Source organism: Pedobacter sp. FW305-3-2-15-E-R2A2 (assembly GCF_038446955.1).
In the GTDB taxonomy this organism is placed as follows: domain Bacteria; phylum Bacteroidota; class Bacteroidia; order Sphingobacteriales; family Sphingobacteriaceae; genus Pedobacter.
In genome coordinates this window covers 6,170,076-6,285,418 of record NZ_CP151803.1, presented here as the reverse complement: position 1 = coordinate 6,285,418, position 115,343 = coordinate 6,170,076, and the positions used below count along the sequence as shown (strand labels likewise).

The following is a 115,343-nucleotide window of genomic DNA, read 5'->3' as shown; positions in this document are numbered from 1 at the left end:
ATTGCTACAATTTTAATTTTTGATGATGAAGAAACTACCTCTTTATCTGACGGGTATGCTGCTGATGCTATACAGTGTTTGCGCCTACTCTCAGGGACCTAAAGAAGGCTCACTTTCCTATTTATGGGAATTGATGGGCGACAAATATCCTATGCTGACTGAAAAGCAGGCGAGGATCGAAGAATTTGAATATCGGAAGAAAGAGTTGAAAACTGCAGCTCTTCCGCAGGTTCAGTTACAATTACAAAACTCCTTTGGCACTTTTGCAGGTACAAATGGCGCATTCTTTCCAATTCCAGGTGTATTCAATGTGAATGGCAATGTGGAAAAGAAGCCTGGTGCTTCGGGCAACACGATGAATACTTTTGGCTCGGTCTTGCTGGATTGGAAGATCTCTCAGTTTGGCAAACAACAAAAGATGGTGGAAGCTGCGGGATTTGAAGTCCGGGAAGCGCAAAGTAATTATGAGGCTTCCTTGCTCTCACTCCGTGCTAAAATGACAAGGACTTACCTGAATGTACTTTATGCCCAGTCAGGTTTAAGCTGGGCGGATAAAAATGTGTCACGTGTAAAGGAAATTTTTGACCTTTCTTCAAGCCTGGCCGAAGCGGGATTGAAGCCTGGCGCAGATACCGCTCTTGCGGCTGCTGCTTACCTCCAGGCGATGTCGCTGCAAGAAGAGTGGAAGGGCAAATATGCCGAAGGTCAGGATAACCTGAAGGAATTTGTACCCGGACTGAGCGGAATGCCTATTCTTGCGCTGGAAATTTACAGGAACATCAGACTGCCGGATCAAAGTCTGGATTCTGTGTCCGCAAGCCATCCATTTCTACAGGTTCTGGATCAGCGCTTCAAATATCAACAGAGCCAGAAAAAGGTTTTGGCAAGAAAGCAATTGCCCTCCATCGCTTTGCTTGCTGGTCTTTCTGCGCGGGGAACGGGGATCAGCAGGGATGGGCGTGTACATCAGGATTTTGCTTCCGGATTTGACAACAGTTCCCGTAATTACCTGATCGGGTTGGGGCTCAGCTGGAATCTTACGGGCCTGTACACTGGTTCGTTGGAAAAAAAACGTGCTCAGAAACAGGTCGATGTAGTACAATCTCAATATCAGTTGCAAAAGCTTCAGATGAATACCGCTTTGCAGGCCATCTCTTCGCGAATCGCCGCACAGGTTAAACAAGTGGCGAAAACGAAAACCGCACTGAAGAAAACCTTAAATGCCTATGACTTGTACTTGTCGAGATATGAAGCCGGACTGATCAACCTGACAGAACTCCTTCAGATTCAGGCGCTGTTACAGCAAGTGGAGAACAGCGATCTCGAACTATGTCAGGAGCTTTGGAACCAGCTGAATACCAAGGCCGAGCTTTCCGGTGATTACAGCTATCTGTTCAACAATTTAAAATAAGACATTATGAATATGATCAGGTTTGCATTAAAAAAGCCTTTAACAATAATGGTGGCCATCCTGGCGATTGCCTATTTTTCTTTTACCGCCATTAGAAACATCAATGTAGATATCTTTCCAAAGGTGGAACTGCCGGTCATCTATATTGCCATGCCTTATGGAGGATTGACCCCGGCTTATATGGATGGCTTTATGGCCAATGAGTTTCAAAAGGTACTCATTTTTGTCAGCGGAGTAAAGGACATAGATTTTAAGAGTGTTCAGGGATTTACCTTGATGAAGCTTACTTTTTATCCCGGAACAGATATGGCACAGGCCTCGGGAGAGCTCTCGGCACAGGTGTCCCGTGCGATGGGCTTCCTGCCTCCGGGCGCAGTACCTCCACAGGTAGTCCGTTTTGATGGAAGTTCTCTTCCCATTGGACAGTTGGTATTTGAAAGTGCGGAAAAATCCATTACAGAATTACAAACCCTTGCCCTGACCAAAATCAGACCGATGTTTGTGACGATTCCCGGAGTAACCGCACCGGCGCCTTTTGGGGGAAATGTAAGAACAATGGTGGTTAAAGTGAATCCGGAACTGATGCTTTCTTATGGTTTATCCGCAGAAGAAGTGACCACTGCCATTGCCAAAAATAACTTCCCTGCTCCGGCAGGAAACATTCGGATCGGTGATCAGAACCTGATGAGCCCGGTTAATTCTATGGCCAATGGCCCGGAAGAATTCCTGAATATTCCCATCAGGAATGGCTCAGGAACGAATGTTTTTGTAAAAGACATTGCCAGTGTAGAGGATGCCGCCGATGTAACGACGGGATATGCGATCATCAATGGCAAACGTTCCGTTTACCTTCCGGTGATCAAAAAGGCGGATGCTTCTACGCTCAAGGTGGTGGAAAATCTGAAAGCCTCTATTCCAAAGCTGAAGGCCGCATTGCCCGAAGATGTGGATGTGAAATATGTATTTGACCAAAGCGGATACATAGAACGCTCGCTTGAAAACCTGATTCATGAAGGGCTGCTTGGCGCGATCTTAACAGGATTAATGGTGTTTCTTTTTCTCGGAGATTCCAGGGGAGCCTTGATTGTGGTGCTTACCATTCCCATTGCCATCCTTTCGGCAGTGATTATGTTGTATATGTTTGGTCAGACCATCAATGTTATGACCCTCAGTGGACTGGCACTGGCCATAGGTATTCTCGTGGATGAAGCAACGGTAACGATAGAAAATATCCACCAGCATTTTGAAATGGAAAAACCGAAACAAAGGGCCATCCTGGATGCATTACTGGAAATTTCTATTCCCAAAATTCTGATCCTGTTCTGTATCCTGGCAGTATTGATTCCTTCTTTCATGATGACTGGCATTCCCAGAGATATGTTTATGCCTTTATCACTGGCTGTGGCCTTTGCCATGATCGCCTCCTTTATCGCATCACAAACATTTGTTCCCATTCTCGCCAACTGGCTGATGAAACCGGAACTTTTCCAGCACCATAAGATTAGCCTGCATAGAAAAGAGCTGACGCGGTTTGAAAAATTTAAGCGGCGTTACCTGATGCTGATTCGTGCAGGTCAGCAAAAAACAGGGAGGGTGATCGGGCTTTATGTTGTCCTTGTGCTCAGTATGATTCTTGCAGCAGGATTAACGATTGGAACAGATATCCTTCCTGCCAGTAACAGTGGCGACATTCAAGTCCGGATGTTGGCCCCCGAAGGAAGCAGACTGGAAAAAACAGAAGCTTATCTCGAACGGTTAACCCGCGTGATTACCGCACAGATGCCGGAAGGCTCGGTTAAAATCAGCTCTGCATTTGTTGGCTTACAACCTTCTGCAACTGCCATCAATCCCATTTTCCTCTTTACGAGTGCTTCTCATGAAGCCGTTTTACAGTTGTCCATAGATCAGAAAAAATTCGATAAATCAATTTCAGGTCTTAAAGAACAAATTCGTAAAGAAGTAGATAAACAAATGCCTGAACTCAGGATCAGTTTTGAACCGATGGAGTTGGTGGAGAAAATCATGAGCCAGGGGGCAATGAACCCCGTTCAGATTAAAGTGGCCGCAGGACAACTGAAGGGTGCAGAGAAGTTTGCCATGAAGATTGAAGCCGGATTAAAGAAAGTCCCTTTTCTTCGTGATGTACGGATCGCGGAACCCCTCAATTATCCAAGTGTACAGATTAATGTAAACAGGGAACAGGCGGCCCAGTTTGGATTGACCATGGATGATGTCAGTAAAGCGCTGACTATGGCCACTTCATCTACCCGTTTTACCAATAAAAATCTTTGGATAGATCCTAAGTCAGGTCTTGTTTTTCAGGTGCAAGTCCAGGTTCCGGAACCAGACATGCAATCGTTGGATAGGCTACGTTCATTGCCCCTGAAATCGGGACAGTCAAGGCCGGTTCTGGAAGATGTCGCGATACTTCAGATGGTCAAATTACCTGCACAGGTGAACCGGCAGGGACCAAACCGGTACGTAACGGTATTGGCCAATGTTCATCAGTCAGATCTGGGCGCCGCTTCAACAGCGGTACAAAAGGTCCTTAAGGAGGTAGGTGAACCGCCCAGAGGACTGCTGGTTTCTTCAGAAGGGCTGATGCAATTGCTCGAAGAAACCCTTTCCGGATTACAAACCGGACTGGCAGTTGCGATAGTCGTGATTTTCCTGATGCTGACCGCCTATTACCAATCTTTTGCCTTATCCGGATTAATCCTTTCTGTGGTTCCGGCCGTGATCGGAGGAAGCCTGTTGATGCTGTTGATTTCCGGAAGTACCTTGAACCTGCAATCGTATATGGGCATCATCATGTCGGTAGGCGTCTCTGTTTCTAATGCAGTGCTGATGATCAATCAGGCGGAAGTGAACCGCCTGAAACATGGGTTGCCTGTAAGACAGGCCGCTCTTCTGGCCGTTTCATCGCGTTTACGTCCCATCATTATGACCACCATGGCGATGATTGCAGGGATGGTTCCGATGGCAATAGGGATGGGAGAAGGTGGCGAACAAATTGCTCCATTGGGACAGGCCGTTATCGGAGGACTCCTTCTATCTACTCTGACTGCGCTGCTGGTTTTACCACAGCTCTTTGTACTGATCATGAAAAACAAGAAAAGAGATAGCCTCAGCCTTGATCCTGATGATCCAATGAATAAAAACCTATTAATTCCCCATATATAATCCGAAAATGAGACTATTAAAAAAAATACACATCGAAAAATATACCTTCTTGTTATGCCTTCCACTGGCATTGGCCGGATGCGCTTCTGAACAGCCGAAGAGCGGACAACAGGCGGCACCGAAAACGGAACTGCCAAAGCCACAATTCGTAAAACCCGTATTGGAACAACCAGTCTATCAGCTTTCCTTGCCGGGAGAGCTGAGGCCTTATGAAGAGGTGATGATCTATCCTAAAGTTAAAGGATTCCTGAAAAAAATATTTGTAGACAGGGGAAGTAAAGTGAAAAAAGGACAACTGCTGGCGGTATTGGAAGCCCCTGAAGTAGCCCAGCGTTATGTGTCTGCAAAGTCCGACGAGCGGAAGTTTTATGAAGATTACCGCTACAGCCGGCAATCTTATGAAAGACTTAAAAAGGCAGCAATAAAGACCGGGGCCGTTGCAGCAATAGAGCTGGACAAGGCACTGAGTAAACTGAAAAGCGACAGTGCGGCTTATGCTGCGGTAAAATCCAACACCCTGGTATCCGACCAGTTGCAGCAGTACCTGAGCATCAGGGCTCCTTTTGATGGAACAGTAATGGATAAAAATGTTTCCGTAGGTGCGCTGGTAGGAGAAAATAATACGACCCCGTTATTCTCTATCGTGCAGAACGACAAGCTGAGGTTAACGGTGGCCATTCCGGAGAAACACAGCCAGTCGGTCTCAAAAAATACGAAGGCCTCTTTTACGGTCAGCGCCCTGCCTGGCAAAACATTTCACGCGCTCCTTTCCAGAAATGGTGCATTCCTGCAACAGAAACTAAGGTCGGTTACCACAGAATTCGATGTGATCAATAAAGACCTGGTTTTAGGGGGAGGCGAGTATGCACAGGTAAAACTCGATATGCGCCGTCCGGAAGCGACATTTTGGTTGCCGGCAACGAGTATTGTCCAGGCGCAGTCGGGCGTATTCATTATCAGGCTGGAAGGACAGCACCTAAAAAAGGTTCCTGTCGTTGTTGGCATTCGTAAGGGAGAACTTATGGAAGTATTTGCTGATTTAAACATCGCTGATCAGGTGCTGAAAAAAGGAACGGAGGAATGGAAAGACGGACAAAAAATATAAAGCAATAAAAACATCGCGGGAATAGCCCATTCTTTTGAGAATCATTCCCGCGATTTTATTTATAAGATTTTAAATTACACTTTTTGTTATTTTTGTATTAGCTTCGTTTTAAACTTTCTAACCAAACTTGTGAACGCTAATCATTTAACTCCGGACGATGAACTCATCTTGCTCCTCAGGCAGGGCGACGAATTAGCTTTTACAGAAATATACAACCAATATTGGGATAAACTATATTATATCGCCCATAAGCTTTTAAAAGACCCCGATGCTGCCGAAGGAATTGTTCAGGAAGTGTTCCTGGTCCTCTGGAAAAAAAGAGAAAGCCTCCACATTCAGTGTATCCCATCTTACCTTGCTGCAATGACCCGTTATGCGGTATTCCGCTACCTTTCTAAGGAGAAACGTTCCAGACAGCAGGAAAATATTGTTGGCCTTTTAACGGCCAATGCTACCTCAGAAATCGAGATAGACCATAAAATCCTGTTGGAAATCATCACCGAGCTGTCTAATAAACTCCCTGAAAAATGCCGCCTGGTATTTCAATATAATAAATTACAGGACCAATCCCTCTCCGAGGTGGCCGCCCAACTGAACATTTCTCAGAAAACAGCCGAAGCACACCTGACTAAGGCATTGCGCATCATTCGCGCTAATGTTGGAGATGTACTGAACTTATTAATAGTCTTGTATACCATCAAATAGTTCCTTTAAACCGAATTGTTTCACTAAAAAGCCTGCTTGTTCCCATAATGACCCCACCTGAAAACAAGGATGGGAAATTAAAATAAAAAACTTTTGTTTTGCACTAAGGGTGTTTTGTTTCCACATGACTCTATAAGAGAAAACAGGGTCATTAAAATTCAAAATGGATAGGAACGAACTCAAAAGACTGGCACAAAAATACCTTGAAGGAACAGCTAGTGAACAAGAAAAAGCACTGCTCAACCAATGGTACGATACTTCTGAGGAGGGCTGGGTAGAAAATGTTCATACCAAAAAACCGGAAACTGAAGAACAGGTCAGGCAACGGATCTTTGATAACCTGAAAAATAAAGGCTTCCTGAAAATGGAAGAAATGAGCGAAAACTCTGGACGCAGCGTTTCTATGAGAAGGCTTCTGTTAAAAATTACAGCGGCTGCTGCGGTGTTGACCCTGATCTTTTTTGGATGGCAGTTTAGCAACTCCCGCTTTGGAGCTGCAGAAAAAAAACTGGTCAGCGTTCCTGGCAATAAGATCATAGAAATCACCTTGCCAGATAGCTCAAAAGTATGGCTCAATGCTGGCTCCGTATTTAAATATCCTAAAAAATTTAATGACAAAAACCGCACGGTAGAATTGATCGAAGGCCGTGCCTTTTTCGAAGTGAAACATAGAAGCAAACATCCCTTTATTGTGAAAACCAATAGCCTGAATGTCGTGGTTCTGGGAACTTCCTTTGATGTGAGGGCGTATAAAAATGAAGGCACCACAAAAGTAAGTGTGGTGACCGGGAAAGTGGGGATTACGATGAAAGATGCAGTTAAAAAGCCTGCTGTGATGTTACTTCCTAAAGAGCAGGTCGTGTTAACCAATATCAAAAATCACCTGATTAAAGCCGTTGCTCCTGAGATTGCCGTAAACGCCTGGTGTAACAGTAAATTGGTATTTGAGCAGGAAACCTTAAGAAACGTATTCTCCGTCCTGGAGAAAAAACATCATATTAAAATCAACACCGAAAACCCGGCACTGCTCGACGAAAGAATCTCCATCACCCTTGGTGATCAGAATTTAGCCGTGACAATGGACATCCTAAGCTTTACCAAACATTTTAAATACCAAATGGCCAATGACAACATAATCATCAAATAGATCTTCTTTCTTAGCAGCTAAGAAAGAAAAAACCGGGAACAGAACCTGCCCCCGGAGTTAAGGATAGCCACTGTATACATGCTTGAGACCCATAGACAGTAGGCTTCAGTTTAAAAAATTAAACCAAAACAAATATGATGAATTTTTACGGCAAAGCATTGCCTATATTCCGAAAATGCATGCGCATTTCTACAATTATTATTGGCATACAAGTGTGTTTTTCCACACTCCTGATGGCTAAGCACATCAAGGCTCAGGAAATGAGCTTTAAAGTAGTTAAAGCAAGTGTCAAACAAATCTTTAAAAAGATAGAACAACAGGCTAATGTGACTTTCGTCTACGATGAAGAGGTCTTGGGGAGTTTACCAAACCTTACACTTAATTTCAAAAATGAACAGCTTTCGGAAGTTTTAAAAAGACTTCGCGAAAAAACGGCACTGGAATTCAGAATGGTGGGCAATTATATTGGCGTGGCAGAAAATGCAGCCAGCATGCCTAACCTTAGCCTGTCTTCCGCAGCCAATAACAACCGCATAAAAATCAACGGTGTGGTCAGAGATGCTACAGGACAACCTTTAATCGGGGTAAGCGTGCAGGTAAAAGGAACACAGGTAGGTGCCAGTACCAATTCCAACGGACAGTTTGTGATTGACGCAAATATTGGGGATGTATTGGTAGTGAGTTATTTGGGGTATATCACCAAACAAGTGACCATTACTACACCTTCACCACTTAATATTTTATTGGATGAAGATTCTAAGCTCCTGAGTGAAGTCGTCGTGACTGCATTGGGAATTAAAAAAGAAAGAAAAGCACTTGGATATTCTGTTACAGAAGTGAAAGGTGATGAACTGACCCAGGCCAGGGAAAATAACGTGATCAACTCTCTGGTGGGTAAAGTTGCCGGTTTGAACGTCAACTCTATTGCTGGTGGAGTGGGAGCCTCTTCGAATGTGATCATACGTGGTATTTCGAGTATTTCTCAGACCAATCAGCCACTATATGTGGTCAATGGTATTCCTATGGAAAACAGAGGGAACAGTGCTCCGGGTGATCAGTACGATAACGTTCCTGATCTTGGAGACGCAATTGGAAACATTAATCCTGATGATATTGAAACGATTTCCGTACTGAAAGGCGCCGCAGCTTCCGCATTATATGGTTCACGCGGTAAAGCAGGGGTAATTTTAATTACTACTAAAAGTGGAAAGGGTAACTCTATTGAGTTCAATTCCAATTACGTACTGGAAAAAGTAATCGATCAGACAGACTGGCAATATGTTTATGGAAATGGTGCCAATGGTGTAAAGCCGGCAGATGCAGCAGGTGCTTTTCAAACTGGTCAGTCGAGCTGGGGAGCCAAATTAGACGGCAGCAGTGTGGTTCAGTTTGACGGCGTGTCCCGTCCTTATGCTGCACAAAAAAATAACATTGAGAATTTCTTCCGCACAGGAGCTACAGCAACGAATACACTGGCTTTTAACAAAAGTTTTGATGGTGGTTCGATCCGCTTCTCTGCAAGTGACCTGACCAGCAAGGCGGTTACTCCAGGATCAGGATTAAACAGACAATCCTTTAATCTGAATGGAAATTACAACATCAATAAACACCTGACAGTAGATGCACGTGCAAATTATATCCTGGAACAAGCTAAAAACAGACCTTTTTTAAGTGATGGGGCCGGTAATTCCAGCTATAACGTCACTTTGCTTCCTACGAGTCTGGATGTGATGACTTTAAAACAAACCACTAAACCTGATGGTTCTGAATATGGTTATTCTGCCAATACATTTGCAACTAACCCTTGGTTCGCTGCCAATAAATTCATCAATGATACCAAAAGGGAACGTCTGATTTCTTCCATTAGCCTGCGTTATAATTTTGATAATGGTGCCTTTATCCAGGCCCGTGCAGGACGCGATGCTTATAACGACCGTTATACTTCTGTCGTGCCAACCGGAACGGCTTACCGTTTGTTGGGCTCTATGTCTGAAGCAACGACTAAATTCTCTGATATCAATACCGATGTGTTGACGGGTAAGAGCTTTAAGGTAGATGATTTTACCATTACACCAAACATTGGAGGAAGTTACAGAAGGACAAAATCAGAAGCGTTTACGCTTGCGGGAAATGATTTTTCTATCCCTTACAGATATGTAATTACCAATGCCAATCTTCAGAATGCGCCGGTTTACAGACCAAGTGAAAGTGAAGTTGCTTCTGTTTATGGTACGCTAGACCTGAGCTATAAAAATTACCTTTATTTAAGCGGATCCATTCGTAATGATTGGTTCTCTACCCTTGCCACACCTGGTAAGAACAATAAACTGAACGTAATTTATCCTTCTGTAAATGGTTCATTTGTGTTCTCAGAAATACTGAAAAAGGAATGGCTGAGTTTTGGTAAGATCCGTGCAGGTTTTGCTCAGGTAGGGCAGGCAACAGATCCTTATCAGACACAACTAGCTTATGGCTTTAACAGTGCAGTCCTGAATGGCAGACCTTTGGGATTGATCTCTAACTTCTTTGTTCCCAATGAAAGCCTCGTGGCATCTGTGGCTTCTGAGTTTGAAATTGGTACGGAGATTCGTTTATTTAGCAGCCGTTTAAATCTTGACCTGACCTGGTATAACAAAAGATCTAAAGATGAGATCGTAAGGGCACCAGCTTCAGTAACTTCCGGTTATGGTGGCGCGATCCTGAATATCGGAGAGTTACAAAACAGGGGTATTGAGGCTTTGATCACAGGTATTCCTGTGCAAACGAAGGATTTCCGCTGGACGACCTCTGTGAATGGTTCCATCAATAACAATAAAGTGATTTCACTTTCTCCGGGACAAACCTCATTGCCAGGTGCAACTTCCCGTACCGGTAATGCTTTTACCCAGCAGATTGTGGGTCTGCCTTTCGGTCAGATTATGGCTTTTGATTATAAACGCGATGCCAACGGTAATATTGAGTTGGAATCGAATGGTATCCCAAAACAAGGCTTGTTAAGACCTTATGGATCTGCTTATGCTAAATATGTGGCTGGCTGGAACAATGAGTTCTCTTATAAAGGAATCAATTTCTCCTTCATGATCGATAGTAAATTTGGTGGTAAGATCTATTCTGCAACAGAATCTTATGCTTATACTTTAGGATTGCATAAAGGTACTTTGGAAAAACGTGAAGAACTGGGTGCTGCAGCTGCAAATTACTACGGCACAATGGCCGGTAATGTATCCGGAATCTTTGTTCAGAATGCCGATTTTATCAAATTCCGTCAGGTGATGCTGGGTTATACTTTCCCTGGTAAAATGTTTAATAATGTGATCAATGGTGCTACGCTTAGCTTCGTTGGCCGTAACCTCTTTTACATCAGCAGAAAGACCACAAACATAGATCCTGAATCTGACTATAGTAATAATGCTAAAGGATTAGAGTTGGGTGGTGTGCCGGCAAGCAGAACGTACGGATTAAATCTGAGCGTGAAGTTCTAAACATCAGGGTTACAAAAGCAAATTTTAAAATCAATTAGATTCCAATGAAACCATCATTTTTATGATCGCTTCATCACTAAAGACAAATATATTCCAATGAAAAAGATATATAAATATAGCATAATGGCAGCCCTCTGCCTGACGGTTGCTACAGGTTGCAGAAAGCATTATGAGGAGATCAATACTGATCCTTCCACCTATAACCCGGCAAATTTTAATCCTAACTTTATCTTAACAAGTGCGCAACTGAGCTATTCAGGGAGCGTTGATTTTAGTTATGATACCTGGCGTGCAAATTTAATCTATTGTTCTACGATGATGCAGGGCCTTTCCTCTGTGATCGGCTACTGGGCAGGGGATAAGTACATTTCGAATCCTACCTATACTGCTGCTTACTGGGGATTCTCGTCTAATTCCATTACCAGTGGTGATGGTGCCTATCCGGAACAGGTAAGACTGATTGTAGACTTACTGGCCTTTACCAAAGGGAAAAAAGAATACCAGAATTTACACCAGATCACCAGAATCATGAGGGCGCTGATCTTTCAGCGCATTACCGATCTGTATGGCGATGTTCCTTATTCGCAAGCTGGGATCGGTTTTCTTGGGAAGAATTATTTCCCGGTGTACGACAAACAAAAGGACATTTACACCGATATGCTTAAGGAAGTGAGCGAAGCTGTAGCGGCATTGGATGTTAATGGCGATAAACCTGGTGGAGATGCTTTTTATAATGGTGATCCTACCAAATGGAAACGTTTCGGAAATAGCTTAATCCTTAGGATGGCCATGCGTCTTAGTAAAGTAGATGCTGCAACAGCACAGAGTTATGTGCAGAAAGTTGTTGGGAACACCATGTTGAGTAATGACGATAATGCGTTTATCCTGGGTTCAGAAAGCGGAAACCGGATTACCATTAACAGGAATAGCCAGATTCTTCTGGGTGGCGGTGGCCAGGAAAACTTCTATACAAGGTGGTCAAAAACCTTTATTGATTTTCTTAAAAGCACCAATGACCCCCGTTTAGGTGTGATTGCAGTAACGAATTTATATGTGAATGAAGATACCAAGGCTCAAAATCCTAATGCAAATGCAAATCCTGCCGCGCAAAAAGGAATGCCTAATGGTAAAGACCTGAGTTTGATCGCCGGACAGGGAATTAAGCTGGATCCTGGTTTTACTACTTTTACGGATTACTCTTCTCCAAGTCCTGTACTCATTAAGAAAGACGGACCAACATTTGTGTTAACTTATGCAGAAACGGAATTGCTACTGGCAGATGCAGCGGAGCGTTTCGGCATCGCCGGAAGTGCGGCACAACATTATCGTGAAGGACTAATTGCATCAATGACCTATCTTTCCCAGTATGGTGCTGCAGCAACCATTACAGCCGTAGCGGCGGCAGCTTATGCAGATGCACATCCTTATAATCCGGCGAATGGTTTAAATATGATCAATACGCAGTATTGGGCGCTCAACAATACAAAACTTGATTTTTATGAATCCTGGGCAAACTGGAGAAGAACGGGATTTCCGGTATTAACTCCGGTAGTTTATCCTGGCAATGCAACCAATGGAACCATTCCACGTCGTTTCCCTTATCCTGTAGTGGAAGCGGGTACAAACACCGTAAATTATAATGCTGCAGTGGCCAGTGTTCCCGGTGGAGATTTATTAACCTCCAGAGTGTGGTGGGATAAAAACTAATTTTTACAAACGCTCTATTTTAAATCCCTGCTTCGGCGGGGATTTTTTTTTAAAGGAAAACGGGAGTAAATCCTCCGACTTACCCCCGTTTAAATTAACGCTCTCAAGGACAAATGTAAAAATAAATTCAATGTCAAAACACGTAATTTTAAATTATTGAATTAAGATTACAATTTGAGGACGAGGTACATAGCCTGGAATGGGCCTGCAAAATGAGAATTTCCTGATTTATGATAATGGTTTGGCCGTTTTTTCTGAAACCGGAAAAAGACATCTGTTAAAGTCCCCTGTTTGTAAATTCCGAATGAGTTTGGATTTATGAAGCGTATAAAAATTGTCTGTAAAAAGAAAACGGGCATAAGTCAGAAGACTTACCCCCGTTTAAATTAACGCTCTCAAGAACAAATGTAGAAAAAAAAACGAAGTTAGTCTACCCTATTTTAAATTATTGAATTAAGATTACAATAGATCTGCGCCTGATGTCTCCAGTTGGCCCCTGTTGTCAAAAATATTGTACATCTTGACAATTCAACAGAATCCGTTGAAGGATAAATCGCGCTTCCGGTAATCTTTCTTTAGATATTGCCTTTTTTAACGCAGCAGAAAAAGCTATATTTGGTTTGTGCCCAACAAATGATGAACCACACTAACCAAAAGAAACTGTTTGCCTTGTTCTGTTTTTTGATGCTTCAACTGTTGATGAGCTGTGAGGCAAACCGACAGGGGGATAAACCTTTAAGTTCCGGGAGTACTGAAAGCGTCGTTAAAGCCAGAATTACCGCCTTAAATAAACGGGCGAAAAGCTTAAACAGGGATTCTACCAATCAGGCCATTGCCTCGGCTTACGAAGCCTACCTCTTAGCTTACGAAAACAAATACAAAGAACTGGAAGCCGATGCCCTCGTCATCTTATCGGAGGGTTATTTGTACAATGATATTTATGATCTTGCCCTCGAATATTCCTTTGATGCGCTGGAAATCTATAAAGATCTGGATAAACCGGCTAAAATGGGCGCCACCTATACCTTATTGGGGTGGATTTATTACGATGTGGAAAATGCGGAGTTTTCCCTGAAGTACCATACCATGGCCTACGAGTATTATAAAACACATCAGAATCCAGATGAAACGGGGCTGTCATTAAATGCCATCGGTTTAATTTATCAGCTTAAAAATGAATATGGAAAGGCCGAAGGCTTTTTTAAACAAGCACTCGTCATGGCCGAGAAACATAATAAAAGAGCCCTGATCAGCGCCGCTTACAATAACCTGGGCATTTGCAGCAACAACAATAAGAATTACAAACAGGCCATTGTTTATTTTAACCTCGCCCTGCAGTACTCTACCAAACAATTGCTTTCACTTGCAGAATTGAACAACCAGATGGCTTACTCCCTGATTAACCTCGGGAGAAACGGGGAGGCTTTGGCTGCCTTAAAAAAAGCAAGGACATTTATTGATCAAAGTAGTTCGAACTCCAAAAAAGAAAACCTGTTGGACAACTATAAGGTATTTTCTCTCTTGTATCAACGCATGGGCGATTACCGGCAAGCTTTTGAGAACACCAATCGTTATAATGCCGTTAGAGAAGAATTTCTGTCTAAAAACAAAGTAAATGCTTTACTCACCCTTACCCTGAAGCGTGAGGCGCAGGAGAAAGAGCGACAGCTGGAGGCGCTTTCCGTGAAGGAAAGTCTCAAATCCTTTCAGCGGAATGCTCTTGCCATTATTGTGGTATTGTTAATTGTCATTGGCGTGCTCCTGTATGGCAAGCTGAGAAACAGGCAAAGGAAAAAAGCCGAGCTGGCCGCGATTAAACAACAGGAAATTGAAAGGGAATTGGAACATACTGTTCTGGATAAGAAGGCCCTGAATGAACGGCTGGACTTTAACCATATTGAACTGAAGAATTACGCTTTATATATTGCGCACAGGAATGACCTGATTGTAAAGTTCATTGAAGAGCTTGGTGGGCTGGATAGAACCGAACCGGTAGAGATCCCTCATCAGTTGCATAAGCTGGTCAATAAGTTTAAGTACGACATCAATCTGGAGAAGTATGTGGAAGATTTTAACCTCAAGGTAGAAACCCAATACCAGGACTTTTTTTATAACCTGCAGCAGAAGTTTCCTCACCTCAGTCAGAATGAACGAAGACTTTGCGCCCAGATCAGATTAAATCTTTCCATTAAAGAGATTGCGACGCTGAACAACATCTCCGTGAAGTCTGCGGAAATGGCGAGGTACCGCTTGCGGAAGCATTTTGGCTTGCAGCAGAACGATAACCTTAACGATTACCTAAAGTCGTTTTAAAGCACATTCTTGCAATGTTTTTAACTTATGTAGAGGTCTTGTAGGGGTAAGACAGCATACATGTAGGGGTACAGAATTCGTTTTTCGGATCATGCTCATATTAAGTTTGATTGAATCAATCAACTCAAACCAAATATTATGATTAAAGATTTACGATTGCCAATAAGCAATTTATGGAGCAGTAAATTCGCTTGGCTCATGCTTGCTTTCTGCCTGTTCTCGGCGCTCGCCGGCAACAGTGTATTTGCTCAGACCGGTACCATAAAAGGTCAGGTCCTTAATGAAATAGACCAGCCCCTTCCGGGAATTACCATTAAAGTTAAAGGAACCAAAACGGGAACTACTTCAGACTCTGAAGGAAAGTTCCGGATTTCCGCTTTGGAAAAAGACATCCTGGTTTTTTCTGCGGTAGGTTATGTGGCACAGGAAATTCCGGTCATTCCCGGAAAAGACATCCTGGTAAAACTATTGATGGACATGAAAGGACTCGACGAAGTGGTGGTAATAGGGTACGGAACCCAGCAACGGAGTAACCTGACCAGTGCCGTAAGTTCGGTAAGTGGCACAAAGCTGGAACAGGTGGCGGCCAGCAATCCCATCAACGCGCTTCAGGGGAGGGTTGCCGGATTATCCATCAGCAGTCCCGGCGGAAATCCAGGCCAATCTTCGGATGTCAGGTTGCGGGGGATCGGCACCTTTGGTGCACATCAGCCGCTGTATATTATCGATGGTACACCCGGGAATCCTTATTACCTCAGTAATGGTGACATTGCCTCTATTGAAGTCCTTAAAGACGGTGCTGCGGCATCGATCTACGGTTCCAACAGTGCCAACGGGGTGATCCTCATCACGACCAAAAAAGGAAAACAAGGTGCCCCTGTGATCGATTTTTCTTCCTTCTACAGCATCGTAAGGCCAACAGAGCAATTTAAATTCCTGGATGCCGAGGGTTATAAAAAGCTGCATACCATGATGTACACCAATGCAGGTCCTTCTGCTCCGGCTTTACCGGCTTACCTGTCTAAAAATACAGGTATAAATACAGATTGGCAGGATTTAATTAACCGCAAAGGCATTTCACAGAATTACAATGTCAACCTTAAAGGTGGAGGGGAATACCTGACCTACTCTTTAAGCGGTGACCTGACCGACGACCGAGGAACCTTTATCGGCTCTGAGTTCAATAAAAAATCAGTAAGGTCCAGAAATGAGTTTAAAAAAGGGCGGTTAACGGTAGAAAGTAACATTATCTATTCGGAAACCAGATCTGAAGCCGCCAAATTTGATCAGAAAGATAGTTATTTCCAATCGCCATTACTTCCTGTATTTGATGAGAAGGAAAAATACGGCTATGGGTTAACGGAAAACGGATTGCCGAAATTTCAGAACCCTATTGCTGCAGATCATTTTCTGGATGCCAATTCTAAAACCAATTATCTGGGCGGGAATATCCGCTTCGGACTGGACATCATCAAGGGATTAAAATATACTGCCAACCTGAATTACATCAATGCAAGGACGGATGAGTATGCTTTCAATCCACCATATCGCGCCAATGCGAATGATCCTCTGGTTTCCTATACAAGGGTATTCAACAGGAACTCTCTTTACAAGGAACGCTTAATGGAACATTTGCTGAATTACGACCTGAATATCGGTAAACACAGCTTGAAACTTCTTGCAGGTTATACCGCGCAGGAAAAAACAAACCGTTTTATCAGCGTAACTGCGGATGGAAAAACTATTGTAAGGACTGTCGTAAACGGAAAAATTGTAGAAACAGAAGTTCCGGGAGGATTTACCAATCCGGATTTCAACACCATTTCTGCCGGTCTTGGCGGAACATTCAATGCTTCTGGAACAAACAATAAATATGTCCGCCTTTCTACGCTGGCAAGGTTAAACTATGCCTATGACAATAAATATCTTTTACAAGTTTCTGTCAGAAGAGATGGTTCTTCTGTATTTGGAGAAAACAGAAGATATGGCGTATTCCCTTCAGTTTCCCTGGGCTGGAATATCCACAAGGAATCTTTTCTGAATGAGGTCAAATGGCTGAATAACCTGAAACTTCGTGCGAGTTATGGAGAACTTGGAAATGAAGGTGCTTTGGGATATTACGACCATCAGGCCCTCATGACTACCCGTAACAACTGGTCCGGTGGTTCTGTACAGGGCTCCGGTGCGACGCCATGGCCGGGTTCTGCTGCCTACACGCTTCAAAACCTGGACCTGCAATGGGAAACGATTAAATCTAAGAACATTGGTCTTGATTTTGGACTTTTTGACAACAAACTATCGGGTGCCATCAACTATTTTAACAACATCACTGATGGCTTACTGATCACTAAAGAAGTACCGCCTTCAGCAGGTGTCGACAATCCGATCCTGAATGTGGGCAAGATTGCCAATAAAGGACTGGAACTGGAAACCAATTATCACTTCGATCACAATGATTGGCAGTTTGACATCGGTGGCGCCATCAGTTTATTGAAAAATGAGGTCCTGACATTGGCCAATAAAGACCAGATTTTATATGGTACAGGACTGCGGTTTGGGACAGACCATATTCCAACACAAACGATGGTAGGAAAAGAAATCGGTGCTTTTTATTTATATGAGGCTGACGGTATTTTTCAATCCGATGCAGAAGCTGCAGGTTATAAAAACAACGCTGGTGATGTCTTGCAGCCAAATGCGAAAGCCGGGGACATCCGATTCAGAGATACCAATGGTGATGGTACGATCGATGAAAAAGACAAAACTTATCAGGGCTCGGGTTTCGCGAAGTACGAATATAGCCTGAACCTTGCGGCCAATTATAAAAACTTCGATCTTTCCTTGTTCTGGCAGGGTGTAGCAGGAAATAAGATTTATAACGGGAACCGTTTTGAACTGGAAGGAATGGAAGCCGGAAGAAATTTCCTGGCCAGCACCCTCAATGCCTGGACTCCACAAAATACGGGAACAGATATGCCAAGAGCCGTGCTCGGAGATCCCAATCAAAATGCACGTGAATCTACGCGTTTCCTGGAAAGCGGATCTTACCTGCGCTTAAAATTGGTTCAACTGGGGTATAGCCTTCCTAAATCTGTACTGGAACGCCTGAAAGTTTCGAAACTCAGGATCTATGTCAGCGGACAAAACCTGGTCACCTTCAGTAAATACAGCGGACTGGATCCGGAGGTAGGAAATTTTAATGTCCTGAACAACGGTGTAGACCGTTTGATGTATCCTCAGAACAAAAGATGGCTCATGGGACTACAGTTGACATTTTAATCACCATAAAAAAACGAAAAATGAAAACGAATAAACTATATATAGGCTTGTTCCTGCTAATGGCAGTAATGGGTTGCAAAAAATCTGAGCTGGAACAGAGTGTGCCGGATCAGCTTACAGTAGATAACTTTTGGATCAATAAAGACCGGGCATTGTCTGGATTGTCGGCAGCTTATTCTCAGCTGGAAGGCTTTGTGAGCTGGGACAACTACGTAGAAGCACGCTCTGTAAGAGAATTTTACCGGGAAGATTACGTAGTTCCTGGCGCCGATGCTTTCAATTATCCATGGTGGACCGAACATTATAATTTTGAATTTACTTCCGGAAACTATGCCGTTGACCTGCTTTGGAGAGAAAATTACAGAGGGATCAATTTTGCCAATCAGGTGCTTGAAAATGTGGGTAAGATGAGTGCAACTGCCATTGATGATGCCAGTAGAAAGCAGATTCTTGCGGAAGCAAAGTTCCTGAGGGCCTATTATCATTTTAAACTATTGACCAATTATAGTAAGATCATCATCAGGGATAAAGTCCCTACTTCTGAGGCCGATCTTTCCAAAGGTTTTGCGGAAAGAGCGGAAGTTTATGGCTTTATCCTTAAAGACCTTCAGGAAGCTGAACCAGATTTGCCATTGAGGTCCGCCCGTCCGGCAACGGAATTAGGACGTGTTACGAAAGGTGCAGCGCAGGCTTACCTTGGAAAAGTGAACTTATACCGGGTAAGTGATGACCAGGCAAATGCCGCTGCTTATTATACGGAAGCCGCAAAATGGCTGGATAAAGTGATCCTGTCTAACGAGTACCAGCTGGACAATAATTTCCTGGGTATGTTTAACGGTACGACAAAAAACAGTACAGAATCAATTTTCGAATTGCAGCAAACTTCAGATGCAAGCAGCGGAGCGGTATACAGATCTTATTTAAGTGATTGGGTGGCGGCATCAGAACTGGGAGGTTATGGAGAGATCTATGGCACCCAGGCACTGTTGGCCGAAATGCTAAAAGAAGGCAAGGTAGCCAATGGTAATTACGACGCCAGGGTGTACCAGACCATGTATTTTAACGACGCTTATTTTAACGATGCAGCTACGCCAAGGGTATATGGAAGTACTTATAATGAAATTTTCGGTGCAAATGCTAAAACCATTGCTTTCCGGAAATGGATCCCTGCGGGACCAGACCGGATTGGTTTTTCAAATGCGATCAATGTGCCATTAATGCGGTATGCAGATGTCTTATTGATGTATGCAGAAGTGCTGAATGAACAACAGAAATCAGGAGATGCGGTAACCTGGATCAATAAGGTTCGGGGCAGAGCAGGCTTACCAGAGGTTAGTCTGAGTGGTAAAGCACCTGTCTTTGAACAGATCATTCACGAGCGTGTAATGGAGTTTACACTGGAGGGGAGCCGCTTTTACGACCTGAGGAGATGGGGCTTACTGACACAAAAGATGCAGGCAGCGGGCAGAAAGTTCAGTGCGGATAAAGCGTTTTATCCAATGCCACTGAAAGAAACGACCAATAACCCATCAACACCATAATGGACCCACGAGCGCTCTGATTACTTAACACATTCGTCATGCAGCAATGCCTGCATGACGATGCTTTATTTCCTTGTTCATGAATCTAATCAAACCCTATTTTTTTTGTTTAATGCTCTGCCTGGGTTTTGCAGGTTCAGTGGTTGCCCAAGCTCCGGCAGATTGGGAAAACCCTTTAATCCCTTCTCAGAATGCAGTTAAACCTCATGCCTGGTTTATCCCTTATCCGGATCAACAGGCGATGAATCAGCAATCGAGCCCTTTTCTGAAATCATTGGATGGTATCTGGAAGTTTAAGCTGCTGAAGAACCCTTCCGAAAGATCCCATACTTTTTATAAAAACCTGGCAGAAACCAAAGACTGGGGCACAATTAAGGTGCCTGGTCATTGGCAAACACAGGGATATGCTAAATTTATATTTACCGATGTGGAATACCCGATCCCTGCTACACCACCATTCGTGCCTAAGGACGATAATCCGGTAGGACAGTACCAAAGGGAATTTACAATTGATCCCAACTGGAACGGAAAACAGGTCTTCGTTCACCTTGGGGCTGTAAATTCTTTCTTTTATCTCTGGATTAACGGAGCATACATTGGGTTTAGTAAGGACAGTAAAACACCCACCGAATTCGACATTACCAAATTCCTGAAGAAAGGAAAGAACACGATTTCTTTGCAGGTATTCCGGTTTAGTGATGCCACTTATCTGGAAGGACAGGACATGTGGAAGCTGAGTGGTATAGAAAGAAGCGTTTTTCTGATCGCGAGACCAAAATTTCACCTGTCTGACTTTGAACTGAGGGCGACGTTGGACGAAAGCTATAAAAACGGGAAGTTCAATCTCGACCTTGCTTTCAATAAAGCGCCTGAAAAAAGGGACAAGGGAACAGTCGAACTCAAAGTATTTGATCCGAAAAACCCTTCCATACTGCTTTATAAAACACAAAAGGACATTACAGATACCTTAAACTTCAACACCATTTTTAAGGATATAAAAAGCTGGAATGCCGAACATCCTAATTTGTATGTCTTACAAATCAGCCACCTGGATCAGAAAGGAAAACCGATAGAAATCATCCGTCATCATATCGGATTCAGGTCCGTAGAAGTTAAAAACGGACTTTTCCTGGTCAATGGGAAAGCGATCAAGATCAAAGGGGTGAACCGCCATGAACACGACCGGATCAATGGAAAGATTGTAACCGAAGAGGGGATGATCAAGGACATCAAGGTGATGAAAGAACTCAATATCAATGCAGTAAGGGCAAGTCATTATCCCAATACGGAGCGATGGTATGCGCTATGCGACCAGTATGGCCTCTATGTGGTAGACGAAGCGAATATCGAATGCGATGGGATGAGCTTCACACCTTTGAAAACCTTATCTGATAAACCCGAATGGAAAGCCGCTTACCTGGACCGGATCCGCAGAATGTTTGAAAGGGATAAGAATTTTACCAGCATCATCACCTGGTCTTTGGGGAATGAAAGTGGCTTTGGGGAAAACCTGATGGCTGGATACGATTGGCTGAAAGCGAGAGATACTTCCCGCCCAGTTCAATATGAAGCAACCAAAGAGGAAAGGTATTCAGATATTTTCTGCCCGATGTATAAATCCATCACCGTAATGGAAAACTATGTGAAGACCTGGAAAAAAAGGCCTTTGATTCAATGTGAATATGCCCACATGATGGGCAATAGCGGAGGGAACCTACAGGACGATTGGGACCTGATCTATAAACACGAACAGTTGCAAGGCGGTTTTATCTGGGATTTCTCCGATCAGACTTTTAGTAAAAAGGACGATAAAGGAAATGACATCTGGGCCTATGGCCGGGATATGGGAACTGTTGGGCTAACGAGCGATACGAGTTTCTGCGCAGACGGATTGGTTGCTGCAGACCGTTCCTGGCATCCTCAGGCTTATGAGCTGCAGAAAGTATATCAGAATGTGAATTTTGAGCCAGTTGACCTTCAACGTTATGTGTTTAGCGTAAGGAACAGGTTCGACTTTAGCAATCTGGAAGATTATACTTTCAAATGGCACATCAAAGGTGGTGGAACGTTTGTTGCTTCCGGGACGATAGAAAACCTTTCTCTTGCCCCGCAGTCTGCAAAAGAAATCAGTCTTAAAATCCCAGCCTTTGAGCTTACAAGCGGATTGGAATACCTGATCAGCTTTGAGGTCTTTAGTACAAAGGCAACGGAATTGCTGCCAGCAGGATTTAAGGTGGCAAAAGCACAATTTTTATTGCCCTTAAAGGCCAAAGAGATGGTTTCCGATGCGCGTACCATCGAGTTGAAAACCAAAGAAACTTCAGCAAACATCAGCTTTTATACCGATGCGGTAAACATTGGCTTTAATAAAAAAACAGGATTACTGGAAAGCTATGTGATTGCTGGAAAAGAGTTGATTAAAGCGGCACTGGTGCCTCATTTCTGGAGGGCAGCAACAGATAATGACATCGGAAACAGCATGCAGATCAGGTCTAAAGTCTGGCAGACGGCCTTCGATCAGGCAGAATTGACCGTTTTTGAAGATAAAGAGGCCTCAAAAGAAACGAGAATACTGAAAACCGTTCATACCCTTCCAAAATTGAAACTAAACATAACTACGGTATACACGATCAAGGGAGATGGCAGCATCAATGTCAATTATCAGCTTAAAGCAGGTGACCTTGGCCTACCTGAAATTCCAAGAATAGGCATGAGGGTAATCCTGAATCCGGAATTTGATCAGGTGACTTGGTTTGGCAGGGGCCCTTTTGACAATTATGCAGACCGTAACTATGCGGCGCATATCGACCTTTACCATATGCGGGCAGATTCCCTGTTCCATCCTTATCCCAGGGCACAGGAAAGTGGTTACCGCACAGGGGTGAGGTGGATGACCCTGGCCAATCAGCAAGGTTTGGGGCTTTCTGCAACAGGTGCTCCTGAAATCAGCACAGGGGTATTACATTTTGACATGAAACACCTGGATTTTGATAAAGACGCAAAGCTCAATGTACACGGTGGGTCGATGACGAATGAACCGCTAATCTGGTGGAACATTGATGCCAAACAAACAGGTGTAGGTGGAGACAACAGTTGGGGTGCTGAGGCGCATCCGCAATACCGGCTGCCTTACCGTGATTATAGTTATTCTTTCACGCTTCGTCCGGTTTTTAACAAGACCAGCGAAATCAAAAACTTTAAATAATGATGTCTTTTATACGCAGTTGCTGTTTATACGGTTTTGTACTATTGGCGATGGTAAACGAAACAAAGAATTCGGATGCTGCACGCACAGATTTTCCGGATGTACTGACGATGGGCTTTGAGGTACAGAACCCGGAGAGAATTGAAACGAATGTGTTCTCCGACCTGGGGGCGTGGCATGCTTATACCCAACCTGCTTCGGCTAAGGACCATGGTGCCTTTATTGGCCCGCTCCTTATGGATCTTAAAGGAGAATGGCTGGGCAACACCATCTCCAAACTCCAGCTCAAAGAAGCTGGAAAGGTGATAGACCTTTCCGGCGCTAAAACCGAACTTAAATATTATCCTGGTTTACTGATTCAGGAAATGCGGATCAATGACCTGAAGGTAGAGCTGCAGCTGATCTTTGTTTCCAACAGATCAGCAATGATCAATACGAGGGTGTATAATCTGGCGGGAAAGGAGCGGAAACTACAACTGTCCTGGACAGGGGAAAGCCTGTTAACCGGAGTTCAGATAAAAAAAGCAGATAAGGGGATCGACATCAGCTTCAAAGACAATGAACATCGGTTTACCCAGCAATTCAATAGTCCACATGAAATGAATATTCAGGTTTCCGGCAATGGGTATCAGGCCGATCTGGAAGAAATCAGGATTCAGCCGGATGGACACTTTAGTATCGGACAGACCCAGAGTTATTACCTGAATGCGGCCGAAGAACAAGCTACAACAGCCACAGCGTTTAATTTCAATAAGGAATTCCGTGCAAACCAAAGACGCTGGGATAAATACCTGAACGATTATTTCAATGCTCCGGGACTACAGCTGAGCAGTGTGGCGCAACAAAAGCTCGCAGTAAAGTCAATTGTAACCCTGCAAACCAATTGGAGAAGTAAATCAAAAGACCTGCTACATGGCGGAGTTTTCCCTTCTCTGAACTATCAGGGTTTTTATGGTTTTTGGAGCTGGGACAGCTGGAAGCAGGCAGTAGGACTGAGCTATTTTAATCCAGCTCTGGCAAAAGAAAACATGTTGGCCATGTTTGATTACCAGGATGAACATGGGATGGTGGCCGATTGTATTTATACAGATAAAAAAGAAAACAACTGGCGGGATACTAAACCTCCGCTTGCGGCATGGGCAGTCTGGAAAATCTACGGGCAATCAAAAGATGTTTCTTTTCTGAATACGATCTACCCTAAGCTGGTTAAATACCACGAATGGTGGTATAAAAACCGGGATCACAACCAAAATGGGCTTTGTGAGTTTGGTTCAACAGATGGAACACGCATTGCCGCAGCATGGGAAAGTGGAATGGACAATGCGGTTAGGTTTGACAAAGCAGTTTTGTTGAAAAATAATGCGAACGCCTGGTCCTTAAACCAGGAATCTGTAGACCTGAATGCCTATCTGTATGCCGAAAAAGGGTACCTGGCAAAAATTGCGTTAGCGATGGGAAACAGCAAAGCGCATCAGGAATGGAAAAGCCAGCTTGACCCGTTAAAGCAAAAAATCAATCAGACTTTCTTTCGGGAAGATAAAGGTTTCTATTATGATAAGAGCCTGGAAGGACAATGGATTGATGTAGATGGACCTGAAGGATGGCTTCCTTTATGGTGCGGCTTAGCGGATAAACAACAGTTCAATTCTGTGCTGAAAATGATAAAAAAAACAAATAAGTTTGATACATCCGTTCCCCTGGCTACACTGGCCGCTGATCATCCCGGTTTTGATCCATTAAAGGGGTATTGGAGAGGCCCGGTCTGGCTGGATCAGTTCTACTTTGGCTATTCCGCTTTGCTGCGATACGGCAAAAAAGAAGAAGCAAACTACTTTTTGAATAAATTATTGAAAAACGCAGAAGGACTTCAGGGACAGGGAGCCATCCGCGAGAATTACCACCCCCTTACCGGTAAGGGATTAAATGCTAAGAATTTCAGCTGGTCAGCAGCACACTTGTTAATTATACTTAAAGAAAATACACATGATACTTTCTGAGAAAGACCTTAAAGAAACCCTGAACACATTTTACAAGCTAGATGCCGAGGTAAAGAAAATTGCCGGTTATGAAGAACAAAATTTCCTGCTGAACACTAAAGAAGGGCTGCGGTTGATTTGTAAAGTAAATCCTGCGCCTTATGATGAACCTTACCTGGACGCCCAGCTGAAGGCCTTACAATTTCTATCAGCAACACCGCTGGCAGCTAAAGTACCTTCCTTAAAACTCAATCTGGACGGACAGGCCATCACCAAAACTGAAGTAAACGGACACCATTACTGCATCCGGATCTTGTCTTTTCTGGAAGGGACTTTCCTGGCGGATCTACCGGTACTGAGTACCGGACTGTTAACCGATCTGGGGAGTACGCTGGCAAAAATGGATCAGGCACTGCGGAGCTTTAGTCACCCTGCCGTTTACCGTTACAACGAATGGGACCTGGCCTATGTCCTGGCTTCAAAAGAGAACCTGCACTTTATCAAAGACCATGAAAAGAGAAGGATTGCCGCCTATTTTCTGCTTCAATATGAGATGGAAGTCCTTCCCTTGATGTATCAATTGAGAACAGCAGTGGTCCACAATGATGCCCATGACCTGAATGTACTGGCCAATGAGGATAAAATTACCGGCTTCATCGACTTTGGAGATATTGCCAAAACCCAGCTGATTCACAACATTGCCATTACTCTGACTTATGTCATGTTCCGTCAGGAAGAACCCCTGAAAGCAGCGGTGACCGTATTAAAAGCCTATCATCAGGAATATAATTTAACGGAGCAGGAATTGTCTGTCTTGTATTACCTGATCGGGGCAAGATTGAGTTTAAGCGTAACACAATCTGCCAGCAAAAGAGCGCAGGGCGATAATGCACACCATTTTGTATCGGAGAACGATGCCTGGAAACTATTGTACCAATTGCTGAAGATCAACCCTGTCCTTGCGCAGAATGAGTTTAACCTCGCCTGCGGCTTTCCAAAAGTAAGCCCGGAAAAGGAAGCGATCGGGACTTTGTTAAAAACAAGAAAAGAGCGGATCGGGGCCAACCTGAGCATCAGCTATAAAACACCTTTGAAAATCGTTAAAGGCGCATTTCAATACTTGTACGACGATCAGGGCGATACTTTTATCGACTGCGTCAATAACGTGAGCCATGTTGGCCATTGTCATCCTACCGTGGTGCGGGCGATCCAGCAGCAGGCTGCGAAATTAAACACCAATACCAGATACCTGCACGACAGCCTGTTGGAGTATGCAAAACTCCTGACTGATAGCCTGCCTGCACCATTGAGCGTTTGTTATTTTACCAATTCCGGAAGTGAAGCCAATGACCTGGCTATCCGCATCAGCAGGCATTTTACCCGACAGAAAGATGTGATTGTACTGGACCATGCCTATCATGGTACTTCTACGGTCGCCATGGAACTGAGCCCTTATAAGTTCGACGGGCCAGGTGGGGGCGGACAACCCTCCCATATTCACAAGGCGATGAATCCGGATCTGTACCGCGGCGTTTACCGCTACGGAGATGCGCAGGCGGGGACAAAGTATGCTGCAGATGTAGAACGGCTGATATCGGAGCTTAAAACATCAGATAAAGGTGTTGCTGCCTTCATCTGTGAGACCTTGCTTGGCGTAGGCGGACAAATTCCTTTGCCTCCGGATTACCTTAAAGAAGTATACCGTCATGTCAGGGCGGCCGGTGGGCTTTGCATTGCAGATGAAGTACAGGTGGGCTTTGGAAGAATCGGAGATCATTTCTGGGGATTTGAGTTGCAGGATGTGATTCCGGATATTGTGGTCCTTGGTAAACCCATCGGAAACGGGCATCCTATGGCTGCGGTAGTGGTCACTGCCGAAATTGCTGCTTCTTTTAACAACGGAATGGAATATTTCAATACTTTTGGAGGGAATCCGGTTTCTATGGAAACAGGAATTGCAGTGATGAAGGTCATACAGGAAGAGGAGCTGCAAAAACAGGCCCTGGAAACAGGGAATCACCTGATGGTGGGCCTGACAGAGCTGATGGAAAAACACCCGCTGATTGGAGAGGTGAGAGGTCATGGTCTTTTTGTGGGGGTAGAGCTGGTGAGAAACAAGGAAACACTTGAACCTGCCGTTCCTGAGATCGACTGGATTGTGGAAGAGATGAGAAACCGTGGATTTTTGTTGAGCACGGACGGGCCTTTGCACAATGTGATCAAGATCAAACCGCCTTTGGTATTCTCCAAAGAGAATGCGGATGATCTGGTGGCCCATCTGGATGAGGTATTGTATAAAATTAAATAAATAATGGCGCATAAAACCCTTAAAGGAGTATTAAACGGACTCTTAACCCGATATAAAGAACGTGTTCCTGATGTAGCGGGAATTATCAATGCGATGATTGCCGAAGGAATCATCAGCAATTTTGAAGAGATAGAAAACGACCATGTGGCCTTCCGTACTTTAGGGGTTCCTTATTTAGGGATCGCCTCTCTGGAAAAAGTATTTCTGGCTTATGGTTATGAGAAAAAGAGCCCTTACCATTTTTCGGAGAAGAAGCTGGATGCGTATTGGTATGCCCCACCATCTCCGGAATTCCCACGTATTTTCATCAGTGAACTGATCGTTACGCAATTGTCTGCGAGGGCACAGGAACTCATTCATAAATATACAGATGCGATTACCGCTGATCCTGTAGATGCACTGGACCTGAATGATGCAACCGCGGTAGATGAGTTTCTGCACAGTCCGCTTTGGGAAACGCCAACGGTGGAAGATTATACGGAGTTAATGGCAGAAAGTGAATATGCCGCATGGACGATTTACAACCGCTATTACCTGAACCATTTTACCATCAGTATCCATAATCTGAAAGAAGGGTATAACAACCTGGAAGCATTTGATCAGTTCTTATTGAAAAACGGATTTAAGCTGAACGATGCCGGTGGAGAGATCAAGACGAGCAGCGATGGGGCACTGCTGCAAAGCTCGACGGTTGCCGAATTGGTGGAAGCCAGCTTTGCAGCAGGCAAAAAGAAAGTCATTGCCGGTTCTTACGTAGAGTTTGCAGAACGAAAGGTGTTACCTGAATTTGCCGGACTTCCTGCCAGCGAACTGAACAATACCCATAGAAGAGAAGGTTTTGAAGCGGGAAATGCGGATAAAATCTTTGAGAGTACTTTCTTATCGCAAACCAGTAAAAAATAGATATTTAACTTTTTTAGGCAATTGATTTGGAATAAATCTAAATAATAACAACCTTTGCAGTACCAACAGGATTTAATCAATGCAAAACACAGCTATAGCATCTCCAATACATTTTGAAGAGGTATTTAGTACCAAAAAAGGTTCAATTTATCAATCAGACAGTGAAAACTGCTGGTATATAGATTTTGCCGGAAAGCTGGCCCGTTTTGATTACCGCAATCTTTTAAAATTAAAGAAAGCAGTATACAACATTGATATCGAAAACATCCTGTTGACAAGTGATAAATCCGCCGATGTGGAGATCATCTTCATCTGTGCCTGTGATCATTGTTATGTTTTGTCTTTACTCCAGATCATTGCCCTGAAAGAATTATTGCAGGGAACCTTCGTAATGCTGGATTTAAACCACATTATTCAGGACCGCCTTTTCCGCTTAGTCGTTTGATCTAATTAGACTTAGAATCTTTCCGAATTGCCTTTAAATGCAATATTGTTGATTTATACCCTTATTTTTGTCTTAGTAATTAGGAATTAAATCAACAGTAATATGAAAGATATCATTCGCGTAAAAAGTTTACTCTCCACAGATGTTGAGACGCTTTTAAACCAACAGATTAAAAAAGAAGCACTTTCTTCCTCAATCTACCTGTCCATGGCTTCATGGTGTGGCCGCAATGGATACGATTTCTCCTCAGATTACTTCTTTAAGCAAGCTGAAGAAGAACGCGTTCATCAGTTAAAATTTTATAAATATGTTCTTGATATGGGTGGAATGGCGATCTCGCCTGAAGTAACCAATATCAAGCTTGAATATAACTCTTTCCGTGAGGTGTTTGAAGAAGCATTAGATCAGGAGATCAGTGTAACCCAATCCATTAAAAATATCGCTGCACGTTGCCATAAAGAACAGGATTATGTAACCTTAGAGTTCTTAAACTGGTTCTTCAAAGAACAACGTGAAGAAGAATACAAAGCCAGACGTGCGCTGGAACTATTCGATGTGATTGGTGAAGAAGGAACAGGAAGATGGCAGATCGATAAAAATGTAGGCCAAATCGTATATAACGAGGGATAGTCTTCTGATTAAAAGCCTTAAAGCTTTTTTATTATAGCACATATTGATGGAAAACCCATCAGTATGTGCTATTTTTGTTTTCTGAATAAACGTAGCGATGTCAAAGAAGGGAAAAGATAAAAAGAAATCGAAGCAGGAGAAAAAGGACAAGAAGAAAAAGAACTGCTGTGAGAAATTTCTGAGAGGCAAGCGTTGTAGAAATTGTCCGTTTGGTTAGTCGGTAAGAATTGTGCATCTTCCTTCAATGCCATAAAGAACGAGCCTTTCATCTTCTAAAGCATCACATGCTTTACACTTTTCGCGGGTCTGCCAATAAGTATTTTTAAAATTTTCATAAGGTGGTTTTATTTCTCCACTTCGAAATTGGAAAAGATATCCGGAGTTCGCTTGACAAAACAATTGGTTAAATTATTTAGCTGAGCTGCCTTCTTGTTGTGATTGATCTGAAATATATTCGGAGGGTGTCTTTCCAAATTGTTTTTTAAACTCCCTGCTGAAATACTTACGGTCCGAAAAACCAACCATATAACCAATTTCATATACGGTGTATTGCCTTTGCAGGAGTAGCTGTGCGGCCTTTTTTAAACGGATAGACTTGGAGAAATCATTTACGGAAAGATCCGTCAGCGCTTTTAGCTTTTTATACAATACAGACTGACTCATTCCTATTTGTGCGGAGAGTAGTTCTACACCAAGCTCCTCATTTTCCATATTGTCTTCAATGATGCCGATCAGCCTGGAAATAAACTGTTCATTTAGTGGATTAACAGGCAGGGGACCCGGTTCCAGAACCAGCTCTCTGCTGTATTTCTTCCGCATTTTTTCTCTTGCTTCCAGCAGATTGCGTACCTGGAGCTCCAGAATTTTGGTACTAAAGGGTTTGGTCAGGTAACTGTCTGCTCCCTGAGTCAGTCCGCTGATCTGATCTGTTTGGCTGCTCTTAGCCGTTAAAAGTATCACGGGGACGTGACTAGTCCGCTCGTCTGATTTTAATTGATTACAGAGCGTAAAACCATCCATTTCTGGCATCATAACATCGCTGATGATAAGATCTGGGATTTCGACTATCGCGATGTCCCATCCTTCGAGTCCATTTCCGGCAAGAAAGACTTCATAGTCGGCGTCTAGTGTTCCCTTGATCAATCCGCGCAATTCTGCATTGTCTTCGACGATCAGGATGGTGGGTCTTTTCGGCCCTCCATTTTGTCTGATTTGAGGGATAATTGACGTGTTTTCCAGGATTTCATCCGGTTCCTGTGGGGTTTGAAGCGGCTGGATCACTGCCTGCATTGATAATTGGCGCGGGGAAAAATGAGCGTTTCCACGTAGCAGACTCAATTCAAACCGGGTAAAACCCGGTTCCTGATCAGTTTCAGGCCGGCTACTTACTTTGATTTCTCCTTTATGGAGCTCTAGAATATTTTTAGCCAGGGCCAATCCGATTCCATAACCTGTATTTTGAACGCTATGTTCCTCTACCTGGAAATAATTTACAAACAATTGCTCCAGATATTGGGGCGCAACTCCTTTTCCGGTATCGCTGATGCTGATTAGTACCCGGTCTTTGCTGGTCTGAACATTCACTGCGATATTTCCCTGGTCCGGAGTAAATTTAAAGGCATTGGAAAGCAGGTTGAAAAATACTTTTTCCATTTGTTCTCTGTCAAAGTACAGTTGCAGAGATTCCTGATCATAATCCAGAGAAAACCGGATGTGTTTCTTCAGTGATAAGGCTTCGAAAGAAATGTAAATCTCCTGTAGGAAAGGGATGAGGTCATGACCTGATACGCGCAGTTTTAGGTGCTTTGTATCGGCTTTTCTGAAGTCCATCAGTTCGCTCACCAGTTTTAAGAGGCGGTCGGCATTGGTCTTTACCCCTTTTAATTGTTGCCCGATTGCAGAACCAGACGGTTGTCCTTCCAGCAGTTTTTCCACAGGAGCCATGATCAGTGTCAGGTGTGTCCTGATTTCATGAGAAATATTGGTAAAAAAGTTCAGCTTGATCTGGTGGAGTTCTTCATCTTTTAAAAGTAGTCCTCTGAGGTAGAAAAAACGGGTGACGAAAAATAGGACGAGTGCCAGCAAGGCAGTATAAAGCAGGTATGCCCACCATGTTTTCCAAAAAGGGGGGAGGATTTCTATATTCATCCGGATAGGTTTACTCCAGATGCCATCGTTATTTGCTCCTTTTACCAATAAGTTATAATCCCCCGAAGGGAGGTTCGTAAATGTAGCCAGGGGGCTGCGGCTCTCCATCCATTCTGCGTTGATCCCCTCCAGCTTATAAGCATATTTGTTCTTATTTGATTTGATGTAATTGAGCAAAGCAAATTCAACCGTAAAGTTGTTCTGGCCATAATGAAAGACCAGTTTATCAGTAAATCCGATATCTTGTTTCAATAGGCCATCAACATCGTTAAGTTTTACCGGTTCATTGAAAAGTTTGATCCCCGTAAATGCCATTAAAGCTTGTTTCTCATTTTTTTCTATATCCCTGGGGGAAAAATGTGTCAGGCCATTATAACCTCCAAAGAACATTTCGCCATTCGCCGATTTAAAAAAAGAATTGTAATTGAACTCATCACCAGCCAGGCCATCACTGGTCGTGTAAGTCTGAAAGACCTCCTTTTTTGGGTTAAATCTTGATAAACCATTGGAGGTGCTGATCCAGAGTTGCCTTTTTTCGTCTTCCAGAATTCCTACGACATTATTGTTGGCCAGGCCATCCTTATTGGTATAGGTTCTGCTGAATGTTTTCTTTTTTAAGTCGTACTTACTCAGACCACCATAATAAAGGCCGATCCAGATATTCCCGGCCGAATCTTCCTGAATGCAATTGATATAGTTCGCATTGTTGTTTACACTATTGCTCCCTTTAGGAAGGGTAAACAGTTGCAGCCTTTGCCGGTTGGAATCAAGCAGATACAAACCTGTTGTTGCAGCAATCCAGATGTTCTTTCTGGAATCTTCAAACAGGGCTTTAATATTATGGTCTTTGATGCTGTTGATGGAAGCGATTTCCGGATATGGGCTGAGGTTTAATCCATTCTTCTTAAAAATCAGGATGCCACTCTGACTGCCGATCCAGAAAGCCCCATGCTCATCTTCCAGTAAGGCAACAATTTCGGAACGTGTGGTGTTGATGTCATTCCCTGTCACCAGAAAACGTTTGAAACCCTGAGTGGCCGGATCAAAAAGGTTAAGCCCACCGCCATGGGTACCTACCCATATATGATCAGATTTATCCTTATAAACGATTTTTACCAGGTCTGAGCCAAGGCTTGAAGGATCTGATGTCTTTACCCTGTAGGTGGTTACCTGTTGATTACGCGGATTAAGATAATTGAGCCCTCCTCCCTCAGTTCCTATCCAAAGGTTTTCATTTTTATCTGCGATAATGGAACTCACTACATTATGACTGATCCCACTTAATTTTTCTTTGTATTGCAGCGTTTTAAAATTAGTAGCATGGGCATAGGCCACATTTACTCCGCCGTAATAAGTCCCAATCCACAGGGACCCACTCTGATCTTCATAAAGGCTGTAGATGGAATTCTGGTTCAGGCTTCTTGCAACATCTGTACGGTGCTGATAAGTCTGGAATGTTTTGTTCAGGGGATCAAACACGCTCAGCCCTTCCTGTGTACCAATGTATAGTTTACCGTTGTTGCTTCTGATCATCCTGCGAACGGCATTATGAACCAAGCCATTTTTTTGTCCTTCCTGATGTAGGAACCGGGAAAAAGTATTGGTGCCTGGCTGAAAAAGATTTATTCCGCCATTTTCTGTGGCCACCCAAATGTTTTGTTGCAGGTCTTCTGTAATGGCCGTCACCGAGTTGTCGCTCAGACTTGCTGGCTGTCCGGCAGAATGGGTAAAGAATTGCAGTTCTTTTATCCTGTTATTCGCAAAATGGAAGCGACTCAGTCCTTTATTGGTCCCCAGCCATAAATTTCCTTTTGCATCTTCATATAAGGTTTGTATTTCAGCAATTGCTGTTCTTTTGCTAAGCCCCAGCAGGCTGGCAGGAATGAATTTTTTAGTTTTCCGGTCGGCCAACAGATAAAGTCCATTTCTCGCCGCAATCCAAAGGTTCCCTTTTCGGTCCTCATAAATGGAAATGATTGGGGTATTGGATTTATTCTTTTGTCCTTCACTAAGGTATATCCTTTCAAAAGTATTCTTTTTCGGATCAAACCTGTTCAGTCCATTGGATGTTCCAATCCAGAGGTCTTTTCTACTATCACTGTATAAAGCGTTGATGTAATCATCTGAAAGGGTAGTGGTATCAGCTGTGGTACTTTTATAGAGTTTGAAACGGTTACCATCGTATCGGTTTAGCCCATATCTGGAACCGAACCACATGAAACCCTGACTATCCTGAGCGATGGCGAATATGGAGTTTTGGGACAAACCATTTTTAGTCATCAGTTGATTGAAACTCAATTCCTGCCCTGCTACAGGCAACTGCAGAAATATCATTAAAATGAAAAAAAACAGTTGCTTTAACATATCCCCTGTAATAACTGAATCAGAATCGAACTCCCGCTGGTCGTTAAATTTACAATTAAACGCAATATTCCCACCATTTACAATCAAATTTCACCCCTCATTCCGGACGATTGCGCTCAACTTTACAACTGACCAAATGATAATTTGTCTACCAGGACAAAATAATCCTAAACCAAATTGTATGACTAAACTTTACTTGAGCATTCCTGATGATCCTTTCGTGATCAAAAACAATCCATTGCATTTTCCCTGCTAAGCGGAATGCAAAGAAACTAATCTTAACCAAATACAAACCTGTTTTATGAGAAAATTATTGACCATTATTAGTATGGTGATTTGCTTCTTGCCAGGCATGCTTAATGCCCAGACAAAAGTGATCACCGGAACGGTAAAAGAAAAAGAGGGTGCCTTACCAGGAGCCGGTATTACAGAAAAGGGAATGCCCGCTAACGCAACGCTTACCGATGCAAACGGAAATTTCAAAATTACTTTAAAGGGCAGCAGTCAGGTCCTGATCATCAGAAATATTGGATATCAAACCCAGGAAGTCAATGTTGCAGGCAACAGCAACGTAAACATTATGCTGGAAGTAGACTCAAAAGGTCTGGATGAGGTCGTAGTGGTTGGATACGGTACCCAGAAAAAGGTAAACCTCACCGGATCTGTTGCTTCCATTAATTCCAAAGAATTAAATTCAAGGCCAATTACCAACGTATCTTCTGCCCTTGCCGGACTGGCGCCGGGTGTCTCTGTACAGCAGGGAAGTGGTAAGCCTGGTTCAGATGGAGCAACGATCCGTATCAGGGGAACAGGAACACTGAATAACAACAATCCACTTTTGGTAATTGATGGGATTGTCGGAACGATGGATGCTGTAAATCCCAACGACATCGAAAATATCTCTGTACTTAAAGATGCGGCTGCAGGAGCTATTTATGGTTCATTATCTGCAAATGGGGTGATTCTGATCACTACCAAAAAGGGTGCTGCCGGACGTAATAATGTGACTTATTCTGGTCTCGTTTCATTTGCCAGACCGAGTCGCTTACCTGATTTTATATCAGATTATGCCCGGTTTATGCGTTTAACCAACGAAAGTAACCGCAATATGGGGGTTTCAGAAGTGTATGCCGCCAATACCATTCAGAAATGGGAGGAAGCCAACAAAAATCCCAACGGCATCAGCGCCAGTGGTGTTCCTAACTATGTTGCTTATCCCAATACAGATTGGGCAGATTGGGTCTTTGGTAAAAACCAATTGGTGCAAAACCATAATATTGCCGTAACCGGAGGAACCGATAAAGTAAGTTATAACCTTTCTGCAGGATATCTTGACAATGGAGGAATCATGAAAAATACCGGTTTACAGAAGTACCAGATCCGTGCCAATGTAGAATCTAAAATTAATAAGGTACTGACTTTGGGTACGCAAACCTTCCTCTCTACTCAGTCGGTTGGAAAGGCAAATACAGAAAATGCTTTTAATTACATGTGGCAGACCAATCCGGGGATTTATCCTTTTTATGAAGGGAAATATGGCTTCGCACCAGCGATAGAAGAACCTGTAACCAACAATAACATTTTAACCTATCTGAACGGAACAGGTGGTAAGGACAAGGAAACACGGATCAACTCCACACTATATGCGATTTTTAATCTTTATAAAGGCTTAACACTCGAGTCTAAGGTGAATTATCAGGACCGGTATCGTGAGCAAAGCAGTTTTGCAATGCCGATAGAAAGATGGGACTTTTCTACCAATACTTTGAAAGTGCCATTGTCACCTGGTGCTGACCTGAGTACAAGCTATGAGTTCAATAAAAATTACACCCTTACTTTTGATAATGTGCTTCGCTATCAAACCTCCATTGGAAATCATGATCTAAGTGCATTGGTGGGTTATAACCAATTCTACTATAACTTTTATGATGTAAGAACCTCTAAAAAAGGACTTATTGATTATGGCAATACCACTTTGGGTTCCGCAACGGATATCGCCAACACTTCGGGAGGAAGGGAGTACGACAGGGGAATGCGTTCCTGGTTTGGCCGTGTAAATTATGCCTATAAATCAAAGTACCTCTTTGAAGCAGTATTGCGTTATGACGGTTCCTCTAAATTTGCCACGGAGAATAGATTTGGTGTGTTTCCTTCCTTTTCAGCAGGCTGGAGGGTTTCTGAAGAAGCATTCATGAAAGGTATTGCCGATAAAATTCAGAACCTGAAAGTACGTGCTTCCTGGGGTAAGGTTGGAAATAACATTATGAGTGTGAACGACGACCTGGGGAATTACGATTATCTTGCCGGTTATGATAAGGTAAACTATTCTTATAATAATGCTTCTAATACCGGTTTGGCGATTACCAAATTTGGAAACAAAACCTTACGCTGGGAATCTACCACAGTAGCCAATCTTGGCCTGGATCTGACAACTTTTGGCGGTAAAATGAACCTGGAAGTAGATGTGTATCAGAAAAAAACAGATGATATTTTAACTACTCCTCCCATTTATCTTACTGCAGGTACAGCTGCTGCGCCTACGCAAAATACGGCGTCTATGAGCAATAAAGGGCTGGAATTTACTTTGGGATGGAAAGATAAGATCGGAGAAGTAGACTATTCTGTAGTAGGTAATTTTGCGTACAACTTTAACCGTGTGACCAAATACAAAGGAAAATTAGCGGAAGGATACACTGTTGATGCCAATGGCAACCGGGTTTACAGCTCGAATATCGGACAAGTAGGATCGGGAGACAATACCAAGATTCTGGAAGACCATACCATTAATGAGTTATACCTGTTGCAAGTGTACAATGGAAACGGGTCTTATAAAAATTCTGATGGCAGCCCCAATATCAATGGTGGACCAAAAGATGGAATGATCCGAACTCCTGAAGACCTGGATTGGGTGAAATCCATGATCGCAGCAGGATATAAATTCAATCCGGTAGGTACCGTAGCAAAAGGCCAGCTTTATTACGGAGACCTGATCTATGCGGATGCCAATGGCGATGGGGTTTATGGAAATAACTTTGATAAGCAGTTTACCAATGCGTCAAGTATCCCTAAATATACTTTAGGTCTGAATTTCGCCATAGCCTGGAAAGGATTTGACTTTTCTATGCTTTGGTCTGCAAGTACAGGAATGAAGTATTTATACAATCAGTCTGGAATCAACAGTACCAGGACCAATCTTGGAAACGCAATCGGTACCAGAATCGCAGACGATCATTACTATTATAATGATGCTAATCCAAATGATCCGGCCAATAATATTACCGCAGGTTTGCCAAGGCTTAAATGGGGTTCTTCTGATAACCAGACCAATATCCCAAGTGATTTCTGGCTTTATAATGCCTCTTATGTAAAGCTTAAAAATGTTCAGGTAGGTTACTCCTTCTCTGATGGCTTAATCAAAAAAATTGGATTGAACAGACTGAGGATATACGTGTCAGGAGAAAACCTGCTGATGATTACCAAATATCCCGGACTTGACCCAGAGGTAGGTGCCAATCTTTCTTATCCAACCATGAAGCAATTTGCTACAGGTTTAATAGCAACTTTTTAACACAAATGACGATGAAACAGAACATATTTAATGCTGAAAAAATGGTGTTGCTCCTGGTGGCAGGATTGAGCATCAGCAGCTGTAAAAAAAGCTTATTAGATACCAATCCATACAGCTCAGTCAGTTCTGCTACCATGTGGACCACAGACAACCTGACTGATTTGGGGGTGACGGGTGTTTATCAGGCATTGAGACTTGGTATTCAGACGGGTGGGGCTTCCGATAGAGAACTTTATCAGATGGATGGCCTTGGTTTCACTTCTATGGCACGTGGAGGTAATGACCTTATGACGGGAACAGCGACCTCTTCCGGTGGAAGGTTCAGTAATACCTGGAAAGAATTATACGAAGGAGTTCACCGGGCAAATGATGCCATTGAAAATATCGCGTTACTATCGCCCTCGGCTCCTGAAAAAAAAGCAAGGTATATCGCAGAATGTAAATTTCTCCGGGCCTATTTCTATTTAAGATTGAATCAGCTGTTCAAAGGAGTACCGGTTTACCTTAAGCGTCCGCCGATCACTGAACTGACCAACGGGCGGGAATCTGAAGCCAAGGTGTGGGAAGTGATCATCAACGACCTTAATGATGCCATTAACGAGCCTAATTTGCCACAGAAATATTCAAAAGGTGCCAGTCAATACGGACACGTGACAAAAGGTGCTGCTTATGCATTGCGTGGAAAAGCGTATCTATACCAGAAGAAATGGGCAGAAGCAGCGGCAGATTTCAGCAAAGTAAAAGAAGCCGGATATACGCTTTTTACCGGTGGTTATAAAGCGTTGTTCAAAGAAGCCAATGAACAGGCTGATGAAATGATTTTCTCTATGCAGAATATTGCCGTAGACGGATATGGATCAACGACTCAATGGTACCTGGGTTCAAGATCTTCATTAGGCTCTGCCTGGAATAGTTATTATGTGTCTCCAGCACTCGTTGATCTCTATGAAAAAACAGATGGAAGTAAGTTCAACTGGGATGATCTTATCCCTGGTTACAATGCAATGCCAGCAAATAAGCGCGAGGTTTTCTATTTGAGAAATAACCTCAGCCCAGCGGAAATCACCACTTTTACGAATAAAGGACTTGATATGTCTCTTTATTTACCTACGGGTAATGAGGAGCGCGTTAAAGCGGCTTATGCCAATAGAGATTCCCGCTTAAATGCAACGGTTATTGTGCCTTATGGTACCTACCTTGGGCGGCCTCAGTTTGGATCAGATCAGACCTACACCATGCGCTGGCCGGCAAACAATGAACAACCTCCTGTATTGGACCTATTTAGCGATTCCAGAAATCAGTTTTTCTATTTGTACCGTAAATTTGTTTATGAAGGCTCTACCGAAATTATTAACCGTCAGTATGGGGCCATTGATTTCCCGATTATCAGGTATGCCGATGTATTGCTGATGTGGGCAGAGGCGCTGAATGAATTACAACAAACCGGAGAAGCGATCAATAAAGTGAACGAAGTAAGGGCAAGAGCGGGTATCGGTGCATTAAACTCTTCTGCTGCAACAACAGTAGTGGGACAAGAAGATCTGAGAGAGCGTATCCGTAACGAACGTCGGGTAGAGCTGGCCTGCGAAGGGATTAATTATTTTGATGAAATTCGCTGGGGAACGTTAAAAGAAAAAGTGTTTACGGCCAATGGAGGTGTCAATCAGGTGTGGGGAGGAATTACTGTTCCCTATGTATGGAAAGGTGATTATGTAACCACATGGCCGATTCCTCAGACCGAAATTGAAATGAATCCCAATTTAAAACAAAACCCGGGCTGGTAATAATATACCGTCCTTTGAATTCGCTTTAGCATCTGCTAAAGCGAATTTTAATGTGAAATTTAATAAAAGAATATGTTGAAAAAGCAGTTTATTTTATCCGCCTTATTGCTGGCTTTCTTAGGAGTTTTCAGTACCGTTAATGGCCAGGAAAGGAATGTTGTAGGAGCAGGTAATTATTACGTAGACAGTGATAATGGAAACGATAACGGTATCGGGAAGTCCGAAAAACAGGCCTGGAAATCACTGGCAAAGGTAAATGCACAAGTCTTTAATCCCGGCGACAAGATTTTCTTTAAAAGAGGCGGACAATGGGAGGGGCAACTCTTGCCACAAGGATCAGGAACAACCAGGCAACCCATCATTTTTACTGCTTATGGAAAAGGCGCTTTGCCAGTTATTGCAGCAAAGGGGAAATTCAAAGATGCCGTGTTGTTAAAGAACTTGAGCAATATTGCTTTGGAGTACTTCGACATTTCCAATCAGGATACCCTCGTTAAAGAACAAAAAACAGGTCCTGCAGGTGTTCGCATTCTTGCAGAAAATATAGGTACGATCAAAAATATTCGTTTGTCTGGCTTGTACATCCACGACATTAATGGCGACAATAAAAAAGGAAGCAACGAAGGGAATGGCATTTTCTGGGATTGCCAGGGACCTACGCCGAGTAATATTGAAAACCTGCTGATTGAAAACTGTAAGCTGCTGCGGGTAGACCGTAACGGCATTCGCGGAAACGGGACTTTTGGTTTCAGGACAAACTGGTTTCCCAATAAGAACCTGATCATCCGGGGGTGTACACTCGAAGACATCGGTGGGGATGGAATCGTGGTGAAAGCATTTGATGGTTCCATTGTGGAACATAACAAGTTGTTTTATATCAGAACAAGGGCTAAAGACAATGCAGTTGGCATCTGGCCACACAGCAGCGACAATACCCTTATTCAATACAATGAGGTAGCTTATACCAAAAACCAGGACTGGTCTAACGACGGCCAGTCGTTCGATATCGATGGGAATTGTACCAATACTATCATTCAAAACAATTACAGTCATGACAACGAAGGTGGCTTTATGCTGGTGATCTCCGATGCCATCAATGAGAAAAGCAAAATGACCACAGGAAGCATCATCCGAAATAACCTGAGTGTGAACGATGGAAATAAGCGGAAGCGTCTTTTCAACTTTGCGTTGGTTACCGATTCTACTTATATCAGCGGAAATCATTTTTATAACCGTACTACTGATTCGGTGAAAATGGAATTAATAGATATTGAACATGGCGTTCCTAAAAACGTGGTATTTGAAAACAATACTTTTCATTATGCCGGAACTTCCCTGGGCATTTTTAACAAATCGGATAAACAATACAATGCTTTAAAGTGGATTGGCAATACTTTTAAAGGCAATATCCAGGGTAAGGAGAAGTTGCAGAATGTAATTGAAGAGAAAGTACCACCTCAGAAAAAAGGGAATAAATTCCCATGGAACTATTTAAAAGAAACAGAGCGAAAGATGAACCTTAAGAAATAAAACAAAATCAATCAACCCTAAACAAAATCTATGAAAAACAAACTGTTAACCCTTTGCCTTTTAGCGGCAACCTGCTTTCTTGCATGTAAAAAATCTGCAGTGGAGGGAGATACCCTTCCGCTGGAAACGCCCATTACCGATACGGTGTATACCAGTCCGCAGACCAGAAACCTCAACTTAATTTACTTTGTCCCCAACGACCTTGATACGCTTCCTGCTTATGAGAAACGCCTGAGCGAACTGATGCTATGGACACAAAACTTTGTTAAAGGAGAGATGCAGCGCAATGGTTATGGAGAGAAAACCTTTGGCCTCTTTGCAGATTCGAGGATTAACCGCGTTAAGATCATCACGATCAGAGGAACAAAGCCGAAAAGTGATTATGCTTACAGCGGCGGTGCAGGAAATGTACAGGCGGAGATCAATGCTTATTTCACGGCAAATCCTACGGAGAAAACAAGTGAGCATACCCTGGTTATTTTACCCCGTTATTCCTTTAAAGCGGATGGAACCCCAAGTGGTGGTCCGTTCTATGGTTTAGGCAAATGGTGTTTTGCATTGGATTATGAAGGGATGGACATCAAAAATATGGGAAAAACAGATACTGAAGGAAACCGTTTCAGCGTTTGGTTTGGAGGAATGGTTCATGAACTTGGACATGGCCTGAACTTACCCCATAATTGTCAGAAGGTCTCTGAAAATGCCACCCTGGGAATGGCATTAATGTGGGCAGGAAATGGAACTTTAGGAAAATCTAAAACCTTTCTTACCGCCACGGATTGCGCAATTTTAAATGTAAACCAAATTTTTAATAATGATGCTAAAGCCTATTATGGGCCTGTAGTTTCATCGATTAATAAGATCTATGCGGATTATTCGGCAGATAAAAGTACCATTGTGGTTTCCGGGAAATTTACCAGTGACACCAAAATAAACAGTGTCGTTTATTACAACGATCCGAATGTAAACAACGAAGGAACAGGTACGAATAAAGATTATAACGCCACGACCTGGGAGTCAAAAACGATCGGAACGGATAGCTTTTATGTAGAGATGCCGATCTCCGAATTTAAATATAAAGACGCCAGTCCCTACGAGATGAAGGTGAAACTCGTTGCCGAAAACGGAACAGTCAAAGAAACGATTTATACCTATAAGTTTGTGGATGGTTTACCGGTACTGAGCTTCGGTTCAAAAAATGAGATCAGTAAAACAGGGTGGACGATTGCTGCTTACAGCTCTCAGCAAACCACTGCTCCGGTAGCCAATGTGATCGATAAAAATCTGAGCACCGGATGGCACAGTCAGTGGTCAGTAGCACCAGCGGCATCTTATCCGCATTTCATTACGGTAGATTTAGGACAGCAACAAACTGCAGATGGATTTACCATTTTGAATGCAGACCGACGTGCCATAAAAGATGTAGACATTCTATATAGCGTTGATGGGGTTAACTTTCTCCCTCAGGCCACTTATGTGATCCCAAAACTGGGCTATATACAAAACTTTGCTTTCGCAGCGCCCTTAACCTTCCGATACTTCAAAGTTCTGGCTAAATCCAGCTGGGATGGAGAGCAGTTCGCACAATTCGCCGAAATAGGACTTTACAAAAATTAATATAATGCATTATAAGAGAAACATCATTGTCACCATTCTTTTCCTTTTATTTCAACTGGCTGATAGTACAGCAAAACCTTTTAATCATGCGGCAAACGGCCGGGAAACGATTCCATTTAATAAGGACTGGCAATTTTATTTTGCTTATAACTTTGAACAAGGCATAAAAAAAGAAACCGTTAACCTGCCCCATTCCTGGAATGCAATGGAAGTGCTGAAAGGCGTTCCCGATTACAACAGGACCTCGGCGATTTATGAGAATAAACTCCATGTGCTCCCGGCATGGGCGGGTAAACGGCTGTTCCTGTACTTTGAAGGGGCAAATAGCGTAGCAACGGTGTTTGTAAATAATAAGTCGGTGGGAACACATAAAGGCGGATATACCGCCTTTGCAATCGAAATTACCGATGCGGTTAAACCGGGAGAGAATGCCATCACCGTACAGGTGAGCAATGCTTATCGCCTGGACGTACTGCCTTTACATGGAGATTTTAACATTTATGGAGGTATTCACCGCCCGGTTTCTTTAATCCTGACAGAGAAGAATTGCATCAGTCCGCTGGACTATGGTTCTCCTGGTGTTTACTTAAAGCAAAAACAGGTTTCTAAAGCTTCCGCAGAGATTGAGGTGTTAACCAAACTTTCCTTGTCTGATGATCAGTCGCTTAGCCTGAGAAGTACCCTTCTGGATGGGAATAAGAAAGTGCTTTCTACCTTAACCAGTAACATTGATAAAGAAAACAGTCGGCAACTCAGCCAATCGATAAAACTTTCAAACCCACATTTGTGGAATGGGAAAGCTGATCCTTATTTATATGAGGTTCGTATAGAACTCCTGCAAAACGGACAGGTCATTGATCAGCTCTCTCAGCCTCTGGGTTTACGTTATTTTAGTGTAGACCCGGACAAAGGCTTTTTTCTGAATGGTAAATACCTGGACCTTTATGGAGCAGGAAGGCATGAAGACGTGTCGGGAAAAGGATCTGCGTTAACTGATGAAGACCATGACCGCGATATGGAACTCATGAAAGAGCTGGGTGCAACTGCTGCCCGGTTAACACATTATCCGCATAGCAAACATTTTTATGAACTCTGCGACAAGAATGGTATCGTGCTATGGTCGGAGATCCCTTTTGTTGGCCCGGGAGGATATACGGGAACAGGCTATGTGAAGGATGCTGAACTGGAAGCCAATATCAGGCAAATGCTGAAAGAGCTGATTCGTCAGAATTACAACCATCCTTCGGTGTGCTTCTGGGGACTGTTTAACGAATTGAAATTAAATTACGACGATCCACAACCCTTTATCAAAGAACTGAATGCGCTGGCCAAACAGGAGGACCCAAGCCGTTTAACTACGTTGGCCTCCAATCTGGGAAATAGCTCATTTACGGATCTTACAGATCTGATGGGCTGGAATCAATACTTTGGCTGGTATGGCGGGAAGTTTGAACAGGTGGGGGCATGGGCAGATGAAACACATGCTGCGGTGCCGGGTAAACCGATCTCTATCAGTGAATACGGAGCAGGAGGGAGCCCTTTTAAGCATACGGAAGGACTGATCCGACCGGAAGCAAAAGGCAATTTCCATCCGGAAGAATGGCAAACTGCTTTTCATGAGAAACATTGGGAGGAATTAAAAAAACGTCCTTTCTTATGGGGTAAGTTCATTTGGGTATTGGCCGATTTTGGTTCTGCGATCAGAACGGAAGGAGATGCGAATGGAATCAATGATAAAGGATTGGTTACCTACGACAGGAAAATCAAGAAAGATGCTTTCTATTTCTATAAAGCAAACTGGAACCCGGAACCAATGGTCTATATCGCAGAGCGAAGAAATACGAATAGGACAAAAGCCAGCATTGCGTTGAAAGTATATAGCAATGCAGCGGCTGCGGAACTTTGGGTAAACGGAAAACGGATTGGAAAGAAAGCAAAAAATGGACTGAATACGATGATCTGGGAAAACGTACAACTAAGCAAAGGAAACAATGAGATTCTGGTAAAAACGAAGCATAAGGGGAAAGAACTCAGTGATCATTGCGTTTGGACCTTGCAATAACCGAAAAGATCTTTTGCTTTTCATAGGGCTGTATCATGGTAATAGTGCAGCCCTTTTGCATTATCCTGCTCCCTTAAGCTACAAAGTGTGGAGCGTCTCCACAGTTAAATTTAGCTTTAATTATGTAAAGTGTTGTTTATCAGTTGTAGTGCCAAAAGAAAGCTGTTCTGGCATCATTATTAAACCTACCCTAAACGTAATTAACAAGAATATTAACTGAAATACAAAGAATATGAAAAAGATCATTTTATCAGCAGCATTTTTAGCTTTCGCAGGAATCTCAGCAGTAAACGCAAGTGAAGTAAAAACTCCGGTAGCAATTACCGTTAAACAAGATAGTGTTACAAAAGCTCCGGTTGAATTGAAAGATCTTCCAGAAGCAGTAAAAACAACATTGCAAAGTGAACCCGTTAAAGCATGGACTCCGGTTGCAGCTTTCCTGGTAACTAACGCAGATAAAACTAAATTTTACCAGATTGATGTGAAAAAAGAAGCAGAAACTGCTTCCATCAAAATTGGAGAAGATGGTAAAGTGATTCAATAGGTTTTATTAACCAACTGTATGTTTACGAAAGGGTCGGAATTATTCCGACCCTTTTTTGATTAGAACACTTCAAAACAGATGGAATATGCTTATTCTCCGTTATTTGAAATATGACTAGTCAATAATATAGAAGCGTTACTCGTCTAAAGATGATAACCCTGACTTTGCATCTCAGTAGCGATGAAACGCTGGTATTGCTCCATATCCAGCGGATAATCCCAGCAACCCATTCTGTGATAAAGCTCACCACCAAAGCCGGTTTTAAATTTATACAGTCCATGAAGTGGATGAGAGGGATCAGAGTTTGGCGCTACACCAAACATATCATATTCTATACAGCCCCGGTTTTTTGCAATCTTCATGGCTTCCCATTGCAAGGCATAAGTGGCCATATAATTTCTGTTACTGGAGGAAGAAGCACCATAGAGATAAGTTCCTCTTTGGCCTGAGATGACCAGAAACATGGCAGCCAAAGGTCGCCCTTCTGTTTCGGCAAGCAGCAGCTCAACCTCAGCAGGCGAGGAAGTATCTTCTGCACGTGCAGAAAGCACGGTTCTGAAATAATCGATTTCGTTGATGTGAATGCGGTTCCGTAGTGCTGTTTCCTGATATAAAGCATACCAGATGTTTAAATTTTCCATTCCTACTCTGCTTACTGTAACGCCTTTTCTATAGGATAGGTTGATGTTGTATCTGGTCTTTGCTTTCATGGAAGCTAGCAGCTCATCTTCTTCCTTTTGCAGATCGAGAAATATGGTGTTTGAAGGTAAGATGTCAGAATTGGTTTTTTTGAGGTTCCAATTGTCGGTATTGAAGTTAAAACGGAACTCCTGATATTTCTTTTCAGGCGGGCCGGACCAGTTTCCGGAATCGTCAAAATGGTCTTCCTCTTTTGCCCAATGGGATTCCCAGGCCAGGTCGTATCTGATGAGGATACATTTTGAGGGAAGGTGGGAGCGGAGATTTTCCGACAATTCTTCCAGGAACTTTCCCTGATATTCTTCATTGGGTTCAATTTCCGGTCCATAAGGGACGTAGGCAATGCTATATTCACTGTCCAGGGGCTGCAGTAATACCAGAAAATCAGCTTGGGTAAACTTATTTTTTAAAGCATCATGGAAGATGTCTTCATTTTTCACTTTAAAGTCAAATGCTTTAGATTGGAGACCTTGCTGGGTTTTTACTTCCGACCAGAATGCCGTCTGTTGAATAATTGAGGTCTCATAAACTTCTTTAACGTCTTTTTTATCAATAGCTATATTCATTATATTCCTTTCCGGCACAAAGGTCGGGAATTATAAAGTGATAAGCCAATTTAAGACTGATCAGATTACCTATTGACTCTTTTATGATATTATTATTGGTTTAAAAATAGCAAAATTGCTACCTTTTCCAATGAACTTTAAGGAAATGCTTAAGCTGCTAAAAGAGGATGTTTGGGAGGAGAAATCTCAAAAAGGTAGCCATCTGCAGTTAATGCATCCTTCGAAGCCTGGTGAAGTTACCATACCTGTGCACGGGGAGATAACCGAGAGGTACCCTTAATTCAATTTTGAAGTAGGTTGGGCTTAAATAGCCCAGCCGTTAATACTTTCTCTTAATAAAATTAATAAGCTAAAACTAGATTTAATCATAGAGCGAGGTGAACGTGATTTGGCAGGTAGAGTAATCTGCAACGATTCTTTAATCGTGGATGAGGCAGGTAACGTACATGATCTTGAAGAAAAGCTAAAACTACTCTTGTTTGAATTTGAAAATGTTGAGCCTGAAATGGTAGTTTTTGAATATTTCTACGACATTTATGCCTTATTTCAAGAGGTTGATTTTCTGAATATTGGAAAAGTTGCCCAAAGAGCGGGAATCAACGCTGGTTTAATGCGGCAATATGCCAGTCAGGTTAAATATACTCCGGCAACACAGGCAAGGAAAATTGAGGCTTCGCAATAGGATGTCACAGTTTGTGACTTCCAAAGAAAATGGCTAATCCATGTGTGACAACTTTTTGTGCTGTTAAAAATAATCTTTTTTGAATCAGCTTAAAATTGCCATCTGCCGGAATACAATATTGATAAAACAGATTTGGTAATGTCCAAAAATAGATCGAAATTACTTTAAAGATTGTGCCTGAAAAGACATTTAACCAGCGTCAAATAGGAACAATTCTTTCTTCCGTTTTTACATCAGTTTTTAATCGTAAAACACATTTAAATATGAAAAAAGTAACGGGCCTTGGTGGCGTATTTTTTAAATGCGACAATCCGAAAGGCATGAACGAGTGGTATGCCAAAAATCTTGGATTGGCTACCAGTGACTGGGGAGCAACGTTTGATTGGCGGCAGGCCGATGATCCGACAAAAACAGGATCTACTGCCTGGTGTACCTTTCCGAAGGATACCAAATATTTCAATCCTTCAGATAAGCCATTTATGATCAATTACCGGGTGGATAATATTGTTGCGCTGGTGAAAGAACTGAAAAAGGATAACGTCACCATTATTGATGAGATTGTGGATTCTGAATTTGGAAAATTTGTTCATATTCTGGATCCGGAAGGAAACGCTATTGAGCTTTGGGAACCAAAAGATGAAGAGAATAACCTGGAAGGGTGAACGATAGTTCGCATCTCGAATATACCGATGCATTTGAAACCTATCGCTATATTCGAGACGATCTATTTTCCTGATTGTAGCTATAATTGATGTGGAATATTAATCCCTGGCATGGAAACAAGGTCTGCACCTTGGTTCGTAACTGTCTTTCTCTCCTAAAAGGATTTTTGATTCATTTGCTACCGTTCTATAAGAATAAACAGCGGGGCTTCCGCAACGAACACATACAGCATTTACTTTAGTTACCAGTTCGGCTATTGCCATTAGTGCTGGCATTGGACCGAAAGGTTTACCACTAAAATCCATATCTAAACCGGCAACAATTACGCGAATTCCTTTTTGTGCCAGTATATTGCAAACCTCGGGAAGGTTCTCATCAAAAAACTGAGCTTCGTCAATTCCAACTACCTGTACATTGGTGTCCAATAATAAGATGGCCGATGAATTTTCGACAGGAGTAGACTGAATGGAATTTCTATCATGAGATACAATTGCGGTCTCATCATATCTGGTATCCGTTGCAGGCTTGAAGATCTCTACATTCAGTTTAGCGATTTGAGCGCGCTTTAACCTTCGCAACAATTCCTCCGTTTTACCTGAAAACATAGAGCCGCAAATTACCTCTATACTGCCGCAAAACTCTCCTCTTCTGTAATTTTGTTCGCTGAATAACATCTATGGTTTGATCTTTATAGCCGACTAATATCGAAATTTTGTAGTATTTTTGAGTACCAAGTTACCAACATAAAACATTCATTCTGTCGTTATTAAATTATGATGAACCAAGAAGATATTTTTAAAAAGATAGGCCTGATCTTAGACGAACTTCAGGACCAGTACGCGTATTTGGCGCAAAATCCAAAGCAACTCAATGAGTTAGAACTCGAGTTGTTTATGGCTAACGCTAACTTTTTATCAGATCATGTTCAGATTGTAAGAAAATTAAACAGTGTAAAGGTACTTAAGGAAATCCCGGAACATACCTCCGCAGCTCCTGAACCTGTGGAAGAAAAGATAACGGAAGCATCGGTTCATCCGGAAGAATGGTCACATCAGGCTAACGTGATTCCCGAAGAAATAGCAGAAGAGCCGAATAGCAACGAAATTGTTGCCGAGGAAACTGCAGCGGTTGCAGTGGTCGAAGAGATGGAACAACACCAGATTAAAGAAACGTTTGTTGAATCACCAATAGAGCGTGAACCAATAGAAAGAGATTTGTTTAAACTAGATAAGGAACCCTCGACATTTGAGTTTATATTGAAAGACATTGGTGCTACCGATCAATTCGAGTTTGAAGAAAAATCTGTAGATGAAATTTTTGACAGGCCTCTGAGTAAGGAAGAAGAGGAAGTCATCGCGCAGAAGCAAAGAATCAGAGATCAGGAAGCTCAGGTAAAAGTAGAAACGGAAACAGATGATGAGCTTGGGCCAGAGCCCTTCCTTGTCGCAAAAGAGGAGGATGTTATTCCCGCTGCGAGTACTCAGTTGGTTTTGGATGATTTTGAAAGAAAAGAAGTTCATGCCTTTAAAGAGGAAGTGATTGTGGAAGAAGCTCCCGTTATTGCTTATAAAGCAGAAGAACCTAAAGTCGAAGCGATTATAACCGAAGTGCCTAAAACAGAAACTCCAAAAACAGAAGAGACTGCCAGACCTACTTTAAATGAACTTCTTGCCCGTCAGAACGGAAATAGCAATGTCAACACCGACAACAGCAGAAACAACATCACAGATCTTAAACAAGGCATCAATCTGAACGATAAGATGCTGTATATAAAAGACCTGTTTAACGGATATAACCTGGCTTATGCCGAGGTAATCGACCTATTAAACAAGATGCCCGATTTTAAAACTGCAGATTCTTTTTTACAGAACAATTATGCTTTAAAGAACAACTGGGCATCCAGACAAGGAACTGTTGATAAATTCTATGAATTGTTAAATCAGCGTTTTCCGGCGAATAGTTAAGCAGGCTCAGATCGTTATTCTGCTTAAATAAAGCCCATTCTGTTCGAATCCAGTTTAAGGAAGATAAACAGCAATACCGTAAAACTCCAGAGGGAAGAACCACCATAGCTGATGAAAGGCAAAGGAATCCCGATCACAGGGATAATGCCTATTGTCATTCCTATGTTGATGAATACGTGGAAAAAGATAATACTGGCTACACAATATCCGTAAACTCTGGAAAAGGTAGAACGCTGCCGTTCGGCAAGGTTGATGACCCTGAGCAGCATGAAAATATATAAGGCGATTACCGTGAAGCAACCTGCAAATCCCCATTCCTCTCCGATGGTGGAGAAGATAAAGTCTGTACTTTGTTCCGGGACATAGCCATATTTCGTTTGTGTGCCCTGTAAAAACCCACGTCCGGTTAACTGCCCGGAACCAATGGCAATTTTGGACTGTATTACGTTATATCCTGCACCTTTAGGGTCTGTTTTGAGGCCAAGCATGATTTCGATCCTTGTCTTCTGATGTGGTTCTAAAAGCTTCTCATAAGCCAGCTTTACCGTAAACAGGTAAAGTACCGCCACTACTGTAACAATGATACTCGAGAACATGATCTTTTGCTTTCTCCTGTTCTGGTAGATAAATAAACCTCCTATAGCCAAAACTATCGGCAACAAGATCTCTATTGGAACGAGGAAGTCGGCAATGAAAAGCACGATCATTCCCAGGAAAATCAATAGGAAATACCCTGATAAGCCTTCTCTGTATAAAGGAAACATGAAAGATAAAAAGACCAGTCCGGAACCCAAATCCGGTTGTAACATGATCAGAAACAATGGAATTACAATGATTACAGCCGCAAAAAATATAGACTTTACATCCCTTAACTTTGGACTGAACGTACTGATATAACGGGCCAGCAGCAGTGCGGTACCAAATTTTGCAAGCTCTGAGGGTTGCAGCCTAAAGCTTCCCAGAGGAATCCAGGCCTGGTTTCCGCCTACTTTTCTTCCCACAACGAGTACGAGTACCAGCAGCAACATCGTTATCCCATAGACAATGGGAGAGAAGATGCTGAAGAATTTTGCATCCAGTAACAGAATAGAGAAGCCAAGGATCAGTCCTGTAATGACATATATCAGTTGTTTGCCGTAGCTGGTGGCAAAATCGAATTCACTGCCTGTTGATCCGTTAAAGATCGAAGCATAGATGTTGACCACACCAATCGAACATAAAGCAACGTAGAGCAGGATCGTGATCCAGTCTACATTAAAGAAAAACCGATTTCCCTGTTGATTACTCATTTTGTCGTTTGAATTGGTTTAGCTGTTTGAATCGGTTTAACAGTTTGAATTGGTTTAGCAGGAACAGGAGGCGTACCTAATGTTTTCGGCTTCTGTGTACTTTTTAAGGTAGAATCTTTTTTAGCAGAATCCGTCAGCAATGGTTTTAATTTTACTTTAGGTTTTGGTGGTACTGGTAAAATCACCTGTTTTTTCATCCATTCCACACTTGCTCTTTTGTTGACCGCAATGCTGTCTTTCAGGTATTTTTCTGTAATGTAACTCGCAATTGGCGCAGCATAGGAACTACCATAACCTGCATTTTCTACCACTACTGCAATGGCGATTTTAGGATTGTCTCTAGGTGCAAAGCCGATAAACACAGAGTGGTTCTTTCCACGTGGATTTTGTACCGTACCCGTCTTACCACACATGATGATGTTATCGATCATGGATTGTCTGGCTGTACCCCATGGTGCACTTACTGCATCCTGCATCCCATCAATTACCGGCTCAAAGTGCCTGGCATCTACATCTACATAATTTTTCCGGGCATATTCCTTTTTGATCACCTTGTTCTCTCCAATGGCTTTGATCAAGTGGGGTTTGACATAAAATCCGCGATTGGCGATGATGGCCATAATGTTGGCCATTTGCAATGGGGTAGCATCCATCTCCCCTTGCCCGATTCCCAATGAGATGACTGTAGTATAACCCCAGGACTTACCGTATTTCTTGTTGTAATAATCTGAAGCATATAATCTTCCGGTCCGTTCCGAAGGCAGGTCGACACCAAGCTTATCTCCAAGACCAAATTTCTTTACCTTTTGCTGCCATGCATCATAAGCTATTCGCTGATTGGCATATTTCTTTTGCAACATCAGCTTTTGAAACACATAAAGCGCATAGGTGTTACAGGATCTGGCAAGACCTTTACGTAAGGCAATATTTCCATCCACGTGCTCACATTTCACCCTGTGATTTCCGGCCATAAAGTAACCCGGGCAGTTGAAGGTAGTATTTGGGTCAATCACTCCTTCCTGTAAACCTAACAAAGCATCTAAAGGTTTAAATGAAGAACCCGGCGAATAATAGCCTTGTATTGGCCGCACTGTGAAAACCCTGTTCGGATTTTTCTCCTGGTTGATTAAATCCATGTAATTGTTTCCCTGCTGCCGTCCTACCATTAAGTTGGGATCGTAACCCGGACTGCTCACAAAGGCCAGGATCTCACCTGTAGCGGGCTCAATAGCCACAATACTGCCGACCTTGTTTTTCATGAGCTCTTCGCCCAGTTTCTGAATCCGGAAATCCAGAGAAGACACTACTTTTTCTCCTGATTTGGCAAGGGTATCAAATTTACCTTCTGCATAACTTCCTTTCGGTACATTGTGCACATCATATAACATGTTGATGATCCCTTTTTCTCCTCTGAGGACATCATTATATTGTTTTTCCACCCCCGCTTTACCGATGTAATCTCCGGGGCGGTAATAACCATCGCTTTCTTCAATATCTTTCGGGGATACCTCTTTTACATAACCAAAGAAATGGCCTGCTGCACTGTCGGGATAATACCTTACCGTTCTGCTTTGTACAAAGAAACCCGGGAAACGGGAAAGTTGTTCAGATAAGGCCGCATAGACCTGTATCGAAAGTTGTTTCTCAAAGATGTTGGGCTGATACCTGGATTGAACAGTTGCTTTGTTCAGACTTTTCTTAAAGCGCTTCATGTCGATGCCCACAATGTGACAAAGGGCCAGGGTATCAAATTCTTTAACCTGATTTGGAATCACCATTAAGTCATATACCGGTTCATTCTGAACCAGGACTTTTTCATTCCTGTCGAGGATCACCCCTCTGGCCGGGAAGGTATAAAGCTTGCGCAGCACATTACTTTCTGCGGAGAGGAAGTATTTGTCGCTCGCTACCTGGATATAAAACAGGGTGCCCAACAAAATTAAGGCAATCGCGATAAATAAACCCTGTATGATATATTTTCGGTTAAACAGATTGTCCATTAGCGTGCCTTCCTGTTATAGAATACGAATTCTATTAAGATGATTAAAAACAAAGTAAATAATGTGCTGAAAAGGCACCTCAGTAAAGTATAAGAGAACTCTGTTAAGCGGAATGTCTCCAGAAAGAAAAGGACAAGATGATGCGCAGAAATGCACAGTGCCGCATAAATGCTAAACCATTTGAAACCCATGTTTCCCAATGTAGGCTCTGGCTCATCAAAATTATCTTTGTTTACCGTTACGGCAATAAATGAGATCCTGACGAAGGTTAATGTCACACAGGCGGCGGTATGCACACCCATTGTATCGTAGAAAGCATCCAGTGTTAAACCCGTTACAAATGCAATCAGGTACAACAGCAGGTTTGGGATTTTAAAAGGAAGTAAGAGTAGGAAAAGAACATAGACAAAAGGAGTGGCCAGGCTGTAAAAGCTCAGGTTCCTAAGGAGTATGATTTGAATAAAAAGTAGTAAGAACCATCTGAAGATGTTTACCAATATTATTTTACTGTTCATTTGGCAATTTTGATTCTAAGCTTTTTTGTTCCTCTGCTAATTTGTCTTTAATGACATACACGTACTGTAAGGTACTAAAATCATTGAAAAGTTCGATTTCTATCGTCAGGAAATTATCTCCTGTGGCGATACCGGTATTGCTCACCCGTCCTACCGGAATGCCCGGAGGGAAAGAAGAGAATCCCGAAGTAACGACGGTGTCTTTTAAGGCGATCTTAAAATGGTTGGGCACATCTTTGATGTAGGCCTTTCTAAAATCAGCATTTTTTGTTCCCCATACCAAAGTACCCAGGGCATTATTTTTTTTCATGGTCACACTCACCTTGGTATCCTTATGTAATAAAGAAGAGATGGTGGCCAGGTGGTCTGAAACATCCCGGATATAACCCACTACGCCTTTTCCCGGAGAGATCACGGCCATTCCACTGGCGAGGCCATCGGCTTTTCCGCGGTTGATGGTGATGATGTTGTTTCTTAAGGTAATGGAATTCTTGATTACCCTGGCGGCAAGATAAGTGTATTGTGAATGGCTGAGGCTGTCTTTGACCACCACATTTTTAGCGCTGTCGATTTTTTTAAGTGCCAGCACTTCTGTCTTTAGCTTCGCATTTTCTGAGGCAAGACTATCATTTACATCACCCAGATTAAGGTACTTCTTCAGTACATTCAGATTGGTGTATGCCTTTCCAACTACCTCATTGGTAGAATTTACGGCCACACTGCGCTGGTAGGAGTTGTTACTTACCGTGAGATAAAGCCCAATAGTAAAGAAAATGATAAAAAAGAAAAATGCGTTATATCTGTTTATGAAAATCCAAAGGTTACGCATACTTTTCGATTTGTTTTCTGATTTAGGTTTTAAATGTTATTCTAAGTATTACTTAAAGCCGAAGGTCGGAACTTAACATTTAAAACCCAAACTCAGGACGCTTATTGCATTAAGAATTTATAACCGCCAATGTTCTTTAAAGCGATTCCGGTTCCGCGTACTACTGCACGAAGTGGATCTTCGGCAACATGTACAGGAAGTTTTGTTTTTGCAGCTACACGTTTATCTAAACCGCGAAGTAAGGCACCACCACCTGTTAAATAGATACCTGTCTGGTAAATATCCGCAGAAAGTTCCGGTGGCGTAATCTCTAACGCTTTAAGGATGGCCTCTTCGATTTTTGAAATGGATTTATCTAAGCAGTGTGCAATTTCAGTATAGGAAACGGTGATTTGTTTTGGAACACCAGTCATCAGATCTCTTCCCTGAACCGCAAAGTCTGCAGGTGGATCAGTTAACTCAGGCAATGCTGCACCAACTTCGATCTTGATTTTCTCCGCAGTACGGTCACCGATCATGATGTTGTGCTGGCGACGGATGTAATTTACGATGTCTGAGTCGAAGTTATCTCCCGCTACACGGATAGACTGGTCACATACGATACCTGATAAAGCGATTACAGCAATCTCAGTCGTACCACCACCTATATCGATGATCATGTTACCCATTGGTTCTTCTACGTCGATTCCGATTCCTACAGCTGCTGCCATTGGCTCATGAATCAGATAAACTTCTTTAGCTCCCGCGATTTCCGCTGAATCTCTTACTGCACGTTTCTCTACCTCAGTGATTCCGGAAGGGATACAAATTACCATTCTCAAAGACGGGAACATCCATCCTTTACCACCGTTAAGCATGCGGATCATACCTTTGATCATCGCTTCTGCGGCATTGAAATCAGCAATTACCCCATCTTTCAATGGTCTTACCGTTCGGATGTTATCGTGCGTCTTACCTTCCATTTGCATGGCTTGTCGGCCAATAGCGATAATTTTGTTTGTTTGTCTGTCAAAAGCAACGATGGAAGGTTCATCTACCACTACTTTGTCATTATGTATAATCAGAGTGTTAGCCGTACCTAAGTCGATAGCTACCTCTTGTGTAAACCAATTAAATAAACCCATTTATAGGTGATAATTTAAGTATTAAAAATTCTGTATACTATAGTAATGTAAAACTACGTCTTTTTATTGTATTCGCAGTTAAATAAATTAGTGCTTAAAATGTCTAATACCCGTGGTAACCATGGCGATGCCTTTCTCATTTGCCATATTGATGGAGTCTGCATCTTTAATGGAACCACCTGGTTGTAAAACAGCAGTGATACCCGCTTCAGCGGCAATTTCTACACAGTCAGGGAATGGGAAGAAAGCATCAGATGCCATTACTGAACCCTCCAGTGCAAAGTTGAACGCGTTTGCTTTAACGATGGCTTGTTTCAAAGCGTCTACTCTTGACGTCTGACCAACACCGCTTGACAGCAACTGGTTGTTCTTAACAAATACAATGGTATTAGATTTAGTATGCTTAACGATCTTATTCGCGAAGAAAAGATCTTTCAATTCTTCTGCTGTAGGTGTTTTCTCCGTAACGGTCACCATCTCGTCAGTATTTTCAATGATCAGGTCTTTATCTTGCTCGATAACACCGTTTAATAAGGTCTTGAATTGTTTTTTGCTCAGCTCTACCTCGTTTCTCTGTAAGATGACCCTATTCTTCTTAGCGCGGAACAATTCCACAGCTTCCGGCTGATAAGAAGGAGCGATCAATACTTCGAAAAACAGTTTGTTGATTTCTGTAGCAGTAGCCAGGTCAATTTCGCGGTTAGCGATTAACACGCCACCGAATGCAGAAACAGGATCACAGGCAAGGGCGATATCCCAGGCTTCTTTGATCGTTGTTCTGGAAGCAACACCACAGGCATTGGTATGTTTTAAGATGGCAAAAGTTGGCTCTTCGAATTCATCGATTAAAGCTACAGCAGCATCTACATCAACCAGGTTGTTGTAAGAAAGTTCTTTACCATTCAGCTTAGTAAACATGGCATTTAAATCACCATAAAATACACCTTGCTGGTGTGGGTTTTCGCCATATCTTAATGTTTGCGCAGTGTTTAAGCTCTGTTTGAATACATTAAGTGGTTCTTCCGTATTGAAATAGTTGAAGATGGCTGTATCGTAGTGTGAAGAAGTATGGAATGCTTTTTTAGCATATGCTTTACGCTGTGCTAAAGTAGTTTCTCCGTTTTGTTCTTCTAATTGTTGTTGTAAGTTGCTGTAGTCGTCTTTTGAAGCAAGAATGACTACGTCGTTGAAGTTCTTTGCAGCTGCTCTGATCAGGGAGATACCACCGATGTCAATCTTTTCGATGATTTCTTCTTCAGTACCACCTGCTTTCAGGGTTTCTTCAAACGGATACAGGTCGACGATAACCAGGTCGATTTCAGGGATCTCATATTCATTGATCTGTTGCTGATCTGAAGCTAAGCCTCTTCTGTTTAAAATACCACCAAAAACTTTAGGGTGTAATGTTTTTACCCTTCCACCTAAAATTGAAGGATAACCTGTAAGGTCTTCGACCGCTGTAACCGGTAGGTTTAGGTCTTTTATAAATTGTTCGGTACCACCAGTAGAGAATAACTGGACACCCTGCTTAGCTAACAGGCGAACTAAAGGTTCTAAACCATCCTTGTAATAAACTGAAATTAAAGCGTTTTTGATCTTTATCGATTGACTCATTAGAGAAAAATTTTGAGCCGCAAAAGTACCCATTTTTCTTTTAATGTCAAATGCTTATTTGCAGTATATTAAACGAGGATTATCATCCCTTTAATTGTCCGCTTTTTTGAAGGATAAAAAGGCTTTGTTTTTTGTTGATTTCAGCAGGCTATTCTGGCCACTGGAGCAGATAAATCCGGTTTTATTTCTTTATCTTTTTGATGATCGTTTCTACAATACGAGGGTAGTGCTGGTGTTCCAGTTGCTGTCCTTTGAATTTAATCAACTCCAGATTGTCGTCTTTATCAATGCGGTATTTAGCCTGATAGATGTACTCTCCTTCGTCGTAATTTTCGTTCACATAGTGAATTGTAATTCCTCCTTCGGTTTCCTTTGCTTCCATCACTGCTTTATGCACATGGTCTCCATACATTCCTTTTCCTCCAAACTTGGGAAGAATGGCGGGATGGATATTGATGATGCGTCCAGGATATTCGTGAATCAGCTTTTTAGGGATAAGCCATAAAAAGCCCGCAAGTACGATGAGGTCTACTTCCAGATTTTTGAGCAGGTCGATGACGTGATCAGTATGGTAAAATTCGTTCCTGTCGAAAATATGAGAAGGGATTTCGAAGTTATCTGCACGTTGCAAAACGTACGCATCCGGATTGTTGGTCAGCACCAGGGCGATCTCTACTTCAGGACTACGTTTAAAATGTTCCATCAGTTTTTGGGCATTGGAGCCTGAACCTGAAGCAAATATGGCGATACGTTTTTTCATCTGTGCTGGTTGATTTATGAACTCAAGCTGGTTCCACTGGCTTTTACGAACCGGTGATTTTTGTCAAAAATAGCATTTTAAGCAATCATCGGAAGATTTTTATTGCTTTTTGTATCATTTAATAAGGAGGTATGGCTTTGAATTGCGAGGAATGGTATCGATTTCGGCATTCTCCGCATGATAGGAGATATAAAAGAGGAATGAAGGTCTGTTAGCCTCCGTATTAAGTTTTGAATTGTTGGAATATTGCTTCGATATTGAGTATAGGTTGGTAGGTCCTTGTTAGGGCTATTTGACCTTTAAACGTTATATTAATCTATTTATAATCTATTGTCAAATTTTAGATAATACAAAACTCTTCCCTAAGTTTTCTCCCACTTTATATGGTTTGTTATTGCTTTATTAGTTATTTAATTATATATTGGTAGTCAATTGATTAACTGATTAGCTATGGCGACTTCTAAAAACGGCCTTTATGGTCATCCGAATGGAAAAATTGGAAATATTGTTTTTTATGTATTAAACGGTCAGAATGTAAGCCGTACGATTGGTGATCCGGGTAAACCGAGCAGAAATCAATTGGGAAATCAGCAGTCTATGGCAGTGACGATGGCGTTTTTAAAGCGTATGAAAGAATTTATCACTGTAGGTTTTGAGTTGGAAGCTGCTGGTACGGTTAAAAATGCTTTTAATCTGGCTACTTCCTATAATAAGAAAGGCGCGCTCCAGGGCGAATATCCAAACATCAGTGTGAATTATAGTAAAGTGGTACTGAGTAAGGGTGATTTGCCGGTTGCAAAGGACATTCAGTTGAGTAAAGCAGATACAGGTGTCTTGATTAGCTGGGATCCGAGCCGTCTGGATTTTGATTACGGGCCCGACGACAGTGTGATGATCATGTTGTATCACCCGCTAAGAAAAAAGGAGACGTCTTTTCTTAATGCTGCCAGAAGAGAAGAGGGGAGTCGTTTTATTGAAATTGATAAAGAATGGCTGGAGGAACCCATAGAAGCATATTTGTGCTTTAAATCAGCTAACGGTAAGCGCATTTCCGATAGTGTTTATGTGGGAAATCTTAATGGTGAAATAGAAAGTCCGGAAGAAAAGTCTAAAAAGAGGAAGTATCTGGAGGTAAAAGTAAGATTTGATCAGATAGAGGCAGATTATTTAAGGTTAATGCATTTGGATCGGGGCGCGCATATGGGTACTAAGGCCTTCCGGCATCTCGAAAAGGAATATGAGGTCCTCAAAAAGAAATTGGATGATCTTCCCGGGAAGCCCGGTTAAAAAGAATTATTTTGTTTGTTATGAATGCAAGGCAGGCAGTTCTGCAGCGGGGCTGGGCTAGGGTAGTCCTCGTTTATTAAAGCACTCTAAATCAATATTTAAGATTTATTAAAAATATTTGCGACTTCATTTTGCATATTAAAAACATTAATTCTATATTTGCAGTCCGAAAAAAATGGAAAAACAAAAGGCTGGTAGCGGTTGGGATTGTACCCAATAGTCTTGAAAGCTTTAAAAGGAATATTATAATATTGAAAAATGGCAAATCATAAATCTTCATTAAAAAGAATTAGAGCAAACGCAACTAAACGTTTACGTAACAGATATCAAGCTAAAACAACCCGTACTTTTATCAAAAGGTTACGTGCTGCTGAAGACAAGAAAACTGGACAAGAATTATTACCGAAAGTAATTTCTATGTTAGATCGTTTGGCTAAGAAAAATGTTATTCACAAGAACAAAGCAGCTAACAACAAATCGAAGTTAACTAAATTTGTTAATGGCTTAAATTAAATATAGCTTTACAATATTATAGACGGGATATGCTTAATTGCATATCCCGTTTTTTATTTATGGCTAAATACAAACGGAAAATAGGAATCAAGCAATGGGCTGAGGCCGACAGGCCCCGGGAGAAATTGATGCAGTACGGAAGGAGACACCTGACCGATGCAGAATTGATTGCCGTATTGATTGGTTCGGGTAATCTGGATGAAACTTCTGTTGACCTGAGTAAACGGATCCTTGCAGCCTACAAAAATGACCTGAATAAACTCGGGAGGGCAACGGTTAAGGAGCTTTCCGTTTTTCGGGGGATAGGCGTAGCAAAAGCAATTGCCATTGTTGCTGGCCTGGAGCTTGGACGCCGGAGAAAAGAGGAGGTTACGGAGCTCAAATTTGTTCAGATTAAAGATGCTAAAGATAGCTATGAGCAGTTTTATCCCGTGCTTACGGATTTGCCCCATGAAGAGTTCTGGGTATTGTTGCTGAACCGGGCAAATCATGTCATCAGTAAACACCAGATCAGTAAGGGTGGATTGTCCGGAACTGTAGCTGATCCCAAGGTGATCTTTAAAATAGCGATGGACCATGATGCTGCTTACCTGATTTTAGCGCACAACCATCCTTCCGGAAATTTAAAGCCCAGTCAGGAGGATTTGATACTCACCAGAAAGCTGATCACTGCAGGAAAACTTCTGGATCTGAATGTGCTTGATCACTTAATTATTACAAACAATTCTTATCTTAGTTTCAATGATGAGGGGTTAATTTAACCTGTATTAAGTAATTTGCCCTTCTTATGAGAAAGGTAATCCAGTTAAGTCTAGTATTGCTGTTGATAGTGTCAATGGCTAATGCACAAAGGGAAAATGTAATTAACATCATTTCCTATAACATCCGTTTAAATGTAGCTTCTGATGGCGAAAATGCCTGGCCAAAACGTAAAGATAACGTGAAGGCATTGGTGCGTTTTCATGACGCAGATATTCTCTGTGTCCAGGAAGCTTTGCCTCTACAAGTAGATGAATTGCTCGAAAACACCAATTATGCGATGGAAGGTGTGGGCCGTGACGACGGAAAGCGTGCAGGGGAATTTTCTGCGATCTATTTCGATAAATCCAGATTTATCAGAAAAGACGGAGGCACCTTCTGGTTATCAGAAACTCCTGAAAAACCTTCTAAAGGATGGGATGCGGCTCTGAACAGGGTTTGTTCCTGGGTCAGACTCTTTGATAAAAAGAATAAAAAAGAGTTTTTGGTCTTTAATACCCATTACGATCATATCGGCGTACAGGCCAGAATAGAATCTGCAAAACTCCTCAAAAGGAAAATACAGGAGATCGCACCAAAGCTGCCGGTCGTATTTACCGGTGATTTGAATGTCACTCCGGAAACTGAAGCAATTGCCACCATTAAATCTTTCCTTATTGATGCGAAAGAAGCTTCTGTAGAACCTGCTTATGGTCCGGTGGGTACTTTTAATGCTTTTAAATTTGACAGCCCCCTGAAGGATAAAATTGATTACATCTTTGTGAACAAAGGTTTTAAGGTTCAAAAGTTTGGGGTGTTGTCGGATAGCAAGGATTTACGTTATCCTTCAGACCACTTACCAATTATTGCCCGTTTATCTTTCTAAGACATTTACACCGACGGCATTATTTTATATCTTTGCATTTTATACTGAACATACAACATGAAGATATCATATAAGTGGCTGACACAATTCCTGACAACTGATAAAACTCCTGCAGAACTTTCGCTTATCCTGACCGACATCGGTTTGGAAGTTGAAAGTCTGGAAACGGTACAAGCCGTTGCTGGCGGATTGGAAGGATTGGTGATTGGTCATGTATTGAGCTGTGTACAACATCCTAATGCGGATCGTTTACGCGTGACTACGGTAAATGTAGGCGGAGCGGAAAACATCCAGATCGTTTGCGGTGCACCTAATGTGGCTGCTGGTCAGAAGGTGGTAGTGGCTACCGTCGGTACTACTGTTTACCCGAATGAAGGGGAACCATTTAAGATCAATAAGTCTAAAATCAGGGGTGAAGTTTCTGAAGGAATGATCTGTGCGGAAGATGAAATCGGATTGGGTGTTTCTCATGATGGTATTTTGGTGCTTCCTGAAGATACGCAGATCGGGCTCAGCGCTAAATCTTATTTCAATCTGGAAGATGATTACCTATACGAAATCGGATTAACGCCTAACAGGGCAGATGCAGCTTCGCATTTAGGGGTGGCCAGAGATTTGGCCGCTTATTTACGTACGCCATTAACAATGCCTGATGTTACAGCTTTTAAAACTGCAAATGAGCAGTTGAACATTGCAGTAAGTGTGGAAGATACTGAGGCATGTCCAAGATATAGCAGTGTTTCCATTTCTGGAATTACGGTTAAAACTTCGCCAGACTGGTTGCAGGATAAATTAAAAGTAATCGGCATTCGTCCGATCAATAATATTGTTGACATTACCAATTACGTATTGCATGAGTTAGGGCAACCGCTTCATGCTTTTGATGCGGATAGCCTTAAAGGCGGACAAATCATCGTTAAGAAATGTGCAGAAGGAACTCCTTTTGTAACGCTTGATGGGGTAGAACGTAAGTTGTCTGCAGAGGACCTGATGATTTGTAATGCAGAAGAGCCGATGTGTATTGCCGGTGTATTTGGTGGTAAGAACTCCGGTGTAAATGAAAACACCACAAAGGTATTCCTGGAAAGCGCTTATTTTGATGCTAAAACAGTACGTAAGACGGCTAAAAGACATGGTCTGAAGACTGATGCTTCTTTCAGGTATGAGCGTGGTACAGATCCTGAAATGACGATCTTCGCGCTAAAACGTGCAGCCTTATTGATTCAGGAACTTGCAGGTGGAGAAATCTCTTCTGTAGTATCTGATGTTTATCCGGCTCCGATCGCTCCTTTCGATGTGGAGGTAAATTACCATAACATCAATAAACTGATTGGTGCTGAGATCCCTCATGCAGAAATCAAGGAGATCATTACTGCTTTAAGTATTGGAGTAGTGGCGGAGACCGCAGAAGGTTTGTCCTTAAAAGTACCTGCCTATAGAGTGGATGTAACGCGTGAGTGTGACATTACAGAAGAAGTACTTCGGATCTATGGTTATAACAGGATTGCGATTCCAAGTAAAATCAATGCTTCTTTATCCAATACTTCTAAACCAGATGTAGAGCAGACGCAGCATGTGATTGCGGATATGCTGACTGCCAATGGATTTTTGGAGATCTGGTGTAACTCTCTAACCAAAGGTGCTTATTCTAAGAACCCTGAAGAAGCCGTTCAGATCCTGAATCCTTTGAGTTCTGATTTGAATGTGATGCGTCAGGGCTTGTTAATGCCGGCATTGGAAAGCGTTGCTTACAACCAGAACAGAAAAACAGCAGACATTAAGTTTTATGAATTCGGTAAAACTTACCATCTGATCAATGAAAAATATGTGGAGCGTCCGCGCCTGCTGATCCTGATCTCCGGATCAAATCAGTCGGAGCAATGGAACCATAAAGTGTCTCCGGTAAGTTTCTACCATTTGAAAGCTGCTGTAGATGCAGTGATCAGCCGTTTGGGAATCAGTAATTACCAGTCGGCGGATGTGAGCGATGATAATTTTGCTTACGGACTGAAGTATTTCAGAGGCGATAAAGCGATCGTTACATTCGGCGCGGTTACCACTGCAGACCGGAAGAAAGCGGATGTGGATAAAGAGGTGTTTTACGCCGATTTTGACTGGGCTTTATTACTCGACATTGTCAGAAAGAATAAAATTGTGAATAAAGAAGTGTCGAAATATCCTGCGGTAAGAAGGGATTTATCGATGCTGGTAGATACGGATGTGACCTTTGATCAGTTGAAAACTATTGCTTTTAAAACAGAGAAGAAGCTGATTAAGAGCGTACAAGTGTTCGATGTGTATGTTGGAGAGAAGCTGCCGGAAGGCAAGAAATCTTATGCCTTGAACTTCACTCTGCAAGACGAGGAGCAGACCTTAACCGATAAGCAAATTGATGCGGTGATGCAAAAGATTATTTCTAACTTAGCGCAAACAGCAAAAGCGGAAATAAGAAAATAATTTATTGCGTTTAAAAAATATTTAGATTAGTAAACAAACTTTAATAACATGTCTTCGGTTGCCGATCAATTAAACTCCGTATTGCAGAAAACAGCTCGCATAATAGAGCTCTGTAATGCCTTACAGGAAGAAAACGATTTATTGAAGCAGGAAAATCAATCTATAAAAGTTGCGCTGGATCACTCTAAAAATAAGAATGCAGACCTGGATGAAAAGCTTAGGGTGTTGAAATTAGCAAAGAGTATTGAAGGTACAAGTGAAAAGACACTTGATATAAAGCAAAAAATTAACGATTTTGTGCGTGAAATAGATAAGTGCGTGGTCTTACTGAAGAAGTAAGGAAAACAGAAAAAGTGAAACAAAGCTAAGAAATGGGAGAAATCTCGATAAAAATAACTATTTCCGACCGTATCTATCCCTTAAAGGTAAATACAGAAGAGGAAGAAATTGTGAGGCGGGCAGCGAAGATTATTAATGAGCGCATAAAGGACTATCAGGAAAATTATGCGGTCAGGGATAAACAGGATTTGCTTTCAATGGCGGTACTGCATTATGCAACGGCAGTATTACGTGTTGAAAACAAAGTTCAGGATCAGGATACTGCTGTAGCCGAAAAGGTAGAGGAACTGGATAGTTTATTAAATGATTTTTTCTCCAAATAGGAGCGTTCTTTATATAAGTTAAGATTAGCACAATGATATAGCCGCAGCTAAATTTTTGAGTTTCACAAATTTTAAAACTTAACACTTCAATATTTATAGAATTAAGAGGGTGTATTTCATTTACATTTATGTACCTGAAAATGACTTAAATTCTAATTATAACTCGTTGAGGTTTTGAATAGTTGAGACTTATTGATTAGTTGCGGTTTTTTTATAAACATGATTTAAAGATATCCTGAGGGGGAAATGTACGCGATCATTTAAACTGCATCTGAGGGACAAAGGAAATATATAAATACAGATGAACTAAAAATGGAAATAGTAGGAATAATTGGATATGTACTTGCCGGCCTGGTGGTTGGCGTTTTAGTAGGCAGATACCTGCTGCGAGGACTGCTTAAAAAGCAGGAGATTGCGGCACAGACCAAGGTAAAAAAGATGCTCAAAGATGCAGAAAGCAAAGCTGATATTTTAAAGAAAGACAGATTGCTGGAAGCCAAAGAGAAGTTTTTACAGATGAAATCTGAGCATGAGCAGGAAGTAAATACAAAAAACAACCAGATCAACCAACGTGAAAACGCGATGAAACAGAAAGAACAATCTGTAAATCAGCGTTTGGAAAACATGAACCGTAAGGAACAGGAGCTTGACAATCATAAAAAGAACCTGGAAAAACAGACAGATGTTGCGATTAAGAAACAGGAAGAAGTAGACCTGTTGAAAAATCAACATGTGAAGCAGTTGGAAACCATCGCGGGATTAAGTGCGGAAGAAGCAAAGAATCAGCTGGTAGAAAATATGAAACAGGAAGCCCGTACTCAGGCGATGATCCAGGTAAAGGACATTGTAGATGAGGCGAAACTTACTGCCACCAAAGAAGCTAAAAAGGTCGTGATTCAGACGATACAGCGTACTGCTGTAGAAGCGGCGATTGAAAATACAGTCTCTATCTTCCATATCGAAAGTGATGAGATCAAAGGTCGTGTAATTGGTAGAGAAGGACGTAACATCCGTGCTTTAGAAGCCGCTACCGGAATTGAGATCATTGTAGATGATACCCCGGAAGCCATCATCTTGTCAGGTTTTGACCCGGTAAGAAGAGAGATTGCCCGTTTGGCATTACACCGTTTGGTAACGGATGGCAGGATTCACCCTGCACGTATCGAAGAGGTCGTAGCTAAAACTAAAAAACAAATCGAAGACGAGATCGTAGAGATTGGAGAGCGTACCGTAATTGACCTTGGAATTCATGGTTTACACCCTGAGTTGATCAGAATGGTTGGACGTATGCGTTACCGTTCTTCTTACGGACAGAACTTATTACATCACTCACGCGAGGTGGCTAACTTCTGCGCAACGATGGCTGCAGAGCTTGGCTTGAATGCTAAAATGGCGAAACGTGCAGGATTATTACACGATATAGGTAAAGTGCCTGATGATAACCCGGAATTGCCTCACGCAATCTTAGGAATGCAACTGGCAGAGAAATATAAGGAACATCCGGAAATCTGTAATGCCATTGGTGCTCACCATGACGAGATCGAGATGACTTCCATGATTTCACCAATCGTGCAGGCTTGTGATGCCATCTCCGGTGCGCGCCCAGGTGCCCGTCGTGAGGTGGTGGAAAGCTATATTAAACGATTGAAAGAACTGGAAGAACTGGCGCTTTCTTATCCTGGTGTAGAGAAAACCTTTGCGATTCAGGCAGGTAGAGAGCTAAGGGTAGTGGTAGAGAGTGAAAGGGTAACCGATCAGCAGGCAGAACTATTGGCAGCTGACATCTCTAACCGTATTCAGACAGAAATGACCTATCCTGGTCAGATCAAAGTAACAGTAATCAGGGAAACCAGATCTGTTTCTTTTGCAAAATAAAATATAAAGGTGAATTTTGCCTGAAAGCGATAGATAATTCTATCGCTTTCTTTATTTTTACCGGATTCCTGTTCTTTCGTGAGCAGAGACAACAAAAAGCGATATGAAGATGAAACCAGTAGAGAAAAGCGCGGTAGATGTTCTTTTTGACAAGTATGCAGAAAGCCATCAAAATCATTCCAATGAACTGATCCATTGGGTATGTGTTCCATTAATTGTTTTTAGCTTACTGGGATTGGTTTGGGCCATCCCCTTTCCTCATCTTGCCTTCCTTGGGAAGTACAACGGCTACCTGAACTGGGCTTCGTTCCTGATCGCTTTCTCGGTTTATTACTATTATAAACTTTCTCCGGTCATGTCTTATCTGATGCTCTTGCTGATTTTCGTGATGTCTATGGGAATTGTACAGCTTGAAAAGTGGCAACTGGCTGGCGGACCGGCATTATGGCTGGTTTGTGCGGTGATTTTTGTAGCCGCCTGGATCGGACAATTTATCGGTCATAAAATCGAAGGAAAGAAACCTTCATTTTTAGAAGATGTTAAGTTTTTGTTAATCGGCCCTATTTGGTTATTGCACTTTATATGCCGAAAAGTGGGCTTAAAATATTGAGCCAAACCCCATTTAATATTAGGTTAACATTGTGATAAAGGAATGGTAATGTCTGAGTAACATAGGGCTAACATTGTGGTAATAGCTTTGCCTGAAATAAAAAACAGGGAAAAATTGAAATCACAACTAAATCTCAAAAAGGCATTAATTACAGTTTTATTCGTAATTATTGGCGTAACCGTATTTGCTCAAACCGGCAAAATTTCTGGTAAAGTATCTGATAAGAAAACTGGTGAAACACTGATTGGTGTTACGGTTAAGATTAAAGGTACAGCCAAAGGCATGTCTACCGATGTGGAGGGTAGATACATCATTGGAGGACTAACTCCTGGCAAGTACACTTTGGAAGCATCTTATGTTGGTTATTCTACTAAGAATATAACGGAAGTTGAAGTGAAGAACAATTCTTCAGCTCCGGTTGATATTGTAATGGAAGAATCCGGCTCTCAAAAGCTAAATGAAGTCGTGATTACGGCTACTGTAAAACAAGAGTCCGTTAATACTTTATATAACCGACAAAGAACAAACGTTAGTATTTCTGATGGTATATCAGCTGATCAGATCAGACGTTCCCCGGATAGAAATACATCCGAGGTTCTGAAGCGTGTAAGTGGAACTAGTATCCAGGATAATAAATTCATTATTGTAAGGGGATTAAGTGACAGGTACAATGCTACTTTATTGAATAATGCTATTCTGCCAAGTTCTGAGCCTGATAGAAAAGCATTTTCATTCGATATCATACCTTCTAACATGGTGGATAATATCGTCATTAACAAAACGGCTTCTCCGGATCTTCCTGGTGACTTCTCGGGAGGTGTGGTGCAGGTTTTAACAAAAGATATTCCTTCTGAAAACTATATTTTTGTGTCTGCTGGAGCAGGTTATAATTCGCAATCTACTTTCAAAGATTTTCTTTTAGGAGATAAATCAGGTGTAGAGAACTTTGGATATGTAAATAGCAGCAGAAACATACCTAAGGGAATCGTTTCCACCAGCAGATATCAGCAGTTGTCTGATCGTGATAAAATTGCCTCAGGTAAACTTTTTCTAAATTCATTCAACGTTAATCATCATAATTCGGCTTCTCCTTCGCAAGCCTATCAGTTAAGTACAGGGTTGCGTAAGACACTGAAGAATGAAGCAAGTATCGGTGCAATTCTATCGCTTAACTATAGAAGCGGAGAAAGCATGACTAAAAGTGAAAGATTTGAATACAATCAGGATAAGACTGAATATGATTTCAATGACAACACTTATAAATTTAGTTCTTCTGTTGGTGCGCTGGCAAATATCGCCTATATCAAGGGAAATAATAAGATCGCATTCAAGAACATTTACAATATCTCGTTAGACAATATGTATACTGAGCGTGAAGGTTCTCTGATCATCGATAAAATTCAACGAAAAGGATATTCATTTGATTTGGTAAGCAAATCATTATTGAATAGCCAATTGGAAGGTGAGCATAAATTATCATGGAAAGACTTGAAGATCAACTGGAATTTAGGATATTCTTATTCTGACCGTCTGCAACCGGATCTTAAATCAGTCAACTACGATTTGAAGGAGGGAGAAACTACGTATCAGGCAGTCGTACCTAATGGAACTGCATCCAGAACTGATGCCAGCCGTTTCTTCTCAGACTTATTTGAAGATAGTTATAATGGAGGCCTAAACGTAACCTTACCTTTCATGTTTCTGAAAGAGAAAAGTGCATTAAAAGTAGGTGCATTAAAACAATATAAGGTCAGAGATTTCAGCGCACGTAAATTTGGTTACATCAAATCTTTTTCTACCGGAGAGTTTAATCAAAACCTGCTTAGTTTACCGGTTAATCAGATCTTCAGCCAAAATAACCTTAATGATAACGGATTTATTCTTGATGAGGGAACTGAAGCGACAGATAGATATGATGCAACCTCGGATCTGAACGCTGGTTATGTCATGTTGGATACCCGTTTCGGGAAAAAATTCCGTGTTTCCTTTGGAGCAAGAGTAGAAGATTCTTACCAACATATTAATACCGCCGACAACTCAGGTAATAAATTGAAAGTAACCAACCAGTTCCTGGACATTCTTCCTTCATTGAATGCTACCTATAACGTATCTGAGCAATCTAACCTTCGTTTCTCTGTGTCGAATACAGTTACACGTCCGGAACTAAGAGAGCTTTCTAACTTTGGATTTTTTGATTATATCTCTAAAAGAGTTTTGATCGGTAATCCGGATTTAAAGAGAAGTCAAAATACAAATATCGATATCAAGTATGAGTTATTTCCAGGAGCAGGGCAGGTTGTTTCAGTCTCTGGTTATTACAAATATTTCAAGAATCCTATTGAGCAGGTGGTTTCATCCGGAAGTGTGAAAAATGTAACCTTCCAGAATGCAAATTCAGCTACTACATATGGTGTGGAATTAGAAGTACGAAAGAACCTGGGCTTCATTCAGGAAGGAAGTTTCCTTCAGAATTTAACGGCATATGCCAATTCAGCGCTTATATTTTCTACAGTTAATCTGAATAGCCTGGTTTCTGAGATTACAAACAGAGCATTACAAGGACAATCTCCTTACTTAATTAATGCTGGACTATTGTATAATGATCCTATTACCAACTTATCTTTTAATGTTCTTTATAACCGAATTGGTGAACGTATCTCGGAAGTAGGATATCAAGGGTATAGTGACATTTATGAAAAGGGAAGAAATATGGTGGATTTTCAGATTTCTAAAAAAATCATGAAAACCAGAGGAGAGCTTAGATTAAACCTTTCTGACATACTGAACGAGAAGATCATGTTCTATCAGAATACTGATAATAATAAAACCTATCAAAAGGGAGATAACATTATGAATACTGCCCGTGTAGGATACGGAGCTAATTTAACCTTCACTTATAACTTTGGATTGAATAAAAAATAATCGACCTGTTAACATTCAGGTAATGTATTGATCATCAAATCTTAAACATAGCTTAATCTATTGGCAATGTTAAGCTGATATTTTTGAACAAAACTTATATAGCAAACAAGACAATGAAAACACAAAGACTGTCAATTCTTTTTTTAGCAGCAGCAATGGCTTTTGCATCCTGCAGAAAATCTGATAATAATGATAATGGCGAATTACCTGCAAAAACTCCTGAATCAATCACAGGTGATATCACAGCCAGCAAGACCTTAACATCAGATAGACAATGGATATTAGATGGAACTGTATTTGTAAGAAGCGGTGCAATCTTAACTGTTGAACCAGGTACGGTGATCAGAGCAAAAGTAGGAACTAAAGCAGCGCTTGTAATCGACAAGGGCGCCAAGCTAATGGCTGATGGTACTGCCGCTAAACCTATCGTTTTTACTTCCGGTAAAGAGGCAGGTAGCAGAACTCCGGGTGATTGGGGTGGAATTATCTTAGTAGGTCGCGCAACGACAAACAGAACAACTCCTGTGCCTGTAGAAGGTGGAGTAGCGCTTACTTATGGTACAGATAAAATTGATGATGATAACTCAGGAACATTGAGATATGTACGTATTGAATACGCTGGTATCGGTGTTAATGATAGTGAAATAAACGCTTTAACATTTTATGCAGTTGGTAACAAGACCATCATCGAAAATGTTCAAACAGTTTATGCTAACGATGATGCTTTCGAATTCTTTGGTGGTACTGTTAATTGCAAAAATTTAGTTGCTTATGGTACTGCGGATGATGATTTCGATTTTGATTTTGGATTCAATGGTAGCGTGCAGTTTGCTGTTTCAATCAGAGACCCGAAATTTGTTGATGCTGCTGATGATGGTAATGGTATCGAGTGTGATAATGATAAAGATGGTACAGATGCTGCCCCTATCACCATGCCTAGATTATCTAACCTTACCTTAGTTGGTCCTAATAATGCTGCCAACACTGCTGCAAGACATGCCTATGGAAACCGTTGGAGAAGAGGTGCTAAGTTTATCTTTAACAACTCCATCATTCTTGGAGCGCAAAAAGGAGGATTAAATATCGAATCGGATAAATCAGCGACTTTTTACAAAAATGGCGATTCACAGTTTAAAAATAACATCGTAGCTGCTTATACAGCTCCTTTCCTTACAAATGCTAATGCATTGATTCTTACTGCTGCTGACATGCAGGCTAAAGTATTATTGGATGGAGGCGTTGTTTTTGCTGATGGAAATACAAGTGTTAAATTAACTAACCCGTTCTCATTGACTGCTCCTGATTTCTTACCTGCTGCTGGTTCACCGGCATTGAGCGGAACATGGGCAGCTACAACTGGTGCTACTGCAGTTACTTACCGTGGTGCTTTTGGTAATACTGACTGGACTAAAGGTTGGACTAACTGGGATGCTCAGAACACAAAATACTAATTACATTTATATATAACAGAAAAAGCCGGTAAGCTATAGCTTACCGGCTTTTTCTGTTATATATAGCTTTCTGCATTTTATTGGGATTTGTTTTTAACGCTTAACATAATCATAACATCAGATTAACCTGATGCACAGAGGTTTTACTTTTTTTACTTGTCGGCCTTTTTTTTTCGTCGGCTAAAATGAATATGGGGAGCCGGATTTTAATCCCGTTTTAATCTGGTTTTAATCCCATATTAATTCCATATGGTATTCATGTTAATTTAATATTAACTTCATTTTGCTGCTATAGTTTTGAATAAAAATTATAGGGAACAAATGAAAAAACAACTCAACAATTATTGCTCGTACTTGCTTATGGTATTGCTACTCTTTATAGGAGCTGATTCCATGGCACAGGTAACCACCTCAAGCATTAGCGGAAAGATTAGGGATGCCAAAGGGGAAGGGATTCCTGGCGCAAGTGTATTGATTGTACACCAACCCACCGGTACTAAATATGGTGTGGTAACAGGCGGCGATGGATCTTATCGGGTAAATAACTTAAACCCGGGTGGACCTTACAAAATTACAGTAAGTTATATTGGATATAGTAAACAGGAAAGGATTCAGGCCAGTCTAAATCTTGGAGTAGATCAGCGACAGGATTTTGTATTGGCTGATGAAGGTCAGTTGCTCAGCGAAGTCATCGTTTCGGGTACACGGGGAGGACAGAAGACTGGAACAGGTACAAAGATCGGGGAGGAGCAAATTAAGACCCTTCCGACCGTAAGCAGAAGCCTGACAGACCTGACCCGTTTAACGCCACAGGGAAGCAAAGACAATTCCTTTGTAGGAACGAACTTCCGGTATAATAACGTAACGATAGATGGAGCAATCAATAATGATGCAATCGGTTTTAGTCCTTCCTTAGGTGGACAAAGTGGTAGTTCAGGCATGCCTGGAAGTAGTACCAGAACTAATCCTGTTTCTTTAGATGCTATTCAGGATGTACAGGTTCTGCTGGCACCATACGATGTGAAGATTGGCAACTTTACGGGTGGCAGTGTGAATGCCGTTACACGATCAGGAACTAATGAGGTTACAGGTTCGGTATATGGATATGGACGTAACGCAGCGCTGATAGGCAGGAACAAGATTGGCGACAATTCTAAAGAACCTTCATCGTTTCATGATTATCAAACAGGAGTAAGGCTTGGCTTTCCCATCATCAAAGATAAGTTGTTCTTTTTTACGAATGAAGAGCTTACCCGCCGGCAAGATCCGGTAATTTTAGGTGCAGGGTCCAAAGATATGAAGATCATCACCGCTGATGAAGCGACTGCAATTACAAATAACATGATCAATAAATATGGTATTGATCCGGGCTCGTCAGGGGATTATAACATTTATGCTAAATCAAATAAGTTCTTTAACCGCCTGGATTGGAATATCGATGATCATAACCAATTGACGATCCGAAATAACACAATAAAGTCTACCGCAACAAATCTGGAGCGCGATCAGGCCAACTTCAGGTTTGGTGGAATTGATTTTAAACAAACAAATAACCAGAATTCTACTGTTGCCGAACTAAAAAGCGGACTTTCCAATACGGCTTCTAATAGCCTGGTGATTGGCTATTCCAGTATTCATGATTTTAGAGACCCCACAAGTAATCCTGCCTTGCCACAGATTGAAATTAGTTCCCGTGGAGGAACGATTTTTCTCGGAACAGACCGGGAGGCGAGTATCTTTAATATGAAACAAAAGACTTTCGAGTTTACGGACAACTTTACCTTTACTAAGGGGAAGCATACTTTTACTTTTGGTACGCATAATGAGCTTTATAACATTACTTACGGTTTTGTAAATGCCTGGAATGGTCGTGTGGCTTATGGGAGTGTGAACGATTTCTTAAATAACCTTCCAAGTCGTGTACGGACGAATTACAATTATGCCGACAATACAAGGGATAATATTTTAAATAATCCTCCTGCAGAATTTAAATTGAATATGTACAGTTTATACGGAGAAGATCAGTTTCAGTTGACTGACCGTTTCAAGCTGACTTACGGTGTTCGGTTTGACCTTGCTGATTTGACGAATAAACAGCCCTTAAGTGACAAGACGACTAATGCACCTGTTGATCCAAATTATGGCAATACTTTTAACTATACATTACCAAAAAACATTAAGAATGACTTCTTAGGTCAGGTTCAGGTATCCCCGAGAATTGGGTTTAACTATGACATTAATGGCGATCAAACAATGGTGCTAAGGGGAGGAAGTGGTTTATTCACAGGAAGAGTTCCCTTTGCCTGGTTAGGTTATGCTTATTACAACAATGGAGTCACTTATGGGGCTTTTGATAAAAAGTATAACTATGATCCCGCCAAGCCACCACTTGTTTCACAGGTAGCGGGTAGCGATCCAATTAGGGATGCACTCAATGGTAACGGAGAAGCCGGCTATGTTTCAAAACAAGGGGTCAATGTGAATGATGCCAATGGTGCTACACAGGTCGACTTAATCGATAACAACTTTAAAATGCCTAAAACCTGGCGGACCAGTCTGGCATTCGACTATAAAACAGATGATCAATGGAAATTTACAGTAGAAGGGATTTATACTAAGGTAATTCATGACCTGAAATTCCAACAGGTGAATTTTACGGACAATCCGACTTATTATGTATATGATACGGAAAAACAACAACCTATTTACCCGAATACCAACAATAAGATCAACTCAAAATATAGTAATGCTTATTTGTTGTCTAATACCAGTCAGGGGTATCGTTATAGTTTGACCGGACAAGTGAGTAAATCATTTCCTTTTGGGCTGGATGTGATGGCTGCTTATACCTACGGACAATCTAAGGATTTGACCAATGGAATCAGGAATTCTATGGAGTCTAACTGGCAGTTGAACCAGTCTTTAAATCCGAATAACCCGGGGCTTGCATATTCTAATTTTGATATCAGAAACAGGATTGTATCTACGGTGAACTTTAAACATGCCTGGGATCAGAACAATAGATATATCGCCAACTTTTCCCTGTTCTTCAGTGCACAATCAGGATCTCCTTATTCTTATGGCTTCCTGAACACCACCATCAATGGCACAGGGCAAAATGTGAGTCTGGTATATGTTCCGAAAGCTGGAGAAACACCTCAGTTCTTTGCGAAAACTCCCGAAGGGATAAAACAGGCAGCAGCATTTGATGCATTCATCGATGGAGATCGGTATCTAAAAACAAGAAGAGGTAATTTCACTGAGCGTAACGGAGCTCGTACACCTTGGAATGTTCAGGCAGATTTTCGCTTCTCTCAGGACCTGATTGTTTCAGAGAATGGAAGCCGTAAGCATACCTTGACTTTTACCTATGATATTGTTAACCTGACCAATTTGTTGAATAAAAATTGGGGAGTGCAGTATTTTTCTCCTAATACTTACAACTCTATGGCTAGTGTAGGGTTGAAGCCGGGAGCTGCAGGTTCTGCAAGTACTTATCCAACATATACCTTCGACCAGAACAATACAAGTACTTATTCAAAGGATTTCTTTGCCTCTAGATATCAGATGCAGTTTGGTTTAAGATATAGTTTCTAAAGGCCTGTTTTTTTTGAATGATAAAAAGCGGATAATAAAAGGTAAATTACTGAGTTTTTAAAATAATGGATCTGATGTTTATCGGATCCATTATTTTTTTGAGGCATTAATTAATATTTAATTAATGTATTGTTTATGGTGTAGTGTTATTTTTAGTAAAATTAACGCTATGAAAAACCTAAAATCTAATAATTTCTCCTATGGGAAATTATTCTATCTGATCTTACTTTCAGTCTTAATCACCTCTTCTTGTAAAAAAGAATCAGCTGATCCAAACGCCAATAATCCTCAAAAAGATGAAAAGCTCTATAATGCCTTACTTATGAATGGCATTAAAGCTGAACACATTAAAGAAAGCGCTGAGTATTATTTAGTGGAAGGAGATATGTTGTTTAAGAAACACAAAACCGACATTAATAAAGTTAATGACTATTTTATATCGAAAAACAATTCGATAGTATTGCCAGAGGCCAGTTCTTCAAGTACTGGAGCAAAAGGAAAGTTGTCGGTTTTGCAAGGAAATCAACTATCACAATGGCGGTCAACAAATTATATTTCCTCTATAAAAGTTGAAAATATAAGGGTCTATTATGATTATCCCTCCGGCTTTAATTCTTTATGGGGATCGGCATGGATTACAGCATTGAAAAACTGGGAGAATATTCCTGATTGTAAAATTAGCTTTTATAACGACTATCAACCAGCCCCCTTAAATGCTGAAAATTCTATTACTATTGTCGCCGGAATTGATGGCCTGCCAGCATACGCTGCTGCAGAATTCCCGAATAGTGATTTTTCAGCAGGTTACAGAATTCGTATTAATACAACGAGTTTAACAGCTTCTTTATCTGAATCACAAAAGGTCTTTTTACTAACTCATGAGCTTGGTCACTGTTTAGGATTCAGGCATACTAACTGGAGCAGTGATGGGGAATCACAGCTTCCATATGGTAGTGTTCTTATACCTGGAACCCCCTCTTCGGATGCTTCGTCAATTATGAATTCCGCAAGTGCTTTTTCTGGTGTGCCCAACTGGTCATCATTCTCAACATTTGATATTGTTGCAGCCAAAACCTTGTATCCTTATACCACATATGATAAATGGATAAATGATGTGGGTTATTTTGTAATATACAATAACGACATCCCTCCAGTAATACAGTGGAATACAAGTTTGGTTAGTACAGGAACGGTTTCAATAGAATTATTGCAGTTTGGGCAGAGCAAAGGTCTTATTGCTCAAAATATTCCTAATAATGGATCTTATAGTGTAGATTATTCGTCTCGCGTTGAAGGTGGATTTACAAAAAAAGGGGTACAGCTTAAGATAATTTCTGATAGCAATCCAGCAATTAATGATTTGACTAAAATGTTCTATTTCTCGCAGGATTAGAGTAGCTACCTGTAGGGCCAAAACGCTAAATGTTAAGAATGTTTATCGTAATGGACAATTAACAAGCCCTTAACATACTGACATTACCTTTGCGTCATAAATATTTGGTTAGTATTTATAAGTTTAGGTTTAGTTGATAACAAAGAGCCACGATGGATGTCGTGGCTCTTTGCTTTTTAGAAATTCTTACCAATTTTCTCCAGCATTTCTGAAGGGATATTCTGCATATCCACCACCAGGAATCCATCGAGGCAATCGGAGAACTTAGGATCTATATTGAAACAAATGATCTTCGCGTTTAGGTTCATATACTGTCTTAACAATACCGGAATTTTAATATGCGAGTTTTCAATATCTGAGATCAAGCTGTCCAAGTCTTTTAAAGACTCGCTGCTTTCAATCAAAAGGTTTTTATCTATGGCAGACAGATCTGCTTTAAATTTGTTCTTAGGCTTCACATAAGCCGCCAGTTCATAGTCAAAGTGATTCTTGGTAATATAATCTACAATAAGTGATTTGGAGAACTTAGAGAAGTTATTACTGATGCTTACCGGACCAAACATGTAACGGTACTGCGGATTGTCCAGTAAATATTTTAGAATTCCTTTCCACAGTAAAAAGAGTGGCAGAGGTTTCAGCTGGTATTCCTTGCGGATCCAGGACCTGCCCAGTTCTATTCCTTTTCTCAGCAAAGGATAAAAAGGCTCTTTAATTTTGAAGAGCTCCGAAAGGTAAAAACCTCTTCTGCCCATCGTATTTAGAATCTCATCTCCTTTACCGATCCGGTAGGCACCTACAATGTTCTGCTGGTCCTTGTCCCAGATGAACAAGTGGTGGTAGTAGATATCGTAATTGTCCAGATCGATTTTCTTATTCGTTCCTTCGCCGACTTCTCTAAAGGTGATTTCGCGTAAACGGCCAATCTCTCTTAGGATATTTGGAATGATGGCAGTTGGAGTGATGTATACCTCATAGTTCTTCTCCTGCCATACCCTGAAGCTCTCCAGGTCCTCAATTTCCGCTACGATCAGTGAACGCTCAGTTTCTTCAATAACAGGTTCTGGCTTTTTCTTGATCTTGAAGAGGTTGATGGGGTTGAATAATTTCTTTTCCTCATCAAGGCCTGTTCCTAATGCATAGGTGCGGGCGCGTAAGAAATCAAGTAATTTATTGGTGTTGTTTCTGTACGAGATGTCTTCAATATGAATAGGCTTACCTATTCTGACCTTAATTTTAAGCCCCTGCTTGTTCAGGAATTCTGAGGGAAGCTTAGCGGTTCTTAAGGTAGGGTGAATGAAACTAAGGATGTTAAACAGCACGCCGTTGTTGCCATGGAAATAAATAGGAACAACCGGTAGTTTTGCTCGTGCAATCAGTTTACCTACTACAGGGTGCCATAACCTGTCGGTGATTTCCTGTTTGTCCAGGCTGAAGGTCGAAACCTCACCTGCAGGGAATATCCCGATAGGGGTGCCGCTTTGAAGCAAGTCAAAAGTCGCTTTGAGTCCGCTGATGCTGGAAGTATGTTGTACATTTTCGAAGGGATTTACCGCAACGAAGAATTCACTCAGGTTGGGGATCTTTTTAAGGATAAAGTTCACCATTACCTTGGACTCCGGTCTTACTGTACATAACAGTTTTACCAGTGCCAGGCCTTCTATTCCACCGTAAGGGTGATTGGCTATCGCGATGAATCCTCCTGTCTTTGGAATACTTTTTAAATCGTCCTCATCAAAATCGATACTTACACCAATAGTTTCCAGGATTTTATCAACAAACTCTAAACCGTTAAAATGTTCATTCTGGGAAAAAACCTTGTTGATATCATTCAATTTCATCATCTCCATAAGTAAGGCGGCCAGGCCAGGCACACCTAACTTATCTATCTTAGTGGCCTTTGCAAACTCTTTGGTGGTTATGATCTTCATTTAATTTTGTTTGTGAATAATAAAGCAATTTCAAAAATAAGATTTATATTTTTAAATAACAGTAAGTAGATTAGACAGGTGATGAGAAAATGGCTAAATAACTACTTTGAATTTTCCAGAAAGGAATTTAATGGCCTGATGGTTTTGTTGATTCTCCTGGCTGTGGTTTTTGTATTTCCTACGGTTTATCAGGCATTAAGGCCTCAGGAGCTTCCCACAGCGGAAGAGCAACTGGCCGTGCTGAAATTTGCCATGGCCAATCAGCCGGAAGAACACAAGAAGCCGGAGTCCCGAATTTTTTCTGCAAAGGGTTATCCCGAAAAAAGAAAATCTGTATTGTTTTATTTTGATCCCAACGTCATTGACATCGACGACTGGCAAAAGCTGGGCTTATCGGAAAAACAGGCCCAGGCGATTTTAAATTACCGGCTGAAAGGAGGGGTGTTTCGTAAGAAAGCTGATTTACAAAAGATGTATACTATTAGTCCTCAGTTGTATCGTATGCTTGAACCTTATGTGCAAATTGCAGGAACTACTGAACAGCAGATATCACAAAGAACCGAAGTCAGCCCAGGGACGCAGGTTTCCAACCCTAAAGAATTGAAGCTGATAGAACTGAATGGAGCAGATACCCTGGAGTTGGATCAGATTAAAGGAATAGGTAAGGTCTTCGCTAGAAGGATTGTCGCTTATAGGGAAAGGATAGGTGGATTCCATAAAAAGGAACAGCTGATGGAGGTGTTTGGGATCGATTCCCTTAAGTACAATGAGGTTAAAACTCAGGTGAGTGTAGATCCAGCTAAGCTGAAAAAGATCAATATCAATACCGCAGAGCTTGCAGATTTTAAGTTCCATCCCTATATCCGTTATAAACAAGTAAATGCACTGATACAATATAGAAAACAACACGGAAATTATAGTAATATTGCCGACTTAAATAAGGTCGCCATTTTAACGCCTGAAATTATAGGGAGGCTGGCCCCTTATCTTACTTTTTAAAGATGATTGAAGAAAAAATTAAGCAGACCGTCCGCGATGTGAACGATTTCCCAAAACCGGGAATTATTTTTAAAGACATTACGCCAATCCTGAAAGATCCTAAGCTGTGTTTACAGATCGCTGAAGCTTTAGCTGCACAATTGAAAGGTATAGAGATTGATGTGGTTGCAGGAATTGAAAGCAGAGGATTCTTATTCGGACCGGCATTGGCACAGCTTTTAAATGTACCCTTTATTCCCATCCGTAAGGCCGGGAAATTGCCTTACAAAACCATACAGCAAAGTTACGATCTGGAATATGGTACTGCAACGATTGAAGTTCATGAGGATGCTTTGGTTGCCGGTCAACGGGTCCTGATCCACGATGATCTGTTGGCTACAGGAGGAACCGTTGTGGCAGCCTCCAAACTCGTGATGCAACTAGGGGCAGAGGTAGCTGCCTATTCGTTTATCATTAGTCTGGATTTTTTAAATGGGAGAACGCGATTAAGTCCTTACGCAGTTAAGGTTTGCTCGTTAGCTTCCTATTAATCTTTTTTAGAGATTTGTATGAATGCAACCCTAAACTAGTTAGGATTGCATGTTCATAAATATAGGGGGGGAGATATATTAGGAGCTAATTTTTGCAGCCTGGTAGAAGCAAAATATAAAAAGTGCTACTGCAATGACCTTTAGTATGAGAATCGAATACCGGGTCACATACGATTTGTTGACATTTTTGAGATACATTGTGATTATATTTAGAATGAATAATTTTATTTCTCCATTAATACTTTGGATAAGCTATGTTACTTTTCTATTTTGCCGTAAAATTACAGGACTACATGGGGAGTATCAACTGCGAAAACACGCAGTTTTGATTGTTTAATTTGTCGAAGACCTAATGAAACCATCATAAGCATAACGCTGAAAAAATATATATACTGATGAAAATGCAAGAGAAAGAGACTTTTGGTGATTATTCTAAGACTTTTATTACAGCTGTTCCTGCGGATCTGAAAAGTGAGGAGGCGTTGTTTTTTGATGAGCGCATACCGAAGTTTGCGGATGAAGCGGTATATATTTACTCCTTTAAGCAAAACCGGATGATCTATGCCAGTGGTTGGGAAGATGTTTTAGGATATAAAGATGATGAAATCAATATGCTGGCTATTGTCAACATGTCTGCACCGGAATTTGCCCATTTTTCTCATGAGCTGAACGATAAAGCCTTAAAATTTATTCATCATAAGACAAAGGATCTTGAAAAATATAGCTTTACTATTGAGCTGAAAAAAATCCATAAAAATGGAACGCAAGTTCCTATTTCTGCGAGGGTAGGGGTTTTCAGTTCTGAAAATGGAAAGATCGAATCGATCATTGGTCGTTTTCAGGTGAACAGAAGCCTGATCTTTGGAAAGGTGATGCGTTATGCCGCTTATGGACCGGAAAAAGAAAAGTTTGAAGAAGAGCTGAATAAAATTCTTTTTAGTTACCTGGCCATCTCTAACAAAGAAAAGGAAGCATTAGAACTGGTGGCGAAAGGCTATTCTTTTAAAGAAATTGCCCATGCGCTTAAAGTTTCCCATTCTGCAATAGAGAAAAGGATTATTCCATTGTATAAACGTTTCAATGTGAAAAGTCTGACCCATCTGGTCAGCTTTGCCTACGACAATTACATTTTACCTTAACTAAGCGCCTCCGAGATTTACAGTAATGATGTCTGACTCCGGTACACCTATCAGTCCGAGCAGGTGTTCCCAGGTATCTTCTACCTTTTCCGAAGGTTCCTCATTTCCCATTACCCAGATGATGTTCATTGCTTTAATGTGTTGGATGTTAAAAGGGCCGTAGTGAGGATTGTTGAGCAATTCGTAAAATAAAGTCGCCCTTAAAATATCCTTCTTGATGAGTCCGCCGGGATTGATGTCGTCAATTACCAGAAGAGAAGAATCATGCCATGTCCATGAACCCGGAGAGAGTGTGCTGTTGTCACTTTGTTCAAAAAACATAGACAATAACTTTGTAGCCGTTACGTAGCTGCAGCGATTGTTTCGGATGGACATTTCTGTAGCAATTCCTACGGAAAGAGAGGTCTTTCCACTGCCTTTAGAGCCGAACAGTAATAGGTGCTTTCCTCTTTCTTTACAATTTAAAAAATCACTGATCATTTTTTTGTGCTGGTCCTGCATATTGAAATTCCATTGGCTTAGCCGGAGTTGGAAAGGATAGCCGGCATTTTGCAGGTGCATCTTTGTGGAGTACCAATAATAAGAAGGGTAAAGGGATAGCAGGCATAAAATGACAAATCCGATCATGATGGGTAGAGAATAGAGACAGATCAGGCTGCAGGCGAGGGCGCCAATGCCAAAGAAACAAAGGTCGGTAAGGGTATCGAAAGTGACATTCGCCCATTCGGGGTTAAAGATATAGGTCTTTTTTCCGGAAGTTGTTTTTTTGATGGGAACGTTGAGCAGGAGTGGGCCAAGAAAGTTATACAGCTCGAACAAAATCCAGCATCCCCAGATGATCAGCGGAGACCAAACTTCCACCTGCGTCATTTCTGTTTTTGACGTTAAAATCTTATATAAGATAAAGGTGGGGATAAAACCGAGGGAAAAATGTCCGAACTGATTGGCCATCCAGGAATAGGTTAACGTTACCCCACGGTAAGCATCTTTTCCAATAAGGTCCCTTTTTATTTGTAAAAGGACATCTTTTCTGGTAATAAATCTCATGATTGCGCTTCTTTTCAGATATTTTTCAAAAATAAAATAAAAAAATAAAAAAACTTTACCGGCTCATTTGTTTTCCTTAAAAATGAAGCGGTACGGTTAATGAACTAAATACCGTTTCGTTCTATCATCAGGCGAATTTTCAACTGCTGTTGCTCTGGTTTTAAATCATTATAATTGCCCAAATTCAAACAATAAGATATGTTAGAAATGATGGATAGTTCTGTAGGATACAACTTCAGTATCTCAGAAAATCAGGAGATGATCAGGAAGATGGTAAAAGATTTTGCTGAAAAGAATATTCGTGCCAATGTAATGGAATGGGATGAAGCTCAACATTTTCCGGTTGAGATTTTTAAGAAATTAGGGGAGCTGGGATTGATGGGCGTACTGGTCCCTGAAATTTATGGTGGTTCTGGCTTTGGATATCAGGAGTATGTAGATGTGATTGTGGAAGTAGCTAAGGTTTGTGGTTCTATCGGTCTATCTCTGGCAGCACACAATTCCTTATGTACCGGTCATATTTTAGCTTTTGCGAATGAAGAACAAAAACATAGATGGTTGCCTAAATTGGCGACTGCGGAATGGATTGGTGCATGGGGGCTGACAGAGGCGAATACTGGTTCTGACGCTTTACGCATGATGACAACCGCTACACTTGATGGAGATGAATATGTGATCAATGGCGCAAAAAACTGGATTACCCATGGTAAGTCAGGCGATATTGCTGTCGTAATGGTTCGTACCGGAGAGAAAGGCAGTTCAAAAGGAATATCTGCGATCGTAGTAGAGCGCGGTACTCCTGGTTTTTCTGCCGGTAAAAAAGAGAATAAACTGGGCATGCGTGCTTCGGAGACTACAGAAATGATTTTCGACAATTGCAGGGTGCCTAAAGAAAACTTGCTTGGAAATGTTGGCGAAGGGTTTAAACAAGCGATGAAAGTATTGGATGGAGGAAGAATCTCTATTGCGGCTTTATCTTTGGGAATTGCTAAAGGTGCTTATGAAGCTGCGCTTCAGTATGCAAAAGAACGTCATCAGTTTGGACAGCCGATTGCAAACTTTCAGGGAATAAGTTTTAAACTGGCAGATATGGCAACGGAGATTGAAGCCGCAGATTTGCTGATCCGTCAGGCAGCAGATTTAAAGAATCGCGGATTACCTATGACCAAGGAATCAGCAATGGCTAAATATTTCGCATCAGAGGTTTCTGTAAGGTGTGCCACAGAGGCAGTTCAGATCTTCGGTGGGTACGGATACACTAAAGATTTTCCGGTAGAGAAGTATTACAGGGACAGTAAATTGTGTACGATTGGAGAGGGAACATCAGAAATACAAAAAATTGTGATTGCAAGGGAAGTTTTAAAAGATTAATTCGTACCTTACTATTCCAAAAAGCATATTCTAACCAAATATAACCAAAAACGGAATCCGGTGACCAGAGATGATCACCGGATTTTTTAAGTATTACTTTATGGAAATGATCTCATAGACCACAAAAGGGCTGTATCCTCTCCATGGTAGTGCTCCGATATATTCCTTATAACGCAGTTCAAAAACTTTACCACTGTTGAGCATCATTTTTTCTGCGATTGCTTTGTCCTCAACGGAGAACTCGAATTCGTTGGATTGAATGTTGCCGGTTTGTTTGGAACGGATTCCGGATTGGATTAACTTTCCTTCATAGGTTTTAAAGATATATCCTTTCTTTACTACGTAGTTGAGCTCTCCGGCCTTAACGCCTTCTCCCAGGACGAAGTTGTAACGGAAGTAAAAGAATCCTGCAAGAATAAGAATTAGCACTCCAAGGATGATAAAAAGCGTTTTTTTTGATTTCATAGCTGAATTAAATAAGTCCTAAACATATACATTATATACAGGAGGTTTGTTTTTAATAAAATTACACTTATTGTTTTGATTCTCAAAACAAAGCCCTATCTTTGCGGTCCTAAAAACAACGAAAGGGGGTATATTACGTTATGATTATCATTAATATTAAAGACGGCGAATCACTAGATAAAGCCTTAAAACGTTTCAAGAAGAAATTCGAGAAAACAGGTGTGTTAAGAGAATTACGTAGCCGCCAAGCTTATGAGAAAAAATCTGTAGCTCGTCGTACACTAGTTAAACATGCTATTTACAAGCAAAACATGCAACTTGAAGGAACGGTATAGTTTCTGAAAAGTTTAAATGATATTAAAGCGCTGTCGGTAAACCCGGTAGCGCTTTTTTATTTTTTATGTTAAAATAAAAACAATTAGCTGAGCTATGTTTTGTATATTCACTTCATCGTGTCATACAAATAGTCTTTATGATCATTGCTCAATTCCTGACATATCTCCAGCACGAGAAGCGTTATTCTCCACATACCATTCAGTCTTACAAAACGGACTTGTTGCAGTTTAGTGAATATATGCTGAAAACATTTGAATTGCCCCTTACTGAAGTAGGGCATATTCATGTAAGAAATTTCATGGTGGCCCTTCTGGAGGATCATGTTTCTGAGAATTCTGTAGGAAGGAAGCTCTCTACGCTTCGCAGTTTCTATAAACACCTTTCCCGTGAGGGTTTGATTTCTCCAAATCCGATGACGCTTGTAAAGGCGCCTAAAGTACCCAAACGACTTCCTGTATTTGTAGACGATCAAAAGCTGGATGTCCTGCTGGACTCTGGTGAATTTTTCGACGATACTTTTCCTTCTGTACGTGATAAGGTGGTGATCGAAACCTTATTTGGGACCGGTATGCGTTTGGCGGAACTGCTGTCGCTGAAAGAATCGGATATTGATTTTTATGGGGCTACGGTTCGGGTTTTGGGAAAAAGGAATAAAGAAAGAATTATTCCGATAGGCAAAGTCCTTGGAGATCAGATGAAAGCTTATATTGAGTTGAAAACGTTACAGAATTTTAATAACAAAACTGGGGTCTTAATCGTTACAGATAAAGGAGCTCCTGCTTATACCAAGCTCATCTATAGAATAGTGACCAGTTATTTGACAAATGTATCCACACAGGATAAGAAAAGTCCGCACGTATTGCGTCATTCCTACGCAACAAGCCTGTTGAACAGGGGTGCAGATTTAAATGCAATAAAAGAGTTATTGGGACATGCCAGCCTGGCGGCAACCCAGGTATATACCCATAACTCCGTAGAAAGATTAAAATCAATATATAAACAAGCCCATCCAAAGGCATAAAAAAGGAGGAAACAATGAAAATTACAGTTCAATCGATCCATTTCAATGCAGACCAGAAGTTGTTAGAGTTTATTCAGAAGAAAGTGGATAAGTTAGATCAGTTCTTCGACCAGATTATTAGTGGGGAGGTCTATTTGAAATTAGAGAATGTAGATGATGAGGCAAATAAAATAAGTGAGATCAAACTGATCGTTCCGGGTGTTACAATGTTCGCAAAGGAGCAATGTAAAACTTTTGAAGAGGCGACGGATTTGGCAATTGAGTCCCTGAGAAAACAAATCACCAAACATAAAGACAAGACGAGAGAAAAATTAAGTGAACATAAAGCAATTTTAAATGCTAACGAAGTATCTGATTATTAGGAGGATATTTTAAGCGTTTTTGATAAAAAGGTTGGCGGGACTAAAACCCGCCAATTTTTTTTGAAAATAATTTTGGATCGTATTAAAATTCGTGTACATTTGCAATCCCAATCAGAGAGGGCGTTTCTCTTAAAAGATTCGGAAAGTTCTGTGAAAGATTAAACATTATAAAAATCATTGCTCAACCATCAGCAATGAATGATATAAGCCTCCTTAGCTCAGCTGGTAGAGCAACTGACTTGTAATCAGTAGGTCATTGGTTCGATCCCGATAGGAGGCTCTTTTAACTTCGGTACTGTAAAGTATTGGCAAGATAAAAGCGGGGGGATACCAGAGTGGCCAAATGGGACAGACTGTAACTCTGTTGTCGCAAGACTTCGAAGGTTCGAATCCTTCTCCCCCCACAATACAAAAGCGAAAGTAGCTCAGTTGGTAGAGCGATAGCCTTCCAAGCTATAGGTCGCGAGTTCGAACCTCGTCTTTCGCTCAAATTGGAAAAGCTGGGAAATCGGCATAGAATTAAGTAGTTTAATTAGAATACCAATTAAACTACTTAATTAACTTAGATTGCAAGCTGAGATTAAAAAGCCGAAGTAGCTCAGCGGTAGAGCACTTCCTTGGTAAGGAAGAGGTCGTGGGTTCAAGTCCCATCTTTGGCTCAAGATAAAAACAAGCTTTGTTGAATCTGTAATTATGGCAGTTGAACAAGGTTTTTTGTGTTGAATTTGTATCAAAACAATTAATTAATAAAAAGTTATAAACTACTAATAAGTATAAAAACATGGCAAAAGAAAAGTTTGACCGCAGCAAGCCGCACTTAAACATCGGCACAATCGGTCACGTTGACCACGGTAAAACAACCTTAACAGCAGCTATCACTAAAGTGTTATCTGATGCTGGTTTATCTGAGGCGCGTTCATTTGATTCTATTGACTCTGCTCCAGAGGAAAAAGAAAGAGGTATCACTATCAATACAGCACACGTTGAGTATTCAACAGCTAACCGTCACTATGCACACGTTGACTGTCCAGGTCACGCGGATTATGTAAAGAACATGGTTACTGGTGCTGCACAAATGGATGGAGCTATCATCGTTGTAGCTGCTACAGATGGTCCGATGCCACAAACTCGTGAGCACATTCTATTGGCTCGTCAGGTTGGTGTTCCTTCATTGGTAGTATTCATGAATAAAGTGGATATGGTTGACGATCCTGAATTACTAGAATTAGTAGAGATGGAAGTTCGTGAATTGTTATCTTTCTATGAATTCCCTGGTGATGATATCCCTGTGATTCAAGGTTCAGCTCTTGGTGGCTTGAACGGAGATCCGAAATGGGTTGGAAAAATCATGGAGCTTATGGATGCTGTAGATAGCTACATTCCAATTCCTCCACGTTTAACTGAACTTCCATTCTTAATGCCTGTTGAAGATGTATTCTCGATCACTGGTCGTGGTACTGTTGCAACTGGTCGTATTGAGCGTGGTGTAATCAACTCTGGAGATCCAGTTGAGATCTTGGGTATGGGTGCTGAAAATCTTAAATCAACTGTAACAGGTGTTGAGATGTTCCGTAAGATCCTTGATTATGGTGAAGCAGGTGATAACGTAGGTCTATTGTTACGTGGTATTGAGAAAACTGATATCCGTCGTGGTATGGTTATCTGTAAACCAGGTTCAGTAACTCCTCACACAGATTTCAAAGCTGAGATCTATGTATTATCAAAAGCAGAAGGTGGACGTCACACTCCATTCTTTAACAAATACCGTCCACAATTCTATTTCCGTACCACAGACGTTACTGGTGAGATCTCACTAGCTGAAGGAACTGAAATGGTTATGCCAGGTGATAACGTTACGATCACAGTTAAATTGATCAACGCAATCGCAATGGAAAAAGGTCTACGTTTCGCAATCCGTGAGGGTGGTAGAACAGTAGGTGCTGGTCAGGTAACTGAAATTTTAAAATAGTATTTTATCCTTAGGGGTAAGAAACAACAATAAAGCAAAGTACTTAGGCTTTTAAACCGCCTGAGTACTTTGTTTCTAAAGAAGCTGCTAAATTCTGGAAAGAAAATAGCTTATACACGGGAATAGTTCAACGGTAGAATAGAGGTCTCCAAAACCTTTGATCAGGGTTCGAATCCTTGTTCCCGTGCAAAAAATTAATTATGGCTAAAGTAGTTCAATTTATTAAAGAATCGTATGAAGAAATGACCCAGAAGGTTACTTGGCCTACATGGGGAGAATTGCAAAATTCTGCAGTGCTGGTTCTGGTAGCTTCGTTTATCATTGCATTAGTTGTTTTTGCAATGGATAAGGGATCTACTTTTGTTTTAGATACTTTTTATAAATCACTTTCTAATTAATATAGCTAAATGGACGATCAGTTAAAATGGTATGTAGTTAGGGCTGTTAGCGGAAAAGAGAAGAAGGTAAAACAGTATATCGATTCTGAAATTAGCCGTTTAGGTTTTTCTCATCTTGTGCCTCAGGTATTAATCCCAATGGAGAAATACTACCAGATGAAAGAGGGAAAAAAAATTGCAAAAGAGCGTAACTTCTATCCCGGATATGTTTTAATTGAAGCGAATTTGGATGGAGAACTTGAACACATTATTAAGAACGTTAATAGTGTGATTGGTTTTTTAGGGGATAAAGGAGGAAACCCGGTTCCTATGCGTCAGGCAGAGGTTAACCGTATTTTAGGTAAAGTTGATGAGATGAGCCAGCAAGGTGAAACCATGAACGTAGCTTACTATGTCGGAGAGAACATCAAAGTAATGGATGGACCATTTAACGGTTTCACCGGTGTGATCGAAGAGGTAAACGAAGAGAAGAAAAAACTAAAAGTTATGGTTAAGATTTTCGGAAGAAAAACTCCATTGGAGCTTAACTATATGCAAGTAGAAAAAGAATAGAATTCAATTCATATAAGATCTTAAATGTTACTTGCTTCCAACATTATAACATTGAGTATTAAAATTAACAAAACAGAAAATGGCAAAAGAAGTCAGTGCACTTGTTAAGTTACAGATCAAGGGTGGAGCTGCAAATCCATCGCCACCAGTAGGACCTGCGTTAGGTGCTAAAGGGGTGAACATCATGGAGTTTTGCAAACAATTCAATGCTCGTACCCAAGATAAGCCCGGTAAAGTATTACCAGTTGTAATTACTGTTTATGCTGACAAGTCTTTCGAATTTATCATCAAAACCCCTCCGGTTGCTATCCAGTTAAAGGATGCTACTAAATTAACGAGTGGTTCTGCTGAGCCCAACCGTAAGAAAGTTGGTTCGGTGACTTGGGATCAGGTTAAGTCAATTGCTGAAGATAAAATGACTGATTTAAATGCTTTCACTATCGAATCTGCAATGAGTATGGTTGCAGGTACAGCACGCAGTATGGGAATCACCGTTAGCGGTGATGCACCTTGGACAAATTAATTAACAAAAAACAGTTTACAACAGTGGCTAAATTAACAAAAAATCAAAAAAAGGCACATGCTAAACTAGAATCTGGTAAAACGTATTCTTTACAGGATGCGGCTGCTTTGGTAAAAGAGATTACTACAACTAAATTTGATGCATCGGTAGATATCGATGTAGCTTTAGGTGTAGATCCACGTAAGGCCAATCAAATGGTACGTGGTATTGCTACTTTACCACACGGTACAGGTAAAACTGTACGTGTATTAGTTCTTTGTACTCCTGATAAGGAAGAAGAGGCTAAAGCGGCAGGTGCAGATTTTGTAGGTTTAGACGAATATGTAGCCAAGATTGAAGGTGGATGGACTGATGTTGACATTATTATCACTACTCCTGCTTGTATGGCAAAAGTAGGTAAACTGGGCCGCGTTTTAGGTCCACGTAACCTTATGCCAAACCCTAAGTCAGGAACTGTAACCAACGAAGTTGGTAAAGCAGTTACTGATGTAAAAGGCGGAAAGATTGATTTTAAAGTTGACAAAAGTGGTATCATTCACGCTTCAGTAGGAAAAGTATCATTCCCAGCAGAAAAAATATATGAAAACGCATTAGAAGTACTTCAGGTAATTTCTAAGCTAAAACCATCTGCTGCAAAAGGAACTTATTTTAAGAGCATTCATGTTTCTTCTACTATGAGCCCTGGAATTGCAATCGAAACTAAATCAGTAGCGGGTATTTAATTATGAACAGAGAAGAAAAACACGAAGTCGTTTCGGCTCTTCAAGCGAAGATGCAGGAATTCGGTAATTTTTATATTGCCGATACATCAAGTCTATCTGTTGAGAAAGTAAACAATATCCGTCGCAAATGTTTCGAAAGCGGGATCGAAATGCAGGTAGCTAAAAATACTTTAATCAGAAAAGCGATTGAAGGATTAGAAGGCGATGCATCTGAGATCTTTGTTGCCCTAAAAGGTCAATCAGCATTATTATTCTCTACAGTAGGTAATGGTCCAGCTAAGCTGATCAAAGCCTTGAGAAAAGGATCTGATAAACCTCAACTTAAAGCAGCATATATCGATTCAACGGTATTTATCGGTGACAACCAATTAGATACTTTAGTAAGCTTGAAATCAAGAGAAGAGCTTATCGGAGACATCATTGGTCTATTACAATCACCAGCTAAAAACGTTATTTCGGCTTTACAGTCAGGTGGCAATACAATTGCAGGAATTGTTAAAACTCTTCAAGAGAGAGAAGGTTAAGGAACACCTTATAAGTTCATATTATAATAAATTATTTTACGTAAATTTTTAAAATCTATAAAAATGGCAGATTTAAAAGCGTTTGCTGAGCAATTGGTAAACTTAACAGTTAAAGAAGTTAACGAATTAGCTCAAATCTTAAAAGACGAGTATGGTATCGAACCAGCTGCTGCTGCAGTTGCGATTGCAGGTCCTGCTGGTGATGCTGCTCCTGCAGCTGAAGAAAAAACTACTTTTGATGTAATATTGAAAGAAGCTGGTGGTTCTAAATTAGCAGTTGTAAAACTGGTAAAAGACTTAACTGGTTTAGGTTTGAAAGAAGCTAAAGATCTAGTTGACGGTGCACCAAAAGAATTAAAAGCTGGTGTTTCTAAAGACGAAGCTACTGCTTTGAAAACTCAATTAGAAGAAGCTGGAGCTGTAGTTGAAATTAAGTAATAACTTAATTTTAATATAACTTTAACCATAGACTCCGACTGTATAGTCGGAGTCTATACCTGTTTATAAACATTTCATCTTGTTTGGTTGGTGAATACGTTTAACGGCAAACCAAACAAATAGTTTATTCTTAAACTAAATTAACTTTAGTCCATTGGCAAATAAAGTCGACCAAAGAGTAAATTTTGCACGTAGTAAGCACATCATAGATTACCCGGATTTTCTAGATGTACAGTTGCAATCATTCAGAGAATTTTTTCAGATCGAAACCACTTCAGATAACCGTCACACAGAGGGTCTATTTAAGGTGTTTGCTGAAAACTTCCCAATCACAGATTCAAGAAACATCTTTGTTCTTGAATTCCTAGATTATTTTATTGATCCACCTCGTTATGATATACCTGAGTGTATTGACCGTGGGTTAACGTATAGTGTTCCATTAAAAGCGAAGCTGAAACTTTCTTGTAATGATGCAGAACACGAAGATTTTGAAACCATCATTCAAGATGTGTACCTGGGAACCATACCATATATGACGCCTAAAGGTACCTTCGTGATCAACGGTGCAGAGCGCGTAATTGTTTCTCAATTACACAGGTCGCCAGGTGTGTTCTTCGGCCAAAGCCGTCACACAAATGGAACTAAGCTTTATTCTGCCCGTGTGATTCCTTTCAAAGGTTCATGGATCGAGTTTGCAACTGACGTAAATAACGTCATGTATGCGTATATCGACCGTAAGAAAAAATTCCCGGTAACCACTTTATTGCGTGCGATCGGTTATGATTCTGATAAAGACATCCTTGAATTGTTTGATCTTGCTGATGAAGTAAAAGTTAGCAAATCAGGTTTAAAGAAATTCATCGGACGTAAACTTGCTGCAAGAGTATTAAGAAAATGGGTTGAAGATTTTGTGGATGAAGATACCGGTGAGGTAGTTTCCATAGATCGTAACGAAGTAATCTTAGACAGGGATACTGTTTTAGAAGATGACCATATTGATATGATCATTGACGCAGGCGTTAAAACGATCATCTTATCTAAAGATGATGGTGCCAGTCAGGCTGATTATACGATTATCTATAATACTTTACAAAAAGATACTTCAAACTCTGAAAAAGAGGCTGTTGAAAACATCTATCGTGCTTTGCGTAACGCAGAACCACCTGATGAGGAAACTGCAAGAGGTATCATTGAGCGTTTGTTCTTCTCGGATAAACGTTATGACTTGGGAGATGTAGGTAGATACCGCATCAACCGTAAGTTGAAAATGGATACTCCTGATCATGTAAAAGTATTGACAAAAGCAGATATCATTGCGATTGTTAAATATTTGATCAAACTGATCAACTCTAAAGAAGAAGTGGATGATATTGATCACTTGTCGAACCGTCGTGTTCGTACAGTAGGTGAGCAATTGTACGCTCAATTTGGTGTTGGTTTAGCACGTATGGCCCGTACCATTCGTGAGCGTATGAACATTCGTGATAACGAGGTGTTTACACCAACGGATTTAATTAATGCACGTACTTTATCGTCGGTTATTAATTCCTTCTTTGGAACAAACCAGTTGTCGCAGTTCATGGACCAGACGAATCCTCTGGCAGAGATTACGCACAAGCGTCGTCTTTCAGCCTTAGGCCCAGGTGGTCTTTCACGTGAACGTGCCGGTTTCGAGGTGCGTGACGTTCACTACACTCACTACGGTCGTCTTTGTACGATTGAAACTCCTGAGGGACCAAACATTGGTTTGATCTCGTCTCTTTGCGTTCACGCGAAGATCAATAACTTAGGTTTCATTGAAACCCCTTACAAAAAAGTTAAAGACGGTATCGTTCAGGTTGATGAGGACGTGATTTACCTGTCTGCAGAGGATGAAGACGGTAAAACTATTGCACAAGCGAATGCTGCTTATGATGATCAAGGTAATTTCACCACTACACGTGTTAAAGCACGTTATGAGGGTGACTTTCCGGTTATTGAGCCTGAGAAATTAGACTTAATGGACGTGGCACCTAATCAGATTACTTCGATCGCTGCTTCGTTGATTCCTTTCCTGGAGCATGATGATGCGAACAGGGCCCTGATGGGATCCAACATGCAACGTCAGGCCGTACCATTGTTACGTCCTGAGGCACCAATTGTTGGTACAGGTTTAGAAGGTCGCGTAGCCCGCGATTCAAGAACACTGATCAATGCTGAAGGTGACGGTGTAGTAGAATATGTAGATGCAAATGAGATCACCATTAAATATGTACGTAACGATTCAGATCGTTTGGTTTCATTCGAAGGTGATAGCAAAACTTATAAATTAATCAAATTCAAGAAAACCAACCAGAATACTTGTATCAACTTAAAACCAATCGTTAAGAGAGGTCAGAAAGTGGTTAAAGGACAAGTACTATGTGAAGGTTATGCAACAGAAAATGGTGAGCTGGCATTAGGAAGAAACTTAAAAGTTGCTTTCATGCCTTGGCAAGGGTATAACTTTGAGGATGCGATCGTAATCAACGAGCGTATTGTTCGTGAAGATATCTTTACTTCATTACACATTGAAGAGTTTGAATTAGAAGTACGTGATACAAAGCGTGGAGAAGAGGAATTAACACCAGATATCCCTAACGTTTCTGAAGAAGCTACTAAAGATTTAGATGAAAACGGTATCATCCGTGTAGGTGCTGAAGTTAAAGAAGGAGACATCCTTATTGGTAAAATCACTCCTAAAGGAGAATCTGATCCTTCACCGGAAGAGAAATTACTGCGTGCGATCTTTGGAGATAAAGCAGGTGATGTGAAAGATGCATCCTTGAAAACACCTCCATCTATCAAAGGTGTGGTAATTGATACCAAGTTATTCTCAAGAGCTAAGAAAACTACTAAAGCTGAAGAAAAAGCAGCGATAGAAAAATTAGACAAGAGATATGACCTTGCTACAACGAATTTGAAAAATGAACTGGTAGATAAATTGTTCCAGATTGTGAATGGTAAAACATCTCAGGGTGTATTCAACGTTTACAAGGAGCTGTTATTCCCTAAAGGAGCTAAGTTCACTCAGAAAAGTTTAGCTGATCTGGAATATGCACACATCAACCCATACAAATGGACTACTGATGATGATAAAAATGACCAGATTAAATTGCTGTTGCACAACTATGGTATTCGTGTGAACGAAGAATTGGGTGCGTACAAACGTGATAAATTCGCCATCAGTGTTGGTGATGAATTGCCTTCAGGTATTGTACAGATGGCTAAGGTTTATGTAGCTAAAAAACGTAAATTAAAAGTAGGTGATAAGATGGCTGGTCGTCACGGTAATAAGGGTATTGTAGCCCGTATTGTTCGTGATGAAGATATGCCATTCTTAGAAGATGGAACACCTGTTGATATCGTGTTGAACCCACTGGGTGTACCTTCACGTATGAACTTGGGTCAGATCTACGAAACTGTATTGGCATGGGCCGGTAAAGAACTGGGTGTGAAATTCGCAACTCCGATCTTTGATGGTGCTAAACATGACGAGGTAGAAGAGTGGATTGCTAAAGCCGGTGTACCAGCTTCTGGTAGAACTTACTTACATAATGGTTTAACGGGTGAGAAATTTGACCAGCCAACAACTGTAGGTATTATCTACATGTTGAAATTAGGACACATGGTTGATGATAAGATGCACGCCCGTTCAATCGGACCATACTCATTAATTACACAACAACCATTGGGTGGTAAAGCTCAATTCGGGGGTCAGCGTTTTGGTGAGATGGAGGTTTGGGCATTAGAGGCATTCGGTGCTGCTAATATCCTACAGGAGATCTTAACTGTTAAGTCAGATGATGTGATCGGTAGAGCCAAAACTTATGAGGCGATTGTAAAAGGCGAAAACCTTCCTACGCCGGGTGTACCAGAATCGTTTAACGTATTGGTACATGAGTTACGTGGATTAGGTCTAGATATTACGTTAGACTAATGTTGAAAGTTATTTTGCCGGGATGCCGCTAAGGCCTCGCCTGAAAAGCATCCCGGCTTTTTAAATTTTTCAACTTTCAAACAAAAGAGCTATGTCTTACAAAAAGGATAATAAATTAAAAAGCAATTTCACCTCGATCACCATTAGTTTGGCATCGCCGGAGGCTATTTTAGAGCGCTCTAGTGGTGAGGTGTTAAAACCTGAGACTATCAATTACCGTACTTACAAACCTGAGCGTGATGGTTTGTTTTGCGAGCGTATTTTTGGTCCGGTAAAAGATTACGAATGTCATTGCGGTAAATATAAACGTATCCGTTATAAAGGTATCGTTTGTGACCGTTGTGGTGTTGAGGTAACGGAAAAGAAAGTACGTAGAGAGCGTATGGGACACATCAATTTGGTGGTTCCTGTTGCGCATATCTGGTATTTCCGCTCCCTGCCAAATAAAATTGGATACCTGTTAGGATTGCCTACAAAGAGATTAGACCTGATCATTTACTACGAGCGTTATGTAGTAATTCAGCCTGGTTTCATGGCAGAAGAAGGTATTCAGTATATGGATTTCTTAACTGAAGAGGAATATCTTGATATTCTTGATAAGTTGCCTAAAGAAAACCAGTATTTAGACGATAAAGATCCTAATAAATTCATCGCCAAAATGGGTGCTGAAGCATTAGAGGATTTATTGAAACGTATTGATTTAGATACTCTATCCTATAACTTACGTCACCAGGCTGCAAACGAGACTTCTCAGCAACGTAAAAACGAAGCTTTGAAACGTTTACAGGTAGTGGAAGCTTTCCGTGGTGCAAGAACCCGTATTGAGAATAACCCAGAGTGGATGATCATTAAGATTGTTCCAGTTATTCCACCGGAATTGCGTCCGTTGGTTCCATTGGAAGGTGGTCGTTTTGCGACTTCAGATCTAAATGATTTGTATCGTCGTGTGATTATCCGTAACAACCGTTTGAAACGTTTGATCGAGATCAAAGCGCCGGAAGTAATCTTACGTAACGAAAAACGTATGTTACAGGAAGCGGTAGATTCGTTGTTCGATAACTCACGTAAAGTAAATGCGGTTAAAACTGAAGGTAACCGTGCTTTGAAATCTCTTTCAGATATCCTGAAAGGTAAACAAGGTCGTTTCCGTCAGAATTTATTAGGTAAACGTGTGGATTATTCTGCCCGTTCGGTAATTGTTGTAGGTCCAAACCTTAAATTACATGAATGCGGTTTACCGAAAGATATGGCGGCTGAGCTATTCAAACCGTTTATCATTCGCAAGATGATTGAAAGGGGTATCGTTAAAACAGTAAAATCTGCAAAGAAAATTGTAGACAGAAAAGATCCATTAGTTTGGGATATTCTGGAGAATGTTTTAAAAGGACACCCGGTATTACTGAATCGTGCGCCTACGTTGCACAGATTGGGTATCCAGTCGTTCCAGCCGAAATTGGTAGAGGGTAAAGCAATCCAGTTACACCCATTAGTATGTACCGCCTTCAACGCGGATTTTGACGGTGACCAGATGGCAGTACATTTACCATTAGGGCACGCCGCAATTTTAGAAGCACAGGTATTAATGCTTGCTGCACACAACATTCTAAACCCGGCAAACGGAACTCCGATCACTGTACCTTCACAGGATATGGTTTTGGGTCTTTATTACATTACTAAAGGTCGTAGAACTGACGCTCAGCGTGTAGTTAAGGGACAAGATTTCTCTTTCTACTCTCCGGAAGAAGTGATCATTGCTTACAATGAAAAAGAAATCGATCTTCATGCATTTATCAAGGTTAAGGTAAATGTGAAACTGGAAGATGGATCAATCGTTAATAAATTGTTGGAAACTACGGTAGGTCGTGTACTATTTAATCAAATGGTTCCGGTAGAAGTAGGGTATATCAATGAATTGCTGACTAAGAAATCTCTTAGAGATATCATTGGTACAGTAGTGAAAATTACTGGTATGGCCCGTGCTGCAAGGTTCCTTGATGATATCAAAGAACTTGGTTTCCAAATGGCATTCAGAGGAGGTTTATCATTTAATTTACAAGATGTAAACATTCCTGTGGAGAAACAGGCGCTATTAGAGCAGGCTTCTGCCGAGGTAGATGAGGTAAGGAATAACTATAACATGGGATTCATTACCAACAACGAGCGTTACAACCAAATTATCGATATCTGGACTCGTATCAATAACCGTTTAACATCATTCGTGATGACTCAGTTATCAAGCGATAACCAAGGTTTCAACTCTGTTTATATGATGTTGGACTCTGGAGCCCGTGGTTCGAAAGAGCAGATTCGTCAGTTATGCGGTATGCGTGGTTTGATGGCTAAGCCTCAGAAATCAGGTTCAGGTGGTGAGATTATCGAAAACCCGATTCTTTCGAACTTTAAAGAAGGATTGTCGGTATTAGAGTACTTTATCTCTACCCACGGTGCGCGTAAAGGTTTGGCGGATACGGCGTTAAAAACAGCTGATGCGGGTTACTTAACACGTCGTTTACATGATGTGGCCCAGGATATGATCGTTAATGCAGAAGATTGCGGTACTTTAAGAGGTATGTACACGACTGCATTGAAAGATAATGAAGACATCGTTGAGCCGTTATACGACAGGTTATTAGGCCGTATCTCTCTACATGATGTATTCAATCCTTTGGATGGTGCATTGTTGGTAGCTGCTGGTCAGGATATTGATGAAGATATTGCTAAAGCAATTGAAGAGTCTCCATTAGAAGGCGTTGAAATTCGTTCGGTATTAACCTGCGAAAACAAACGTGGTGTTTGTGCACTATGCTACGGACGTAACTTAGCTACTGGTAAACGTGTTCAAAAAGGTGAAGCTGTCGGTGTAATTGCTGCACAGTCAATCGGTGAGCCGGGTACACAGTTAACACTACGTACGTTCCACGTTGGGGGTACTGCATCGAACATCGCTGCAGAGTCTCAATTGACAGCTAAATTTGATGGTATCATTGAATTTGAAAATGTTCGTACAGTAGAGAATGATACTGAAGAAGGTGTAAAACAAATTGTTTTAGGTCGTTCAGGAGAGTTCAAAATTGTTGAGCCTGGTACAAATAAAGTGATCATGACCAATAACATTCCTTATGGTGCATTCTTGTACGTTGAGGATGGTGCTAAAATCACTAAAGGTGATAGGATTTGTTCATGGGATCCATATAATGCGGTAATTATCTCAGAGTTTGCCGGTAAAATCGAATTTGACGCTATCGTAGAGGGGGTAACCTTCCGTGAAGAGTCTGATGAGCAAACCGGTCACCGTGAGAAAGTAATTATCGATACACGTGATAAAACTAAAAACCCTTCTGTACGGGTTGTGGATAAAAAAGGTGAATTGATCAGAGGATATAACATCCCTGTAGGTGCCCACATCGCAATTGATGAAGGTGATGCAGTTAAAACTGGTCAGATCCTGGTTAAGATTCCTCGTGCAACTGGTAAAACAAGAGATATCACGGGTGGTTTACCACGTGTAACGGAGCTTTTCGAAGCACGTAACCCTTCAAACCCTGCTGTAGTAACAGAGATTGATGGTGTGGTAACTTTAGGTGGTGTTAAACGTGGTAATCGTGAGATGACTATCGAATCTAAAGACGGAGAAGTTAAAAAATACCTTGTTCCATTGTCTAAACACATCCTTGTTCAGGATAATGACTTTGTGAAAGCTGGTATGCCTCTATCTGATGGTTCTATCTCTCCTGCGGATATCTTAGCGATTAAAGGCCCTGCGGCTGTACAAGAATACCTGGTGAATGGTATCCAGGAGGTTTATCGTTTACAAGGTGTAAAAATCAATGATAAACACTTTGAGGTGATTGTACACCAGATGATGCAGAAAGTTCACATTGAAGATCCGGGAGATACCACTTTCTTAGAGAACAACTCTGCAGATCGTTGGGACTTCATGATCGAGAATGATGAGATCTATGACAAAAAAGTTGTTGTTGATGCTGGTGATTCAAACGCGGTGAAACCTGGACAGATTCTTTCTCTACGTAAACTAAGAGATGAAAATTCTCAATTGAAACGTAAAGATTTGAAACAAATTGAAGTTCGTGATGCAAGACCTGCAACTGCGAGTTCAATGTTACAAGGTATTACACGTGCTTCATTAGGAACGAAATCGTTCATCTCTGCAGCGTCATTCCAGGAAACTACAAAAGTGTTAAACGAAGCAGCAATTGCTGGTAAACGTGATAACATGCTTGGATTAAAAGAAAACGTAATTGTTGGACACTTAATTCCTTCAGGTACAGGTGTACGTGGATATGAGCGTATCATTGTAGGTTCTCAGGAAGAATACGATAAATTATTAGCTTCGAAACAAGAAGAAGTAGATGCTTAATATTTAAATATCTTTTAAAAAAATCCCCCTTCTGTTAAAGTTGGGGGATTTTTTTTGGTTGTAATGATTTTAAAGCGGTAGTTTTGTGTTATGGAAGAACAGCACAACGATAACCAGCTAAACATAGAACTTTCTGAAGAAGTTGCAGAAGGGATCTTTTCAAACCTTGCTATTATTACACATTCTAATACAGAATTTGTTCTGGATTTCATCAGGGTAATGCCTGGAGTACCTAAAGCAAGAGTGAAGTCAAGGATTATCCTGACCCCTGAACATGCCAAAAGATTAATGGTGGCGATGCAGGACAACCTGGAAAAATATGAAGCTGCACACGGAAGAATTAAAACACAGGAAGAGCCTCCAGGATTTCCGATGAACTTTGGCGGACCAACAGCTCAGGCCTAAGAATTTAAGATTTTATCAATATGAAGGATGACCGCTTTGCTTTCAGTAGGTTCAAACCAGGCAATGCTGTCATCTCTTCTAAACCAGGTAAGCTGGCGTTTGGCAAAACGTCTTGTATTTTGTTTGATCTTATCTATCGCTGTTTCCAGCGTGATATTACCATCCAGGTAATCGAATAATTCGGAATAGCCGACTGTATTCAGGGCATTGTATTTCCGGTAATCCTGAAGCCCTTTTACCTCCTTCAGAAGTCCTGCTTCCATCATTTTATCAACCCTATGGTTAATCTGCTGATACAAGGCCGAACGGTCCATATTTAAGCCTATTTTAATGATGTTGAACGGACGTTGTTTCTTACTGTTGGTTTGATAGGAGGAGAGCTTTTCGCCTGTGGAGAGGAAGAATTCCAGTCCCCTGACCATTCGTTGAGGATTAGCCTGATCCACTTTTTCATAATACTCCGGATCATGGGTTTTCAATTGTTCCTTGATAGACGCTATGCCCTCTTTTTCCAATTGTTCTTTGAGTTTTTCGCGGATGTTAAGATCCGTATCCGGAAGGTCATCAAGGCCGTTGCATACGGCATCAATGTATAAACCGGATCCGCCGACCATAATCAGCAGATCCTGTTTTTTAAAAAGCTCCTCCAGGAGCTGAAGGGCTTGTATTTCAAAGTCGCCGGTACTGAAAAGGGTTTCAATACTATGCGAATCGATAAAATGATGAGGCGCGGCTGCCAACTCTTCCGGGGAAGGTTTTGCCGTTCCTATTTCCATCTCCTTAAAGAACTGACGGGAATCTGCCGAAATGATCTCTGTAGAAAAGTGTCTGGCCAATGCGATGGCCAGTGCAGTCTTTCCTATTCCGGTAGGGCCGACAATTACAACTAAGGTTTTATTCAATGCCATATCCGGGCACTAATAGTCTTCTTTGTTATCGTATTCTTCGTCTTCGTAGCTATCGTCACTTCCGAATTCGTCTGCATCATCTCCATCTTCTTCGGCATCATCATCAATCGTTTTTTCTTCCGTATTGATTCCTCTTCCGCCCATGGCTTCAATTTCTTCTGTATCTTCAGGAACAAAGTCCATCTCATTCAGAAAATCAAATTCTGTTGATTCCGGGTTTGAAGATACTGCTACCGCACCAAAATTATCCTTGTCGATGATTTTCGGCGCTTCTCCGATACTTTTAACCAGCACAGGGTATTCCAGCTTAGGATCAGTTTCCAGAATGATTTTGATCAGTTCTACGTGAAAGTCGAAAGGACGGTCAAAGTTGTAGATATAGTAAAACTTCTGATGGGGATCTTCGATAAAACTACTCAACTTTGCCTTTTCCATTAAGGTAACCCCTCTATCCGTTTTACGTTGGGTAGGCAGGTAAGCAATTTCATCTCCTTTGATCCAGTGATCGGTACTCACATAAAAGGAAGAAGATTTTTCAGCAGAATATCCTGTTGAGCGATGTACCGCGCGATGTAAATCTTCAAATGTCTGGTTTGATTTTATATCGATTTCCCTAACTACTTCATCGAAATCTTCAAAACTTATTCTAAATCTATAAATTGCCATCTGAGCTTTTTTTCTAGCTATAAAATTAAAAAATATTATCTATAATTTGTGTTACTGCCTTAGGGCTGTATTACTGCTTTACAGGTAGAAGGCCAAATTCCTTTGCTTTTTCCAGCATGAACTGTAACGCTTCTTCGTAGGTATTTTTGATTTCACCTTCAAGAATTGCTTCCCGGATGGCATTTTTAATCAGACCTACTTCTTTTCCTGCCCCCAGACCGAATACCTGCATGATGTCATTGCCGGTAATTGGAGGTTGCCAGTTTCTGATTTTATCACGTTCCTCTACATCTTTGAGTTTTTGTTTTACCAGCTCAAAGTTATTGCGGTATTTTTTTACTTTGTACTCGTTTTTGGTCGTTACATCTGCATTGCATAGCATCATGAGGCTTTCAATGTCTTCTCCTGCGTCAAACAAAAGCCTTCTCACTGCGGAGTCTGTAACCACTTCCTGAGCCAGCACAATAGGGCGAAGGTGAAGTTGTACCAGCTTTTGCACGAGTTTCATTTTCTCGTTCAGGGGAAGTTTCAACTGGTTAAAGATCTGGGGCACCATGCGTGCTCCTTTGTCTTCATGCCCGTGAAACGTCCAGCCATGTCCTTCTTCAAAACGCTTTGTTGCCGGCTTGGCAATGTCATGAAGAATGGCCGCCCAGCGGAGCCAAAGATCGTCGGTAGCGATACAAATATTGTCCAATACCTGTAAAGTATGATAAAAATTGTCTTTATGTCCCTTCCCATTAATAAAATCTACCCCATAGAGGTTGGACATTTGTGGAAAGATGAGGTGTAAAAGACCAGTATCAAAAAGATATTTAAAACCAATGGAAGGGGTTTTTGAAAGAATGATCTTATTGAGCTCATCGGTAATGCGCTCTTTGGAAACAATGGAAATTCTTTCTTTCTGCTTTTTAATGGCATTGATGGCACTCTCATCGATGCTGAAACCCAGTTGGGTGGCAAAGCGAATAGCCCTCATCATTCTCAAAGGATCGTCTGAAAAGGTAATCTCAGGATCAAGGGGTGTTTTGATAAGTTTATTTTCCAGGTCAGTGGTGCCACCGAAAGGATCTACCAGCTGTCCGTAATTTTCTTTATTCAGGGAGATGGCCAGGGCATTGATAGTGAAATCTCTTCTCAGCTGGTCATCTTTGATGGTCCCGTTTTCTACAATCGGTTTCCGGGAATCTGAGCGGTAAGATTCTTTTCTTGCGCCCACAAACTCGATCTCCAGATCTTTGGTTTTTAACATGGCAGTGCCAAAGTTTTTGAATACTGCAACCTTGGTTTTTAGTACTTTACCCGCAAGTTCCGCGAATTCTATACCATTTCCCAGTACCACAATGTCAATGTCTTTGGATGGTCTTTCTAAGAAAATATCGCGCACATATCCACCTATCACATATGCTTCAATCTGATGTGTTTGAGCTATATCGGCAAGGACTTTAAATACTGACTGTTGTAAATGTTTTTCCATTAATGAGTTACAAAAGTAATAAAACTTACTTTCTAATAAAGGAAAATTGCCCTCCCGGAGCTAATTTCATTATGGTAGATGGTTTTTTAGGGATTTGAAGCTCTTGTTCCCAATCGACTACGTAATCTACAGCAGCTTTAATTTCTTCCTCAATTTCATCGAATATAAGAGGAGAAGGGGATCCTGATTTATTGGCAGAGGTAGATGTAATGGGCTTTCTGAACCTTTGGATGAGTTGCTGACAGAAATCATGTTTCACAATTCTGATGCCTACACTACCATCTTCATTGATGACATTTTTAGCCAGATTTTTTGCGCCTGAAAATATGATGGTCAGTGGATTTTCTGCATACTCAATCAGATCGTAAGCCACGTCAGGTATTTCTGTTACATAACTTTGCAGCTTGGAATCGTTGTCCAGGAGGATAATGAAACTTTTATCTGCGCTACGTTCTTTAATTGCATTTATTTTGGCTGCTGCAGCCTCATTGGTCGCATCGCAACCTAATCCCCATACGGTATCGGTTGGATAAAGGATAACCCCTCCATCTTTTAAAACGTTAAGGGCCTTTTCAATTTCTGTTCTAAGCATAAAACTGTTATTTCTGGTGACTGGAAAGCACCTGGGTGTAAACTTTCATCAGTGCTCCGGCGATGACCCGGGTATTAAATTTCTGAACGTATTCCAGTCCCCTTGTTTTCATTTGTTCGGCAAGGGCGGGATCATTCAATACTTTGTTGATGGCAGCTGATAAAGCCGCATGGTCAAATGGAGAGACGTAGAGACTATTTTCGCCACCTGCTTCTTCCAGGCAGGAACCCGTCGCGGCGATCACCGGAATGCCGGAATAAAGCGCCTCAATGATTGGGATTCCGAAACCTTCATAAAGGGATGGATATACAAATGACCCGGCCATCTGATAGATGGAAGGGAGTTCATCAAAGGGAACGTTCTGAAGAAAGTGAACCCTGTCTTTTAAACCCAGGTTCGCGATTTCCTGATGAACGGAATCCGCGTAGGCGGTCTGTTTTCCTACCACTACCAATTTATATTCCGCATGAATCTGTGGGAGTGCTTTGATGAGGGTTAGCAGGTTTTTTCTGGTTTCTATTGTTCCTACATTCAGGATGTATTTGGATGGTAAATTATGTTTAATCCGTACTTTCTGTTTTGTTTGCGCTGATGAAGGAGATTTGAAGCTATCGTCGCAGCTTTGATAAATGACCTCGATCTTATCAGGATCCGTATGAAAAAAATCAATAATGTCTCTTTTAGTACACTCACTGATGGCGACGATCTTGTCGGCATGCCTGCAGGAATAACGGGCTTTCAGTTTATAGATAAACCGGTCGATCCGCCCAAAATATTGGGGGAACTTTAAAAAGATCAGGTCATGAATGGTGACGACGCTACGGATACCGGAGTTTTGGATCTGTACTGGAATTTCATGACTCAAGCCATGAAACAAGTCGATATTGTCTTTTAGCAGCTGTTTTTTTATTCCGGAAGTTCTCCAGAATAATCCAGGTTGATCAGGAAGCCTGGACTCAATGCCTTTGGCTGTTAAGAAATGCCTGATCTGTGCATGTTCTTTTATTTTGGGGCTGTATACAAAGTATTGGTTTTGAGGGAAAAATTCAGCGAGCTGGGCAATTAATGATCTGCTGTAATTTCCCAGTCCTGTTAAATTGTTTGTTGCTCTTTTTCCGTCAAAACCAATCTTCATTATATTATACCGCTACATTGTTTTCTCTTAATGCATCATTAAGGGAAGTCTTTTTATCTGTAGATTCTTTACGTTGACCGATGATCAATGCACATGGAACCTGGAATTCTCCGGCGGGGAATTTCTTCGCATAGCTACCAGGAATTACCACAGAGCGTGCAGGAACGATTCCTTTATATTCTATTGGCGTACTTCCGGTTACATCAATGATTTTTGTAGAGGCAGTTAATACCACGTTTGCACCAAGAACAGCTTCTCTTTCTACACGTACACCTTCTACAACAATCGCTCTTGAACCCAGGAAACAGTTGTCTTCGATGATTACCGGAGCAGCTTGAATTGGTTCCAAAACGCCACCAATACCTACACCACCACTTAAGTGAACATGTTTTCCGATTTGTGCACATGAACCTACAGTAGCCCAGGTATCGACCATTGTACCTTCGTCTACATAAGCACCTATATTTACATAAGAAGGCATCATGATTACACCTTTGGCCAAATAAGCGCCATAACGTGCGATACCGTGAGGAACAACCCTTACGCCTAATTCTTTATAATTGGTTTTCAATTTCATTTTATCATGAAATACAAAAGGACCAACTTCAATTTCTTTCATCTCTCTGATTGGAAAATAAAGGATTACTGCCTTTTTAATCCACTCATTCACTCCCCATGAGTTAAGTACAGGCTCAGCAACGCGCATTTCACCTTTATCTAACTGCATAATTACCGTTTCTATTGCTTCGCAATATTCACTATATTCTAATAAAGTTCTGTCTTCCCAAGCGGCTTCTACTAACTTTTTTAATTGTGCTATCATGTTGTAAGTTATTTTTTGACAAAATAAATCAATTTTATGTATAGACCATTGTTTTCTATAATGTATTTTTGATTTTTTATGGCAGAGCAGGAAAAATTAAGGATAGATAAGTACTTATGGGCGATCAGATTATTTAAGACCAGGAGCTTGGCGACAGAGGCTTGTAAGGCCGGTCGGATTAAGTTGAATGGTCAGAATCTGAAAGCTTCAGCGGTAGTAAAACCTGGGGATGTGTACCAGGTATCCAAGGGAATAGAAAAGAAAGTGATCGAAGTGGTGGAACTTTTATACAATAGGGTAGAAGCGAAAATTGCAGTGACGAAGTATAAAGACATCACTCCTGAAGAAGAAACTTATGGCTTTAAAAGTATGTTTCATGCCCCTACACTGAAAAGGGACCGTGGAACAGGAAGGCCAACAAAGAAAGACCGCCGCGAGACTGATGCCCTTACTGACGATCTTTTTAAGGAAGAGGAATAGATAATGCTTGGTCGATGATTCTCATCCGGTAGGCCTGCATGGCAGTTTTCCCTAGTTTTTTTATCAATTGGTAATTGGCAACAGCACCCACTGCTGCACCAACAACGGGAAGGAGCTGTGCCATTTTGGCGAGGTCGATGTAATCTCTGTATTCCTGCTGAAAGGTCCTCCAATCGAAGTTTTCGGAATTTTCAGGAAGGATATGGCGTTTCTGATCCCAGTTCTCCATATGCATAAAGACTTTCGTGCGCCCATGTTGACTGGAAAAGGCAAGCTGGAAGATGTACAGAATGTATAAGCGTTCTTTATAGTCTTTAACATCGAAGCCATAAAGTGCTGCAATTTCAAAAAGCATTTTCATCTTTATGCCGATCAATACCGGAAAATCAGCCATGCTCATCAGGAATCCACCAGCGCCGGTAATTCCGCCTTCTGCGGCTCCGGTCTTACAATAGTTATCAATTTTTTGTTTCACGAGGGCTTCTCTGTGCAGGATACTTATTTCTACTGCAGGGACCATTGAAGTGGTGTAGGTGGAACCATAAAGCACGGCCTGGACCATTTTCTTAATGGTCACTGTAATCGCGGTATGGACTTTCTTAGGAATGTAACTGTTGATTTTTTTCTGAATATTGTTTGTCATTTTATTCAGAAAGGAAGGTTTTTCCATCATTTCCCGTTTCCAGAACTCCAGTTCTATCCGGATATTTTCCTGATACTTGTCCATTTTTAATAGTCTATTTTCATGGAGGATTGGTCCCAGAGCTGGAATGCCTGCTGCGCTTCTGTTCTCATCATCTGGTGGATGGGTAAGGTACGTTTTGCCATTGGCTTTTCAATTTCATCGTAAATGAACTTGTCGTCGAAGCCGATGTTTGCTGCATCTACCTTGGTGTTGGCATAGTAGATGGTCTCAATTCTTGCCCAATAAATAGCGCTGAGGCACATCGGGCATGGTTCACAGCTGGTATAAACCACGCATCCGCTAAGGTCAAATGTTTTTAGTTTTTTACAGGCCAAACGAATCGCTGAAACTTCTGCATGGGCAGTCGGATCATTTGTTGTGGTTACCTTATTGCCACTTTTTGCTATAATTTTGCCGTCTTTTACAACTACTGCTCCAAAAGGGCCGCCAAGACCTCCGGTTACATTCTTTTCAGATAGAGCGATGGCAATTTTCATAAATTTTTCGTGTGGATTGTTTTCTTTAGCTGGCATAATGGTGTTTTTATTCGTTGTTGCTATGCTATTGTAGCATAATCTTGATTTTACAGCACAAAAAAAATGCCCCGAATAATCAGGGCATTTAAATTCTTAGCAGGAAGAACTATTTTTTGTCTGCTTTGTAAGCTTCGTTTAATCCTACGATTACTTCGCTGGTTACGTCTAATGATTCATCAGCAAAAAGGATTGCACTGTTTCCTTTAGAGTAAGTCAACACCATTTTGAAACCTTTTCCTTTGGCATAAGTTTTCAGGTATTGTGCAACTTTATCGTATAGCTTTTCATTTTCTGTAGCTTGCTCATTTTGAAGGGCAGCGCCTGCATTTTGTGAATAAGCTTGTAATTCCTGTTGTTTACGGGCAAGTCTTTCTTCTGTAGAAGCGCGTTGATCAGCAGGTAAAGTGTTTTGTTGTTGCTGATATTGTGCTACTTCACGTTGGAATGCCTGTTGTTTAGAAGCAAGATCTGTTTGAGCAGTTTTTGACTTCGCATCAAGTTTCGTTTTTAAGTCTTTGAAATACTGATATTTTGTTAACAGGGAATCAGAATTCACATAGACGATTTTCTCTGCGCTAGTCACCGTAGCCGACTCAGATTTTGTAGCAGGTGCAGTGGTGTTTTCTTTGTTTTGGCAAGAAGCCATTACGGAAACTAATGCAACTGCAGTAGCAATGCTGCTAAGTTTTAATGTTGATCTTTTCATCTAATGATTATAATTGATATTTTATTTTAATTTTTGGTTCCCATCATCCTTCCAGTCGGTTTAAGACCTGTTTTTTAGGATGCCCCTTCCATTTTTGGCGGATAAATTTCAACAAATATAAAATTTCAAAATTAGTATCCTAAAGAACTGTGATTTTTAGCGTGTTTTTTGGGCCTTTTATGGGTAGATAGTTATCCACATTTGCGGTTAATTGGCCTAAAATGGTTATCTTTGAGTCTAATTGTTTTATTAAAAATATGAGCGAAGAAAAGGATCCAAAGTCAAATTATTCGGCAGATAATATACAGGTATTAGAAGGTTTAGAAGCGGTGCGTAAGCGCCCTTCGATGTATATAGGAGACACCGGAGTAAAAGGATTACATCATTTAGTTTACGAAGTAGTAGATAACTCTATCGATGAGGCGTTGGCAGGTCATGCTGACACGATATATGTAAATATTCTTAAAGACAACTCGATCAGGGTTGAAGATAACGGGCGTGGTATTCCTACGGGAATTATGCAGAAGGAGCAAAAGTCAGCTCTGGAAATTGTAATGACTGTATTACACGCTGGTGGTAAATTTGATAAGGACACTTATAAAGTTTCCGGTGGTTTGCATGGTGTGGGGGTAAGTTGCGTGAACGCATTATCTACACATTTAAAAGCGCAGGTTCACCGTGACGGACAATTATGGGAGCAGGATTACGAGAAAGGGAAACCTCAGTATGATGTTAAAGTTGTGGGAGAAACGGATAAAAGAGGGACGGTAATTACCTTTACTCCGGATCCGGAAATCTTTACCCAAACTACAGAGTACCGTTATGATACTTTGGCCAGCAGGCTGAGAGAGCTGTCCTTCCTGAATAAAGGAATTAAGTTAACCCTTACTGATGAGCGCGAGCTTGATGACCAGGGGAATCCGATTTCCGAGCTTTTTCATTCAGAAGGTGGATTAAAAGAATTTGTTCAGTTTTTAGATGGAGGTCGTCCTTCACTGATTGCAGAACCGATTTATGTAGAGGGAATTAAAAACGGAATTCCTGTAGAGCTTGCTTTACAATACAACGATAGCTACGCAGAAAATGTACACTCTTATGTGAATAACATTAACACCCATGAGGGAGGTACACATATTGCCGGTTTCAGAAGAGGTTTAACCAGAACATTAAAAGCTTATGCTGATAAATCAGGATTGCTTAAAAATGTGAAATTTGAGATTACGGGTGATGACTTTAGAGAAGGCTTAACTGCTGTCGTTTCTGTTAAAGTTCAGGAGCCTCAGTTTGAAGGTCAGACGAAAACAAAGTTGGGTAACTCTGAGGTAATGGGTGCAGTTGATGTGGCCGTTGGTGAAGCGTTAAGTAACTACCTGGAAGAATATCCAAGGGAAGCGAAGCTGATCGTAAATAAAGTGATCCTTGCTGCTACAGCGCGTGCTGCAGCCCGTAAGGCTCGTGAGATGGTTCAACGTAAGAGTGTAATGGGTGGTTCAGGCCTTCCAGGTAAACTTGCCGATTGTTCTGACAGTGATCCGGAAAAATGTGAGATATACCTGGTGGAGGGAGACTCCGCGGGTGGAACTGCCAAGCAAGGCAGGGACCGTAATTTCCAGGCGATTCTTCCTTTAAAAGGTAAGATCCTGAATGTGGAAAAAGCGATGGAGCATAAAATCTACGAGAACGACGAGATCAAGAACATGTTTACTGCACTTGGTGTAAGTATCGGAACACCGGAAGATGATAAAGCTTTAAATCTAACAAAGCTGCGTTACCATAAAGTCGTGATCATGACGGATGCGGATATCGATGGATCCCACATCACAACCTTGATTCTTACTTTCTTCTTCAGGTATATGAAATCCTTAATCGAAGCTGGTTATGTGTACATCGCTGCGCCACCTTTGTATCAGGTTAAAAAGGGAAAAGATTTTGAATATTGCTGGAATGACCAACAACGTGATGCAGCAGTGCAACGTTTGAAAGGTGCTGGTAAAGAAGAAAGTGTACATATTCAACGCTATAAAGGTCTTGGAGAGATGAATGCGGAACAGTTATGGGATACTACCCTTAACCCTTCAACACGTACGTTATTACAGGCAACGATTGAAAATGCAGCGGAATGCGACCATACTTTCTCCATGTTAATGGGTGATGAGGTTGGTCCAAGAAGAGATTTCATCGAAAGAAATGCAAAATATGCTAAGATTGACGCTTAATTAAAAGCGTGTTAGCTTACAAAAAGGAGCGATTGAAAAATCGCTCCTTTTTTTGTCTTTAATTTTTTGATTGTGTATATTGTATTACACACAAATGATTGATTATGAAAAGATTAATTTTATTCCTGCTGGTTTTTCCGGTCTGTTATGGATTGAAGGCGCAGCAACAAAAAACGAATGCCTGTCCGCCGGGCTTCCTTAGCCCGCTAAACCGGGAAGTAACAATTGTCAGTAAGCTGGAGGTAGGAAACATCACTACGCTTGTGGATGCGACAGGAAAGCATAGTACACTCATCAAAAATGGGAATAGTGTTTTGTTTGTCAGTCCGGAAGGGTTACATTCCACAATGATGAAAACCGGCAATATCAGCATTATTGTGAATGCCGATGGGACTCATTCCACTTTTATCGACAATGGCGCTACCGGTTTGATAGTGAATCCTAACGGTACACATTCTACGGTCATCAATAACGGAGCAACCTCTATTATTGTAAATCCTGATGGGACGCATACCGTAGTTGTTAACTAAAAGGCGTATAAAGGACCTTGTCCGGGAAGTATGATCTTGTTGGTAAAGGTCCTTTTAAGGAATTAATCTGCGTAAAGGAATAACCTTAATTTTCTGTAATTTATATTGGCATAATACCTCAGCAGGATATCGCTTCCAATGATCCCGATGACTTTTGGGTGGCCCATTTGTTCGTATGCCTGGTTAACTGTATCTAAATCAAGTGCGACGGTATCATAATCATTGATGACTAATCTTCCGATTTTTAATTTAGGGATGGTCGCCTGAAGGGTGGTTGATGTCGCAAAGAGGGTCGTGGCATGAGTTTCTTCACTGTGTTCCAGTTCAGAGATATTTGCTTTGATCAATGTCATATCAAATACGGACCTGGAAGCACCGGTATCCAATACTGCAAAAGATTTCTTCCCAAAAATGACAATTTCCACCAATAGGTGGAAACCATCATCTTGTAAATTTATCAAGGTTAAAGGAACAGAAATGGTTCTCATTAATTTTAAACTAATTTCATCTCCTGCAATACGCTGTTCATGGCACGTACGGCATCAGCACTTTTATTAAATGCAGCTTGTTCTTCTTCATTTAATTTATAATCGATTATTTTTTCCCATCCGTTACGTCCAACGATTACGGGAACGCCCAGGCAGATGTCTTTCTGACCATATTCTCCGTCAAGGGATACGCAGCAGGTAAATAATTTTTTCTCATCGCGGACAATGCTTTCTACTAATGCAGCACCTGCAGCACCTGGTGCATACCATGCAGAGGTTCCAAGGAGGCCTGTTAATGTAGCTCCACCAACCATGGTATCTGCTGCAACTTTATCTAAGGTTGCTTTATCCAAAAGATCGGACACTGGTAAGCTCTGATAAGTCGCGTAACGTGTTAAAGGGATCATGGTGGTATCACCATGGCCACCGATTACAAAACCCTGCAAATCATTGGAATTGCAGTTTAATGCAACGCTTAAATAATATTTGAAACGGGCACTGTCTAATGTTCCGCCCATTCCTATGATCCTGTTTTTAGGTAATCCAAGGGATTTTAATGCCAGGTATGTCATCGTGTCCATTGGGTTACTGATCACGATAATGATGGCATCAGGAGAATATTTTAAAATGTTTTCTGCTACACCTTTTACGATTCCGGCATTAATTCCGATCAGTTCTTCACGGGTCATCCCCGGTTTGCGCGGAAGTCCGGAGGTAATCACAGCCACTGTAGAACCTGCTGTTTTACTGTAATCGTTAGTTACACCTGTAATTTTTGTATCAAAGCCTAATAAAGTGGCGGTTTGCATCATGTCAATTGCTTTGCCTTCTGCAAAACCTTCTTTGATGTCTAATAAAACGAGCTCTTCTGCTAATTCTTTTCTGGCAATATTATCTGCACAAGTGGCGCCTACTGCGCCGGCACCTACAACCGTTATTTTCATAATGAATCTAATTTTATTTTAAAGGTTTTCCTCCTGGTTTAAATCTATTGTTTTAAATGCTGATCTATGACTATAAATTTAGGCTATAATTAATATTTGAAGCAAACCATGTTGAGGAATGTCTCAAGCCGAAGTTAGAAATTTAGGTCAGTTTAAAAAACGCTTTTTAAAACTTTCTTTAACCTTGCTGGTTTTATGATAAAGAATTTACATTTGCTTAATAGTCGTAAAATGATGGACCCTGTTATGGATAATGTACCGGTAGAAAAAGTTGATATTATGTCGTATGCCGGAAAGTGGTATTCTTTGTATTCCATACCTACTTTCATGGACAAACATTGGCGCCAAACGGTGGAGACGTATGTGATCCATCCTGATGGTTACTATGCTGTTTTTACCGGATATAAAGTGCTGGGGCAGGACAAACAGAAATACTTCCGCTCTAAACTTTTTGTGATCCGGGGGAGTAGGAATGCGAGGTTCAAAGCTCAATTTATATGGCCAATAAAGGCGGATTACTGGGTGATAGAACTTGCTGAAGATTACTCTTATGTAGTGGTCGGTCATCCGAAATTTAAATACCTCTTTATCATGGCCAGAAAACCGAACCTTGCCAAAGAATTGCTGGCAGAAATCATAGACCGCTGTCATAAAAAGGGTTATGATACTTCTAAATTAGTTTCACAGGAACATAAATCATCCTTGCCAATTCCTGAGGTGCATTCTGTGTAAAATTATCTGGTGCGATTAGAGGGAGAACTGAAAAAATCCGTATTTTTGATCAATCATATTGATTTCTAAAAAAGACGATTTTCTAATTACCTAGCTATGTATTTGATTTTTGATACCGAAACGACGGGGTTGCCACGCAATTGGAATGCGCCTATTACCGACACGGATAATTGGCCGAGATGTATCCAGATTGCATGGCAGTTACATGATGAGTTTGGAAATCTTATCGAACACCAGGATTATTTAGTCAGACCTGATGGTTTCAATATTCCTTACGATGCAGAGCGGATTCACGGGATTTCTACAGAGCTTGCAGAAGAACAGGGAATTCCTTTGTCGGAGGTGTTGGAGAAATTCAACGTTGCCCTGGCAAAATCTAAATTTGTTGTCGGACAGAATATCGGTTTCGATGTGAACATTATGGGCTGTGAGTTTCATCGTCTTGGCGTAGAAAGCCCGATGAGCCAGATGCCGGTTTTGGATACCTGTACGGAAACCACGGCGGAGCTTTTGCGCTTACCAGGTGGACGTGGTGGTAAATTTAAATTGCCTACTTTAACAGAATTACACCAATATCTTTTTGGGGAGCCCTTCGCGGAAGCACACAATGCGACTGCTGACGTGGAAGCGACCACGCGTTGCTTTCTTCAATTGATAAAACTAGAGGTATTTACACTCGATCAGCTTCAAGCTAACGTTGCGTACATACAGTCTTACAAAGAACGTAATCCAGGAGTAATCCAGCGCGTTGGATTAAACCACCTGAATTTAAAAGCGGCTTCTGATGAAATCAGAAAACGTTTGCTAAAAGCAGAGGGGCCCAAAGTCTCTAAAAAAACACTGGAAGAGAACAAGCTGGAGCTGGCTTCAGCTACCTATGTTCACTTACACAACCATACGCAGTTTTCGGTACTGCAATCTACCATCAACATCCCTTCGCTGATCAAAGCGACAGCAGCCTATAAAATGCCTGCGGTAGCAATGACTGACCATGCCAATATGATGGGGGCATTTCATTTTGTGGCTCAGATTCTGAACCATAATAAAGGAGTGGAAGCCAGAAATCAGGCAGCGATCGAAAAAGGGGAAACACCGGACGAGGTGATCATTAAACCTATTGTAGGTTGTGAATTCTTTGTTTGTGAGAACCATGAGGATAAGAAAAGAAAAGATGACGGATATCAGGTTGTGCTATTGGCCAAGAATAAGGCCGGTTACCATAACCTGGCAAAGATGTCGTCAATTGCCTATACAAAAGGATTCTATTATATTCCAAGGATAGATAAAGCGGTTATAGAACAGTATAAAGATGACATCATCGTACTTTCCGGTAACTTATACGGAGAGATCTCCAGTAAATTGTTAAACCTTGGCGAGAAACAAGCGGAAGAGGCTTTGTTGTGGTGGAAATCTCAATTTGGTGAAGACTTTTACATAGAGTTAATGCGCCATAGTCAGGAAGATGAAGACATTGTCAATATCTCCCTCATTGCGCTGGCAAAGAAGCACGATGTGAAGTTGATTGCGACCAATAATACCTATTACATCAACAAAAAGGATGCGAACGCGCATGATATTTTATTGTGTGTAAAGGAGGGAGAGAAACAAGCTACACCGATAGGAAGAGGCAGGGGATACCGCTTTGGTTTGCCGAACCAGGAGTATTATTTCAAAACTCCTGAGGAGATGAAAAACCTGTTTGCGGATGTGCCGGAGGCAATTCTCAACATTCAATCCGTAATCGATAAGATTGAGATTTATAAACTTGCCCGCGAGGTACTTTTACCTAAGTTCGATATTTCTGAAGAATTCCTGGTAAAGGAAGATGAGGAAGATGGCGGCAAGCGGGGAGAAAATAAATTTTTACGTCACCTGACCTATGTAGGGGCGAAAAAAAGATACGGTGAAATTACCGAATCGATTACAGAACGTTTGGATTTTGAGCTACAAACCATTGAGAAGACCGGATATCCAGGATACTTTTTGATTGTTCAGGATTTTATTGCAAAAGCAAGGGAACTGGATGTTTCTGTGGGGCCGGGCAGGGGATCTGCTGCAGGATCTGCAGTAGCTTATTGTCTTGGGATTACGAATATTGACCCCATCAAATACGATTTGCTATTTGAGCGTTTCCTGAATCCAGACCGGGTTTCCATGCCCGATATCGATATCGATTTTGATGATGAGGGCCGTGGAAGGGTAATGGACTACGTAATTAATAAATACGGAGCCAACCAGGTGGCACAGATCATCACCTACGGTACGATGGCGGCAAAGTCGTCGGTAAAAGATACGGCAAGAGTACTTGACCTTCCTTTATACGAGGCGGAGAAGATTGCCAAGTTGATTCCAAACATGAAGCTGGCCAAGATATTTACGCTCGACGAGAAGAGTCTGAAAGGGGCGCTTCGGGCAGATGAATATGAGAAGGTCTTAGAACTAAAGGGACTGGCAAATGCCAATGATCTTGGTGCCAAGACCCTTGAACAGGCTCAGATTCTGGAAGGTTCCCTAAGAAATACCGGAATCCATGCCTGCGGGGTAATCATCACACCTAGCGACATTACGAATTTCGTACCAGTTGCTACAGCAAAGGATTCAGATCTTTATGTTACGCAGTTTGACAACTCCGTGGTAGAGAGTGCAGGGTTATTGAAAATGGACTTTTTGGGGTTAAAAACGTTAACCCTGATTAAGGATACGGTGAAGCTCGTGAAGTTCCGACATAATATTGACCTTGATCCGGATAATTTCCCAATTGACGATGCAAAGACCTATGAGCTCTTTCAGCGCGGGGAAACGATCGGTATCTTTCAGTATGAGTCGAACGGGATGCAGAAATACATGAAGGAATTGAAGCCAACCGTATTCGGGGATTTAATTGCCATGAACGCTTTGTATCGTCCGGGACCGTTGGAGTATATTCCCAGCTTTGTTCGCAGAAAGAACGGAGAGGAAGAGATCAAATATGACCTTGATGCCTGTGAAGAATATTTAAAAGAAACCTACGGGATTACCGTATATCAGGAGCAGGTGATGCTCTTGTCCCAGAAACTTGCCGGATTTACGAAAGGTGAGGCCGACGTTTTGCGTAAGGCGATGGGTAAGAAGCAAAAGGATGTTTTGGATAAGATGAAGCCTAAATTTGTGGCTCAGGCTGCGGAGAAAGGTCATGATGCCACTGTTCTGGAGAAAATCTGGAAAGATTGGGAAGCCTTCGCCTCTTATGCCTTTAACAAATCCCACTCTACCTGTTACGCCTGGATTGCCTATCAGACGGCCTATTTAAAAGCACATTATCCTGCTG

The 115,343-nt window shown here is 41.3% G+C and carries 85 protein-coding genes and 5 tRNA genes (1 of these 90 only partly in view); 66 read left to right on the top strand and 24 right to left on the bottom strand.

Going from position 1 to position 115,343, the window contains the following annotated elements; all coding sequences use genetic code 11:
* Window positions 1–22 precede the first annotated feature (22 nt).
* The 16 genes from AAFF35_RS25340 (at window position 23) to AAFF35_RS25265 (ending at window position 29,340) form a co-directional block, all read left to right on the top strand.
* Window positions 23–1,411 carry a TolC family protein gene (locus tag AAFF35_RS25340; protein WP_342329311.1) on the top strand — a complete coding sequence of 463 codons (1,389 nt, stop codon included), beginning with the start codon at window positions 23–25 and terminating at the stop codon, window positions 1,409–1,411.
* Between the two features lie 6 nt (window positions 1,412–1,417).
* A complete protein-coding gene (locus tag AAFF35_RS25335; protein WP_342329310.1) occupies window positions 1,418–4,594 on the top strand; it encodes an efflux RND transporter permease subunit in 3,177 nt (1,058 codons plus the stop codon).
* 7 nt (window positions 4,595–4,601) lie between these two features.
* Complete coding sequence (locus AAFF35_RS25330; RefSeq protein ID WP_342329309.1) at window positions 4,602–5,699, top strand: efflux RND transporter periplasmic adaptor subunit; 1,098 nt, start codon at window positions 4,602–4,604, stop codon at window positions 5,697–5,699.
* A 129-nt stretch (window positions 5,700–5,828) separates the two neighbouring features.
* On the top strand, window positions 5,829–6,404 hold the full coding sequence (locus tag AAFF35_RS25325; RefSeq protein WP_342329308.1) for a sigma-70 family RNA polymerase sigma factor: 576 nt from the start codon (window positions 5,829–5,831) through the stop codon (window positions 6,402–6,404).
* Between the two features lie 163 nt (window positions 6,405–6,567).
* On the top strand, window positions 6,568–7,551 hold the full coding sequence (locus AAFF35_RS25320) for a FecR family protein (RefSeq protein ID WP_342329307.1): 984 nt from the start codon (window positions 6,568–6,570) through the stop codon (window positions 7,549–7,551).
* A 134-nt stretch (window positions 7,552–7,685) separates the two neighbouring features.
* Window positions 7,686–11,033 carry a SusC/RagA family TonB-linked outer membrane protein gene (locus AAFF35_RS25315; protein ID WP_342329306.1) on the top strand — a complete coding sequence of 1,116 codons (3,348 nt, stop codon included), beginning with the start codon at window positions 7,686–7,688 and terminating at the stop codon, window positions 11,031–11,033.
* Between the two features lie 96 nt (window positions 11,034–11,129).
* Entirely contained in the window at window positions 11,130–12,740 is a 1,611-nt protein-coding gene (locus AAFF35_RS25310; protein WP_342329305.1) for a SusD/RagB family nutrient-binding outer membrane lipoprotein, read from the top strand.
* Between the two features lie 633 nt (window positions 12,741–13,373).
* A complete protein-coding gene (locus AAFF35_RS25305) occupies window positions 13,374–15,053 on the top strand; it encodes a hypothetical protein (protein ID WP_342329304.1) in 1,680 nt (559 codons plus the stop codon).
* A 138-nt stretch (window positions 15,054–15,191) separates the two neighbouring features.
* Window positions 15,192–18,332 (top strand): TonB-dependent receptor, encoded by a 3,141-nt coding sequence (locus AAFF35_RS25300; RefSeq protein WP_342329303.1) that lies wholly within the window; start codon window positions 15,192–15,194, stop codon window positions 18,330–18,332.
* Between the two features lie 20 nt (window positions 18,333–18,352).
* The gene (locus tag AAFF35_RS25295) at window positions 18,353–19,873 is read left to right on the top strand and encodes a RagB/SusD family nutrient uptake outer membrane protein (protein ID WP_342329302.1); all 1,521 of its coding nucleotides are present in this window, start codon (window positions 18,353–18,355) and stop codon (window positions 19,871–19,873) included.
* Window positions 19,874–19,952: 79 nt separating this feature from the next.
* On the top strand, window positions 19,953–23,078 hold the full coding sequence (locus tag AAFF35_RS25290; protein WP_342329301.1) for a glycoside hydrolase family 2 TIM barrel-domain containing protein: 3,126 nt from the start codon (window positions 19,953–19,955) through the stop codon (window positions 23,076–23,078).
* A complete protein-coding gene (locus AAFF35_RS25285) occupies window positions 23,078–25,075 on the top strand; it encodes a trehalase family glycosidase (protein ID WP_342329300.1) in 1,998 nt (665 codons plus the stop codon). The genes AAFF35_RS25290 and AAFF35_RS25285 overlap by 1 nt, the downstream gene beginning before the upstream one ends.
* On the top strand, window positions 25,062–27,362 hold the full coding sequence (locus tag AAFF35_RS25280; protein ID WP_342329299.1) for an aminotransferase class III-fold pyridoxal phosphate-dependent enzyme: 2,301 nt from the start codon (window positions 25,062–25,064) through the stop codon (window positions 27,360–27,362). Before AAFF35_RS25285 ends, AAFF35_RS25280 begins: the two co-directional genes overlap by 14 nt.
* A gap of 3 nt (window positions 27,363–27,365) precedes the next feature.
* Window positions 27,366–28,265, top strand: a complete 900-nt coding sequence (locus AAFF35_RS25275) for a DUF1338 domain-containing protein (protein ID WP_342329298.1) — start codon at window positions 27,366–27,368, stop codon at window positions 28,263–28,265.
* 79 nt (window positions 28,266–28,344) lie between these two features.
* A complete protein-coding gene (locus AAFF35_RS25270; RefSeq protein ID WP_074612862.1) occupies window positions 28,345–28,710 on the top strand; it encodes a hypothetical protein in 366 nt (121 codons plus the stop codon).
* 102 nt (window positions 28,711–28,812) lie between these two features.
* The gene (locus AAFF35_RS25265) at window positions 28,813–29,340 is read left to right on the top strand and encodes a ferritin (RefSeq protein WP_069379772.1); all 528 of its coding nucleotides are present in this window, start codon (window positions 28,813–28,815) and stop codon (window positions 29,338–29,340) included.
* A gap of 408 nt (window positions 29,341–29,748) precedes the next feature.
* Here AAFF35_RS25265 and AAFF35_RS25260 read toward each other — a convergent pair whose 3' ends face one another.
* Window positions 29,749–33,822, bottom strand: coding sequence for a two-component regulator propeller domain-containing protein (locus AAFF35_RS25260; RefSeq protein ID WP_342329297.1), 4,074 nt, complete (start codon window positions 33,820–33,822; stop codon window positions 29,749–29,751).
* Window positions 33,823–34,153: 331 nt separating this feature from the next.
* On the opposite strand from AAFF35_RS25260, the gene AAFF35_RS25255 reads away from it, so the two are divergent.
* The 6 genes from AAFF35_RS25255 (at window position 34,154) to AAFF35_RS25230 (ending at window position 44,957) form a co-directional block, all read left to right on the top strand.
* A complete protein-coding gene (locus tag AAFF35_RS25255) occupies window positions 34,154–37,420 on the top strand; it encodes a TonB-dependent receptor (protein ID WP_342329296.1) in 3,267 nt (1,088 codons plus the stop codon).
* An 11-nt stretch (window positions 37,421–37,431) separates the two neighbouring features.
* Complete coding sequence (locus tag AAFF35_RS25250) at window positions 37,432–39,204, top strand: RagB/SusD family nutrient uptake outer membrane protein (RefSeq protein ID WP_342329295.1); 1,773 nt, start codon at window positions 37,432–37,434, stop codon at window positions 39,202–39,204.
* Window positions 39,205–39,276: 72 nt separating this feature from the next.
* Entirely contained in the window at window positions 39,277–40,734 is a 1,458-nt protein-coding gene (locus AAFF35_RS25245) for a hypothetical protein (protein WP_342329294.1), read from the top strand.
* 30 nt (window positions 40,735–40,764) lie between these two features.
* Complete coding sequence (locus AAFF35_RS25240) at window positions 40,765–42,351, top strand: discoidin domain-containing protein (protein WP_342329293.1); 1,587 nt, start codon at window positions 40,765–40,767, stop codon at window positions 42,349–42,351.
* Between the two features lie 4 nt (window positions 42,352–42,355).
* Window positions 42,356–44,413 (top strand): glycoside hydrolase family 2 TIM barrel-domain containing protein, encoded by a 2,058-nt coding sequence (locus tag AAFF35_RS25235; protein ID WP_342329292.1) that lies wholly within the window; start codon window positions 42,356–42,358, stop codon window positions 44,411–44,413.
* A 232-nt stretch (window positions 44,414–44,645) separates the two neighbouring features.
* The gene (locus AAFF35_RS25230) at window positions 44,646–44,957 is read left to right on the top strand and encodes a hypothetical protein (protein WP_342329291.1); all 312 of its coding nucleotides are present in this window, start codon (window positions 44,646–44,648) and stop codon (window positions 44,955–44,957) included.
* Window positions 44,958–45,100: 143 nt separating this feature from the next.
* Here the strand turns inward: AAFF35_RS25230 and AAFF35_RS25225 are convergent, their stop codons facing one another.
* The gene (locus tag AAFF35_RS25225) at window positions 45,101–46,222 is read right to left on the bottom strand and encodes a peptidoglycan bridge formation glycyltransferase FemA/FemB family protein (protein ID WP_342329290.1); all 1,122 of its coding nucleotides are present in this window, start codon (window positions 46,220–46,222) and stop codon (window positions 45,101–45,103) included.
* A gap of 130 nt (window positions 46,223–46,352) precedes the next feature.
* Between AAFF35_RS25225 and AAFF35_RS25220 the strand changes: the two genes are divergently transcribed.
* The 3 genes from AAFF35_RS25220 to AAFF35_RS25210 all read left to right on the top strand — a co-directional run bounded on the left by AAFF35_RS25220 (window position 46,353) and on the right by AAFF35_RS25210 (window position 47,566).
* Window positions 46,353–46,502: a type II toxin-antitoxin system HicA family toxin gene (locus AAFF35_RS25220; RefSeq protein WP_342329289.1), complete on the top strand. Its 150-nt coding sequence runs from the start codon at window positions 46,353–46,355 to the stop codon at window positions 46,500–46,502.
* A gap of 108 nt (window positions 46,503–46,610) precedes the next feature.
* Window positions 46,611–46,904, top strand: coding sequence for a hypothetical protein (locus tag AAFF35_RS25215; protein ID WP_342329288.1), 294 nt, complete (start codon window positions 46,611–46,613; stop codon window positions 46,902–46,904).
* Window positions 46,905–47,167: 263 nt separating this feature from the next.
* A complete protein-coding gene (locus tag AAFF35_RS25210; RefSeq protein WP_342329287.1) occupies window positions 47,168–47,566 on the top strand; it encodes a VOC family protein in 399 nt (132 codons plus the stop codon).
* Between the two features lie 99 nt (window positions 47,567–47,665).
* On the opposite strand, the gene AAFF35_RS25205 is transcribed toward AAFF35_RS25210, so the two are convergent.
* On the bottom strand, window positions 47,666–48,241 hold the full coding sequence (locus AAFF35_RS25205) for a thymidine kinase (protein ID WP_342329286.1): 576 nt from the start codon (window positions 48,239–48,241) through the stop codon (window positions 47,666–47,668).
* 99 nt (window positions 48,242–48,340) lie between these two features.
* On the opposite strand from AAFF35_RS25205, the gene AAFF35_RS25200 reads away from it, so the two are divergent.
* Window positions 48,341–49,531: a hypothetical protein gene (locus tag AAFF35_RS25200; RefSeq protein ID WP_342329285.1), complete on the top strand. Its 1,191-nt coding sequence runs from the start codon at window positions 48,341–48,343 to the stop codon at window positions 49,529–49,531.
* 23 nt (window positions 49,532–49,554) lie between these two features.
* Here the strand turns inward: AAFF35_RS25200 and rodA are convergent, their stop codons facing one another.
* The 7 genes from rodA to purN all read right to left on the bottom strand — a co-directional run bounded on the left by rodA (window position 49,555) and on the right by purN (window position 57,662).
* Window positions 49,555–50,820: a rod shape-determining protein RodA gene (gene rodA / locus AAFF35_RS25195; RefSeq protein ID WP_342329284.1), complete on the bottom strand. Its 1,266-nt coding sequence runs from the start codon at window positions 50,818–50,820 to the stop codon at window positions 49,555–49,557.
* Complete coding sequence (gene mrdA / locus AAFF35_RS25190) at window positions 50,817–52,820, bottom strand: penicillin-binding protein 2 (protein WP_342329283.1); 2,004 nt, start codon at window positions 52,818–52,820, stop codon at window positions 50,817–50,819. Before mrdA ends, rodA begins: the two co-directional genes overlap by 4 nt.
* Complete coding sequence (locus tag AAFF35_RS25185) at window positions 52,820–53,335, bottom strand: rod shape-determining protein MreD (RefSeq protein WP_342329282.1); 516 nt, start codon at window positions 53,333–53,335, stop codon at window positions 52,820–52,822. The genes mrdA and AAFF35_RS25185 overlap by 1 nt, the downstream gene beginning before the upstream one ends.
* A complete protein-coding gene (gene mreC, locus AAFF35_RS25180) occupies window positions 53,325–54,164 on the bottom strand; it encodes a rod shape-determining protein MreC (RefSeq protein WP_342329281.1) in 840 nt (279 codons plus the stop codon). The genes AAFF35_RS25185 and mreC overlap by 11 nt, the downstream gene beginning before the upstream one ends.
* A 101-nt stretch (window positions 54,165–54,265) precedes the next feature.
* Complete coding sequence (locus tag AAFF35_RS25175; RefSeq protein ID WP_008246482.1) at window positions 54,266–55,288, bottom strand: rod shape-determining protein; 1,023 nt, start codon at window positions 55,286–55,288, stop codon at window positions 54,266–54,268.
* A gap of 87 nt (window positions 55,289–55,375) precedes the next feature.
* Window positions 55,376–56,902 carry a bifunctional phosphoribosylaminoimidazolecarboxamide formyltransferase/IMP cyclohydrolase gene (purH, locus tag AAFF35_RS25170; protein ID WP_342329280.1) on the bottom strand — a complete coding sequence of 509 codons (1,527 nt, stop codon included), beginning with the start codon at window positions 56,900–56,902 and terminating at the stop codon, window positions 55,376–55,378.
* A 181-nt stretch (window positions 56,903–57,083) separates the two neighbouring features.
* Window positions 57,084–57,662: a phosphoribosylglycinamide formyltransferase gene (gene purN / locus AAFF35_RS25165; protein WP_342329279.1), complete on the bottom strand. Its 579-nt coding sequence runs from the start codon at window positions 57,660–57,662 to the stop codon at window positions 57,084–57,086.
* 450 nt (window positions 57,663–58,112) lie between these two features.
* On the opposite strand from purN, the gene AAFF35_RS25160 reads away from it, so the two are divergent.
* The 13 genes from AAFF35_RS25160 to AAFF35_RS25100 all read left to right on the top strand — a co-directional run bounded on the left by AAFF35_RS25160 (window position 58,113) and on the right by AAFF35_RS25100 (window position 76,053).
* Entirely contained in the window at window positions 58,113–58,949 is an 837-nt protein-coding gene (locus tag AAFF35_RS25160) for a DUF6266 family protein (protein ID WP_342329278.1), read from the top strand.
* A 258-nt stretch (window positions 58,950–59,207) separates the two neighbouring features.
* Window positions 59,208–59,462 carry a 30S ribosomal protein S20 gene (gene rpsT, locus AAFF35_RS25155; RefSeq protein ID WP_073232477.1) on the top strand — a complete coding sequence of 85 codons (255 nt, stop codon included), beginning with the start codon at window positions 59,208–59,210 and terminating at the stop codon, window positions 59,460–59,462.
* Between the two features lie 59 nt (window positions 59,463–59,521).
* Complete coding sequence (gene radC / locus AAFF35_RS25150) at window positions 59,522–60,223, top strand: DNA repair protein RadC (protein ID WP_342329277.1); 702 nt, start codon at window positions 59,522–59,524, stop codon at window positions 60,221–60,223.
* Between the two features lie 74 nt (window positions 60,224–60,297).
* A complete protein-coding gene (locus AAFF35_RS25145) occupies window positions 60,298–61,086 on the top strand; it encodes an endonuclease/exonuclease/phosphatase family protein (RefSeq protein WP_342329276.1) in 789 nt (262 codons plus the stop codon).
* A 57-nt stretch (window positions 61,087–61,143) separates the two neighbouring features.
* Window positions 61,144–63,543, top strand: a complete 2,400-nt coding sequence (gene pheT / locus AAFF35_RS25140; RefSeq protein ID WP_342329275.1) for a phenylalanine--tRNA ligase subunit beta — start codon at window positions 61,144–61,146, stop codon at window positions 63,541–63,543.
* A 48-nt stretch (window positions 63,544–63,591) separates the two neighbouring features.
* A complete protein-coding gene (locus AAFF35_RS25135) occupies window positions 63,592–63,882 on the top strand; it encodes a hypothetical protein (protein WP_069379789.1) in 291 nt (96 codons plus the stop codon).
* 32 nt (window positions 63,883–63,914) lie between these two features.
* Window positions 63,915–64,205, top strand: coding sequence for a cell division protein ZapA (locus AAFF35_RS25130; RefSeq protein WP_068891351.1), 291 nt, complete (start codon window positions 63,915–63,917; stop codon window positions 64,203–64,205).
* A 312-nt stretch (window positions 64,206–64,517) separates the two neighbouring features.
* The gene (gene rny / locus AAFF35_RS25125) at window positions 64,518–66,080 is read left to right on the top strand and encodes a ribonuclease Y (protein WP_073232482.1); all 1,563 of its coding nucleotides are present in this window, start codon (window positions 64,518–64,520) and stop codon (window positions 66,078–66,080) included.
* Between the two features lie 109 nt (window positions 66,081–66,189).
* The gene (locus AAFF35_RS25120) at window positions 66,190–66,690 is read left to right on the top strand and encodes an Mpo1-like protein (RefSeq protein ID WP_342333377.1); all 501 of its coding nucleotides are present in this window, start codon (window positions 66,190–66,192) and stop codon (window positions 66,688–66,690) included.
* 114 nt (window positions 66,691–66,804) lie between these two features.
* Window positions 66,805–69,612, top strand: coding sequence for a TonB-dependent receptor (locus AAFF35_RS25115; protein ID WP_342329274.1), 2,808 nt, complete (start codon window positions 66,805–66,807; stop codon window positions 69,610–69,612).
* Window positions 69,613–69,695: 83 nt separating this feature from the next.
* A complete protein-coding gene (locus AAFF35_RS25110; protein WP_342329273.1) occupies window positions 69,696–71,063 on the top strand; it encodes a hypothetical protein in 1,368 nt (455 codons plus the stop codon).
* A 321-nt stretch (window positions 71,064–71,384) separates the two neighbouring features.
* Window positions 71,385–74,660, top strand: coding sequence for a carboxypeptidase regulatory-like domain-containing protein (locus AAFF35_RS25105; RefSeq protein WP_342329272.1), 3,276 nt, complete (start codon window positions 71,385–71,387; stop codon window positions 74,658–74,660).
* Window positions 74,661–74,829: 169 nt separating this feature from the next.
* A complete protein-coding gene (locus AAFF35_RS25100; protein WP_342329271.1) occupies window positions 74,830–76,053 on the top strand; it encodes a M57 family metalloprotease in 1,224 nt (407 codons plus the stop codon).
* 176 nt (window positions 76,054–76,229) lie between these two features.
* Here the strand turns inward: AAFF35_RS25100 and AAFF35_RS25095 are convergent, their stop codons facing one another.
* Window positions 76,230–77,981 (bottom strand): GNAT family N-acyltransferase, encoded by a 1,752-nt coding sequence (locus tag AAFF35_RS25095; RefSeq protein WP_342329270.1) that lies wholly within the window; start codon window positions 77,979–77,981, stop codon window positions 76,230–76,232.
* Window positions 77,982–78,062: 81 nt separating this feature from the next.
* Here AAFF35_RS25095 and AAFF35_RS25090 point away from each other — a divergent pair, with 81 nt between their 5' ends.
* From AAFF35_RS25090 to AAFF35_RS25080, 3 genes are all read left to right on the top strand, one after another.
* Window positions 78,063–78,980, top strand: a complete 918-nt coding sequence (locus AAFF35_RS25090) for a helix-hairpin-helix domain-containing protein (RefSeq protein ID WP_342329269.1) — start codon at window positions 78,063–78,065, stop codon at window positions 78,978–78,980.
* A gap of 2 nt (window positions 78,981–78,982) precedes the next feature.
* Window positions 78,983–79,510 carry an adenine phosphoribosyltransferase gene (locus tag AAFF35_RS25085; protein ID WP_342329268.1) on the top strand — a complete coding sequence of 176 codons (528 nt, stop codon included), beginning with the start codon at window positions 78,983–78,985 and terminating at the stop codon, window positions 79,508–79,510.
* A 395-nt stretch (window positions 79,511–79,905) separates the two neighbouring features.
* Window positions 79,906–80,649, top strand: coding sequence for a LuxR C-terminal-related transcriptional regulator (locus AAFF35_RS25080; protein ID WP_342329267.1), 744 nt, complete (start codon window positions 79,906–79,908; stop codon window positions 80,647–80,649).
* On the opposite strand, the gene AAFF35_RS25075 is transcribed toward AAFF35_RS25080, so the two are convergent.
* On the bottom strand, window positions 80,650–81,696 hold the full coding sequence (locus tag AAFF35_RS25075) for an ATP-binding protein (RefSeq protein WP_342329266.1): 1,047 nt from the start codon (window positions 81,694–81,696) through the stop codon (window positions 80,650–80,652).
* Between the two features lie 198 nt (window positions 81,697–81,894).
* On the opposite strand from AAFF35_RS25075, the gene AAFF35_RS25070 reads away from it, so the two are divergent.
* The gene (locus AAFF35_RS25070) at window positions 81,895–83,067 is read left to right on the top strand and encodes an acyl-CoA dehydrogenase family protein (RefSeq protein ID WP_342329265.1); all 1,173 of its coding nucleotides are present in this window, start codon (window positions 81,895–81,897) and stop codon (window positions 83,065–83,067) included.
* A gap of 93 nt (window positions 83,068–83,160) precedes the next feature.
* Here the strand turns inward: AAFF35_RS25070 and AAFF35_RS25065 are convergent, their stop codons facing one another.
* Entirely contained in the window at window positions 83,161–83,532 is a 372-nt protein-coding gene (locus AAFF35_RS25065; RefSeq protein ID WP_342329264.1) for a hypothetical protein, read from the bottom strand.
* A gap of 140 nt (window positions 83,533–83,672) precedes the next feature.
* Here AAFF35_RS25065 and rpsU point away from each other — a divergent pair, with 140 nt between their 5' ends.
* From rpsU to AAFF35_RS24975, 18 genes are all read left to right on the top strand, one after another.
* Window positions 83,673–83,867 carry a 30S ribosomal protein S21 gene (rpsU, locus tag AAFF35_RS25060; RefSeq protein WP_062551169.1) on the top strand — a complete coding sequence of 65 codons (195 nt, stop codon included), beginning with the start codon at window positions 83,673–83,675 and terminating at the stop codon, window positions 83,865–83,867.
* Between the two features lie 137 nt (window positions 83,868–84,004).
* Window positions 84,005–84,889: a tyrosine-type recombinase/integrase gene (locus AAFF35_RS25055; RefSeq protein WP_342329263.1), complete on the top strand. Its 885-nt coding sequence runs from the start codon at window positions 84,005–84,007 to the stop codon at window positions 84,887–84,889.
* 14 nt (window positions 84,890–84,903) lie between these two features.
* A complete protein-coding gene (raiA, locus tag AAFF35_RS25050; RefSeq protein ID WP_074612230.1) occupies window positions 84,904–85,251 on the top strand; it encodes a ribosome-associated translation inhibitor RaiA in 348 nt (115 codons plus the stop codon).
* A gap of 207 nt (window positions 85,252–85,458) precedes the next feature.
* Window positions 85,459–85,531, top strand: a tRNA-Thr gene (locus tag AAFF35_RS25045).
* A 41-nt stretch (window positions 85,532–85,572) separates the two neighbouring features.
* Window positions 85,573–85,655, top strand: a tRNA-Tyr gene (locus AAFF35_RS25040).
* Between the two features lie 10 nt (window positions 85,656–85,665).
* Window positions 85,666–85,738: transfer RNA gene (locus AAFF35_RS25035), tRNA-Gly, on the top strand.
* Window positions 85,739–85,838: 100 nt separating this feature from the next.
* A tRNA-Thr gene (locus tag AAFF35_RS25030) sits at window positions 85,839–85,910 on the top strand.
* 122 nt (window positions 85,911–86,032) lie between these two features.
* On the top strand, window positions 86,033–87,220 hold the full coding sequence (gene tuf / locus AAFF35_RS25025; RefSeq protein WP_074612231.1) for an elongation factor Tu: 1,188 nt from the start codon (window positions 86,033–86,035) through the stop codon (window positions 87,218–87,220).
* Window positions 87,221–87,336: 116 nt separating this feature from the next.
* Window positions 87,337–87,407 (top strand) — tRNA-Trp (locus tag AAFF35_RS25020).
* A 13-nt stretch (window positions 87,408–87,420) separates the two neighbouring features.
* On the top strand, window positions 87,421–87,618 hold the full coding sequence (gene secE / locus AAFF35_RS25015; protein ID WP_062550292.1) for a preprotein translocase subunit SecE: 198 nt from the start codon (window positions 87,421–87,423) through the stop codon (window positions 87,616–87,618).
* 9 nt (window positions 87,619–87,627) lie between these two features.
* Window positions 87,628–88,170 (top strand): transcription termination/antitermination protein NusG, encoded by a 543-nt coding sequence (nusG, locus tag AAFF35_RS25010; protein WP_073232495.1) that lies wholly within the window; start codon window positions 87,628–87,630, stop codon window positions 88,168–88,170.
* A gap of 79 nt (window positions 88,171–88,249) precedes the next feature.
* On the top strand, window positions 88,250–88,693 hold the full coding sequence (rplK, locus tag AAFF35_RS25005; protein ID WP_073232496.1) for a 50S ribosomal protein L11: 444 nt from the start codon (window positions 88,250–88,252) through the stop codon (window positions 88,691–88,693).
* 23 nt (window positions 88,694–88,716) lie between these two features.
* Entirely contained in the window at window positions 88,717–89,415 is a 699-nt protein-coding gene (gene rplA, locus AAFF35_RS25000) for a 50S ribosomal protein L1 (RefSeq protein WP_069382436.1), read from the top strand.
* Window positions 89,416–89,417: 2 nt separating this feature from the next.
* Window positions 89,418–89,939 (top strand): 50S ribosomal protein L10, encoded by a 522-nt coding sequence (rplJ, locus tag AAFF35_RS24995; protein WP_342329262.1) that lies wholly within the window; start codon window positions 89,418–89,420, stop codon window positions 89,937–89,939.
* A 63-nt stretch (window positions 89,940–90,002) separates the two neighbouring features.
* Window positions 90,003–90,377 carry a 50S ribosomal protein L7/L12 gene (gene rplL, locus AAFF35_RS24990; protein WP_074612233.1) on the top strand — a complete coding sequence of 125 codons (375 nt, stop codon included), beginning with the start codon at window positions 90,003–90,005 and terminating at the stop codon, window positions 90,375–90,377.
* 154 nt (window positions 90,378–90,531) lie between these two features.
* Window positions 90,532–94,335: a DNA-directed RNA polymerase subunit beta gene (rpoB, locus tag AAFF35_RS24985; RefSeq protein ID WP_074612234.1), complete on the top strand. Its 3,804-nt coding sequence runs from the start codon at window positions 90,532–90,534 to the stop codon at window positions 94,333–94,335.
* A 91-nt stretch (window positions 94,336–94,426) separates the two neighbouring features.
* Entirely contained in the window at window positions 94,427–98,713 is a 4,287-nt protein-coding gene (gene rpoC, locus AAFF35_RS24980) for a DNA-directed RNA polymerase subunit beta' (RefSeq protein ID WP_342329261.1), read from the top strand.
* Between the two features lie 90 nt (window positions 98,714–98,803).
* The gene (locus tag AAFF35_RS24975) at window positions 98,804–99,118 is read left to right on the top strand and encodes a DUF3467 domain-containing protein (protein ID WP_074612236.1); all 315 of its coding nucleotides are present in this window, start codon (window positions 98,804–98,806) and stop codon (window positions 99,116–99,118) included.
* Here the strand turns inward: AAFF35_RS24975 and miaA are convergent.
* From miaA to AAFF35_RS24945, 6 genes are all read right to left on the bottom strand, one after another.
* Window positions 99,115–100,026 carry a tRNA (adenosine(37)-N6)-dimethylallyltransferase MiaA gene (gene miaA, locus AAFF35_RS24970; RefSeq protein ID WP_342329260.1) on the bottom strand — a complete coding sequence of 304 codons (912 nt, stop codon included), beginning with the start codon at window positions 100,024–100,026 and terminating at the stop codon, window positions 99,115–99,117. The genes AAFF35_RS24975 and miaA overlap by 4 nt on opposite strands.
* Window positions 100,027–100,035: 9 nt before the next feature.
* The gene (locus AAFF35_RS24965) at window positions 100,036–100,692 is read right to left on the bottom strand and encodes a hypothetical protein (protein ID WP_342329259.1); all 657 of its coding nucleotides are present in this window, start codon (window positions 100,690–100,692) and stop codon (window positions 100,036–100,038) included.
* Window positions 100,693–100,762: 70 nt separating this feature from the next.
* Window positions 100,763–102,169, bottom strand: coding sequence for an HD domain-containing protein (locus AAFF35_RS24960; RefSeq protein WP_342329258.1), 1,407 nt, complete (start codon window positions 102,167–102,169; stop codon window positions 100,763–100,765).
* A 25-nt stretch (window positions 102,170–102,194) separates the two neighbouring features.
* Window positions 102,195–102,761: an L-threonylcarbamoyladenylate synthase gene (locus tag AAFF35_RS24955; RefSeq protein ID WP_342329257.1), complete on the bottom strand. Its 567-nt coding sequence runs from the start codon at window positions 102,759–102,761 to the stop codon at window positions 102,195–102,197.
* A 7-nt stretch (window positions 102,762–102,768) separates the two neighbouring features.
* Window positions 102,769–103,896, bottom strand: a complete 1,128-nt coding sequence (locus AAFF35_RS24950) for a glycosyltransferase family 1 protein (RefSeq protein ID WP_342329256.1) — start codon at window positions 103,894–103,896, stop codon at window positions 102,769–102,771.
* A 4-nt stretch (window positions 103,897–103,900) separates the two neighbouring features.
* Entirely contained in the window at window positions 103,901–104,719 is an 819-nt protein-coding gene (locus tag AAFF35_RS24945; protein ID WP_342329255.1) for a 2,3,4,5-tetrahydropyridine-2,6-dicarboxylate N-succinyltransferase, read from the bottom strand.
* Between the two features lie 78 nt (window positions 104,720–104,797).
* Here AAFF35_RS24945 and AAFF35_RS24940 point away from each other — a divergent pair, with 78 nt between their 5' ends.
* Window positions 104,798–105,199, top strand: a complete 402-nt coding sequence (locus AAFF35_RS24940) for a S4 domain-containing protein (protein ID WP_342329254.1) — start codon at window positions 104,798–104,800, stop codon at window positions 105,197–105,199.
* Here AAFF35_RS24940 and AAFF35_RS24935 read toward each other — a convergent pair.
* From AAFF35_RS24935 to AAFF35_RS24925, 3 genes are all read right to left on the bottom strand, one after another.
* Window positions 105,183–105,926: an EcsC family protein gene (locus tag AAFF35_RS24935; RefSeq protein ID WP_342329253.1), complete on the bottom strand. Its 744-nt coding sequence runs from the start codon at window positions 105,924–105,926 to the stop codon at window positions 105,183–105,185. The two genes, AAFF35_RS24940 and AAFF35_RS24935, sit on opposite strands and share 17 nt — an antisense overlap.
* Before the next feature lie 2 nt (window positions 105,927–105,928).
* Window positions 105,929–106,417, bottom strand: a complete 489-nt coding sequence (locus tag AAFF35_RS24930) for a nucleoside deaminase (RefSeq protein WP_342329252.1) — start codon at window positions 106,415–106,417, stop codon at window positions 105,929–105,931.
* A 109-nt stretch (window positions 106,418–106,526) separates the two neighbouring features.
* Window positions 106,527–107,126, bottom strand: a complete 600-nt coding sequence (locus tag AAFF35_RS24925) for an OmpH family outer membrane protein (RefSeq protein WP_342329251.1) — start codon at window positions 107,124–107,126, stop codon at window positions 106,527–106,529.
* 257 nt (window positions 107,127–107,383) lie between these two features.
* Here AAFF35_RS24925 and gyrB point away from each other — a divergent pair, with 257 nt between their 5' ends.
* Both gyrB and AAFF35_RS24915 read left to right on the top strand, forming a co-directional pair.
* Window positions 107,384–109,342 (top strand): DNA topoisomerase (ATP-hydrolyzing) subunit B, encoded by a 1,959-nt coding sequence (gene gyrB, locus AAFF35_RS24920; RefSeq protein ID WP_124580868.1) that lies wholly within the window; start codon window positions 107,384–107,386, stop codon window positions 109,340–109,342.
* Between the two features lie 104 nt (window positions 109,343–109,446).
* Window positions 109,447–109,872 carry a hypothetical protein gene (locus AAFF35_RS24915; protein ID WP_342329250.1) on the top strand — a complete coding sequence of 142 codons (426 nt, stop codon included), beginning with the start codon at window positions 109,447–109,449 and terminating at the stop codon, window positions 109,870–109,872.
* 62 nt (window positions 109,873–109,934) lie between these two features.
* Here the strand turns inward: AAFF35_RS24915 and AAFF35_RS24910 are convergent, their stop codons facing one another.
* Together AAFF35_RS24910 and mdh are read right to left on the bottom strand one after the other, a co-directional pair.
* Complete coding sequence (locus AAFF35_RS24910) at window positions 109,935–110,360, bottom strand: aspartyl protease family protein (RefSeq protein ID WP_342329249.1); 426 nt, start codon at window positions 110,358–110,360, stop codon at window positions 109,935–109,937.
* Between the two features lie 5 nt (window positions 110,361–110,365).
* Entirely contained in the window at window positions 110,366–111,304 is a 939-nt protein-coding gene (mdh, locus tag AAFF35_RS24905; protein WP_342329248.1) for a malate dehydrogenase, read from the bottom strand.
* 231 nt (window positions 111,305–111,535) lie between these two features.
* Here mdh and AAFF35_RS24900 point away from each other — a divergent pair, with 231 nt between their 5' ends.
* Window positions 111,536–112,036, top strand: coding sequence for a lipocalin family protein (locus AAFF35_RS24900; protein WP_342329247.1), 501 nt, complete (start codon window positions 111,536–111,538; stop codon window positions 112,034–112,036).
* A 96-nt stretch (window positions 112,037–112,132) separates the two neighbouring features.
* Window positions 112,133–115,343, top strand: partial view of a DNA polymerase III subunit alpha gene (gene dnaE / locus AAFF35_RS24895; RefSeq protein WP_342329246.1) — the 5' portion only. The gene runs 1,220 nt beyond the window's last position; 3,211 of the gene's 4,431 nt are visible here — the first part of the coding sequence; the start codon lies at window positions 112,133–112,135; its stop codon lies beyond the right edge, outside the window.

Excerpts from the sequence above, each read along its gene's own strand:
- AAFF35_RS25340 (WP_342329311.1), top strand. The coding sequence starts at position 23 with ATGATGAAGAAACTACCTCTTTATCTGACGGGTATGCTGCTGATGCTA.
- AAFF35_RS25335 (WP_342329310.1), top strand. The coding sequence starts at position 1,418 with ATGAATATGATCAGGTTTGCATTAAAAAAGCCTTTAACAATAATGGTG.
- AAFF35_RS25330 (WP_342329309.1), top strand. The coding sequence starts at position 4,602 with ATGAGACTATTAAAAAAAATACACATCGAAAAATATACCTTCTTGTTA.
- AAFF35_RS25320 (WP_342329307.1), top strand. The coding sequence starts at position 6,568 with ATGGATAGGAACGAACTCAAAAGACTGGCACAAAAATACCTTGAAGGA.
- AAFF35_RS25315 (WP_342329306.1), top strand. The coding sequence starts at position 7,686 with ATGATGAATTTTTACGGCAAAGCATTGCCTATATTCCGAAAATGCATG.
- AAFF35_RS25310 (WP_342329305.1), top strand. The coding sequence starts at position 11,130 with ATGAAAAAGATATATAAATATAGCATAATGGCAGCCCTCTGCCTGACG.
- AAFF35_RS25305 (WP_342329304.1), top strand. The coding sequence starts at position 13,374 with ATGATGAACCACACTAACCAAAAGAAACTGTTTGCCTTGTTCTGTTTT.
- AAFF35_RS25300 (WP_342329303.1), top strand. The coding sequence starts at position 15,192 with ATGATTAAAGATTTACGATTGCCAATAAGCAATTTATGGAGCAGTAAA.
- AAFF35_RS25295 (WP_342329302.1), top strand. The coding sequence starts at position 18,353 with ATGAAAACGAATAAACTATATATAGGCTTGTTCCTGCTAATGGCAGTA.
- AAFF35_RS25290 (WP_342329301.1), top strand. The coding sequence starts at position 19,953 with ATGAATCTAATCAAACCCTATTTTTTTTGTTTAATGCTCTGCCTGGGT.
- AAFF35_RS25285 (WP_342329300.1), top strand. The coding sequence starts at position 23,078 with ATGATGTCTTTTATACGCAGTTGCTGTTTATACGGTTTTGTACTATTG.
- AAFF35_RS25280 (WP_342329299.1), top strand. The coding sequence starts at position 25,062 with ATGATACTTTCTGAGAAAGACCTTAAAGAAACCCTGAACACATTTTAC.
- AAFF35_RS25275 (WP_342329298.1), top strand. The coding sequence starts at position 27,366 with ATGGCGCATAAAACCCTTAAAGGAGTATTAAACGGACTCTTAACCCGA.
- AAFF35_RS25270 (WP_074612862.1), top strand. The coding sequence starts at position 28,345 with ATGCAAAACACAGCTATAGCATCTCCAATACATTTTGAAGAGGTATTT.
- AAFF35_RS25265 (WP_069379772.1), top strand. The coding sequence starts at position 28,813 with ATGAAAGATATCATTCGCGTAAAAAGTTTACTCTCCACAGATGTTGAG.
- AAFF35_RS25260 (WP_342329297.1), bottom strand. The coding sequence starts at position 33,822 with ATGATATTTCTGCAGTTGCCTGTAGCAGGGCAGGAATTGAGTTTCAAT.
- AAFF35_RS25255 (WP_342329296.1), top strand. The coding sequence starts at position 34,154 with ATGAGAAAATTATTGACCATTATTAGTATGGTGATTTGCTTCTTGCCA.
- AAFF35_RS25250 (WP_342329295.1), top strand. The coding sequence starts at position 37,432 with ATGAAACAGAACATATTTAATGCTGAAAAAATGGTGTTGCTCCTGGTG.
- AAFF35_RS25245 (WP_342329294.1), top strand. The coding sequence starts at position 39,277 with ATGTTGAAAAAGCAGTTTATTTTATCCGCCTTATTGCTGGCTTTCTTA.
- AAFF35_RS25240 (WP_342329293.1), top strand. The coding sequence starts at position 40,765 with ATGAAAAACAAACTGTTAACCCTTTGCCTTTTAGCGGCAACCTGCTTT.
- AAFF35_RS25235 (WP_342329292.1), top strand. The coding sequence starts at position 42,356 with ATGCATTATAAGAGAAACATCATTGTCACCATTCTTTTCCTTTTATTT.
- AAFF35_RS25230 (WP_342329291.1), top strand. The coding sequence starts at position 44,646 with ATGAAAAAGATCATTTTATCAGCAGCATTTTTAGCTTTCGCAGGAATC.
- AAFF35_RS25225 (WP_342329290.1), bottom strand. The coding sequence starts at position 46,222 with ATGAATATAGCTATTGATAAAAAAGACGTTAAAGAAGTTTATGAGACC.
- AAFF35_RS25220 (WP_342329289.1), top strand. The coding sequence starts at position 46,353 with ATGAACTTTAAGGAAATGCTTAAGCTGCTAAAAGAGGATGTTTGGGAG.
- AAFF35_RS25210 (WP_342329287.1), top strand. The coding sequence starts at position 47,168 with ATGAAAAAAGTAACGGGCCTTGGTGGCGTATTTTTTAAATGCGACAAT.
- AAFF35_RS25205 (WP_342329286.1), bottom strand. The coding sequence starts at position 48,241 with ATGTTATTCAGCGAACAAAATTACAGAAGAGGAGAGTTTTGCGGCAGT.
- AAFF35_RS25200 (WP_342329285.1), top strand. The coding sequence starts at position 48,341 with ATGATGAACCAAGAAGATATTTTTAAAAAGATAGGCCTGATCTTAGAC.
- rodA (WP_342329284.1), bottom strand. The coding sequence starts at position 50,820 with ATGAGTAATCAACAGGGAAATCGGTTTTTCTTTAATGTAGACTGGATC.
- mrdA (WP_342329283.1), bottom strand. The coding sequence starts at position 52,820 with ATGGACAATCTGTTTAACCGAAAATATATCATACAGGGTTTATTTATC.
- AAFF35_RS25185 (WP_342329282.1), bottom strand. The coding sequence starts at position 53,335 with ATGAACAGTAAAATAATATTGGTAAACATCTTCAGATGGTTCTTACTA.
- mreC (WP_342329281.1), bottom strand. The coding sequence starts at position 54,164 with ATGCGTAACCTTTGGATTTTCATAAACAGATATAACGCATTTTTCTTT.
- AAFF35_RS25175 (WP_008246482.1), bottom strand. The coding sequence starts at position 55,288 with ATGGGTTTATTTAATTGGTTTACACAAGAGGTAGCTATCGACTTAGGT.
- purH (WP_342329280.1), bottom strand. The coding sequence starts at position 56,902 with ATGAGTCAATCGATAAAGATCAAAAACGCTTTAATTTCAGTTTATTAC.
- purN (WP_342329279.1), bottom strand. The coding sequence starts at position 57,662 with ATGAAAAAACGTATCGCCATATTTGCTTCAGGTTCAGGCTCCAATGCC.
- AAFF35_RS25160 (WP_342329278.1), top strand. The coding sequence starts at position 58,113 with ATGGCGACTTCTAAAAACGGCCTTTATGGTCATCCGAATGGAAAAATT.
- rpsT (WP_073232477.1), top strand. The coding sequence starts at position 59,208 with ATGGCAAATCATAAATCTTCATTAAAAAGAATTAGAGCAAACGCAACT.
- radC (WP_342329277.1), top strand. The coding sequence starts at position 59,522 with ATGGCTAAATACAAACGGAAAATAGGAATCAAGCAATGGGCTGAGGCC.
- AAFF35_RS25145 (WP_342329276.1), top strand. The coding sequence starts at position 60,298 with ATGGCTAATGCACAAAGGGAAAATGTAATTAACATCATTTCCTATAAC.
- pheT (WP_342329275.1), top strand. The coding sequence starts at position 61,144 with ATGAAGATATCATATAAGTGGCTGACACAATTCCTGACAACTGATAAA.
- AAFF35_RS25135 (WP_069379789.1), top strand. The coding sequence starts at position 63,592 with ATGTCTTCGGTTGCCGATCAATTAAACTCCGTATTGCAGAAAACAGCT.
- AAFF35_RS25130 (WP_068891351.1), top strand. The coding sequence starts at position 63,915 with ATGGGAGAAATCTCGATAAAAATAACTATTTCCGACCGTATCTATCCC.
- rny (WP_073232482.1), top strand. The coding sequence starts at position 64,518 with ATGGAAATAGTAGGAATAATTGGATATGTACTTGCCGGCCTGGTGGTT.
- AAFF35_RS25120 (WP_342333377.1), top strand. The coding sequence starts at position 66,190 with ATGAAACCAGTAGAGAAAAGCGCGGTAGATGTTCTTTTTGACAAGTAT.
- AAFF35_RS25105 (WP_342329272.1), top strand. The coding sequence starts at position 71,385 with ATGAAAAAACAACTCAACAATTATTGCTCGTACTTGCTTATGGTATTG.
- AAFF35_RS25100 (WP_342329271.1), top strand. The coding sequence starts at position 74,830 with ATGAAAAACCTAAAATCTAATAATTTCTCCTATGGGAAATTATTCTAT.
- AAFF35_RS25095 (WP_342329270.1), bottom strand. The coding sequence starts at position 77,981 with ATGAAGATCATAACCACCAAAGAGTTTGCAAAGGCCACTAAGATAGAT.
- AAFF35_RS25090 (WP_342329269.1), top strand. The coding sequence starts at position 78,063 with ATGAGAAAATGGCTAAATAACTACTTTGAATTTTCCAGAAAGGAATTT.
- AAFF35_RS25085 (WP_342329268.1), top strand. The coding sequence starts at position 78,983 with ATGATTGAAGAAAAAATTAAGCAGACCGTCCGCGATGTGAACGATTTC.
- AAFF35_RS25080 (WP_342329267.1), top strand. The coding sequence starts at position 79,906 with ATGAAAATGCAAGAGAAAGAGACTTTTGGTGATTATTCTAAGACTTTT.
- AAFF35_RS25075 (WP_342329266.1), bottom strand. The coding sequence starts at position 81,696 with ATGAGATTTATTACCAGAAAAGATGTCCTTTTACAAATAAAAAGGGAC.
- AAFF35_RS25070 (WP_342329265.1), top strand. The coding sequence starts at position 81,895 with ATGTTAGAAATGATGGATAGTTCTGTAGGATACAACTTCAGTATCTCA.
- AAFF35_RS25065 (WP_342329264.1), bottom strand. The coding sequence starts at position 83,532 with ATGAAATCAAAAAAAACGCTTTTTATCATCCTTGGAGTGCTAATTCTT.
- rpsU (WP_062551169.1), top strand. The coding sequence starts at position 83,673 with ATGATTATCATTAATATTAAAGACGGCGAATCACTAGATAAAGCCTTA.
- AAFF35_RS25055 (WP_342329263.1), top strand. The coding sequence starts at position 84,005 with ATGATCATTGCTCAATTCCTGACATATCTCCAGCACGAGAAGCGTTAT.
- raiA (WP_074612230.1), top strand. The coding sequence starts at position 84,904 with ATGAAAATTACAGTTCAATCGATCCATTTCAATGCAGACCAGAAGTTG.
- tuf (WP_074612231.1), top strand. The coding sequence starts at position 86,033 with ATGGCAAAAGAAAAGTTTGACCGCAGCAAGCCGCACTTAAACATCGGC.
- secE (WP_062550292.1), top strand. The coding sequence starts at position 87,421 with ATGGCTAAAGTAGTTCAATTTATTAAAGAATCGTATGAAGAAATGACC.
- nusG (WP_073232495.1), top strand. The coding sequence starts at position 87,628 with ATGGACGATCAGTTAAAATGGTATGTAGTTAGGGCTGTTAGCGGAAAA.
- rplK (WP_073232496.1), top strand. The coding sequence starts at position 88,250 with ATGGCAAAAGAAGTCAGTGCACTTGTTAAGTTACAGATCAAGGGTGGA.
- rplJ (WP_342329262.1), top strand. The coding sequence starts at position 89,418 with ATGAACAGAGAAGAAAAACACGAAGTCGTTTCGGCTCTTCAAGCGAAG.
- rplL (WP_074612233.1), top strand. The coding sequence starts at position 90,003 with ATGGCAGATTTAAAAGCGTTTGCTGAGCAATTGGTAAACTTAACAGTT.
- rpoC (WP_342329261.1), top strand. The coding sequence starts at position 94,427 with ATGTCTTACAAAAAGGATAATAAATTAAAAAGCAATTTCACCTCGATC.
- AAFF35_RS24975 (WP_074612236.1), top strand. The coding sequence starts at position 98,804 with ATGGAAGAACAGCACAACGATAACCAGCTAAACATAGAACTTTCTGAA.
- miaA (WP_342329260.1), bottom strand. The coding sequence starts at position 100,026 with ATGGCATTGAATAAAACCTTAGTTGTAATTGTCGGCCCTACCGGAATA.
- AAFF35_RS24965 (WP_342329259.1), bottom strand. The coding sequence starts at position 100,692 with ATGGCAATTTATAGATTTAGAATAAGTTTTGAAGATTTCGATGAAGTA.
- AAFF35_RS24960 (WP_342329258.1), bottom strand. The coding sequence starts at position 102,169 with ATGGAAAAACATTTACAACAGTCAGTATTTAAAGTCCTTGCCGATATA.
- AAFF35_RS24955 (WP_342329257.1), bottom strand. The coding sequence starts at position 102,761 with ATGCTTAGAACAGAAATTGAAAAGGCCCTTAACGTTTTAAAAGATGGA.
- AAFF35_RS24950 (WP_342329256.1), bottom strand. The coding sequence starts at position 103,896 with ATGAAGATTGGTTTTGACGGAAAAAGAGCAACAAACAATTTAACAGGA.
- AAFF35_RS24945 (WP_342329255.1), bottom strand. The coding sequence starts at position 104,719 with ATGATAGCACAATTAAAAAAGTTAGTAGAAGCCGCTTGGGAAGACAGA.
- AAFF35_RS24940 (WP_342329254.1), top strand. The coding sequence starts at position 104,798 with ATGGCAGAGCAGGAAAAATTAAGGATAGATAAGTACTTATGGGCGATC.
- AAFF35_RS24935 (WP_342329253.1), bottom strand. The coding sequence starts at position 105,926 with ATGGACAAGTATCAGGAAAATATCCGGATAGAACTGGAGTTCTGGAAA.
- AAFF35_RS24930 (WP_342329252.1), bottom strand. The coding sequence starts at position 106,417 with ATGCCAGCTAAAGAAAACAATCCACACGAAAAATTTATGAAAATTGCC.
- AAFF35_RS24925 (WP_342329251.1), bottom strand. The coding sequence starts at position 107,126 with ATGAAAAGATCAACATTAAAACTTAGCAGCATTGCTACTGCAGTTGCA.
- gyrB (WP_124580868.1), top strand. The coding sequence starts at position 107,384 with ATGAGCGAAGAAAAGGATCCAAAGTCAAATTATTCGGCAGATAATATA.
- AAFF35_RS24915 (WP_342329250.1), top strand. The coding sequence starts at position 109,447 with ATGAAAAGATTAATTTTATTCCTGCTGGTTTTTCCGGTCTGTTATGGA.
- AAFF35_RS24910 (WP_342329249.1), bottom strand. The coding sequence starts at position 110,360 with ATGAGAACCATTTCTGTTCCTTTAACCTTGATAAATTTACAAGATGAT.
- mdh (WP_342329248.1), bottom strand. The coding sequence starts at position 111,304 with ATGAAAATAACGGTTGTAGGTGCCGGCGCAGTAGGCGCCACTTGTGCA.
- AAFF35_RS24900 (WP_342329247.1), top strand. The coding sequence starts at position 111,536 with ATGATGGACCCTGTTATGGATAATGTACCGGTAGAAAAAGTTGATATT.